The 115,343-nt window shown below is 64.9% G+C and carries 99 protein-coding genes and 3 tRNA genes; 31 read left to right on the top strand and 71 right to left on the bottom strand.

All coding sequences use genetic code 11. The features are described from left to right. Positions 1-8: 8 nt before the first annotated feature. Together CXR29_RS07735 and CXR29_RS07730 are read left to right on the top strand one after the other, a co-directional pair. Positions 9-1,100, top strand: coding sequence for a mechanosensitive ion channel family protein (locus CXR29_RS07735; RefSeq protein WP_127364266.1), 1,092 nt, complete (start codon positions 9-11; stop codon positions 1,098-1,100). Then, the gene (locus CXR29_RS07730) at positions 1,084-1,485 is read left to right on the top strand and encodes a globin (protein WP_101553951.1); all 402 of its coding nucleotides are present in this window, start codon (positions 1,084-1,086) and stop codon (positions 1,483-1,485) included. The genes CXR29_RS07735 and CXR29_RS07730 overlap by 17 nt, the downstream gene beginning before the upstream one ends. On the opposite strand, the gene CXR29_RS07725 is transcribed toward CXR29_RS07730, so the two are convergent. Both CXR29_RS07725 and CXR29_RS07720 read right to left on the bottom strand, forming a co-directional pair. Next, entirely contained in the window at positions 1,486-2,157 is a 672-nt protein-coding gene (locus CXR29_RS07725; RefSeq protein WP_127364265.1) for a DUF8185 domain-containing protein, read from the bottom strand. Continuing rightward, the gene (locus CXR29_RS07720; protein WP_127364264.1) at positions 2,154-2,696 is read right to left on the bottom strand and encodes an acyl-CoA thioesterase; all 543 of its coding nucleotides are present in this window, start codon (positions 2,694-2,696) and stop codon (positions 2,154-2,156) included. Before CXR29_RS07720 ends, CXR29_RS07725 begins: the two co-directional genes overlap by 4 nt. A gap of 95 nt (positions 2,697-2,791) precedes the next feature. Between CXR29_RS07720 and CXR29_RS07715 the strand changes: the two genes are divergently transcribed. Both CXR29_RS07715 and CXR29_RS07710 read left to right on the top strand, forming a co-directional pair. After that, positions 2,792-3,700, top strand: coding sequence for an acyl-CoA thioesterase (locus CXR29_RS07715; RefSeq protein ID WP_025776822.1), 909 nt, complete (start codon positions 2,792-2,794; stop codon positions 3,698-3,700). Positions 3,701-3,717: 17 nt separating this feature from the next. Beyond that, positions 3,718-3,942, top strand: coding sequence for a hypothetical protein (locus tag CXR29_RS07710; RefSeq protein WP_241241634.1), 225 nt, complete (start codon positions 3,718-3,720; stop codon positions 3,940-3,942). 227 nt (positions 3,943-4,169) lie between these two features. On the opposite strand, the gene ettA is transcribed toward CXR29_RS07710, so the two are convergent. The 9 genes from ettA to CXR29_RS07665 form a co-directional block, all read right to left on the bottom strand. Beyond that, positions 4,170-5,852 carry an energy-dependent translational throttle protein EttA gene (ettA, locus tag CXR29_RS07705; protein ID WP_101593644.1) on the bottom strand — a complete coding sequence of 561 codons (1,683 nt, stop codon included), beginning with the start codon at positions 5,850-5,852 and terminating at the stop codon, positions 4,170-4,172. A 108-nt stretch (positions 5,853-5,960) separates the two neighbouring features. After that, positions 5,961-6,668: a DUF6993 domain-containing protein gene (locus tag CXR29_RS07700; protein ID WP_101553948.1), complete on the bottom strand. Its 708-nt coding sequence runs from the start codon at positions 6,666-6,668 to the stop codon at positions 5,961-5,963. Between the two features lie 101 nt (positions 6,669-6,769). Further along, positions 6,770-7,438, bottom strand: coding sequence for a single-stranded DNA-binding protein (locus CXR29_RS07695; RefSeq protein ID WP_164742793.1), 669 nt, complete (start codon positions 7,436-7,438; stop codon positions 6,770-6,772). A gap of 190 nt (positions 7,439-7,628) precedes the next feature. Next, entirely contained in the window at positions 7,629-9,209 is a 1,581-nt protein-coding gene (locus CXR29_RS07690) for a GTPase (protein ID WP_101593648.1), read from the bottom strand. After that, positions 9,206-10,903, bottom strand: a complete 1,698-nt coding sequence (locus CXR29_RS07685) for a dynamin family protein (RefSeq protein ID WP_127364263.1) — start codon at positions 10,901-10,903, stop codon at positions 9,206-9,208. The genes CXR29_RS07690 and CXR29_RS07685 overlap by 4 nt, the downstream gene beginning before the upstream one ends. A gap of 124 nt (positions 10,904-11,027) precedes the next feature. After that, positions 11,028-11,101: transfer RNA gene (locus CXR29_RS07680), tRNA-Arg, on the bottom strand. Positions 11,102-11,222: 121 nt separating this feature from the next. Further along, positions 11,223-11,429 carry a hypothetical protein gene (locus CXR29_RS07675; protein ID WP_101553944.1) on the bottom strand — a complete coding sequence of 69 codons (207 nt, stop codon included), beginning with the start codon at positions 11,427-11,429 and terminating at the stop codon, positions 11,223-11,225. A gap of 88 nt (positions 11,430-11,517) precedes the next feature. After that, the gene (locus CXR29_RS07670; protein ID WP_101593651.1) at positions 11,518-11,832 is read right to left on the bottom strand and encodes a thiamine-binding protein; all 315 of its coding nucleotides are present in this window, start codon (positions 11,830-11,832) and stop codon (positions 11,518-11,520) included. 83 nt (positions 11,833-11,915) lie between these two features. Beyond that, entirely contained in the window at positions 11,916-13,106 is a 1,191-nt protein-coding gene (locus CXR29_RS07665) for an acetyl-CoA C-acetyltransferase (RefSeq protein ID WP_101553942.1), read from the bottom strand. Positions 13,107-13,338: 232 nt separating this feature from the next. Here CXR29_RS07665 and CXR29_RS07660 point away from each other — a divergent pair, with 232 nt between their 5' ends. Continuing rightward, positions 13,339-15,036 carry a coiled-coil domain-containing protein gene (locus CXR29_RS07660; RefSeq protein ID WP_127364262.1) on the top strand — a complete coding sequence of 566 codons (1,698 nt, stop codon included), beginning with the start codon at positions 13,339-13,341 and terminating at the stop codon, positions 15,034-15,036. Positions 15,037-15,153: 117 nt separating this feature from the next. Here the strand turns inward: CXR29_RS07660 and CXR29_RS07655 are convergent, their stop codons facing one another. Further along, positions 15,154-15,450: a hypothetical protein gene (locus tag CXR29_RS07655; RefSeq protein WP_240811974.1), complete on the bottom strand. Its 297-nt coding sequence runs from the start codon at positions 15,448-15,450 to the stop codon at positions 15,154-15,156. Between the two features lie 30 nt (positions 15,451-15,480). Here CXR29_RS07655 and nucS point away from each other — a divergent pair, with 30 nt between their 5' ends. Continuing rightward, a complete protein-coding gene (gene nucS, locus CXR29_RS07650; RefSeq protein ID WP_101593654.1) occupies positions 15,481-16,176 on the top strand; it encodes an endonuclease NucS in 696 nt (231 codons plus the stop codon). A 120-nt stretch (positions 16,177-16,296) separates the two neighbouring features. Here the strand turns inward: nucS and murA are convergent, their stop codons facing one another. From murA to guaB1, 29 genes are all read right to left on the bottom strand, one after another. After that, positions 16,297-17,610, bottom strand: a complete 1,314-nt coding sequence (gene murA / locus CXR29_RS07645) for a UDP-N-acetylglucosamine 1-carboxyvinyltransferase (protein WP_101593656.1) — start codon at positions 17,608-17,610, stop codon at positions 16,297-16,299. After that, positions 17,610-18,077, bottom strand: coding sequence for a DUF2550 domain-containing protein (locus tag CXR29_RS07640; RefSeq protein WP_025776910.1), 468 nt, complete (start codon positions 18,075-18,077; stop codon positions 17,610-17,612). The genes murA and CXR29_RS07640 overlap by 1 nt, the downstream gene beginning before the upstream one ends. 22 nt (positions 18,078-18,099) lie before the next feature. Beyond that, on the bottom strand, positions 18,100-18,360 hold the full coding sequence (locus tag CXR29_RS07635) for a F0F1 ATP synthase subunit epsilon (protein ID WP_101593658.1): 261 nt from the start codon (positions 18,358-18,360) through the stop codon (positions 18,100-18,102). Positions 18,361-18,363: 3 nt separating this feature from the next. Beyond that, the gene (atpD, locus tag CXR29_RS07630; RefSeq protein WP_127364261.1) at positions 18,364-19,812 is read right to left on the bottom strand and encodes a F0F1 ATP synthase subunit beta; all 1,449 of its coding nucleotides are present in this window, start codon (positions 19,810-19,812) and stop codon (positions 18,364-18,366) included. 26 nt (positions 19,813-19,838) lie between these two features. Further along, entirely contained in the window at positions 19,839-20,771 is a 933-nt protein-coding gene (locus tag CXR29_RS07625; protein ID WP_101553938.1) for a F0F1 ATP synthase subunit gamma, read from the bottom strand. 31 nt (positions 20,772-20,802) lie between these two features. After that, on the bottom strand, positions 20,803-22,437 hold the full coding sequence (atpA, locus tag CXR29_RS07620; protein WP_101593659.1) for a F0F1 ATP synthase subunit alpha: 1,635 nt from the start codon (positions 22,435-22,437) through the stop codon (positions 20,803-20,805). An 81-nt stretch (positions 22,438-22,518) separates the two neighbouring features. Then, a complete protein-coding gene (locus tag CXR29_RS07615; RefSeq protein WP_101554043.1) occupies positions 22,519-23,325 on the bottom strand; it encodes a F0F1 ATP synthase subunit delta in 807 nt (268 codons plus the stop codon). Beyond that, the gene (locus tag CXR29_RS07610; protein WP_127364260.1) at positions 23,325-23,876 is read right to left on the bottom strand and encodes a F0F1 ATP synthase subunit B; all 552 of its coding nucleotides are present in this window, start codon (positions 23,874-23,876) and stop codon (positions 23,325-23,327) included. Before CXR29_RS07610 ends, CXR29_RS07615 begins: the two co-directional genes overlap by 1 nt. A 19-nt stretch (positions 23,877-23,895) precedes the next feature. Next, a complete protein-coding gene (gene atpE / locus CXR29_RS07605) occupies positions 23,896-24,120 on the bottom strand; it encodes a F0F1 ATP synthase subunit C (protein ID WP_025776917.1) in 225 nt (74 codons plus the stop codon). An 81-nt stretch (positions 24,121-24,201) separates the two neighbouring features. Next, a complete protein-coding gene (gene atpB, locus CXR29_RS07600; RefSeq protein ID WP_025776918.1) occupies positions 24,202-24,948 on the bottom strand; it encodes a F0F1 ATP synthase subunit A in 747 nt (248 codons plus the stop codon). A gap of 329 nt (positions 24,949-25,277) precedes the next feature. Next, entirely contained in the window at positions 25,278-25,724 is a 447-nt protein-coding gene (locus CXR29_RS07595) for a Cg1360 family ATP-synthase-associated protein (protein WP_101553936.1), read from the bottom strand. Next, positions 25,721-26,830 carry an MraY family glycosyltransferase gene (locus CXR29_RS07590; RefSeq protein WP_101553935.1) on the bottom strand — a complete coding sequence of 370 codons (1,110 nt, stop codon included), beginning with the start codon at positions 26,828-26,830 and terminating at the stop codon, positions 25,721-25,723. The genes CXR29_RS07595 and CXR29_RS07590 overlap by 4 nt, the downstream gene beginning before the upstream one ends. Then, on the bottom strand, positions 26,831-27,481 hold the full coding sequence (locus tag CXR29_RS07585; protein ID WP_101553934.1) for an L-threonylcarbamoyladenylate synthase: 651 nt from the start codon (positions 27,479-27,481) through the stop codon (positions 26,831-26,833). 74 nt (positions 27,482-27,555) lie between these two features. Beyond that, positions 27,556-28,446, bottom strand: coding sequence for a peptide chain release factor N(5)-glutamine methyltransferase (prmC, locus tag CXR29_RS07580; RefSeq protein WP_277601936.1), 891 nt, complete (start codon positions 28,444-28,446; stop codon positions 27,556-27,558). 37 nt (positions 28,447-28,483) lie between these two features. Further along, positions 28,484-29,560, bottom strand: a complete 1,077-nt coding sequence (gene prfA, locus CXR29_RS07575; RefSeq protein WP_101553932.1) for a peptide chain release factor 1 — start codon at positions 29,558-29,560, stop codon at positions 28,484-28,486. A 1-nt stretch (position 29,561) separates the two neighbouring features. Beyond that, positions 29,562-31,610: a transcription termination factor Rho gene (gene rho, locus CXR29_RS07570; RefSeq protein ID WP_127364258.1), complete on the bottom strand. Its 2,049-nt coding sequence runs from the start codon at positions 31,608-31,610 to the stop codon at positions 29,562-29,564. Positions 31,611-31,834: 224 nt separating this feature from the next. Continuing rightward, positions 31,835-32,737 carry a homoserine kinase gene (gene thrB, locus CXR29_RS07565; protein WP_101553930.1) on the bottom strand — a complete coding sequence of 301 codons (903 nt, stop codon included), beginning with the start codon at positions 32,735-32,737 and terminating at the stop codon, positions 31,835-31,837. A gap of 2 nt (positions 32,738-32,739) precedes the next feature. Further along, positions 32,740-33,825, bottom strand: a complete 1,086-nt coding sequence (gene thrC / locus CXR29_RS07560) for a threonine synthase (protein WP_127364257.1) — start codon at positions 33,823-33,825, stop codon at positions 32,740-32,742. 2 nt (positions 33,826-33,827) lie between these two features. Beyond that, complete coding sequence (locus tag CXR29_RS07555; protein ID WP_127364256.1) at positions 33,828-35,135, bottom strand: homoserine dehydrogenase; 1,308 nt, start codon at positions 35,133-35,135, stop codon at positions 33,828-33,830. 35 nt (positions 35,136-35,170) lie between these two features. Continuing rightward, on the bottom strand, positions 35,171-36,610 hold the full coding sequence (lysA, locus tag CXR29_RS07550; protein ID WP_127364255.1) for a diaminopimelate decarboxylase: 1,440 nt from the start codon (positions 36,608-36,610) through the stop codon (positions 35,171-35,173). Further along, the gene (locus CXR29_RS07545; RefSeq protein ID WP_164742791.1) at positions 36,610-37,437 is read right to left on the bottom strand and encodes a DALR anticodon-binding domain-containing protein; all 828 of its coding nucleotides are present in this window, start codon (positions 37,435-37,437) and stop codon (positions 36,610-36,612) included. Before CXR29_RS07545 ends, lysA begins: the two co-directional genes overlap by 1 nt. An 84-nt stretch (positions 37,438-37,521) precedes the next feature. Beyond that, positions 37,522-38,697, bottom strand: a complete 1,176-nt coding sequence (locus CXR29_RS07540; RefSeq protein WP_101553925.1) for an MFS transporter — start codon at positions 38,695-38,697, stop codon at positions 37,522-37,524. 49 nt (positions 38,698-38,746) lie between these two features. Further along, positions 38,747-41,296 (bottom strand): ABC transporter permease, encoded by a 2,550-nt coding sequence (locus tag CXR29_RS07535; RefSeq protein ID WP_127364254.1) that lies wholly within the window; start codon positions 41,294-41,296, stop codon positions 38,747-38,749. Beyond that, on the bottom strand, positions 41,293-42,066 hold the full coding sequence (locus CXR29_RS07530; protein WP_101593672.1) for an ABC transporter ATP-binding protein: 774 nt from the start codon (positions 42,064-42,066) through the stop codon (positions 41,293-41,295). Before CXR29_RS07530 ends, CXR29_RS07535 begins: the two co-directional genes overlap by 4 nt. 123 nt (positions 42,067-42,189) lie before the next feature. Further along, positions 42,190-42,265: transfer RNA gene (locus CXR29_RS07525), tRNA-Arg, on the bottom strand. Continuing rightward, positions 42,256-43,416: a M15 family metallopeptidase gene (locus CXR29_RS07520; protein WP_127364253.1), complete on the bottom strand. Its 1,161-nt coding sequence runs from the start codon at positions 43,414-43,416 to the stop codon at positions 42,256-42,258. Before CXR29_RS07520 ends, CXR29_RS07525 begins: the two co-directional genes overlap by 10 nt. Before the next feature lie 418 nt (positions 43,417-43,834). Further along, positions 43,835-44,896, bottom strand: coding sequence for a hemolysin family protein (locus CXR29_RS07515; RefSeq protein ID WP_025776934.1), 1,062 nt, complete (start codon positions 44,894-44,896; stop codon positions 43,835-43,837). Then, positions 44,893-46,224 (bottom strand): hemolysin family protein, encoded by a 1,332-nt coding sequence (locus CXR29_RS07510; RefSeq protein WP_127364252.1) that lies wholly within the window; start codon positions 46,222-46,224, stop codon positions 44,893-44,895. The genes CXR29_RS07515 and CXR29_RS07510 overlap by 4 nt, the downstream gene beginning before the upstream one ends. A gap of 131 nt (positions 46,225-46,355) precedes the next feature. Then, positions 46,356-47,813: a GMP reductase gene (guaB1, locus tag CXR29_RS07505; RefSeq protein ID WP_127364251.1), complete on the bottom strand. Its 1,458-nt coding sequence runs from the start codon at positions 47,811-47,813 to the stop codon at positions 46,356-46,358. Positions 47,814-47,915: 102 nt separating this feature from the next. Between guaB1 and CXR29_RS07500 the strand changes: the two genes are divergently transcribed. The 3 genes from CXR29_RS07500 to CXR29_RS18035 all read left to right on the top strand — a co-directional run bounded on the left by CXR29_RS07500 (position 47,916) and on the right by CXR29_RS18035 (position 52,395). Further along, on the top strand, positions 47,916-51,626 hold the full coding sequence (locus CXR29_RS07500; protein ID WP_127364250.1) for a multifunctional oxoglutarate decarboxylase/oxoglutarate dehydrogenase thiamine pyrophosphate-binding subunit/dihydrolipoyllysine-residue succinyltransferase subunit: 3,711 nt from the start codon (positions 47,916-47,918) through the stop codon (positions 51,624-51,626). Beyond that, positions 51,623-52,237, top strand: a complete 615-nt coding sequence (locus tag CXR29_RS07495; protein WP_025776938.1) for a GDSL-type esterase/lipase family protein — start codon at positions 51,623-51,625, stop codon at positions 52,235-52,237. The genes CXR29_RS07500 and CXR29_RS07495 overlap by 4 nt, the downstream gene beginning before the upstream one ends. 83 nt (positions 52,238-52,320) lie before the next feature. Then, positions 52,321-52,395 carry a 50S ribosomal protein bL37 gene (locus CXR29_RS18035; RefSeq protein ID WP_098731028.1) on the top strand — a complete coding sequence of 25 codons (75 nt, stop codon included), beginning with the start codon at positions 52,321-52,323 and terminating at the stop codon, positions 52,393-52,395. 100 nt (positions 52,396-52,495) lie between these two features. On the opposite strand, the gene rsrA is transcribed toward CXR29_RS18035, so the two are convergent. Both rsrA and CXR29_RS07480 read right to left on the bottom strand, forming a co-directional pair. Next, a complete protein-coding gene (rsrA, locus tag CXR29_RS07485) occupies positions 52,496-52,753 on the bottom strand; it encodes a mycothiol system anti-sigma-R factor (protein WP_025776939.1) in 258 nt (85 codons plus the stop codon). Beyond that, positions 52,750-53,406: a sigma-70 family RNA polymerase sigma factor gene (locus CXR29_RS07480; RefSeq protein ID WP_051504988.1), complete on the bottom strand. Its 657-nt coding sequence runs from the start codon at positions 53,404-53,406 to the stop codon at positions 52,750-52,752. The genes rsrA and CXR29_RS07480 overlap by 4 nt, the downstream gene beginning before the upstream one ends. A gap of 144 nt (positions 53,407-53,550) precedes the next feature. Here CXR29_RS07480 and CXR29_RS07475 point away from each other — a divergent pair, with 144 nt between their 5' ends. From CXR29_RS07475 to CXR29_RS07455, 5 genes are read left to right on the top strand one after another with little or no spacing between them, the layout of a single operon-like run. Beyond that, positions 53,551-54,048, top strand: a complete 498-nt coding sequence (locus CXR29_RS07475) for a DoxX family protein (protein WP_025776941.1) — start codon at positions 53,551-53,553, stop codon at positions 54,046-54,048. A gap of 22 nt (positions 54,049-54,070) precedes the next feature. Then, the gene (aroA, locus tag CXR29_RS07470) at positions 54,071-55,381 is read left to right on the top strand and encodes a 3-phosphoshikimate 1-carboxyvinyltransferase (protein ID WP_101593679.1); all 1,311 of its coding nucleotides are present in this window, start codon (positions 54,071-54,073) and stop codon (positions 55,379-55,381) included. Between the two features lies 1 nt (position 55,382). Then, positions 55,383-56,486, top strand: coding sequence for a ribosome small subunit-dependent GTPase A (rsgA, locus tag CXR29_RS07465; protein WP_101553916.1), 1,104 nt, complete (start codon positions 55,383-55,385; stop codon positions 56,484-56,486). A gap of 9 nt (positions 56,487-56,495) precedes the next feature. Beyond that, on the top strand, positions 56,496-57,284 hold the full coding sequence (locus CXR29_RS07460) for an inositol monophosphatase family protein (protein ID WP_127364249.1): 789 nt from the start codon (positions 56,496-56,498) through the stop codon (positions 57,282-57,284). Further along, positions 57,284-58,549, top strand: a complete 1,266-nt coding sequence (locus CXR29_RS07455; RefSeq protein WP_127364248.1) for an aminotransferase class I/II-fold pyridoxal phosphate-dependent enzyme — start codon at positions 57,284-57,286, stop codon at positions 58,547-58,549. Before CXR29_RS07460 ends, CXR29_RS07455 begins: the two co-directional genes overlap by 1 nt. A gap of 212 nt (positions 58,550-58,761) precedes the next feature. On the opposite strand, the gene CXR29_RS07450 is transcribed toward CXR29_RS07455, so the two are convergent. Next, the gene (locus tag CXR29_RS07450) at positions 58,762-59,310 is read right to left on the bottom strand and encodes a YceI family protein (protein ID WP_101553913.1); all 549 of its coding nucleotides are present in this window, start codon (positions 59,308-59,310) and stop codon (positions 58,762-58,764) included. Positions 59,311-59,549: 239 nt separating this feature from the next. Here CXR29_RS07450 and CXR29_RS07445 point away from each other — a divergent pair. Beyond that, positions 59,550-59,623 (top strand) — tRNA-Met (locus tag CXR29_RS07445). 280 nt (positions 59,624-59,903) lie between these two features. On the opposite strand, the gene CXR29_RS07440 is transcribed toward CXR29_RS07445, so the two are convergent. Then, positions 59,904-62,924 (bottom strand): UPF0182 family membrane protein, encoded by a 3,021-nt coding sequence (locus CXR29_RS07440; protein ID WP_127364247.1) that lies wholly within the window; start codon positions 62,922-62,924, stop codon positions 59,904-59,906. After that, positions 62,924-64,063: a YlbL family protein gene (locus CXR29_RS07435; protein ID WP_101593687.1), complete on the bottom strand. Its 1,140-nt coding sequence runs from the start codon at positions 64,061-64,063 to the stop codon at positions 62,924-62,926. Before CXR29_RS07435 ends, CXR29_RS07440 begins: the two co-directional genes overlap by 1 nt. Positions 64,064-64,234: 171 nt before the next feature. Between CXR29_RS07435 and CXR29_RS07430 the strand changes: the two genes are divergently transcribed. Both CXR29_RS07430 and CXR29_RS07425 read left to right on the top strand, forming a co-directional pair. Beyond that, positions 64,235-65,653: a zinc-dependent metalloprotease gene (locus tag CXR29_RS07430; RefSeq protein WP_101553910.1), complete on the top strand. Its 1,419-nt coding sequence runs from the start codon at positions 64,235-64,237 to the stop codon at positions 65,651-65,653. Then, positions 65,654-66,208, top strand: coding sequence for an NUDIX hydrolase (locus CXR29_RS07425; protein ID WP_127364246.1), 555 nt, complete (start codon positions 65,654-65,656; stop codon positions 66,206-66,208). On the opposite strand, the gene CXR29_RS07420 is transcribed toward CXR29_RS07425, so the two are convergent. Next, positions 66,192-66,743, bottom strand: a complete 552-nt coding sequence (locus CXR29_RS07420) for a M48 metallopeptidase family protein (protein ID WP_101553908.1) — start codon at positions 66,741-66,743, stop codon at positions 66,192-66,194. The genes CXR29_RS07425 and CXR29_RS07420 overlap by 17 nt on opposite strands. 556 nt (positions 66,744-67,299) lie before the next feature. Between CXR29_RS07420 and CXR29_RS07415 the strand changes: the two genes are divergently transcribed. Further along, positions 67,300-68,202: a hypothetical protein gene (locus CXR29_RS07415; RefSeq protein WP_101553907.1), complete on the top strand. Its 903-nt coding sequence runs from the start codon at positions 67,300-67,302 to the stop codon at positions 68,200-68,202. On the opposite strand, the gene CXR29_RS07410 is transcribed toward CXR29_RS07415, so the two are convergent. Together CXR29_RS07410 and nudC are read right to left on the bottom strand one after the other, a co-directional pair. Further along, the gene (locus CXR29_RS07410; RefSeq protein ID WP_101593692.1) at positions 68,179-70,218 is read right to left on the bottom strand and encodes an ATP-dependent DNA helicase UvrD2; all 2,040 of its coding nucleotides are present in this window, start codon (positions 70,216-70,218) and stop codon (positions 68,179-68,181) included. The genes CXR29_RS07415 and CXR29_RS07410 overlap by 24 nt on opposite strands. Continuing rightward, on the bottom strand, positions 70,215-71,192 hold the full coding sequence (gene nudC / locus CXR29_RS07405; RefSeq protein ID WP_127364245.1) for an NAD(+) diphosphatase: 978 nt from the start codon (positions 71,190-71,192) through the stop codon (positions 70,215-70,217). Before nudC ends, CXR29_RS07410 begins: the two co-directional genes overlap by 4 nt. Before the next feature lie 159 nt (positions 71,193-71,351). On the opposite strand from nudC, the gene CXR29_RS07400 reads away from it, so the two are divergent. Further along, positions 71,352-72,563 carry a protein kinase family protein gene (locus CXR29_RS07400; RefSeq protein WP_241241631.1) on the top strand — a complete coding sequence of 404 codons (1,212 nt, stop codon included), beginning with the start codon at positions 71,352-71,354 and terminating at the stop codon, positions 72,561-72,563. A 2-nt stretch (positions 72,564-72,565) separates the two neighbouring features. Here CXR29_RS07400 and CXR29_RS07395 read toward each other — a convergent pair whose 3' ends face one another. Both CXR29_RS07395 and CXR29_RS07390 read right to left on the bottom strand, forming a co-directional pair. Beyond that, positions 72,566-75,745, bottom strand: coding sequence for an ATP-dependent helicase (locus CXR29_RS07395; RefSeq protein ID WP_101593695.1), 3,180 nt, complete (start codon positions 75,743-75,745; stop codon positions 72,566-72,568). Continuing rightward, entirely contained in the window at positions 75,745-78,993 is a 3,249-nt protein-coding gene (locus tag CXR29_RS07390; RefSeq protein ID WP_025776957.1) for a PD-(D/E)XK nuclease family protein, read from the bottom strand. The genes CXR29_RS07395 and CXR29_RS07390 overlap by 1 nt, the downstream gene beginning before the upstream one ends. Positions 78,994-79,106: 113 nt before the next feature. Here CXR29_RS07390 and CXR29_RS07385 point away from each other — a divergent pair, with 113 nt between their 5' ends. Beyond that, the gene (locus tag CXR29_RS07385) at positions 79,107-79,700 is read left to right on the top strand and encodes a TetR/AcrR family transcriptional regulator (protein ID WP_240811972.1); all 594 of its coding nucleotides are present in this window, start codon (positions 79,107-79,109) and stop codon (positions 79,698-79,700) included. A 120-nt stretch (positions 79,701-79,820) separates the two neighbouring features. After that, a complete protein-coding gene (locus CXR29_RS07380) occupies positions 79,821-80,042 on the top strand; it encodes a DUF3107 domain-containing protein (protein WP_025776959.1) in 222 nt (73 codons plus the stop codon). 142 nt (positions 80,043-80,184) lie between these two features. Here the strand turns inward: CXR29_RS07380 and CXR29_RS07375 are convergent, their stop codons facing one another. Next, positions 80,185-80,817, bottom strand: coding sequence for a ferritin-like fold-containing protein (locus CXR29_RS07375; RefSeq protein ID WP_025776960.1), 633 nt, complete (start codon positions 80,815-80,817; stop codon positions 80,185-80,187). 60 nt (positions 80,818-80,877) lie between these two features. Here CXR29_RS07375 and CXR29_RS07370 point away from each other — a divergent pair, with 60 nt between their 5' ends. Next, positions 80,878-82,410 carry a DEAD/DEAH box helicase gene (locus CXR29_RS07370; protein ID WP_101553903.1) on the top strand — a complete coding sequence of 511 codons (1,533 nt, stop codon included), beginning with the start codon at positions 80,878-80,880 and terminating at the stop codon, positions 82,408-82,410. Positions 82,411-82,562: 152 nt separating this feature from the next. Here CXR29_RS07370 and CXR29_RS07365 read toward each other — a convergent pair whose 3' ends face one another. After that, positions 82,563-83,420 carry a PHP domain-containing protein gene (locus CXR29_RS07365; protein WP_101553902.1) on the bottom strand — a complete coding sequence of 286 codons (858 nt, stop codon included), beginning with the start codon at positions 83,418-83,420 and terminating at the stop codon, positions 82,563-82,565. A gap of 78 nt (positions 83,421-83,498) precedes the next feature. On the opposite strand from CXR29_RS07365, the gene CXR29_RS07360 reads away from it, so the two are divergent. Together CXR29_RS07360 and CXR29_RS07355 are read left to right on the top strand one after the other, a co-directional pair. After that, the gene (locus CXR29_RS07360) at positions 83,499-85,025 is read left to right on the top strand and encodes an aminopeptidase P family protein (protein ID WP_101553901.1); all 1,527 of its coding nucleotides are present in this window, start codon (positions 83,499-83,501) and stop codon (positions 85,023-85,025) included. After that, complete coding sequence (locus CXR29_RS07355) at positions 85,025-86,116, top strand: P1 family peptidase (protein ID WP_101593702.1); 1,092 nt, start codon at positions 85,025-85,027, stop codon at positions 86,114-86,116. Before CXR29_RS07360 ends, CXR29_RS07355 begins: the two co-directional genes overlap by 1 nt. Positions 86,117-86,226: 110 nt before the next feature. Here the strand turns inward: CXR29_RS07355 and CXR29_RS07350 are convergent, their stop codons facing one another. Further along, positions 86,227-88,152 (bottom strand): calcineurin-like phosphoesterase C-terminal domain-containing protein, encoded by a 1,926-nt coding sequence (locus CXR29_RS07350; protein ID WP_101553899.1) that lies wholly within the window; start codon positions 88,150-88,152, stop codon positions 86,227-86,229. A 216-nt stretch (positions 88,153-88,368) separates the two neighbouring features. Between CXR29_RS07350 and CXR29_RS07345 the strand changes: the two genes are divergently transcribed. From CXR29_RS07345 to CXR29_RS07335, 3 genes are all read left to right on the top strand, one after another. Then, entirely contained in the window at positions 88,369-89,643 is a 1,275-nt protein-coding gene (locus tag CXR29_RS07345) for a magnesium transporter MgtE N-terminal domain-containing protein (RefSeq protein ID WP_025776966.1), read from the top strand. Between the two features lie 2 nt (positions 89,644-89,645). Further along, complete coding sequence (locus tag CXR29_RS07340; RefSeq protein ID WP_025776967.1) at positions 89,646-90,182, top strand: DUF1003 domain-containing protein; 537 nt, start codon at positions 89,646-89,648, stop codon at positions 90,180-90,182. Between the two features lie 68 nt (positions 90,183-90,250). Then, positions 90,251-91,372 carry an Mrp/NBP35 family ATP-binding protein gene (locus tag CXR29_RS07335; protein WP_101553898.1) on the top strand — a complete coding sequence of 374 codons (1,122 nt, stop codon included), beginning with the start codon at positions 90,251-90,253 and terminating at the stop codon, positions 91,370-91,372. A gap of 37 nt (positions 91,373-91,409) precedes the next feature. Here CXR29_RS07335 and CXR29_RS07330 read toward each other — a convergent pair whose 3' ends face one another. Next, positions 91,410-91,865 carry a twin-arginine translocase TatA/TatE family subunit gene (locus CXR29_RS07330; protein WP_025776969.1) on the bottom strand — a complete coding sequence of 152 codons (456 nt, stop codon included), beginning with the start codon at positions 91,863-91,865 and terminating at the stop codon, positions 91,410-91,412. An 82-nt stretch (positions 91,866-91,947) separates the two neighbouring features. Between CXR29_RS07330 and CXR29_RS07325 the strand changes: the two genes are divergently transcribed. Next, on the top strand, positions 91,948-92,280 hold the full coding sequence (locus tag CXR29_RS07325; protein ID WP_025776970.1) for an MGMT family protein: 333 nt from the start codon (positions 91,948-91,950) through the stop codon (positions 92,278-92,280). Positions 92,281-92,316: 36 nt separating this feature from the next. Next, a complete protein-coding gene (locus CXR29_RS07320; protein WP_025776971.1) occupies positions 92,317-92,952 on the top strand; it encodes an O-methyltransferase in 636 nt (211 codons plus the stop codon). A gap of 78 nt (positions 92,953-93,030) precedes the next feature. Here CXR29_RS07320 and CXR29_RS07315 read toward each other — a convergent pair whose 3' ends face one another. The 6 genes from CXR29_RS07315 to dapE form a co-directional block, all read right to left on the bottom strand. Beyond that, positions 93,031-93,201: a DUF3117 domain-containing protein gene (locus CXR29_RS07315; RefSeq protein ID WP_064485784.1), complete on the bottom strand. Its 171-nt coding sequence runs from the start codon at positions 93,199-93,201 to the stop codon at positions 93,031-93,033. Between the two features lie 174 nt (positions 93,202-93,375). After that, positions 93,376-94,611 (bottom strand): hypothetical protein, encoded by a 1,236-nt coding sequence (locus CXR29_RS07310; protein ID WP_101553897.1) that lies wholly within the window; start codon positions 94,609-94,611, stop codon positions 93,376-93,378. Then, complete coding sequence (locus tag CXR29_RS07305; RefSeq protein ID WP_025776973.1) at positions 94,608-94,904, bottom strand: DivIVA domain-containing protein; 297 nt, start codon at positions 94,902-94,904, stop codon at positions 94,608-94,610. Before CXR29_RS07305 ends, CXR29_RS07310 begins: the two co-directional genes overlap by 4 nt. Positions 94,905-94,939: 35 nt before the next feature. Continuing rightward, positions 94,940-95,839, bottom strand: coding sequence for a dihydropteroate synthase (gene folP / locus CXR29_RS07300; protein WP_240811971.1), 900 nt, complete (start codon positions 95,837-95,839; stop codon positions 94,940-94,942). Then, positions 95,836-96,687, bottom strand: a complete 852-nt coding sequence (locus CXR29_RS07295; RefSeq protein WP_127364244.1) for an LOG family protein — start codon at positions 96,685-96,687, stop codon at positions 95,836-95,838. Before CXR29_RS07295 ends, folP begins: the two co-directional genes overlap by 4 nt. 5 nt (positions 96,688-96,692) lie before the next feature. Further along, positions 96,693-97,859, bottom strand: coding sequence for a succinyl-diaminopimelate desuccinylase (gene dapE, locus CXR29_RS07290; protein ID WP_101553895.1), 1,167 nt, complete (start codon positions 97,857-97,859; stop codon positions 96,693-96,695). A 41-nt stretch (positions 97,860-97,900) separates the two neighbouring features. Here dapE and dapD point away from each other — a divergent pair, with 41 nt between their 5' ends. Further along, positions 97,901-98,845, top strand: a complete 945-nt coding sequence (gene dapD / locus CXR29_RS07285) for a 2,3,4,5-tetrahydropyridine-2,6-dicarboxylate N-succinyltransferase (protein ID WP_101553894.1) — start codon at positions 97,901-97,903, stop codon at positions 98,843-98,845. A 459-nt stretch (positions 98,846-99,304) separates the two neighbouring features. Here the strand turns inward: dapD and CXR29_RS07280 are convergent, their stop codons facing one another. The 3 genes from CXR29_RS07280 to fdxA form a co-directional block, all read right to left on the bottom strand. Further along, positions 99,305-100,588: a citrate synthase gene (locus CXR29_RS07280; protein ID WP_101553893.1), complete on the bottom strand. Its 1,284-nt coding sequence runs from the start codon at positions 100,586-100,588 to the stop codon at positions 99,305-99,307. Positions 100,589-100,822: 234 nt separating this feature from the next. After that, positions 100,823-101,944, bottom strand: a complete 1,122-nt coding sequence (gene dapC / locus CXR29_RS07275; RefSeq protein WP_127364243.1) for a succinyldiaminopimelate transaminase — start codon at positions 101,942-101,944, stop codon at positions 100,823-100,825. A 3-nt stretch (positions 101,945-101,947) separates the two neighbouring features. After that, positions 101,948-102,274, bottom strand: coding sequence for a ferredoxin (fdxA, locus tag CXR29_RS07270; protein WP_025776980.1), 327 nt, complete (start codon positions 102,272-102,274; stop codon positions 101,948-101,950). Between the two features lie 190 nt (positions 102,275-102,464). Between fdxA and CXR29_RS07265 the strand changes: the two genes are divergently transcribed. Continuing rightward, positions 102,465-103,550: a GNAT family N-acetyltransferase gene (locus tag CXR29_RS07265; protein WP_127364242.1), complete on the top strand. Its 1,086-nt coding sequence runs from the start codon at positions 102,465-102,467 to the stop codon at positions 103,548-103,550. A 33-nt stretch (positions 103,551-103,583) separates the two neighbouring features. On the opposite strand, the gene CXR29_RS07260 is transcribed toward CXR29_RS07265, so the two are convergent. The 7 genes from CXR29_RS07260 to CXR29_RS07230 form a co-directional block, all read right to left on the bottom strand. Then, the gene (locus CXR29_RS07260; RefSeq protein ID WP_241241630.1) at positions 103,584-105,344 is read right to left on the bottom strand and encodes a VanW family protein; all 1,761 of its coding nucleotides are present in this window, start codon (positions 105,342-105,344) and stop codon (positions 103,584-103,586) included. A gap of 48 nt (positions 105,345-105,392) precedes the next feature. Beyond that, entirely contained in the window at positions 105,393-106,715 is a 1,323-nt protein-coding gene (locus CXR29_RS07255; protein ID WP_127364241.1) for a PIG-L family deacetylase, read from the bottom strand. 52 nt (positions 106,716-106,767) lie between these two features. Further along, positions 106,768-108,678 (bottom strand): translational GTPase TypA, encoded by a 1,911-nt coding sequence (gene typA / locus CXR29_RS07250; RefSeq protein ID WP_025776984.1) that lies wholly within the window; start codon positions 108,676-108,678, stop codon positions 106,768-106,770. 106 nt (positions 108,679-108,784) lie between these two features. Next, positions 108,785-110,731: an ABC transporter ATP-binding protein gene (locus tag CXR29_RS07245; protein ID WP_127364240.1), complete on the bottom strand. Its 1,947-nt coding sequence runs from the start codon at positions 110,729-110,731 to the stop codon at positions 108,785-108,787. Continuing rightward, a complete protein-coding gene (locus CXR29_RS07240) occupies positions 110,731-111,762 on the bottom strand; it encodes an ABC transporter permease (RefSeq protein ID WP_127364239.1) in 1,032 nt (343 codons plus the stop codon). Before CXR29_RS07240 ends, CXR29_RS07245 begins: the two co-directional genes overlap by 1 nt. Further along, a complete protein-coding gene (locus CXR29_RS07235) occupies positions 111,759-113,303 on the bottom strand; it encodes an ABC transporter permease (RefSeq protein WP_025776987.1) in 1,545 nt (514 codons plus the stop codon). Before CXR29_RS07235 ends, CXR29_RS07240 begins: the two co-directional genes overlap by 4 nt. Before the next feature lie 105 nt (positions 113,304-113,408). After that, positions 113,409-115,214, bottom strand: a complete 1,806-nt coding sequence (locus tag CXR29_RS07230; RefSeq protein ID WP_127364238.1) for an ABC transporter family substrate-binding protein — start codon at positions 115,212-115,214, stop codon at positions 113,409-113,411. Between the last annotated feature and the right edge of the window lie 129 nt (positions 115,215-115,343).

Here is a 115,343-nt window from a genome sequence, read left to right as displayed (position 1 = left end):
GAAAGATCATGACAACCGATGCAATAGATTCCACTGTTCAGAAAGCAAGTGACTTCGACTGGGGAACCTTCCTCCTCGGCGCGCCGCTGAAGATCACCGTCATCATCATCGGCGCCATCGTCGTCAACCTCATCATCCGACTCTTCATCCGCCGGTTCACCACCGCGGTGGCCAAGGGCACCGTCGGCAGCGAGAAGGCCGAAAGCGCCGGCCGGATGAAATTCTCGGCCACAGCGCTCGAGGCGCAACGGACCGGGATCGACGAGCAGACGATCAAGCAGCGCCGAGCTCAGCGGGCGAAGACCGTGGGTCGGATGCTCTCATCGGTGACGACGATCCTCGTCAGTGTCATCGCGATCCTCATGATCCTCGATGCGCTGAGCTTCAACATCGCCCCGATCCTCGCATCCGCCGGCATCGGCGGTGTGGCCATCGCCTTCGGTGCTCGGGAGCTCGTCCGCGACTACCTGTCCGGATTCTTCATCGTCATCGAAGACCAGTACGGAATCGGTGACACCGTGGACCTCGGCGAAGCCGTCGGCGAAGTCGAGGACGTCGGCCTGCGTGGCACTCAGATCCGTGACCTCACCGGCACCCTGTGGCACGTGCGCAACGGTGAGATCCTGCGTGTGGGCAATCTGTCCCAGGGTTGGGCTCGCGCCGTCCTCGACATCCCCATCGACTACCGGACCTCGATGGATGAGTACCGTACGATGACCGATGAGGTCACACGCTCGCTGCGGAAGGATCCCGAGCTGTCCAATGCAATGCTCGAGGATCCGGAGATCGCCGGAGTCCAGTCGCTGTCGGGCTCCCACCGAGTCATCCGCACCATGATCAGGACCAAACCGAACCTGCAGTGGATGGTCGAGCGTGCCTTCCGCGCCGAACTGATGACCCAGCTGGCCAAGCACGGCGGGCAGATCGGTATGGCGCAGGAGACGGTTCTGCGCACCCTGCCCTCTGAGGAGAGGGCGATGGCTCCCGCGGTCGCCACCGACACCGACAATCCCTCGCCGCTGCCGGGTGACCAGGAGATCCGCAGCACCGTCCAGGAAGACTCCCCCAGTGAAGGATCGAGTGATGGCGCAGACAGCTGACGGCTCGATCTTCGCCGCAGTCGGCGGGCATGACACGTTCACCCGCCTCGTCGACGTGTTCTACCAGCACGTCGACGCGGATGCCGAGCTCATCGCGATGTATCCGGACGGCCATGAGCTGGAGGGGGCCAAGCATCGTCTGCAGATGTTCCTCGAACAGTATTTCGGCGGTCCGTCGACCTATCAGGAGCAACGAGGTCACCCGCGACTGCGGATGCGGCACTTCGACTATCCGATCGATTTCGACGCCCGGGATCGCTGGCTGCGCTGCATGCGTGCAGCCCTCGACGATGTGAGCCTGCCGCCGCTGTACGACGAGATGTTCTGGGACTACTTCCAGCGGGCGGCGACCGCGATGGTCAACACGAATCCGCACATCCGCTGATCACCGGCTCCGAGCGCGTGTGAGCAGATGACCGCCCGGGGCGACGAGGCGCAGCCAACCCCCGGATTCCATGATGTGCAGCTGCCGATCGTCATCGCGACCAGCGGGCGGGATGAAACGCAGCGCAGCGGCGGCGAAGGCCAGTCCACCGGGCATCGCGGTGGACTGCTCACCGGTCATCTCACGTGACCACACACGGGAGCGCAGGGCCTTGACCGCGTGCCCTCCGGATCCTTCGGGCGCACCGGTGCTGATCTCTGCGATCCCTGTCTCCGCTGTCTCGTGGAGCCGTCCGACCGTGATCGTGTCGTATGCGGCCCAGCCTCCGCGCGGAGGCGCGATCCCCGTCCACGACACGAGCACGGAGTTCGGCGGCACCGGCAGAGTGGTTCCGTTCTCGTCGTGTGCAAAGCGGTCGAGGAGATTCGACAGCGGCACCGCCTCGTCGAAGCCGTCCTGTTCGTGGTCGTCCAGGCGCAGCATCCGCATGGCCAGCACCAGCGGCGTCGAGTCGCCGAGTCCGTGTGGGTAGAGCGGGGCCACTGTGGCGGCAAGGACGTCGGAGACGACCTGCAGCCGCATCGCTCCGTCGGCATCCGCCCGGTGGGCCAGCGACGCGAATGCGGAGAGATCTCGCATCGCCAGCGGGTCGGTGATGTGCAGTTCGGTCATCGGCCGGCCCTCCGCAGCGGCACGGGCGTGCCGAGCACCGAGTCCATGGCCGCGGTCTCGTCTTCGCTGAGTCGTCGGGGCCGACCGCTGCTGATATCGATGAAGACGATGACGGTTTCGGCGACCGTGTGGGTGCGCGAACCGTCCGGTTCGCAGATGACATAACCCACCGTCACCGACGCGGGTCGCACATCGCTGATGACGAGATCGACGGCGATGGGTCCGGTGCGATACGGGATCGGGGAGCGGTATTCGATCGCGTGGGAGGCGACGAGCAGTTCGGTCGTGGCCGAGGCGTCGGCGAAGATCGTCGGCATCTCGACCCCGCTGACCGTCGCGGACACCCCGTGCTGTCCCGGCGTGGTCGGCGCATCAGAGCTGTGGGTGGGAGAGCCGAGGGCCCGGACACGCGCCTCTTCCAACAGTTTGAGCTGAGTGACGTTGTTCACGTGGCCGTAGGCGTCCATGTCACCCCATCTCAGTTCCAACAGTACGCGGGTGAATTCGTCGAGAAGGGGGTTGGTGGAGCCTGAATGCATGCACCCCATCATGCCACCTTCATCACGGTGATGCCGCACGCGATAGGATCGTGGTTCGTACGCTTGATTGGTCCAGTCATCCGAGGGAGAAGCCCATGACCGACGAAGCATCCACCGAAGCGGAGGCGAACGTAGCGACCTTGCACGAGATCCTCGCTCTGCGCCGACTCGAGTTCACCGCGGCTTCCAGCGAGACGGATTTCTTCATCGGGCACAGCCAGTACAAACCAGACGGTCGGGTCTTCGGCGGGCAGGTCCTCGCACAGTGTGTCGTGGCAGCCGCGGCCACGCTTCCCAGCGACCGTCTGATCCATTCGCTCCACGGGTATTTCCTGCGCGCCGGCGATGTCAGCGAACCCATCGAGTTCGGAGTCGAGCGGCTGCGTGACGGCCGTTCGTTCTCTGCCCGCCGAGTCCACGCCTACCAGAAGGGTGCGCCGATCCTGTCGCTGAGCGCGTCGTTCCAGGACGATCAGCCCGGCCTCAGCCATGCCGAGCAGATGCCGACCGATCTGCCGGCTCCCGAGGACTGCCCGGAACTCCTCGACTACCTCGGCGACGAGGATTCTCCGCTCGTCAGCGATTGGCTGAAGAAGCGTCCTTTCGAAGTCCGTCCGGTCGAGCCGTCCCTGCACACGTCGGGCGTGTCCGATCCCTCCATCACCGAACAGCATTCCTGGTTCCGGGCCGGCGCGACGTTCGGAGACGACCCTGTGCTCAATGCCGCCGCTCTCGCCTATGCCAGTGACTTCAATCTGCTCGAGCCGGTCCTGCGCCACCACGAACTGACCTGGCGGACCCCGGGTCTGCGCGTGGCCAGCCTCGACCATGCCATGTGGTGGCACCACCGAGTCCGCGTCGACGAATGGATGCTCTATGTGCAGGAGTCCCCTGCCGCGCAGGGCGGACGCGGGCTCGGCTACGGGCGCATCTTCGCTCAGGACGGAACCCTGCTCGCCACCGTGGCCCAGGAAGGCATGGTCCGGGTCAAGGACGTTCGATGACGCATCAGGACCCGACAATGATGGATATCATCGGCACCATCCTCAGCCGGTTGGTCAACGTGGCGCTGTTCCTCGTCATCGGGCTGCTCAGCCTCGTGGCGTTCATGGGACGCACGGATCTGCACGTGGCGGTGTGCGGCCTGCTCGCCGTGCTGTGCGGAGTCATCGGCACGATCCTCCTGCGTCTCCTGTTCAGAGGTATCGCGCGCCTCGGCGGACTCACCAGCCGCTCGCAGGACTGACTCACAGTCCGGCCCGCCCGCACGGCCTCATCGAACCCGGGCGCACAGACGGGTCGGCCTGGTTCGGGACTCATCTTCCGCGGACAGCCCCAGAGTTTGTGGACGGCCTCGGCTTCGCAGACTAGCGAATCAGCACAGGCACAGGGATGCCCCGGTCGATTCGACCGGGGCATCCCTGTGCCTGCGAAGGAAGAGTCGGACCCGAGGCAGCTCAGACCGGACTGAGATCAGTCTCGGGTGAGACGGCGGTGGGTGACTCGGTGCGGACGGGCCGCGTCTTCGCCGAGTCGTTCGACCTTGTTCTTCTCGTAGGCTTCGAAGTTGCCTTCGAACCAGTACCAGTTCGCCGGGCTCTCCTCAGTGCCTTCCCAGGCGAGGATGTGTGTGGCGACGCGGTCGAGGAACCAGCGATCGTGCGAGACGACCACGGCACAGCCGGGGAAGTCGAGGAGAGCGTTCTCCAGCGAGCCGAGGGTTTCGACGTCGAGATCGTTCGTCGGCTCATCGAGCAGGAGCAGGTTTCCGCCCTGTTTGAGGGTGAGCGCGAGGTTGAGGCGGTTGCGCTCACCGCCGGAGAGGACTCCTGCCTTCTTCTGCTGGTCCGGGCCTTTGAATCCGAACGCGGAGACATAGGCTCGAGAGGGCATCTCCACCTTGCCGACCTGGATGAAGTCGAGTCCGTCGGAGACGACTTCCCACAGGTTCTTGTCCGGGTCGATTCCGCCGCGGGACTGATCGACGTAGGAGATCTTCACGGTCTCTCCGACCTTGAGGTCTCCTCCGTCGAGCTCTTCCATACCGACGATCGTCTTGAACAGCGTCGACTTGCCGACGCCGTTGGGTCCGATGACGCCGACGATGCCATTGCGCGGCAGCGAGAAGCTCAGCCCGTCGATGAGTGTGCGCCCGTCGAAGCCCTTTTCGATCTTGTCCGCTTCGATGACGACATCACCGAGGCGGGGGCCGGCCGGAATCTGGATCTCTTCGAAGTCGAGCTTCTGCGTCTTCTCCGCTTCGGCTGCCATCTCTTCGTAGCGTGCCAGACGGGCCTTCGACTTCGTCTGCTTCGCCTTCGGGTTCGAACGGACCCATTCGAGTTCGTCCTTGAGTCGCTTGGCGAGTTTCGCGTCCTTCTTGCCCTGGACCTGGAGGCGCTCCTGCTTCTTCTCGAGGTAGGTCGAGTAGTTGCCCTCATAGGGGTAGAGATGTCCGCGGTCGACTTCGGCGATCCATTCGGCCACGTGGTCGAGGAAGTACCTATCGTGCGTGATCGCGATGACTGCGCCCGGGTAGGTCTTCAGGTGCTGCTCGAGCCAGAGCACCGATTCCGCATCGAGGTGGTTGGTCGGCTCGTCGAGGAGCAGCAGATCGGGCTTTTCGAGCAGCAGCTTGCACAGCGCCACCCGGCGGCGTTCACCACCGGAGAGAACAGCGACGTCAGCGTCCGGCGGCGGGCACCGCAGAGCGTCCATCGCCTGTTCGAGTTGGGAGTCGAGATCCCAAGCATCTGCGGCATCGATGGCCTCCTGCAGCTTGCCCATCTCTTCCATGAGGGCGTCGAAGTCCGCATCGGGGTTGGACATCTCTTCGGAGATCGCGTTGAAGCGGTCGACTTTCGCCTTGATCTCGCCGACGCCTTCTTCGACGTTGCCGAGGACGGTCTTCTCCTCGTTCAGCGGCGGTTCCTGCATGAGGATGCCCACCGAGTATCCGGGGCTGAGTCGAGCTTCACCGTTGGACGGCTGCTCGATTCCCGCCATGATCTTGAGAATCGTTGATTTGCCGGCGCCGTTGGGGCCGACCATACCGATCTTCGCTCCGGGATAGAACGACATCGATACATCGTCGAGGATGACTTTGTCACCGTGCGCTTTGCGCGCCTTGTGCATGGTGTAGATGAATTCAGCCATAGTGCACTCAGGCTATCGGTTCGGCACACCCCGGCGCTACTTGACGCCCGGCAGACACCGGGGTTGTTCAGCAGCCGCCGAAGCGGTGCATCGACCGTCTGCGACTGCTCAGCCGCCGCCGAGTGATGGGGCTTCGCCGGATGAGTCGCCCTCGTTCGAGGTCTCCCCGGAACCGCCTTCCCCGGATGTCCCGCCGGTGCCCTGTGAGCTGTCCGACCCCTCGGAGCCTGCGGTCCCTTCCGCTCCCCCGGTGCTCGCCGACTCAGAGTCGTCCCCGCTCGGCGGGGGGCTCTCGGTCTCACCGTCTTCGCCGTTGATATCCTCGCCGGGCAGGTGGCCGGCGCCGTTGGAGTCACCGTCTTCGTCGCGCTTCTCGCCCTTCGGCGCTGTGACGCCCTCCGGCCGTTCGACCTCGCCGAACAGACAGGAGCCCGTCGATTCGGTCGGCTGGACGAGGTCGGCGGTGGCTTTGCCCTTCCGAATCTCTCCGACGACGCAGCCTTTGTCGGTCTTGACGCCGAACATCTTCGACGGCACCTCATTGCCCAGTGGAGACTCGTCGATCGTCGCCTCGAGCTGCTCGGGTTCATATCCGGCGTCCAGCATCGTGGTGAAGAACTTCTTCGTCGACGGCACCGATTCCTTGTCGCCCGTCAGCGGCTTGAGTGCCGTGAGCACCTTGTCGACTTCGGCAACGGGCTTCGCCTGGGTCTGTTTCGGCTGCGGCTGCGAGTCATCGGCACCGAAGCCGAGAAGTGAGCAGCCTGACAATGCCAGAGTCAGTGCTGCGGCACCCAGCACAGGAACGAGACGCATCTGAATCCTCGGCGAGAGGGGACGATTGACTATCTCACTGTAGCCGATCCCCCGTACCGAGGGCGGAAGCAGATCGACCTCGAACCGTCGTATCCACGTGATCAGAACGGTGCTGCGGCTTTCGCAGTCTCACGTGCGATCGCATCGTCTGCGTCGCCCGGCTTGCTGTCTGCCCCCGCAGTTCCCGGGGCATCGGTGGCGACGTCGCGTTCGGTCCCACCCTCGGCTTCGGTCGTGTGATCGTCCTCACCGTTCGTCCCCGTCGCTCCGTCCGGCCCCCGCGAGGCGAGGCTCTCGCTGTCTCCGGTGCCGGTGTCCGGCGGGGTGGGGGCCAAGGCATCCCAGGCTGCACCGTGCGAGCCGGTCGGCACGGTGTTCGCCTGTGTGGCAGGCGGCTGTGACCGATCGGATGCCTTCGCCCGCTGGTAGTGAGCAGTTCCGTATCTGAGATCGGGACCGATGTGCTCGGCGACCACCGTCGGCGAGATTCCGCTGCGCTCCTCGGTGGCCCATTCCCGGTTCCTCAGGCTGCCCGACACGATCACCGCAGCCCCGGTGGTCAGCGACGTCGCGGAATTGCTGGCCAGCTCGCCGTAGCAGTCGACGCCGAACCACGAGGTTCCGTCGTCGATGAACTCACCTGTGCTCTTATCGACTCTCCAATGATTGACGGCCAGCCTGAAGGAGGCACAGGCACGTCCGGAGGGAAGTGTGCGTGCGGTCGGCTCTGTGGCGATGGTGCCGGTGACGGTGATCGGGATTGCGGACATCGGTGACTCCAAATCGGTGTGCTGGGACCATGCGGTCTTCGGTGTCCGCATGGACCTCCAGTCAGCCCGATCCTCCGGTCCGGTGTCCAGGGTCAGAAAATGCCCTGTGGACAGTGGTTCTGCGTCCACAGGGCATCACGGTCGGAGTCGTACGCGTTGTGTGTTCGAGTCCGAGGTGCGTGTCTGCGACTCAGCCGAGCATCTCGTAGGCCCGTCGGTGCTCTCCGATGACGGTCTTCACCGGGTTGAGATACGAACTCTGGGCGACGCGACCGACCGCGTCTCGCAGCCAGCGTTCGACTTCGGCGGCCGCTTCTTCAGCACCTCTGGCCCGCGCGGACTTCGCCATCAGCGAGGTCACGACGGAGCCGATGCAGCCGATCACGAACAGACCGACGCTGACGATCCAGCACCATGCCGGCAGCGCACCCGAGCCGATCGCGGCGACGAGCGCGGAGACGATGATGCCGAGCAGACCGATGATCGAGGCGACGAAGAAGATGATCTGCAGGGTATGTGCCAGCGACCACCAACCGGGACTCTGCCGGGCGATCTCCACAGCTGTCACGGCCGAGTCGAGGTTCTGAGACAGTTCGTCCGTGCTCTTCTTCTCTGCCGCCGCGGCCTCGTTCTGCCATGCCTGCGGCATGGTCGACACGGATCCTGCGATGAGTTCGTGAGCCATGAGACGGACATGGGAGCTCTGGGCCCGCGTCGTCGCCGGCACCGAGGCGCGGACGAGCTCGTCCCGATCCTGACCGTGCTTGGCGCCCAAGGGGTCGGGCGCGTTGCGCTGTGCCCATGCGAGGACAGGGTAGCCGGTCTGCCGATAGGCACGGCGGATGTAATCGTCGTGCACCGTCTGTGCCACAGCTTCGACACCTGCGGCTTCCGACATCGTCTCGACCAGTCGGGATGCGCCTGGCAGTTCGTCCGGGGATGAGACCGGTTCTCCGAGATCCTTCCGGATCCGTTTGGCCATCGCCTGCATATCGGCCAACAGCCTCTCGGCAGCGGCATCGTTGGAGTCGACGGTATCGGCGAGGATGCTGCGGATCTCCGGGATGCCTTCTCGGGTCGTAGCCGAGGAGATGCGCACGTTCGTCTCGCTCAGCCCATCTTCGTTGAGCAGCTGGCGCAGATGATCGGTTGCGGCCTTCTGCTCCTCCGGACTGAGTTTGTCGATCTGATTGAGCACGACGACCATGTTCGCACTGTTTTCGGCGAGCTTGGTCAGGTACTCCGAATGCAGTGAGAAGTCGGCGTATTTCTGCGGGTCGACGACCCAGAACACGACGTCGACGAGTCCCACCAGCCGATCCGACTCGACACGGTGTTCGACAGCCGTGGAGTCGTGGTCCGGCAGGTCGAGCAGGATCAGTCCGTGCAAGCGTCGCTGATCGTCGCCGTCGAGGGCCGATTCGCGCCAGGTGCGGCTGCGTTCGGGCACGTGCAGCCAGTCGAGGACATCGTTGCCGCCTTCGCCCCAGACGCATGCGGTCGGGCGTGAGGTCGTGGGTCGACGCACGCCGACGCGGGCGATCTCGAGACCGGCAACCGCGTTGAACAGCGAGGACTTGCCGGACCCGGTGGAGCCGGCGAACGCCACGACCGTGAAGTCCTCCCCCAGGCCCAGCCGGTCGTCGGCCCGGTCGAGCAGATTCTGGGCATCGGCGCGAACGTCTCCGGCCAGCTTGTCCTCACTCAGTGACAGCGCATGTCGGATTCCTTCGGCGAGGCGCCGGATCTCGGTCTGTGCAGAACTGTTCACAATGCCACCTCAAGTCGTTCACCGGAGGCGCGCAGGGCGCCCGCTTGCCGCGCCGGTACCGCGGATAGGCTCAGTGCGTTGTCGAAGGGAGTCCGACAGCCCGCGACGATCCCGCCAGCGGCATCGAGGAAGCGCTGACGGATCGACGCGATGAGTCCGGCAGCCTCGTCCGCTCCGAAGATCGTCTCTGCGAGATTGAGTGCGACTCCGGCTCCCTGCGAAGTGGTCTGCCCGGCGTCGTGGGTGCGCTGCGGATCCCAGAAGGCCGCGTATTCGACGACGGCGCACACGCCTGCAACGCCGAAGGAGAGGATTCGGGACTTGGACTTCTTACCCTGACCGATATCGCGGACCAGCGCATTGACCTCGTCGGACCACTGGCTCACCGCCGACTTCACCGCATCCTCGAGCCCGACACCGACCGTGCGCAGTTCAGGCTGGTCTTCGATGAGTGCCGCGCCTGCAGCTGTATTGCGCCACTCGGCATTGACCTCATCGACCGCGTCGATGGCCTGTTCCCGCAGCGAGACCGCCGCACTGCGCAGAATGGCCACGTGCAGAGGTGTGGCAGCGTCATGTTTGCCGGTCACCGCCGCGGAGATGCGATCGCGCATCCGAGCCATCGTCGGCTCCAGGCCGCGGAACAGCTGCCCGGTGCCCACGAAGTCCTGCCAGCGGGCATTGACCTCACCGTGCAGGACCCGTCCGTCGGAGAAGACGTCGACGAGTCCCGATTGGGCAGTTCGGAAACTCGCCTCCAACGAACCGGCCAGAGTGCTGTGGGCCGCTTCCTGATTCTCAGCGAAATCGGCGAGTTCGCGAACTCGTGCGGGCAGGGCGGCGATGGCACCTGCGAGCGTGCGATTGCGGATGCGTTCGAGGGAGCTGCCCTCCGTGCCGACCTGTGAGATCCACGACCGAATCGGATAGATCGCCGCATGAGGCAGCAGCCCCTCTTCGAGTTCGAGCTCGGCGACGGAGAAGATCGGTGAGTTCGCCAGTCCCGCATCAGCGAGCAGGCTGGACAGATGATGCCTGACTTCGCGGTTGGCTTCGGGCGGAACCCGGTCGAGCACGATGGCGACCGAGGTGCTTCGCACAGCCGCAGTCTTCAGCAGGGTCCACGGGGCGGCATCGGCGTACCGGTTCGCCGTCGTCACGAACAGCCACAGGTCTGCACTGAGCAGCACCCTGCGCGCGAGTGCACGATTCGTCTCCGAGATGGAGTCGATATCGGGGCAGTCGAGGATGGCTGTGCCTGCTTCGATGTTCTCATCGGCGATGAGGACGACTCCGGGCACGCTCGACTGCGAGTCGGAGCTGCGCGGCAGTTCAGGCAGATAGTGTTCGGGCTCGAAGGACTTGGCATCGGCGGGATTGAAGATGACGACCGGGTTGCCCGTCGTCGGTCGACGCACTCCGGCGGGGCTGACTCTGCGGCCCACGAGGGAATTGACCAAGGTCGATTTGCCTGCACCGGTCGAACCGCCCACTGCGATGAGGAACGGAGTCCGTGATCGATTGATCCGCGGCAGCACGTAGTCGTTGAGTTCGGAGCTCAGTGTCGAGTGTGCTGCGCGAGCGTCGGCGAAGTCGTCGCTGCGCAGGGTGAAGCGCGTCTCCGACACTCGCTTGACGATATCGTTCAACGCTTGGCCGACCGGCGGCGTCACGGCACTCTTACTCTCAGTCATCACGCCTCCACTCTCTATGTTTTCCCAGCTCCGCACCAACTGCCACGCCGTATCGGCGCGGAATTGCTCAGCGGCTGAGCTGACCGCCCGATTCCGCCCGATAGGCGGATGCGGGCATAGGAAGCGCCCCCGGCGGGGCTCGAACCCGCGACCTACCGCTTAGAAGGCGGTTGCTCTATCCGACTGAGCTACGGAGGCTCAAACATCGTAACCGATGCCCGGAGGAGAACAGAAAGCGGCCCCGATTCGACGCGGACTGTCTCAGTCGCCGCCGCGAATCAGGGCCGGATCGCTGCCGTGGCAGCTCGGCAGGAGAATCTCAGTAATGACGGGCCGCGTTCTCCATCGACTTGCGCACTGTCACAAAGGACACGGCAATCACTCCTGTCATCGCAAGGATGACTGCTGCGGCTTCGATGCCGAACGCGAAGTCGACGATGATCGGAAAGAATCCCGCGAGCATAAAGCCCACCAACGCGACGAGCGTGAGTGCCGTGGCAACAGAGAAGAGCTTTGCACCATTCATTGTCCATCTCCTTCGTTCGATGCATCCGATGGAGATGGACTAACGCCAGATGAGACTCACGTCACTGAGAATTTCGGAAGAATCGGACTCAGGACTCTTCGCGGGCGCCGATCGCCTTCTCCAGACGCTCGAGTTTGCCGTCGATCTCTCCGGTGTAGCCGGGCCTGATATCGGCCTTGACCACCAGCGACACCCGAGTGCCGAACTCGCCGACCGCCTCGGTGGCGTCTTTGATGACCGCGAAGACGTCGTCCCATTCGCCTTCGATGGTCGTGAACATCGAGTCCGTGCGGTGCGGCAGGCCGGACCTGCGGACGATCTCGACGGCCGCGGCCACGGCGTCATGGACCGAAGCATCGGCCCCTTCTCCCCCGCTGGGCGCGACTGAGAATGCTGCGAGCATGATGGTCCTTCCTTTCGAGCGCGGTGGGGAGCAGATCGACTCCCCACCGTCTCATCTCTCTGGCTTCGAGTGAACGATTCTGCTCAGGACCGAGCAGGAACTGTCACGATGAGCGAATCGCCTTGCCCACCGCCGCCGCAGAGCGCTGCGATGCCTGTGCCGCCGCCTCGGCGCTGGAGCTCGAGGGCAAGTGTGAGGACGACTCGGGCACCCGAGGCACCGATCGGGTGGCCCAGCGCAACGGCGCCTCCGTTGACATTGACCTTGTCCTCGTCGATGCCGAGGTCCTTCGCGCTGGCCAGACCGACAGCGGCGAAGGCTTCGTTGATCTCGTAGAGATCGAAGGAGTCGGCCGCAACGCCCTCGCGTTCGGCGGCGGCCTTGATGGCCTGGGAGGGCTGATGCTGGAGAGTCGAGTCCGGTCCGGCGGTCCAGGCATGCGACCGGATCTCCGCAAGGATCGGAGCGCCGAGCTCCTCGGCCTTCTCACGCGACATCACCACGACGGCGCAGGCTCCGTCGGAGATCTGCGAGGCGTTGCCGGCGGTGATCGTTCCATCCTTGCGGAAGGACGGACGCAGCGTGGACAGGGAGTCGACAGTCGTGTCCGGGCGCACCCCCTCATCGGCGGAGACGGTGACATCGCCCTTGCGCGAGCTGATGGTCACGGGAACGATCTCATCAGCGAAGGCACCGGTCTCCTGTGCCGCCGCAGCGCGCTGGTGCGAACGAGCGGAGAAGGCGTCCTGCTCGGCGCGGGAGAACTCCCGGTCACCGGCGTTGGCCTCCTCGGTCAAACCGCCCATGGCCTGATCGGTGAAGGCGTCCCAGAGACCGTCGTAGTCCATGTGGTCTTTGACGACGACATCGCCGTACTTATAACCCGAACGCGATTTCATGAGCATGTGCGGCGCCTGGCTCATCGACTCCTGACCGCCTGCCACGACGACGTCGTACTCGCCGGCGCGGATCAGCTGAGCGGCCTGAGTGATCGTATTGATCCCCGACAGGCACAGCTTGTTCACCGACACGGCCGGAACAGACATGGGGATGCCGGCCTTGACTGCAGCCTGTCGACCGGGACCCTGACTGTCCCCGGCCTGGAGAACCTGACCCATGATCACGTAGCCGACGTCGGAGCCCTGGATGCCGGCGCGATCGAGAGCACCGGCGATGGCTTCGGCGCCGAGCTCGACGGCGCTGAGTTTCGACAGCTCGCCCTGCAGCCGCCCGAACGGTGTCCGTGCTCCGGCCACGATTACTGCATCAGCCATATTTCCTCCTCGGATTTCCGCGCTGCGGACTCGTGTCCGCAGCACGTATGCGTTTCGACGCCCTCCAGCCTAGTCGAGGCACATGTGGCCTGCATCACTGGGTCTCCACAGCCCTGGCTGCGGCCCTGTCCACACTCGCGCATTCGCACCCAACACTCATGGAGTCTCCGTTAGAGTAGGACGAGGACAGCCCAAGTACACCCCCTTTCCACGATGACAGGAGTTCGCTTCAGTGACGCCCACCGAAGAATTCCGCACAGCGATGCGCGGCTACGAGAAGAGTGAAGTCGATTCGCGTCTGCAGCAGCTGCGCACCGAGGTCGAATCGGTCCGCAAGGCTCTGGCCGATGCGCGCAGTCAGGTCATCAATGCAGATCGGGCGAAGCTGCAGATCGCCGGAGAGCTGTCCGAAGCCAAGGCACAGCTGAAGAAGGCTGCCAACGACAACGCGGAGGCCGCCGGCCCTCCCGGAAGCCGCATCGATCATCTGCTCAAGATCGCCGAATCGCAGGCCCGTGAGACCCTCGCCCAGGCCAATTCCGACGCCGAGACGATCCGGAACAAGGCTCGCGCCGAGGCCGCCTCCGCACGTGCGCGCATGCACACCGAGAGCAACGACACCTTGTCCAATGCCCGCTCGGAAGCCGATGCGATCACGTCCTCGGCCGAGCTGCGCGCCGAAGAGACGATCAAGGCCGCGGAGAAGCGCGCTGCCGAGCTCAGCGCGACCACCGAACGCGAGACCAACCAGGCCAAGGAAGCGAATGCCGCTTCTGCGAAGGAAGCTCGCGAGAGTCTGGATCTCGAGCTCTCCGAGCTGCGAGCGACCGCCGAGAAGGAAGCTGCCGACCTGCGTGCCGAGGCCAAGACCGAGGCAGAAGAGACAGTTGCCGCTGCACAGGCACAGGCCGATGAGCTGCTCAAGGCCGCAAAGGCCCATGACGAGGCGTCGAAGAAGGCCGGAAACGACTTCGACGTCGAACTCGCGAACAAGCGCAAAGAAGCCGAGTCCGAACGAAAGAAACGCTACGAAGAGGCACAGGCCGAGAACAAGAAGCTCGTCGAAGAGGCTCAGGCCCGTGCGGCGAAGGCCGACACCGAGGCGAAGGAAGCTGCCGAGCGTGCCGAGCAGACGCGCACCGACGCAGTGAAGAAGGCCGATGAGATCATCGCCGACGGCAAGTCCCGTGCGCAGACTCTCATCGCCGAAGCGCGGGCCACTGCCGAGGCGACCATCGAGGAGTCCGCGGCCGAGGCCAAGCGCAATGTCGCCTCCGCCCAGTCGCAGGTCGATCTGCTCACGAAGCAGCGCAAGACGATCACTGCTCAGCTCGATCAGCTCCGTTCGCTGTTCGCAATGCCCGGGATCATGGGCGGCGACTCAGTGGATCCGGCGAAGGCCGAATCGGCGTCTCAGGCCACCGAGCAGATCGCCGACGGACCGGAGCTCGAAGACCTGCTGGCCGACGATGACTCTTCGGATGCGGCGAAGTCCGAGGAGTCGGCAACGTCGACCGATGATGCGAAGTCCGACGATTCCGCGAAGCCCGACGATTCCGCGAAATCGACCGACGACGCGTCGTCGACCGACACCACTGCCGAGTCTTCGAAGACCGAATCCACGAGCTCGAAGTCGTCCGGATCCACGAACTCGAAGTCGACCGGATCTGCGAAGAACGATGGGCCCACAACCAAGGGCAGCAGCTCCGCGAAGACTTCCCGCCCGTCGGCCGACGGGGCGAAGTCGACACCTGATGCGAAGAACGCTTCGGGGGCGAACGCCGACTCTGCCGTTGAAGACAAGGACACCGCGGGCACGGATCTGCCCAACGGTGCCACCGACGAGGACACCATCTCGATCGATGCGCAGGTCTCCGGATCGAAGGACAACAACTCGAAGACCTCACGCTCGCGCAACTCGCTGCGCTGAGGCCGCCTGAGACGTTCATGACGAAGGGACCCGCTGATGCGGGTCCCTTCGACGTTTCCGGCTACGGGCGTCGTTCGCAGACGACCGTTCATCCGACCGACTGCAGGCGGCCTGAGATCACCGGAAGCGATCGAAGCAGCGCCGATGCCAGTGGCGTCTGCTCTCGACCCCGATCTCGATTCCGTGCGGGGCATCCTGCCGCCAGGCAACGATATGGGTCGAGGCGGCACTGACGTCGCGGCCGCAGCCCGGGCAGACGTAGACCTTGCCGGATTCGTTTCCCTTCACAGTCTGCACGGACCAGGTTCCATCCGGCAGTGAACGGCTCGTCCTCACACCTGCCGTGGACTCGGACAGATCGCGGGGAGCCTGCTGCCATTTGTTCTTGCGACGCGAGGATGAAGATCGTGGCATTGAGTCATTGTCTCACGTAGGCTGAAGCGCGTGCGTCTAGTCATAGCCCAGTGTTCCGTTGATTATGCCGGTCGTCTGACCGCCCACCTTCCGATGGCGACTCGCCTCATCATGCTCAAGTCCGACGGCTCGGTGCTCATCCATTCCGACGGCGGGTCCTACAAGCCGCTGAACTGGATGACTCCCCCGTGCACGGTTCGGCACATCGAACCCGATGACGAGCAGGCAGAGGCCGGCCTGACTGAGTTGTGGGAGGTTTCGCAGTCGAAGACGGGAGACCGCCTTGTCATCTCCATCGCCGAAGTCCTCGCTGACGACACCTATGAGTTCGGCGTCGATCCGGGGTTGGTCAAGGACGGTGTCGAAGCGCATCTGCAGGAGCTGCTCGCCGAGCACATCGAGACCCTCGGCGATGGCTACAGTCTGGTTCGCCGCGAATACATGACGGCGATCGGTCCGGTGGACATCTTGGCTCGCGACGACGGACAGAAGTCAGTGGCAGTGGAGATCAAGCGCCGCGGCGATATCGACGGTGTCGAGCAGCTCACTCGCTATCTCGAGCTGATGAATCGCGATCCTCTCCTCAGCCCGGTCCACGGTATCTTCGCAGCGCAGGAGATCAAACCGCAGGCACGTACGCTCGCTGAAGATCGGGGCATCCGCTGCGTCGTTCTCGACTATGACGCACTGCGCGGAATGGACGACCCCGAGACACGGCTGTTCTGACCCTGGCCCTCCCGATGCGCGGGAAGAGGTCGACGAGAACAGATCGCTCACCGGACACGGAAAAGCTCTGCCGGACTCGGAAGCCGGTGATCCCTCGACGGGCAGCGATGTGTGGGAGGTTCAGCCGAAACTGAGGACGTCGCGCTTTACGACCCGTTGAACGTCGACGCCGAGGCTGCGCAGGTTATCGACGAAGTTCTCGTAACCGCGTTCGATGTGGTCGATTCCGGACACTTCGGTCACTCCCCCGGCGCGCAGTGCGGCCATGACCAAGCCCGCTCCCGCTCGAATGTCAGAGGCCTCGACTTCGGCGCCGGAGAGGCTTTCGCTGCCGGTGACCAACGCGTGGTTGCCGTCGATGCGCACCTTCGCACCGAGACGTGCGATCTCCTGAACGAAGCGCCAGCGTGCTTCGAACAGGTTCTCCGAGAGCAGACCGATTCCGTCGGAGACCGAGTTCAGTGCGATGACGAACGGCTGCAGGTCGGTCGGGAATCCGGGAAACGGCATGGTGGCAACCCGGATGGCGTGAGGGCGCTCGGCGCCGATGACACGGAATCCCTTGCCTTCCGTCCCATCACCGAGGATGATATCGCCGAGGTCGTCGACCGTCGCGCCCGAATCACGCAGCTTCATTCCGATGTTCGGCATGATGTCGAGCCCGACTCCGCGCACGGTCACGTCGCCTGCGCTCAAGGCGGCGCCGAAGGCGAAGGTACCGGCGACGATGCGGTCGCCGACGGTGCGATGGGTGACCGGCTGCAGCGATTCGACACCGGTGATGGTGAGGTCGGACGTGCCGATTCCCTCGATCTGCGCGCCCATCTCGACGAGCATCGTGCAGATGTCGACGATCTCGGGTTCGCGGGCCGCGTTGGCGATGGTGGTGGCGCCATGGGCGAGGGTTGCCGCCATGACGAGATTCTCGGTGGCACCGACGGAGGGGAATTCGAGGACGATCTCGGTGCCGCGCAGACCGTTCGGAGCCTCGGCGACGAAATAGCCGTGGTCAAGATGGACGACTGCTCCCAGTGCCTCGAGCCCGGCCTGGTGCATGTCGAGTCCGCGGGAGCCGATGGCATCTCCGCCGGGAAGTGCCACATGCGCGGCGCGCATCCGTGCGGTCAGCGGACCGAGGACGGAGATCGACGCCCGCATCGCACGGACGAGTTCGTAGTCGGCCTGGATGCCGACTTCGGCGGGGACGTCGATGACGACGACACCGCCGTCGGCGTCATAGTCGACCGTGCAGCCGAGGCGGACGAGCAGTTCGACCATGATTCGCACGTCGCGGATGGCCGGGACGTTCGTGATGGTGGTGCGTCCCACCGCGAGGAGACTCGCAGCCATGAGCTTGAGGACGCTGTTCTTGGCGCCTCTGACATCGATGGTTCCCGTCAGCTGTGCGGGCCCGGTCAGGCGGAAGACATCCATTAGGTGAACCGTCCCATCGTCGGATTGAAGCCAGGGGGTGATGATTCGAGCCACGAAGCCATCGTGGACAGGGATTCGGTGTCCATCGCCAGCGACACCGAGCGCGGACGACCGTCCGCCTTGCCGTACGAGCAGTCGACGACGACCGCTTCGGGCAGAACCGAGTACTGCTCACCGGAGGTCGGCTTGCGCCGGACGAGGATGTCCAGATCCGCGCGCGGCAAACGGAATGCGGCACGGCGCGTGAGCGCGAAGACCGGATACCAGTCCAGGGATGTGACGGAGAACACCGCCACGCCCAAACGCCAACGTGGGCGAGAAGAATACTCCTCGCCCACGTTGATGGAACAGTCGAAGGCACCCGAGAGCTTCGAGATCGACCTGCGTCGGATCGTGACGACCACGATCAGCGCAAGCGCGAGTCCTACCAACGAGAGCAGAACGATCAGCAGGACAGAAGGGTTCACGGTTGCCAGTGTAACGCGCAGATCAGAGAAGTTCGGCCTGATCAGCGGCAATGATCACACGGTTGTTCTCCACCGAGAGGAATCCACCATCGGCTTTGACCCTGATGGTGTCCTCTCCCGGGGTGAGAATCCGTGCCTCGCCGTCGGCGACGACACCAAGCACGGGCTCGTGGCCCGGCAGGATGCCGATCTCGCCGTCGAGGGTACGGGCGATGACGCGCTTGGCCTCACCGGTCCATACCTCGCGATCAGCAGCCACGACATTCACTTCGAGTGTCGCCATGGCTTACTTCTGCATCTCTTCGTAGTTGCGCATGACATCGTCAAGGCCGCCGACGTTGAAGAATGCCTGCTCAGGGATGTGGTCGACTTCGCCGGAGCAGATCTTCGAGAAGCCTTCGATCGTGTCGGCCAGCGGCACGGTCGAACCGGGAACCTGAGTGAACTTCTCAGCGGTGTAGGTGTTCTGCGACAGGAACTGCTCGATGCGACGTGCACGGTGGACGACGAGCTTGTCCTCTTCACCGAGTTCATCGACACCGAGGATGGCGATGATGTCCTGCAGCTCCTTGTTCTTCTGCAGAATCGCCTTGACCTCATTGGCCACGCGGTAGTGCTCGTCACCGACGATCAGCGGATCGAGGATGCGCGAGGACGATGCGAGCGGGTCGATCGCCGGGTACAGACCGCGCGAGGCGATGTCACGGCTGAGTTCCGTGGTCGCGTCGAGGTGGGCGAATGTCGTCGCCGGAGCCGGGTCGGTGTAGTCATCGGCGGGAACGTAGATCGCCTGCATCGACGTGATCGAGTGACCACGCGTCGAGGTGATGCGCTCCTGCAGCAGACCCATCTCGTCAGCCAGGTTGGGCTGGTAGCCCACGGCAGAGGGCATGCGACCCAGCAGGGTCGAGACCTCGGAGCCGGCCTGGGTGAAGCGGAAGATGTTGTCGATGAACAGCAGCACGTCCTGGTTCTGCACATCGCGGAAGTACTCCGCCATGGTCAGCGCCGACAGCGCCACGCGCAGACGGGTGCCTGGAGGCTCATCCATCTGGCCGAACACCAGCGCGGTGTCCTTGAAGACTCCTGCCTCATCCATTTCCATGATGAGGTCGTTGCCCTCACGGGTACGCTCGCCCACACCGGCGAACACCGAGGTGCCCGAGTGGTTGTGCGCGATGCGGAAGATCATCTCCTGGATGAGCACGGTCTTGCCGACGCCGGCGCCGCCGAACAGACCGATCTTTCCACCCTGGACATAGGGGGTCAGGAGGTCGATGCTCTTGATGCCGACTTCGAGCATCTCGGTCTTCGACTCGAGTTCGTCGAAGGACGGTGCCGGACGGTGGATGGGCCACCGTTCGGAGATCTCCAGCTCCTCGCCGTCGGCGAGGTTGAGGCAGTCACCGGTCGTGTTCCACACGTGGTGCTTGGTCACGTCTCCGACGGGAACGGAGATCGGTGCGCCGGTGTCGACGACTTCCTGTCCGCGGACGAGGCCGTCGGTCGGCTGCAGCGACACGGCTCGGACGAGTCCGTTGCCCAGGTGAAGCGCGACCTCGAAAGTCAGCTTCCGGGTGCCTTCGGACAGTTCCACCGACGCGGTCAGTGCATTGTAGATCTCGGGCACGGAGTCGAGCGGGAACTCGATGTCGACAACCGGGCCGATGACTCGGGAAATCCGGCCGAGGGCAGTGCCCTGTGCCGGAGAGGTTTCCGTTGCTGTGGCAGTCATGGTCTCTTTCTCTCTGCTCTCGCCGGTCAGTCGCCGGCTGCCGATGCCGCGAGGGCATCCGCCCCACCGACGATCTCGGTGAGTTCCTGGGTGATTTCCGCCTGGCGAGCCGTATTGGCCAACCGGGTGTAGGTCTTGATGAGATCATCCGCGTTGTCCGTGGCTGTCTTCATCGCCGCCTGTCGCGATGCCTGCTCGGATGCAGCTGCACTGAGCAGCGCCGACAGAATGCGCGAATCGATGTATCGCGGCAACAGAGCGTCGAGCACAGCCTCCGCACTCGGTTCGAACTCGTAGAGTGGGAACGCGGGGGCGTCGGACGATCCGCCGGCCTGTCCGCCGGCCGATGCCTCTTCGGCGTCGACGACCTCCAGCGGAAGCAGACGCCGGTATTCCGGGTCGTGCGTGACGCTGGAGACGAAACGGGTGAAGACGATGTAGATCTCGTCGATCCCGGAGTCGTCCGACTCCGGATCGAAGTTCTCCAACAGTGCCTCACCGATCTCGCGGGCGTGCTCGGCCAACGGGTTCTCGGAGATGCCTGTCCAGGACTTCTCGATCTTGCGATCGCGGAAGGTGTAGTAGTTCTTGGCCTTGCTGCCGACCGTGAACAGATCCACACTCTTGCCCTCGTTGCGCAGCAGCCGAATGAGTTCCTCGGCCTCGCGCAGCAGGTTCGCCGAATAGGCCCCGGCGAATCCGCGGTCGGGACCGATCACCAGGACGGCAGCACGCTTGACGTCGTCCGATTCCGTGGTGAGAACGTGGTCGACGTTCGACTCGCTGGCCACTGCCGACACGGCCCGGGTCAGGGCGTTCGCGTAGGGGCTTGCCGCCTGCGAGCGGGCAATGGCCTTCTGGATCCGCGAAGCAGCGATGAGCTCCATCGCCTTGAAGATCTTCCTCAAGGACTGAGTCGAGCGGATCTTCTGTTTGAAGACCCTCTGCTGGGCTCCCATCAGTTCTTCCTTTCGCCGTTACGGAACAGGTTCAACGCTTCTGCCGAACGATCTGCTCCTGCTCGACCTCGTCAGAGGAAGCGGCTGCGGTGTCTTCGCTTCCGGCCTTCGATCCGCTCTGGTCAGAGCTGGCGAAGTTCCGGGTGAAATCGGCCAGGACGTTCTTCAGCTCTTCGGTCGTGTCGTCGTCGAGCTTCAGCGTCTCACGGATGGTCGTGAAGATGCCGGTCTTGCGCTCGATGTGATCGTGCAGTTCGGTCTCGAACCGGAGCACGTCGCCGACCGGGATCTCGTCGAGGTAGCCATTGGTTCCGGCGAAGATCGACACGGTCTGCTTCTCGAACGGCATCGGAGCGTACTGACCCTGCTTGAGCAGTTCGGTCAGTCGCGCACCGCGAGCCAGGTCACGCTTGGTCGCATCGTCGAGGTCGGATGCGAACATCGCGAACGCCTCGAGCGAACGGTACTGGGCCAGCGAGATCTTCAGTGTGCCCGAGACGCCCTTGAGGGCCTTCGTCTGAGCGGCACCACCGACTCGAGACACGGACACACCGACGTCGACAGCGGGACGCTGACCGGCGTTGAACAGATCGGACTGCAGGAAGATCTGTCCGTCGGTGATCGAGATGACGTTGGTCGGAATGAACGCACCGACGTCGTTGGCCTTCGTCTCGATGATCGGCAGACCGGTCATCGAACCGCCGCCGAGCTCATCGGAGAGCTTCGCGCAGCGTTCCAGCAGACGCGAGTGCAGGTAGAAGACGTCACCGGGGTAGGCTTCACGGCCCGGCGGACGACGCAGCAGCAGGGACACGGCGCGGTAGGCCTCGGCCTGCTTCGACAGGTCGTCGAACACGATGAGGACGTGCTTGCCGTCGTACATCCAGTGCTGACCGATTGCCGAGCCGGAGTAGGGAGCCAGGTACTTGAAGCCGGCAGGGTCCGAGGCGGGCGAGGACACGATGGTCGTGTACTCGAGCGCTCCGGCTTCTTCCAGCGAACGGCGGACGCCGGCGATGGTCGAGCCCTTCTGGCCGACGGCCACGTAGATGCAGCGGACCTGCTTCTTGGGGTCTCCGGTCTCCCAGTTGGCCTTCTGGTTGATGATCGTGTCGATCGCCAGAGCGGTCTTGCCGGTCTTGCGGTCGCCGATGACCAGCTGACGCTGGCCACGGCCGACGGGGATCATCGCGTCGATGCTCTTGTAGCCGGTCTGGAGAGGCTCACGCACTTCCTGGCGGTCCATGACGCCGGCGGCCTGGAGCTCGAGCTCGCGGCGGCCGACGGTCTCGATATCGCCGAGTCCGTCGACGGGACGACCCAGCGGATCGACCACACGGCCGAGGTAGCCGTCGCCGACCGGGATCGAGAGGACCTCGCCGGTGCGGTAGACGTTCTGCTCTTCGGCGATGCCGGAGAACTCGCCGAGGATGACGACGCCGATCTCGCGTTCGTCGAGGTTCTGTGCCAGGCCCAGGGTGCCGTCTTCGAACCGCAGGAGTTCGTTGGCCATGGTGCCGGGCAGGCCCGAGACGTGGGCGATACCGTCACCAGCGGTGACGACCTTGCCGACCTCGGTCTTTTCCGAGCTCTCCGGGTTGTACGAGTCAACGAACTTCCCGAGAGCGTCCCGGATCTCTTCCGGGCGAATTGTCAGTTCCGCCATCTGGTTTCCCTGCTTCCTTTACTCAAATCTTGCGTCCGGCGACCGGTGGGCCGCCGATGCCGGAGAAGCCGGCCACTAGTGTCAACCTGCGAGCTTGCGCTGCACATCGGCCAGTCGATCGGCCACGGTCGAGTTCATCATCTCGTCGCCGACCTGCACCCGGACTCCCCCGAGCACGTCGGGATCGACCTGGACATTGAGGACGAGTTCGCGACCATAGCTGGCCGACAAAGCCGCCTGCAGCCGTTCGGTCTGCGCCTCGCTCAGAGGCTTGGCGACGGTGACGTCCGCAACCGACCGCTGCTGCCGGGCGGCGAGGATATCGCTGTACTGGTCGAGCGCCTTCGCCACACGGAGACCGCGCGGGTGCAGAGCAGCCTGTTCGACCAGCTTGATGGTGTCGGGCTGTGCCTTGCCGGCGAGCAGGTCCGTCACGAGAGCGCGCTTGCTCTCGTCGGTGGCCTGCGAATCGAGCGCGCGGGACAGCTCGTGGTTGGATTCCAGCAGACGCGCGAAGCGGAAGATCTCCTCTTCGACCGCTCCCAGCTTCGCGTCGGCCTGTGCGGCAGCGGCGATCGCTGTCACACCGGCGACTTCGAGGCTGGTGACGAGGTCCTGGGTCCGCGCCCAACGGCGGCCGACTGCCTGATCGCTGATGCGCAGAACCGCATCCGTGATCCGAGTCGAGAACAGAGTCCGCAGCAGCTGCTGCTTCCTCTCGGCCGACTCGGAGGAGTCTGCCAGAGCCTTGCGCAGTCCGACATTCTCGGCGAGGAAGCCGACGACTGCCAGAGTCTCCTCACCGATCTGTCGGGGGTCTCCCCCGGAGATCTCGGAGTTCGCGGTCTCGAGGACGGCCTGCAGGGACAATCTGCTCGACTGGAGCATCACGCCCCCTTGACCGGCTGCGCGGACGAATCGGACTCGAGATCGGAGATGAAGCGATCGACCACATTGGCCGAACGCTGGTCATCGGTGAGGGACTCACCGACGATGCGCGAAGCCAGGTCTGTGGCGAGAGTGCCGACCTCGGAACGCAGCTGCACCATGGCGGACTGACGTTCGGCGTCGATCTGAGTCTGTGCCTGAGCGATGATGCGATCAGCCTCGGTGTGAGCCTGGGCTTTCATCTCGGCGATGATCTGGGCGCCCTCTTCCTGAGCCTCGGCGCGCAGTCGTGCAGCTTCGGCACGACCGTCGGCGAGCTGCTTCTGATACTCGGCCAGAGCCTGATCGGCTTCGGCCTGCACCTTCTCGGCCTTCTCAATTCCACCCTGGATGCGCTCAGCACGCTCGTCGAGGGTCTTGTTGAAGGCGGGAAGGACGTACTTCCAGACAACCAGGAAGACGATCAGCAGACAGACGGCACTCCAGAGGATGTCGTAGGCCGGCGGGAGAAGCGGGTTCTCCGCGGAGGCGACGATGTTTACCGGAGTCATCTTTCAGTCCTCTTCGAGATCAGGGCAGGAAGAACGGGGTGGCGATACCGATGAGGGCCAGGGCCTCGATCAGAGCGATACCGAGGAACATGTTTCCGCGCAGGGCGCCGGCCATTTCGGGCTGACGAGCGGTACCTTCGATGGTCTTGCCGATGACGATTCCGACACCGACACCGGGGCCGATTGCGGCGAGGCCGTAACCGATCGTCGAAACGCTACCTGACACTTCGGCGAGCATATCCATAGGATGCTTTTCCTTTCATAATGTAGCCGGGTGGTTGGCCCGACCGTGCAACTCGTGAGTTACGGATCTGGGGGTGCGAACTCAGTGGTCGTCCGAGATCGCGGCATTGATGTACACACAGGACAGAAGAGCGAAGATGTAGGCCTGCAGCACGACGATGAGCATCTCCAGGACGAAGACGAACATGCCGCCGGCGAAGGTGACGATGCCGAAGAACTGGAATCCGTTCGCAGCGTCGAAGAGGAAGAAGCTCGTGGCTGAGAAGCAGAGGACGAGCAGGAGATGGCCGACCATCATGTTCGCGAAGAGTCGGATCGCCAGAGTGAACGGCTGAGTCACGAACTTCGTGATGAACTCGATCGGGATGAGCAGGATGTGCATCGCCGGCGGAACGCCGGGCAGGATGAGCGAATCCTTGAGGTAGCGGCCGAGGCCCTTCTCTGCGATGCCGGCCCAGTGGTAGGTCACGTAGACCACGAGGGTCAGCACGATCGGCATGCCGATGACGCCGGTGCCCGGCATGTTGAGGAACGGAATGAGCTTCGTGACGTTCCAGAAGAGGATGCCGAAGAAGATCGCCACGATGAGCGGCATGAATTTCTTGGCCTTCTCCTTGCCCATCGTGTCCTCGGCGATGCCGACCGTGACGAATTCCATGGCGAGTTCCATGCTCGACTGGAAGCGGGAAGGAATGAGCTTCATGCGCTTGGCCCAGACGGCCAGCAGCACAACGACAGCGACGGTGGCGATGATGCGGATGAGCATCACGCGGTTCATTTCGAACGGTGTGCCCTCAAAGAGGAATGAGGCTGGAAAGAACTCAGCCATCGACGGTGCGTGGAAGCCGCCTTCTCCAGCACTGACTGTTGTGTTCGCGGCGTTGAGTGTTCCCACGTTTTTACTACTCTCCCATGGTCAAGGGCCCTGATGGCCTGGCCTTGGCCCCGCACTGAAGGCGAGGCTTGAGGTTCAGGAGCGACAAAGGGCGAAGATCCGCCCAAGCACCGGGTCTACTCTACCAACTGTAGAGAGTGACCGACAAATTCATCAGGCTTCTCTGTGCAATTTCTGTCAACGATTTTATACGACACGTCATTCGTCTCTGGCCCCACCTCTCGACGTGTCTCCGAACTGCGCGGCGACGAGGCTTCCAGCGCCTATTTCGCCTCCGGATCGACATAGGGCACGCGTCCTCTGACCACGGTGATCGCTTCGACGAGCGAGGAGCCGATCACCGCGACGACGATCGTGAAGAAGGCGACCGTGCCGTCGAGCCAGGTCGCATCCTTGATGCGCCAGATGACGATCATGAAGATGAAGGCCTTGAACAGGAAACCGATGCCGAGGAACCCGGCGATCGCGGTCAGTCCCATATTCCGTCCCACGTACATGACGACGAGGGTGATGATGATGAAGACCGCGGCCAGTCCCCCGCCGACGGCTCCGCCGACGAGTCCCGTCATCCCCGAGACCAGCCAGCCGATGCCCATTCCGAGGGCCGCGACGACGAGGACGAGGATGATGCCGCGGATGAGCAGCGTCCTCCACACGCGGGTCCAGGCTGCTTCGACTTCGGTCTCTCGGCGGGGTGTCGGGTCGGTCACGAGATTTCCTCTCTGGCTTTCTGACGCATGCGAAGGGGATAGAAGGTGACGATGAGGGTGACAGCCACCAGTGCGCCGATGACACAGGCGGAGAACAGCCAGCCCTTGAAGAGGAGCAGCACCGATCCGAAGGCGATGAGCGCCGTCCAGGTGTAGAGGATGAGCACCGCACGCGCATGGGAATGTCCCAGACGCAGCATCCGGTGGTGGAGGTGTTTGGCATCGGCGGAGAACGGAGACTGTCCGGCTCGCAGTCGACGCACCACAGCGAGTCCGAGGTCGAGCAGCGGCAGGAACATCACCGCGACCGGCAGGATGATCGGCATGAAGGTGGCGAATGCTCGCTCCTGCCCGATCAGTGCCGGGTCGACCTGACCGGTGACTCGGATCGTCGAAGCGGCCAGCAGCAGGCCGATGAGCATCGACCCGGAGTCGCCCATGAAGATCCGGGCCGGATTGAAGTTGTGCGGCAGGAAGCCGAGACAGGCGCCGACGAGGATCGCGATGATGAGCGAGGCGAGGTTCGCATACGACTCCGGTGAGGCGTCACGCGCCAACCAGTAGGAGTAGATGAAGAAGGCGCTGCCGCCGATGGCGACGACTCCTGCGGCGAGGCCGTCGAGACCATCGACGAAGTTCACCGCGTTGATGGTCACGAGGACGACGAGGACCGTGACGATGATCGACATCCGCGGCGAGCCGATGATGACTCCGCCGAAGGGAATGGACAGCAGCGCCACGCCTTTGATCGCCATGAAGCCTGCGGCGAGTGCCTGGCCGGCGAGCTTCGCCATCCAATGCAGGTCCCAGATGTCGTCGATGACTCCGAGCAGACACAGCAGTCCGGCGGCTCCGGCGATGCCGACGATCGGTTCCAGTTCGACGAAGATCCGATTGAGGAAGGGCATCTGGGAGGCGAAGATGAGACCGACCAGCAGCCCGCCGAACATCGCCACTCCGCCCAGTCTCGGCGTCGGAACGGAATGCACGTCGCGCGCACGCAGCGGTGAGAAGATCTTGCCTCGTTCGGCCACCCGCTTGACCATGGGAGTCAGCAGGTACGCCACGAGGGCGGAGACGATGAGGATGAAGAGGTAGGCGCGCACTCAGCCGTCCAGGTCGATGAGCTCGGGGACGATCTCGCGCAGCTCCTCGGCGGTGATCGGCCCGCGACGCAGGATGCGGGGCACGTCTCCGCTGAGGTCGATGATGGTCGAGGACATCCCCGATTCCCGCACTCCCCCGTCGACATAGATGTCGACGTCGTCGCCGAGCATCTCCTGCGCTTCATCGGCGGTCCGAGCTGCGGGCTGTCCGGAGATATTCGCGCTCGACACGGCCAGCGGTCCGGTGCGGGCGAGGAGAGCCAGGGCCGATTCGTCGTCGGGCATGCGCACGGCCACGGTTCCGTGGGTGTCGCCGAGGTCCCAATCGAGGGAGGGCTGGGCATCGGCGATGATCGTCAGCGGTCCGGGCCAGAACTTCGCCGTCAGCGCCAGCACGATCTCATCGACCCCATCGACGAGACCGAAGATGGTCTCCGCGCGTGGGACGAGAACCGGAGGCGGCATGTCCCGGCCGCGGCCCTTGGCAGAGAGCAGTGCCGCGACCGCCGAAGCACTGAAGGCATCGGCGGCGATCCCGTAGACGGTATCGGTGGGAATGACGAGCAGGTTGCCCGTGTCGACGACTCGCGCGCACTCGTCGAAGACGAGCTCACGGATTTCGGCTTGGCTGACGTCGAATCGTCTCGACACGAGTTCTCCGTTTCGAATGTTCGGTGTGGTCGCGGTGCAGGGCCGTGCATGACACGGATTCGTCCCCGCGCCTCCTACGCCTGGCGGCGTGCCACGGTATAGCGGTCGCGTCCAGTGTAGTCCTGGAAGGTGGCGGCGTGTCTCAGACTGGCCGTGGCCTCCAGCAGTTCCCGTGCCCCGGCGCCCTGCTCCTCGCTGTGTTCCATGAGGAAGAGCCCACCGGGTCGCAGCAGCTGCTCGGCCTCGCTGATGATGAGCCCCGGTATCTCCAAACCTGTGTCTCCGCCGAAGAGCGCGGCCGCCGGGTCATGGTCGGCCACCTCCGGGGCCCGCGGCACAGCGGAATCGGGAACATAGGGTGGGTTCGTCACCACGATGTCAGCACGCCCGCGCAGATCGGGTCGCACATCGGTGATCGTCGTCGCATCTGCGCCGATGAACTCGACGCTCGAATCGCCGAGGCGGCTGTGCGCGAGGTTCTTAAGTGACCACTTGAGCGCGGCGGGTTCGCGTTCGACGCCGAGGACGTCGACACCATCGAATTCGGTGGCCACGGACAGTGAGATCGCACCCGACCCGGAGCAGAGGTCGATGACGATTGGGCGTCGAACCTCGCTGGTCCCCGTCGGCGAGTCAGTGGTGGAGAGTTCGGCCAGTTCGGCGAGGACACCGCCGACGAGGAGTTCGGTCTCCGGACGGGGGACGAAGACTCCGGGACCCACCTGCAGCTGCAGGTGACGGAAGTAGGCGATGCCGGTGAGGTGTTGCAGCGGTGTCCGCTGCCGGCGCCGGTCACAGAGTTCGGCGAATCGTGCACTCACGGATTCCGGCACCGGGTCGTCGAAGAGGCGATGGCGGTTCAGCGCTGCCCGGTCGATCTCCCAGGCGTGGGCGAGCAGCTCGAGCGCATCGGCTTCGGGACTCGCGATTCCCGCCTCCGTGAAGAGTGTGGCGGCCCCCCGCAGGAGAGCGGAGACGAGCCTCGGGCTGTCGGTGTCCAGGTCAGTCCCCCAGCGCGTCGAGGCGAGCGGCCTTGTCGGCGTCGCGGCAGGACCCGATGACGGGATCGAGGTCGCCTGCCAGCACCTGATCGAGGTTGTAGGCCTTGTATCCGGTGCGGTGATCGGTGATCCGGTTCTCCGGGAAGTTATAGGTGCGGATGCGTTCGGAGCGATCGACGGTGCGCACCTGAGACCGACGGATGTCCGCGGCCTCCGCCGCGGCCTCTTCGGCCTGCTTGGCCAGGATCCGGGCGCGAAGCATGCGCATCGCTGCCTCCTTGTTCTGCAGCTGCGACTTCTCGTTCTGGCAGCTTGCGGTGATTCCGGTCGGCAGGTGTGTGATGCGCACAGCGGAATCGGTGGTGTTCACGGACTGGCCGCCGGGGCCGGACGACCGGTAGACGTCGATGCGCAGATCGTGTTCGTCCAGCTGCACCTCTTCGGGCTCGTCGACTTCGGGGAAGACGAGCACGCCGGCGGCTGAGGTGTGGATGCGCCCCTGCGACTCTGTGACCGGGACCCGTTGGACCCGGTGCACTCCGCCTTCGAACTTCACCCAGCCGTAGGCACCGTCATTCTTCGCCTTGACGGCCATGCTGACGTCTTTGTATCCGCCCAGATCCGAGTGCGTGGCGTCGAGAATCTGGCTCGACCAGCCCCGCGAGTCGATCCACCGCTGATACATCCGCAGCAGATCGCCGGCGAACAGTGCGGATTCGTCCCCGCCTTCGCCGGCTTTGATCTCGATGATCGCGTCCCGGGAGTCGTCCGGGTCGCTGGGAACCAGGAGATCCTTGAGCTCACCCTCGGCCGTGTCCATCTCTGCCGACAGCCGCTGCGCCTCGGAGGCGAAGTCGGCGTCGTCCGCAGCCAGTTCCACCGCGGCGGCGTGATCGGCTTCGAGTTGGGCGAAGTGCCGGGCGGCCGCGGCGACCTTGTCGAGTTCCGCGTACCGCCGGGTCAGCTTCTTGGCCCGGCCGGCGTCAGCGTGGACCGCGGGGTCGGAGAGTTCCTCCTGCACCCGCGCATGCTCATCGAGCAGTGCACTGACGCTGGCCGTGAGAGTGTCGTCGACCATCTCAGCTGTTGTCGGTCGACGACTTCGGCAGCGGGGTCGTCTTCTGCACCTGCATGAGGAACTCGACGTTCGAGCCGGTCTCCTTGAGCTTCGACATGAGCAGCTCGACCGCCTGCTGCTGCTCGAGTCCCGAGAGCAGTCGGCGCAGCTGCCACATGACCTTCGTCTCCTCCGTGGTCATGAGCATCTCTTCGCGACGCGTGCTCGAGGAGTTGACGTCGATGGCCGGGAAGATGCGCTTGTCGGCGAGCTGTCGGCTCAGACGCAGCTCCATATTGCCGGTGCCCTTGAACTCCTCGAAGATGACTTCGTCCATCTTCGAACCGGTCTCGACGAGGGCCGTGGCCAGGATGGTCAGCGAGCCGCCGCCTTCGATGTTGCGTGCGGCACCGAAGAACTTCTTCGGCGGGTAGAGCGCATTGGCGTCGACACCGCCGGAGAGGATCCGGCCGGATGCCGGCTGCGCGATGTTGTAGGCACGACCGAGGCGAGTGATGTTGTCGAGCAGCACGACTACGTCGGAGCCCATCTCGACGAGACGCTTGGCGCGTTCGATGGCGAGCTCGGCGATCGTGGTGTGGTCGTCGGCCGGACGATCGAAGGTCGAGGCGATGACTTCGCCCTTGACCGCGCGCTGCATGTCCGTGACTTCCTCGGGACGTTCGTCGACGAGGACGACCATGAGATGCGCTTCGGGATTGTTCTCGGTGATCGCATTCGCGATCTGCTGCATGATCGTCGTCTTGCCCGCCTTCGGGGGCGCGACGATGAGTCCGCGCTGTCCCTTGCCGATGGGGGTGATGAGATCGATGAGGCGGGTCGAGTGCAGCTTCGAGGTGGTCTCGAGACGCAGTCGTTCCTGCGGGTAGAGCGGAGTCAGCTTCGAGAACTCGACACGGCTGCGCGCATCGTCAACGGTGAGTCCGTTGACGGAGTCGAGGCGGACAAGGGCGTCGAACTTCTCACGCTTGTTGCCCCGCTGTTCGTTCTCACGCGGCTGACGGATCGCGCCGGCGACGGCGTCGCCCTTGCGCAGGCCGTTCTTGCGCACCATGGATGCCGAGAGATAGACGTCGTTCGGCCCCGGCAGGTAGCCGGAGGTGCGGAGGAAGGCGTAGTTGTCGTGGACGTCGAGGATGCCGCCGACGGGAATGAGCACATCGTCGCTGCGGATCTCCGGCTCGTCGTTGCCGCGGCCGCGACGCTTCCGGTCCCGACCCCGTCCGCGACGGTTGCCGCCGCGGTCGTCATCGTCGTTGCTGCGGTTGCGACGATCGTTGCGGTCGTTGTTTCCGCCGCGGTCGTTGCGGTTCCCGCGATCGTTTCCGCCGTTCCGGTCGTTGTTGCCCCGGCCGTTGCGGTCGTTGCCGCCTCGGTTGTCGTCGGAACGGTCGTTGTTCTTGCTGCGACGGTCGTTGTCGCGTCCTCCGCGTTGGTCACGGTCGGAACGATCCTGGCCGCCGTTGCGGTCGTGGTTCCCGGAACGCTCCTGGTTCCCGGAGCGGTCCTGGCCGCCGTTGCGGTCGGAGGATTCTTCGCCGCTGCCATCACGGTCCTCGTTCCGGGACTCCGCGGTCTGGGACTCCGAGCCCCGAGAACGCGAGCGGCTGCGGCGGGAGCGCTGGCCATCCTGGTCGCCGTTCGACTCATCGGCGGATGCTTCCCCGGACTGCTGTGCGCCGGACTCATTCGCCGAGGAATCGTCGGTGTGCGGTTCGACGATGAGCGCCGGAGCATCCTCGGAGGCGGCAGCGGCGGAACGACGCGAGGAACGGCGGTTCGTCGAGTCCTGCTTCTTCTCGTCCCGCTTCTCCGCCGGCTTCTCGGCCTTCGCAGCGGGCTCGGCGGAGGACTTCTTCTCGGCGGGGGCGGACTTCGTCTCAGCGGATCCGCCCGAGTGGCTGTTGATGGCGTCGATCAGTTCGCTCTTGCGAAGGCGACGGTAACCCTTGATTCCCAGCCCGGCAGCCATTTCCTGGAGCTGAGGCAGCCGCAGCGCTGTGAGGCTGCCTGTGCGCGGGGTGGAATCCTGAGTGGTGGTTTCAGACACGAAGGTCCTTCTCCCTCTTTCGGCCGTGCGGCATGTGCCGTTTGCTCACGGCGACGGAAACACCATTGACGGTGCGATGTGAAAGAAAACCTGCTAAAGAATGAGCAGGAGATGTTCCAGAATGTATGACATCGGCGACGGATCTGTGTAGAACAGCGGGAAGCCGTGCCCTGTCGGAACACCCACAGTCTACTTGTTCGGCGACGATCTGGCGAATCGTTTCCTCAATTTTCTCGGCTCACCCGATAACCGCCGAGGTCAATCGCAGTGCGATGAGCGACGATGCCGGCCGGCACGAGGGTGTCGGGCACCGCTTCGGCGAGGACGAGCACCGTCGGTCCGGCTCCGGAGATGACAGCAGGGAACCCCTCGGCGCGCAGCGCGTCGACGAGTTCCATCGACTCCGGATAGGCGCTGCGGCGGAACTCCTGATGGAGCCGATCACGAGTGGCTTCGAAGAGCACCCGCGCGTCGTTGCTCAGTCCGTGCACGAGCAGGCCCGCCCGAGCCGAGTTGTCCGCCGCGATCGCATGGTCGATGCCTGCGGGAATGAGGCCGCGGGCGACCTCGGTGTCGAGGCGGACGGAGGGAACGAGCACGGTGACGTGCTCGAGCGTGCGCACGGGCACCTGCCATGACTGGACCGGCGCAGACAGGGAGACGGTGAGACCGCCGTAGATCGCGGGCGCGGCATTGTCCGGATGGCCCTCGATCGCGGTGGCGATCTCGAGGATCCGATCTCGACTCATCTCCTCTCCGGTCGACCAGGCTCCGAGCTCCGCGGCGAGGCCGATCCCCGCCACGACCGCGGCCGCCGAAGAGCCCATCCCGCGCGAATGCGGGATCCGGTTGACGCACTCGAGCGACAGCCGCGGACTCAGATCGGCCGCGACGTCGGGGAACTCCGCCTCGAGCACCTCCCCGATGATCTGCATGATCAGGTGCGAACGGTCGCGTGGCAGCACCTCGGCGCCCTCCCCCGTCACCTCGACGCAGCGGTCAGCGTCGACCGCTGCGTCTGCGACGGTGACAGTGAGAGTGTCGACGATGTCGAGCGCCAGCCCGTACGAGTCGTAGCCGGGTCCCAGATTCGCCGAGGTGGCCGGGACCTCGAGTCTCACGCGCACGCTCAGCTGTCCTCGAGTCCCAGCGCGCGAGCGGCGCTGACGGCGTCGACGGAGACCCGCTGGGTCTCGATATCGGATCCGTCTGCGGTGTGCAGGGCCCAGCTGGGATCCTTGAGACCGTGACCGGTCACGGTCACCGCGATCGTCGCACCGGCAGGGACATCGCCCGCGTCGGCCATCTTCAGCAGACCCGCCACCGAGGCGGCCGAACCGGGTTCGACGAAGATGCCCTCTTCACGCGAGAGGAACTTGTGGGCGGCGAGGATCTGGTCATCGGTGACCGAATCGATGCGACCGCCCGAGTCGTCACGCGCCGTTTCGGCTTGCGTCCAACTCGCGGGGTTCCCGATCCGGATGGCGGTCGCCACCGTGTCGGGTTCGTCGACCGGATGCCCGAGGACCAGCGGTGCGGCGCCGGCGGCCTGGAAGCCCCACATCTGCGGCAGCTGCGTGGAGACCCCCTGTTCGCGGTATTCGTTGTAGCCCTTCCAGTACGCCGTGATGTTGCCGGCGTTGCCGACGGGCAGAACATGGATGTCGGGGGCGTCGCCGAGGACATCGACGACTTCGAAGGCCGCGGTCTTCTGACCTTCGATGCGATCCGGGTTGACCGAGTTGACGAGGTGGACAGGATAGGACTCGGAGAGCTTGCGGCACAGCGTCAGACAGTCGTCGAAGTTTCCGTCGACTTCGAGCAGAGTCGCCCCGTGCGCGATGGCCTGGCTCATCTTCCCCGGCGCGATCTTGCCGGTTGGCACGAGCACAGCGCAGGTCAGTCCGGCCTTCGTGGCATAGGCGGCGGCAGAGGCCGAGGTATTGCCCGTCGAGGCGCAGATGACGGCTTTGGCACCATGGGCCACAGCCTTGGTGATCGCCATCGTCATACCGCGGTCTTTGAACGACGCAGTCGGATTGAGGCCCTCGTACTTCACCCACACCTGGGCACCGGTGCGTGCGCTGAGCTTCTCCGCCCTGATCAGCGGGGTCCCGCCCTCACCGAGTGTGACGGCAGGAGTGTCAGCGGAGATGTCGAGCAGGCTGCGGTATTCCTCGACGACGCCCTGCCACTGGTGTCTGGGGTAGTTCATAGTCACTGTCCTTCTACGCGGATCACGGATTTGACGGTGTGGACGACAGGCAGATCGACGAGTCGATCGACCGTCTTCTGCAGAGTCGAGTCGGTGTTCGAGTGGGTGGCCAGCACGAGCTTCGCGTGCTGGACGCCGTTGTCGTCGATGTCCCCGATCGTCTGTCGCATCAGTTCGATGGATGCCCCTTCATCGGCGAAGACCTCGGAGACCGCGGCGAGCACACCGAGACGGTCGACCACGTCGAGGGTGATGTGGTACCTGGTCGTGATCGCCGAGATCGGCAGGATCGGGTAGTCCTCGTGGAAGGGGCGTTCGTACTGTCCGCGTCCGCCGAGCACCTTGCGCCTGGCCACGGACACGAGGTCGCCGAGCACGGCGGATGCGGTCGGTGCTCCCCCGGCGCCCTGTCCGTAGAACATCAGCTCGCCGGCGGCTTCGGCCTCGATGAACACGGCGTTGAAGGCACCGCGGACGGCTGCCAGTGCGTGTGCTCGGTCGAGAAGCGCCGGATAGACGCGCGCCGAGAGTCCGGCGCCCGCCGGTGATGAGGCCACACGTTCGCACACGGCGAGGAGTTTGATGACGAAGCCCTGGTCCCGGGCGGTCTCGACCATCTCGGCGGTGACGCCTTCGATGCCTTCGACGTGGACGTCATCGATCGACACGGGGGCGTGGAATGCCAGAGAGGACAGGATCGCAGCCTTCGCCGCCGCATCGTGTCCGCCGATGTCAGCGGTCGGATCGGCCTCTGCGTATCCGAGCCCTTGGGCGGCGGTGAGCGCCTGGTCGAAATCCCAGCCCTCGGAGTCCATCTGATCGAGGATGTAGTTCGTCGTGCCGTTGACGATGCCCATGATGCGTTCGATCCGGTCGCCGGCCAGCGAATCGCCGACGGGGCGGATGATCGGGATGGCCCCTGCCACCGCCGCTTCGTGTTCGAGACGCACACCAGCGGCGTCGGCAGCGGACATGAGCTCGCCGTAGCCGGCGGCCAGCAGAGCCTTGTTCGCGGTCACGACCGATGAACCATGGCGCAGCGCTGCGGTGATGAGCGAGCGGGCTGGTTCGATCCCGCCCATCAGCTCAACGACGATATCGGCTCCGGTGATGGCCGCCTCGGCGTCGGCCGTCAGCAGCTTCTCGTCGATTCCCGGACGGGCCTTCGAGGCATCGCGGACGACGATGGCGCTCAGCTCCAGCGGAGCGCCGATGCGCTCGGCCAGGCCCTCCGCGCGATCCTGGATTCGGGCGGCGACCTCCGTGCCGACGACTCCGCATCCGAGCATGGCAACCTTCAGTGCCTGCATTTCCTCACCTTTTCCACTCTTGTCTCTCACGCTCATCAGGCCGACGTCTCTCCCCCGGCCATTCCCGGGTCCGTGGCGAACATCTGCGTGTGGTCTTCGGGGGTCACGATCCACTCAACTCTATCGGCCTCGACGGCCAGCACGCCCGGCCGGGGCAGATGGTTGTAGTTGTTGGCCAGCGAGCGGCAGTACGCCCCGGTGGTGGGGACCGCGACGAGATCGCCTGCGGTGACGTCTGCCCCCATGTATTCGTCGCGGACGATGATGTCACCGGATTCGCAGTGCTTGCCGACGACCCGCACGATCGCAGGCTCGGCGTTCGAGTTCCGGTTGGCCAGGGTGCACGAATAGTCCGCATCGTAGAGTGCCGTGCGGATGTTGTCGCTCATTCCCCCGTTGACAGCGACATATGTGCGAGTTCCGCTGTCCGTGCTCACCTGTTTGACGGTGCCGACCTCGTAGAGAGTGAACACCGCCGGGGAGACGATGGCGCGACCGGGTTCGATGGAGATCCTGGGGACGCTCGTGCCCAGGCCCCGGCATTCCTTGGCCACGACGGCAGCGAGCTCTGCAGCCATCTCCGCGACCGGGATCGGGGTGTCCTGGGAGGTGTAGCGGATGCCGAAGCCGCCGCCGAGGTCGACATCGGGCAGGTCGATGCCGTGTTCGCCCATGACCTCGGCTCGGAAGGCGAGTACGCGGGCGGCGGCGACCTGGAATCCGGAGATGTCGAAGATCTGCGAACCGATGTGGGAGTGGAGACCGTCGAGACGCAGATGGTCGGATTCGGCGACCAGACGAGCGGCCCGGGCGGCGGTGCCGTCGGCGAGAGAGAGCCCGAACTTCTGGTCTTCGTGAGCCGTGGCGATGAAGTCGTGGGTGTGCGCTTCGACGCCGACCGTGACTCGCAGCATGACAGGGGCGACCGTTCCCCTGGCCACAGCGATGGATTCCAGACGTGCGACCTCATCGAGGCTGTCGACGAAGATCCTGGCCACGCCGTAGTCGAGGGCGTATTCGAGCTCCGCCGCCGATTTGCTGTTTCCGTGCAGGCCGACGCGGTCGCCGGGGACACCGGCGGCGCGGGCAATCATCATCTCGCCCAGGGAGCAGGTGTCGAGGCCGAGCCCGGCCTCATGCACCCAGCGGGCCACAGCTGTGCACAGGAATGCCTTCCCGGCGTAGAACACATCGGCGCCGGCCAGTCCCTTCTCCACGGAGAAGGCGTTGGAGAACGTGCTCAGGTAGGCCTCGGCACGGCTGCGGAAGTCAGCGACGTCCATGACGAGGGTGGGGGTTCCGTAGCGTTCGGCCAGGTCCGTCACGGAATGACCGGCGATCGTGAGCACACCGTCGTCGGTCTTCGCGACGTTGTCCGACCACAGACTCGGCAGCAGCGCATTGACGTCGTCGGGATAGGGCAGCCACACCGGGGCCGGGGTCGCGTGCAGTGTCCCTGCGATATGTGCGGGCATCAGATCCTCTCCGGGGCCGAAGCACCCAATTGTCGTAGTCCTGCGGCGAGGACGATGATCACGGCTCTCAGAGCGAGAAGCCTCGAGGTATGGGTGACGGTGATGTCCTCATCGACCGTCGGCGTGACCGGGCAGCGACGCAGCCAGGTCTCGACAACTGCGCCGAGCTCGAGCAGCGCTGTGAGCAGAGGTTCGGACTCGCCGAGGCGGCGCGAGCGTTCCAGCGCGGACGGCAGCCCCGCCACGATGGTGAGCATCCGGGTCTCACTCGGCTGCGCGAGCGTCGCCAGGTCGCTGGCCGTGGTCGGGATTCCCGCTCGGTGTGCCCGCCGCAGTTCGCGGCAGGCCGCGGCGTGGCCGCGCTGGAGGGCGTTCACAGCGCCCGAATCGACATCGTTGCCGCGGCCGTCGGCGCGCAGACCCGGTGCCGGCTCCCGGGCGGATGCGGAGACCAGCGCGCGGAACGTCGTTCCATCCTGTTCCGCTCCGCTGTGGGTGTCGGCTCGTGCTCCCGCGCTGATGATGTCGCAGATCACCCGCGCACGCGCGGCCGGGGTGGGCGTCACGTTGACGAATCCGGGCCCGGACACGACTGCGTCCGCCACTTCGGGCAGGGCGCGCAGTTCGGTGCACAGATGTGCGGCGAGTCGGGTTCGCAGCTCGGCTGAAGCGGCGGCGCGCAGCGCCACGGGTGTCGTCCAGTCACCGAGGTCGGGACGGGCCGAGGCCCGAACGTCGATGACCGCGGCGGATCCCGGCGCCACAAGACCTGCGTCGGCCGTCGCCAAGGCGCGCGCGAGTGCAGTCTGCAGGTCTTCCGGGATCACTCGAACAGAGTACTCGGGGCCGGACTGCGAGGACGAATCCGGCGTCATCTTCGCTCTCATGACGAGACGGATGCCCGGACGGCTTCAGATGGCGCCGGGGCGGCAGGCGGTGTGGCTGACGAAGAACTTGACCGCCACTGAGGCGAGCACCACAGCGAATGCCGGCCACATGCTGTCGAAGCTCTGGATGAGGAACGCGAAGATCAGTGGGCCGGTGGCCGCCAGGAGGTAACCGCCGCCCTGGACGAAACCGGACAGGGAGGCCGCCGCTTCGGCGTCGCGTGCACGCAGGGTGATCAGTGTCAGCGCGAGCGGGAACGTGGAGATGCCGATGCCCAGCAGTACGGTCCACAGAACGGGGGCCGACGTGGGCAGCAGCCACAGCCCCAGGTAGCCCACGGCCAGGCTGAGGCAGAAGCCGACGACGATGAGATGGGCCGATCTCATCTTCTGCGCGATGGTCGGCAGGACGAAGCCGAGGACGAGCGGGATGGCGGTGACCAGCGCCAGCATCGCTCCGCCGAATGCCGCATCGAATCCGGAGCGGGTGAGCAGGCTCGGCAGCCAGGTGAAGAGGATGAAGTTGTTGAACGATGTCAGTCCCGTCATCGTCATCAGCGCCCAGGCCCGAGGGCTGCGCAGAAGGCGGGAGAGCTCACTGCCGCCGACGACGGCGACGGCCACCTCGGTGGCGGGTGCGGGCCTGACGATGCGGATGACGATCCACACGACCGCCCCCAGAGCCGCGAAAGCGGCCCAGACGAGCAGTGAGCCTCTCCAACCGACACCGGAGGCGAGGGGAACCGCCACGAGCGGCGGAATGAATGTCCCGAACTGGAGGAGCCCGACGTGCACGGTCGACATGAGGGCCACTCTGTCGGGGAAATACGATTTCACCAGGGGCGGGAGGATGACGTTGCCGATGCCCATTCCCAGCAGGGCCAACACGCTCAGCGCCAGGAACAGCGACTGCGAATCGATGACCGCGCGGACACCCAGTCCGATCATGACCATCACCATGGCGGCCAAGGTCAGGCCGAGTCCGGAGAAGCGGGCATAGAGCCGCGGGGTGATGAAGCCGCTGATGCCGTAGAGCAGCGGCGGCAGCATGCCGATGACGGCCAGGAACACCGCGCTCAGGTCGATCTCTTCGCCCATCGTGTCGAGCAGAGGCGAGAGCCCGGTGACTCCCGGGCGCAGATTGAAGGCAGCGAAGACGATTCCGAGGACGATCAGAAAGCGGATGCGCGCGGAGTTCATGAGCTCTTTCCTATCAGACACCGACGTCCGGTTCGGTGGCCGGGGCCCATCAGAAGTCGAGTTTGAGTCCCTCGACGGGTGAGAGCCGAGACGCCCGCCTGGCCGGTGCCAGAGCAGAGAGGATCCCGGCGATGACCGCCACCCCGAGGATGCCGAGGAAGGACACGACGGAGACGTCGACGATGAGGTCGGTGGAGTAGCCATGAGTGACCAACCGTGTGCCGACGATGCCCAGGGCACCGCCGAGCACGAGTCCCAGCAGTGCAGCCACCGATGAGATGAGCACCGCCTCGAGCGCCAGAAGAGTCCGCAGCTGCGCGATGCTCAGCCCCAGCGCCCGCATCAGCGCGTTCTCCCGGCGGCGCTCGATGACGGAGAGGCTGACCGTGTTCGAGACGCCGATGAGCGCGATGACCACAGAGACGAAGAGGAGGGCCACGGCACCGGCGAGCATGACGTCGATGAGTTCGGAATAGGTGCCCCGAGCGACGGCGGAGCCGCCGACCTCCTCGCTGGAGACGTCGAGTGCCTCGGCCACGGACTGGCGGATGCGCGTGATCTCGTCGACGTCGACGTCCTCGTCGAGGCGGACGAGCACAGCCGTCGTCGTCGCCGAGATCCCGAGGTCGTTGCCGACATCGGGAGTGGTGAAGAAGGCGAGGCTGGAGAGACCGTCCCTGTGCACAGGCACGCTCATCTCGGTGAGTCCTCTCACCCGCACGGTCGCTGAGCTGTAGTCCTCGGGAACGGTGACCCGTCCGGACACGATGTCGGCCGCCGCGTCGCCGAGCACGGTGTCGGCGCTGTCCGGGTCGAGGACGAAGATCTCCGGACGGGAGCCCTCGAAATCCTCGACCGCCTCGGCGCGGTGGGCGATGACCGCGGTGGACACGCCCGGGATCTCGCGCACCTCGTCGAGCTCATCATCGTCGACGAGGCCCGACAGCGGCACGGAGACGTCGACAGGATAGCGCTGGTCGAGTCCGTGGCTGAGCGTCGCCTTCGTCGACATGCCGCCGACGAGGATCGTCGCCACCAGGGTCACACCGATGATCAGCGCCGTGGCCGTGGCCGCGGTGCGGCGCGGATTGCGCAGCGTGTTCAAGGTCGCCAGCTGCCCGGGCACGCCCCACGGGCTGAACAGCACCTCCCCCGCCCACGCGACGACCGGCGGGATGATCTTCGCGGAGCTGACGACCAGTCCGGTGACCACGAGGCCCCCGCCCAGCGCACCTCCGAGGATCCAGCGCTCGGAGGTCGACACGGCGTAGACGGAGACGATGACGAGAAGTGTGCCCAGGCCGATGAGGCCGAAGCCGACGAGGTGGCGGGGTCGGGCGCGAGTTCTCGGCGAGATGGAGACATCGAAGGGCTGGAGTGCTTCGAGCGGTGTCACTGCGATGGCGCTGCGAGCCGGGCGGATGGTGGCCACGATCGTCAGCAGGGCACCCACGACTATGCCGCTGATCAGAGCGGAGACGGGGATCGTGAGCGTGTCGTAGGGGAATTCCGCCGGCCAGTACCGCACCGCGGCGGCCATGAGGCCGCGACTGACGAGGATCCCCGCGAGTACACCGAAGATCGATCCGAGCACACCGACGAAGAGCCCTTCGGCCACGACGGAGGCGTACATCTGCACGCGGGTGGCGCCGAGGCAGCGCAGCAGTGCGAATTCGCGACGACGCCCGGCGACGATGACCGAGAAGGTGTTGGAGACGACGAGGATGGCGACGATGACGGAGATTCCGGCGAATACGAGCAGGAAACCGGTCACAACGACATTGCCGCCGGAGAGCCGATCCGTCTTCGCGCTCACGGCATCGTCCACGGTGAGCGCCTCGAGACTGCCGTCCAGCTCCGATTCGTCGATGGCCCTCTGCAGCTGTGATCGCACCGTCTCCGGGTCCGCACCGTCTTCAAGGGCGATCTGAATGGCGATGACATCACCCTGCTGGGCGAAGTACTCCTGGTAGCCCGCGGCGGTCGTCAGTGCCCGAGAGGCTCCGGGCCGCGCCGGATCCTGCCTCAGCTCGGCGATGCCGACGACGGAGAAGGTGACACTGCTCTGGCTCGGTCCCCGATAGACGGGCATGTCATCGTCTCCGCTGCCCACCGGAACGGCATCGACGGTGAAGCGGATCTCATCACCGATGCCGATGGCGAGGTCGGCTGCCGTGCGGGTATCGAGCACGAGGTCCGTTCTGGCATCCGGTCGCTGGCCCGAGACCATGTCGAACGTGTCGTGACGTTCATCGGCAGGCACCGGGGACAGGGCAAAGGAGCTCTCGGAGAATGAGGCGCCTCTGCCGGTGGTCACGGTGCGGGCCGACAGAGACGCAGTGCTGACCCCGTCGACATCGGCCAGGGGTCCCAGCAGCGGAGACGCCTCGTCTCCCCCGACGAAGACGTCTCTGTGCGGAATGACGGCGAGGTCGGCTTTCTCGAACGAACGGCCGACGGCGTGTTCGAGGCTGTCCTGCAGCGAGGAGTTGATGATCAGGGTCGTCGCCACGAAACCTGCGGCCAGGGCGATGCCGAGGCCGATGGCGAGGAACCGGGCCCAGTGGATCCGGATCTGCGCGAGAGCGACTGCGATCACAGAGAGCTCAGTTCGCTCAGCGCCGTGACCACGCTCTCCCGCGTCGGCTGTCGGACTTCACCCGCGGCCCGGCCGTCCTTGATGAGGACGACCCGACCGGCATGGGATGCCGCCACGGGATCGTGGGTGACCATGATGATCGTCTGCCCGTACAGGGTCGTGGCCCGGCCGAGCAGGGACAGGACCTCCGCTCCCGCGTGGGAGTCGAGATTTCCCGTGGGCTCATCGGCGAAGATGACGTCCGGCCGGGTCAGCAGGGCCCGGGCCACGGCGACTCGCTGCTGCTGACCGCCGGAGAGCTCGTGCGGACGATGCTGGAGGCGATCGCCGAGTTCGAGTCGTTCGACGACTTCGGCCTTCCACTCGCGATCGATCTTCTTCCTGGCCAGCGACACCGGCAGTTCGATGTTCTGCTCTGCGCTCAGGGTCGGGACGAGGTTGAATGCTTGGAAGATGAAGCCGACGCGGTCACGGCGCAGCTGGGTCAGCTGCCGATCGTTGAGACGAGTGATGTCGTGGCCGCGCATGATGATCGAGCCCGAATCGACGCGATCGAGACCGGCGAGGACATGCATGAATGTCGACTTGCCCGACCCGGAGGGTCCCATGATGGCGGTGAAGCGACCGGATTCGAAGTCGACGCTGATGTCGTCGAGAGCATCGACTGCCGTGTCGCCGCGGCCGAAGCTTTTGCGCAGGCCCTGCGCGCGGAGGACGATGCCATCATCCCCCGCGCCGGTCTGGACGGCCTCATCAGCAGGTTCCGACATCGCATGCCTCACATCACGGTCCGGGTCTCGTCTCCGACTGCATTGGATCCTGTCTGCACCGCCGACCGTTCGGACCGCGTATGCGCACACCGCCCACCTCAGCGGTTGAGATGGGCGGTGTCGTGGTGCCCGCGACAGGATTCGAACCTACGACCTTCTGCTCCGGAGGCAGACGCTCTATCCACTGAGCTACGCGGGCAACGGAAGCCACTCTATCACCGTTTGGCACCACCCCCCAAAACGACACCGCGTGCAGTCCTGGCAGGACTGCACGCGGTGTCGCGGGGCTGTGATCAGCGGTATCAGTGCAGACCAGGCACCCTTCATGGCCTTGCGGCCGGGAACGTACTCCCAGTGCCAGAGTTCATAGGAATTGCGCTTGGCCCAGTCAGGATTCTCCCACCCGAACTTCTCGGCGTTCGCGACGAGCCACTCGTACTGCTGACCGGTGCCGTTCTGCGTTCCCCCACCGAAGTCGAGCGCCAGCCCCCATCCGTGGTTGGACGTTCCGGGACGGGCTGCGAAGCCGGGCTTGCGTGCGGCGACGGAGACCTGGGCCGACAGCGACCGGTAGGAATCGGTGACCGCGAGGTCTTTGCCGGTGTCCTTCTTGAAGGCAGCGTTCATCTTCGCAAACGATACGGCGGCATCGGAGCGCAGCTTGTGGCTGCCCACACCGATCTCGCACAGCCATTCGTCGGGCAGTTCGCCGTTGCTCGCGTCGCCCTTCGGCGCGGCTTCGTCACAGCCGGGCAGAACGGTCTTCGTGATCGCTCGGGACGCCGCTTCCACCTTCGTCTGCTTGGCGCTCGGGGCGCCGATGGTCATCGCAGTCTTGTCGTCCTCGTCGACCTTGATGTCGGCGGAGACCGATTCGGCGTTGATCGCACGCGGCTGTGATTGCGCGGCAGTGTCATCGACCTTGACTTCCTGGCTGCCGCTCATGTTCCCGGCGACCATCACAGCGGCGATGGCGGTGCCGGTCACCGAGACCGTGGCCAGAGCCGAGAAGGTCGTGACCTGGCGACGGCGGACCGAGCGCAGCAGCGAACCGTCTGAACCGCGCCTGCCGAGCTCAGCTGCGGCCAACGACGACGTATGGCCTGCCGGGGTCAGCGGCAGTGAAGCCTCCTTGGCCATCGCGGCACGGCGCGGAGAACCCGCTGCGGCGCGGGCCTCGGCGGCCATAGCCGCACGACGGGGCGAGAGGGCTGCGGATGCGCTGCTCCGCGCCTGCGATGTCACGGAATACGAAGAGTTGATCGGCGAAACCTGCGAGGAGGCGTTCTGCTTGCGCAGATCACGTCGGCGGACCGGCGGCGCCTCGACGGTCGAGAGCTCACTCGACATAGTGCTCCATACTGTTGGTGAAGATTGTGCGCTGGAGGCCCTCTGCCGGGCACCCGAAAGCTTATGTCACAACACTATAACGACATCGTTACAGAATGTCACCTTCAGTTCATACACAGCGTGTGACCAGGTCATTCGCCGACGATGAGTCATCACGAACGACTACAGGCGGTCTACTCCAGGTGTCCTGAATCACTGTTTCGTCACGAACCGTTACACAGTCGGTCACGAATGGGACTCCGCGCCGACAGAAACGTTCCCGCGAGCACAGACCCTTCGCCACTGCCCGCACGCGCAGCCCCGCGCACCGGCACAGCGCCCGCAGCGGACGCAACGCCGCGACGGCGGCCTCCCCGCAATCAGGAGACCGCCGTCGCGGCGAATGGCTGAGCCCGACTGATCGGCCGATCGGACATGCTCAGCTGCGGAAGTCGAATCGTCCCCGCTGCATCGCATCCTGGACCTCGCCGACGAGCTCTTCGAGCACGTCCTCGAGGAACAGCAGACCGAGCACCTGCGCCTGCGAGTCGATGACGCGGGCGACGTGGATTCCCGCCTTCTGCATCTGTGCCAGAGCCTCCTCGACCTCGTCATCGGCCGTGACCGTGAACAGAGGGCGGAAGCGCTTGCTCTGCACGGGAGAGTCGAAGGCCTCTTCGGTGTCCGCGTAGAGGACGTCCTTGATGTGGAGGTAGTCCTGCGGATATCCGTCGTCACCGACGACGAAGTACCGCGAGTAGCCGGTCTTTCCGACCAGGGTCACGAGCTCGTTCGGGGTCACCTTGTCCGAGATCGTGATGAGCTCGGACATCGGGACCATGATGTCCGAGGCGGTCTTGTCGCTGAATTCGATGGCGCCCTTGAGCAGCCCGGTGTCATCGCTGAGCAGTCCTTCGCGCTTCGACTCGGCCACGATCGATTCGACCTGTTCGATCGTATAGGCCTCGTTGACCTCGTCGCGGGCCTCGATCCTGAACAGGTGCAGGATCCCGTTGGCCAGGCCGTTGAGGGGACGGATGACGAACCCGAAGACCCGCGCCAGGAACACCAGGGGGGTCGCCAGCAGAATCACCGCCTGGCCGGATGCGGCCAGAGCCAGGTTCTTCGGCACCATCTCGCCGATGACCACGTGCAGGTAGGTCACGACTCCCAGTGCCAGGACGAAGGAGATCGTCGATGACAGCCCCGCGGGAATGCCCAGGCCCTCGAGCGGACCGGCGAGCAGATGGTGGATGGCCGGTTCGGCCACGTTGCCCAGAAGCAGGGAGCACACGGTGATTCCGAGCTGGCAGATCGCCAGCATCAGTGACACGTGCTCCATCGCGTAGAGCGCTGTCTTCGCCGCTGCAGAGCCTTCGGCCGCTCGCGGTTCGATCTGTGAGCGTTTGGCCGCGACCACAGCGAATTCGGCGGCCACGAAGAATGAGTTGCCCAGCAGCAGAACGACCAGCCAGACCAGTCCGAACCAATCGGCGCTCATCGGGTCTCACCTCCGGTTTCGAACGCTCCCGTGTCGGCGGCGCGCAGCACCACCCGGAGGCGTTCGATGCGTCGCCCGTGCATCCTTTCGACCACGATTCGCGCATCCTCGGTGCGGACCTCGTCACCCGGTTCGGGAATCCGTCCGAGCTCCTTGAGGACGAACCCGGCCAGAGTCTCGTAGTCCGAGTCCTCCGGGATGGTCACACCGATCGTCGACGAGATCTCATCGGGTCGCAGCTGACCGGGCACGATCCAGGAGCCGTCGCGAGCCGGTCGGGCCGCGACGCGCATCCGATCATGCTCGTCGGCGACCTCGCCCACGAGTTCTTCGACGACGTCTTCGAGGGTGACGACTCCGGCAGTGCCGCCGAACTCATCGACGACCACGGCCATCTGCAGGCCCGTCGCCCGCAGCTCCAGGAGCAGCGGATCGAGGCGCTGGGTCTCCGGAATCTCCCGGACTTCGGTCATCAGCCCTCCTGCATAGGCGTCGTCACGGTTGCCCGGGGGCACGGCGAAGGCCTGTTTGACGTGGACGACGCCGACGATGTGGTCTTTGTCCTCGTCGGCCACGGGGAAGCGGGAGAATCCGGTGTCCCGGGCCTGTTCGATGATCTGTCTGGCCGTGGTGTCCTTGTCCACCGTGGACATGCGTGTGCGCGGGGTCATCACGTCTTCGGCGGTCCGCTCGGAGAAGCTCAGCGTCCTCTCCAGCAGGCCCGCCGTCTGCTCGTCGAGCACGCCTTCTTCAGCGGAGTGACGCACGAGGGAGGTCAGCTCCTCCGGAGAACGGCCCACCGATCCCTCTTCCTGCGGCTCGATGCCCATCGACATGAGGATCTTGTTCGCCGTGCAGTTGAGGACCGCGATGACCGGTTTGAACACGATCGAGAACACGTACTGCATCGGCGCGGCGATGCGGCCGGTCGCCAGAGGCACAGCGATGGCGAGGTTCTTCGGGACGAGCTCTCCGAAGATCATCGATCCCACGGTGGAGACGATGAGGGCGATGGTCAGCGCCAGCGGTGCCGCGAATCCGGGGCCGACGCCCCAGGCTTCGAACAGCGGAGCCAGCAGCCTGCCCAGGGACGGTTCCATCAGGTAACCGGTCAACAGGGTGGTGATCGTGATGCCCACCTGCGCTGCCGAGAGCTGCGTGGACAGGTGGGTCATCGACCGCCGCAGCGTCTTCGCACCGACGACGCCGTCCTCGACCGCCTGATCGGCCGTATGGCGGTCGAGGGTCAGCAGTGAGAACTCGGCTGCGACGAAGACGCCGGTGCCGAGGATGAGCAGCAGTGCGAGGGCGAGGAGTATCCATTCCATCAGTGACTGTCCCCGCCGTTGACGATCTGCTGAGCAGAGTGGGTGAAGTGAGAGACCCTCGCGGGGTGAGGATCGTCATCTGGGGCGCCGGCTTCCCGCCGGCCGGGACTGTCACTGTGCATGAGGCGATCTTACCAACTTCCCGACACAGGTCGGCCCTCTTCGTATCCGGCGGCACTCTGGACTCCGACCGCGGCCAGACGTGCGAATTCCCGGAGGTCACCGGCTCCGGCGTAGGTGCAGGAGCTGCGCACGCCCGACGTGATCGCGTCGAGCAGGTCCTCGACTCCCGGAGATTCCGGGTCGATGTACATCGTCGACGAAGAGATGCCCTCTTCGAACAGTCCCTTCCGCGCCCTGGCGAAGGCCGACTCCGTGCGGGTGCGGTTGGCCACGGCGCGTGCCGACGCCATTCCGAAGCTCTCCTTGTACTTCCGACCGTCGCCGTCGACGAGCAGGTCGCCAGGGGATTCGTGGGTGCCGGCGAACCAGGATCCGACCATCACCTGCGAAGCTCCGGCCGCCAGGGCCAGGGCGACGTCTCGGGGGTAGCGGACTCCGCCGTCGGCCCACACATGTGCACCGAGCTCACGAGCCGCCTCGGCGCATTCGAGCACTGCGCTGAACTGCGGACGACCGACGGCGGTCATCATCCGGGTCGTGCACATGGCTCCCGGGCCGACTCCGACCTTGACGATGTCGGCGCCGGCCGCGACGAGGTCACGGACCCCTTCGGCGGTGACGACGTTGCCGGCCACGATCGGCACCCCGAGCTCGGCATCGGCGATCGCCGACAGCGTGTCGAGCATCTTGACCTGATGGCCGTGTGCGGTGTCGACGACGAGGACATCGGCACCGGCTTCGACGAGGGCCGCGGCACGTTCGACCGCAGCGCCGTTGACGCCGATGGCCACGGCGATCTTCAGTCGGCCCTGGTCATCGACGTTGGGCGTATAGATCGACGAGCGCAGCAGCGACTTCGGAGTGAGGCTGCCGAGCACGGTGTTCTCGTCGTCGACGACAGCGGCGAACTCCGACCGGGACTCAGCCATCGACTCGAAGAGGTTCTCCAGCTGCCCGGAGTCCTCCCAGTCGACTTCGGAGGCGCGGATGACATGGGGTGAGGAGTCCAGCAGATCCGCCACCGAGGTGAAACGGTCGACTCCGCGCAGATCCGCGGCATTGATGATGCCTTCGAGCCTGCCTGCGGAATCGGCGACGACGCCGAAGCCGTGCGGACGCTTGGCCAGCACGTGCAGGGCATTGAGGACTGTGTCCTCGGGGGCGAAGCGCAATGCGGATTCGAATATCCGGTCACGGCTCTTCACCCAGGCGATGGTCTCCTGCGCAGCGGTCAGCGGGATGTCCTGCGGCAGCACCGCCAGTCCCCCGCGCCGGGCCATCGTCTCCGCCATCCGTCGACCGGATACAGCGGTCATATTCGCCGCGACGAGCGGTGTGGTCGACCCGGTCGGATCGGTTGTGGTGAGGTCGACTGCGAAGCGCGAAGTCAGGGTCGAGGAATTCGGGACGAGGAACACATCGGAGTAGGTGAGATCGGTGTTCGGGTCATTTGAGATGAAACGCATAACACTATTGTCCCTTAACTGCACATTCGATGGCACATCACGTTAGGCTTGGAGATGTCGTTAAGCAGCAAGTCTTGAATCAGGAAGTAGGCGATCAACGCCGTGTCCGTCAATACTCCTAACCGCACCGTCGAAGACTTCGGGTCGAACGAGTGGCTGGTCGAGGAATTGTATGAGCAGTACAAGTCAGACAAGAATTCGGTCGACCAGTCCTGGTGGCCCTTCTTCGACAAGTACGAGAAGAACGGCGGAGGCGCTCAGTCCGCTGCCGAGCCCGCCGCCAAGCAGGAGGCGAAGCCGGCTGAGAAGAAGACAGAGGCCAAGTCCCCGGCTTCCACCGCAGCGCCGGCGACATCCCGCGGAGTCACCCCGTCCTCGGCCGAGTCCGAGACGCTGAAGGCCGAGACCAAGTCCGTGCCGCAGGTCACTCCGAAGGAGACTGCACCGAAGCCCGCACCCGAAGAGACGATCACTCCCCTGCGCGGCCCAGCGAAGCTCATCGCGAAGAACATGGATGAGTCGCTCGAAGTCCCGACCGCCACGTCGGTCCGGGCACTGCCTGCCAAGGCGCTCATCGACAACCGGATCGTCATCAATTCGCACCTCAAGCGGACCCGCGGCGGAAAGGTCTCGTTCACCCACCTCATCGGCTTCGCCGTGATCCGCGCGCTGCAGAACTTCCCCTCGCAGAACGTCTCCTACGATGTCCGCGACGGCAAGCCCGTGATGATCTCCCCTGCTCACATCAACTTCGGCCTCGCCATCGACGTTCCGAAGAAGGACGGGTCTCGCACCCTGCTCGTGCCCAACGTCAAGAAGGCCGAGACGCTGACCTTCCGTCAGTTCGTCGACGCCTACGACGGCCTCGTCGACAAGGCACGCCAGGGCAAGCTCACCGCCGACGACTTCGCCGGCACCACGGTCTCGCTGACCAACCCCGGCGGAATCGGCACCGTCCACTCCGTGCCGCGCCTGACGAAGGGCCAGGGCTGCATCATCGGCGTCGGCGCGCTCGACTATCCCGCCGAATTCCAGGGTGCCAGCCAGCAGACCATCAACTCCCTGGCCGTGTCCAAGGTGCTGACCATGACCTCGACCTACGATCACCGTGTGATCCAGGGCGCCGGATCGGGCGAGTTCCTCAAGCTCGTCCACAGCTACCTGCTGGGCGAAGACGGCTTCTACGACGATGTCTTCGAATCCCTGCGCCTGCCCTACGAGCCGGTCCGCTGGGTTCCCGACGTCTCGGCCGAGGACCAGGACGACGTCAACAAGACCGCACGAGTCATCGAACTCATCGATGCCTACCGCACTCGCGGCCACCTCATGGCCAACATCGATCCCCTGGTCTACCGGCAGCGGTCCCACCCCGACCTCGACATCAATCAGCACGGCCTGACCCTGTGGGATCTCGAACGCGAGTTCCCCACCGGCGGATTCGGCGCGAAGCCGATGATGCCCTTCCGCAGCATCCTCGGACTGCTGCGCGAGAGCTACTGCCGAACCACGGGCTTCGAGTACATGCACATCGCCGACCCGGTCCAGCGTCGCTGGTTCCAGTCGAAGATCGAGGTCCCGCATCAGGAGCTCACCCGGTCGGAGCAGGGCCACATCCTCGGTCGCCTCAATGCCGCTGAGGCCTTCGAGACCTTCCTGCAGACGAAGTACATCGGACAGAAGCGCTTCAGCCTCGAAGGCGGAGAGTCCGCGATCGTCCTGCTCGACGAGATCCTCAACCAGTCCGCCGACACCGGTCTCGACGAGGTCGCCATCGGCATGGCCCACCGCGGTCGCCTCAATGTCCTTACGAACATCGCCGGCAAATCCTATGCGCAGATCTTCCGCGAGTTCGACGGAACCATGTCCCCGGACAGCGTCCAGGGCTCGGGCGATGTGAAGTACCACCTGGGCACCCAGGGTTCGTTCACCTCACCGGCAGGCAACACCACCGGTGTCTACGTCGCGGCCAACCCCAGCCACCTGGAGACCGTCGATCCGGTCCTCGAAGGAATCGTCCGCGCCAAGCAGGACCTCGTCGACCAGGGCGAGGCGGGCTTCACCGTCCTGCCGGTCCTCGTCCACGGCGATGCCGCATTCGCCGGCCAGGGCGTGGTCACCGAAACGCTCAACCTCTCCGAGCTGCGCGGCTACCGCACAGGCGGAACGGTCCACGTCATCATCAACAATCAGGTCGGGTTCACCACTCCCCCCGCCTCGGCGCGTTCCTCCTTCTACTGCACGGACGTGGCCAAGTCGATCAACGCCCCGATCTTCCACGTCAACGGCGATGATCCCGAGGCCGTCGTGCGCGCAGCTCGCCTGGCCTTCGAATACCGCCAGGAATTCAACCGCGACGTCGTCATCGACCTCGTGTGCTACCGCCGTCGCGGCCACAACGAGGGCGACGACCCGTCGATGACCCAGCCGACGATGTACTCGCTCATCGAGAAGAAGGGGTCGGTGCGCAAACTCTACACCGAATCGCTCGTGGGCAGGAAGTGCATCACCGACGAAGAAGCCGCCGAGGCGCTCAAGGACTACCAGTCGAAGCTGGAATCGGCCTTCGCCGAGACCAAGGAAGCCGAGACCGGATCCTACGACGGAGAAGCGTTCAACGCTCCCTACGAGCCGAGCGATATCGAGACCTTCAACGACTCCGAAACAGCCATCAGCCCCGAGATGCTCCAGCGCATCGGTGAGGCCTTCACCGAGATCCCCGAGGGCTTCACGGTCCACAAGAAGCTGCGCGCTCTGCTCGAGAAGCGCAAGGAGATGTCGCTCTCGGGCGGGATCGACTGGGGCTTCGCCGAGCTGCTGGCCTTCGGCTCGCTGCTCATGGACGGCGTCCCGGTGCGCCTGGCCGGCCAGGACTCCCGTCGCGGCACGTTCGTCCAGCGTCACTCCGTGCTCATCGACTCGGTCAACGGAAATGAGTGGACGCCGCTGCAGAACCTCACCGAGGATCAGGCTCGCTTCTGGGTCTACGACTCCCTGCTGAGCGAATATGCGGCCGTCGGCTTCGAATACGGCTACTCCGTCGAACGCAAGGACGCTCTCGTGGCGTGGGAGGCGCAGTTCGGTGACTTCGCACAGGGTGCACAGACCGTCATCGACGAGTTCATCTCCTCCTCCGAGCAGAAGTGGCAGCAGAACTCCGGTGTCGTCATGCTCCTGCCCCACGGCTATGAGGGACAGGGACCTGACCACTCCTCGGGCCGCATCGAGCGTTACCTCCAGCTGTGCGCCGAGAACAATATGACGGTGGCCTGCCCGTCCTCAGGGGCCTCGTACTTCCACCTGCTGCGTCGCCACGCCTCGACGACGAACAAGCGTCCGCTCATCGTCTTCACCCCGAAGTCGATGCTCCGCCTCAAGGCCGCTGCGAACTCGCCGGAGGAATTCACCTCGGGCAGGTTCCAGGCCGTCATCGACGATACGGACGTCGACGCCTCGCAGGTCGAACGCGTCGTCCTCGTCTCCGGCAAGCTCTACTGGGAGCTCAAGGCCAAGCGCGAGAAGGACAACGACCAGAAGATGGCTCTCGTCCGCCTTGAGCAGCTCTACCCGCTCGACGAGGCGGCCATCACCGCTGTGCTCGACCGCTTCCCGGCCGATGCCGAGATCGTCTGGGCCCAGGAGGAGCCGGAGAACCAGGGGGCCTGGCCGTTCATGGCACTGCACCTGCCCGAGCTCCTCGGCGGCCGTGAGGTCAAGGTCATCTCCCGTGCCGCTTCTGCAGCCACCTCGACCGGGCTCAAGCACTTCCACGAGGCTCAGCAGAAGGATCTCGTCGAGCGGATCTTCAGCCGGTGAGCAGCGACATCACCACAACCATCGCCGTGGTCGGAGGCCCGTTGGTCGCCGGCCACGGCGATGGCCGTGGCCTCGGGTGGGTCGGACGAGTGACGGCGAGAACTCTGCCGAGCGTGCCAGAGCTCAAGGTGTATCCGTTGGCGGTGCCGACCGAGGACTCCGCCGGACTCCATGCGCGCACGATCGCCGAGGCGTCTCTGCGATTCACACCCGACGGGGACAACCGTCTGGTATTGGCTCTGAGCTCCGGCGACCTCGACTCGGGTCGATCGGTGGCCAGGGCACGGCTCGACGTGGCCAATATCCTCGACGAGGCCCTGGCCCGGAAGGTCTCGACCTTCGTGCTCGGCCCACCGCCGGAGCACGATGGGGATCGCAATCGACGCATCGCCGAGCTCAACACCAGCTTCTCGGACGTGGCCAAGAGGCGCGGCATCACCTATGTCGACACCTTCACTCCCCTCCTCGGCCATCCCGTATGGCAGCGCGAGGTCGCATCGTCACGGGACCATCTGCCGGCACAGGAAGGCTATGGGCTCCTGGCGTGGCTGGTTCTGCACCGCGGCTGGTTCAACTGGCTGGGGGTCCAGGACGTCCTCGGCGACAGCTGAGCCGGCGCACTGTGTGACCTGGTCCGACTTTGCTCTGCTCGGACGATCATGAGACAATTGAGCGTCTATCAAAGGAGGGCACAATGAGCAAGCGTGGCCGTAAGCGTCGCGATCGCCGCCGTAAGAAAGCCAACCACGGCAAGCGTCCAAACGCATGATTCGCTGATTCGTTCGGTGAATGACGAAGGCGGGAAGAGAATCGAATCTCTTCCCGCCTTCGCTGTTCCCGGAACGCTCCGGCTCTGCTCGAGCCTCGAGTCAGGAGTTCTGCTCCAGTGCGATCCGCTGGCGGATCTTCTCACGCAGTCCCATCGGGGCACGGTCGTGGCTGCATGAACGACGCACAAGCTCCTTCAGCAGCGCTTCGATCTCGTACTCGTCATGACACGACGGGCACTGTTCGAGGTGGATCGAGATCTCACGGATCTCCGTCGTCGTCAGCTCTCCGTCGAGATAGTGGTAGATGCGCATCAGAGACTCGGCCCTGACGCTTTCGCAGCATCCCTCGTTGCTCAATTCGCACCTCCCTCGGGACTCACGAAACCGCGTTCGGCGGCGTAGTCGGCCAGCATCTCCCGCAGCTGTCGGCGCCCGCGGTGGAGTCGCGACATCACTGTGCCGATCGGCGTCTCCATGATCTCGGCGATCTCCTTGTACGGCAGGCCTTCGACATCGGCGTAGTACACGACCATGCGGAAGTCCTCGGGCAGAGCCGAGAGCGCTTCCTTGACATCGGAGTCGGGAAGGTGGTCGAGGGCTTCGAGTTCGGCCGAACGCCCTCCGGACGACGAGTGACTGTTCGCCTGCGCGATCTGCCAGTCCTCGATGTCCTCGCTGCCGTGCTCCTGGGGCTGACGCTGCTTCTTTCGGTAGTTGTTGATGAAGGTGTTCGTCAGGATCCGGTACAGCCACGCCTTGAGATTGGTTCCGGGCTTGTATTGGTGGAAGGCCGCGTACGCCTTCGCATAGGCTTCCTGAACGAGGTCCTCGGCATCTGCCGGGTTGCGGGTCATACGCAGAGCAGCTGCGTAGAGCTGGTTGACATATTCCAGAGCATCCCGCTCGAAACGCTCCGACCTCTCGGCGGCGGTTTCGGGGGCTTCTTTGACTGATTCGGTCATCGCAGTCAATGGTACGCCCGTTCTCTCCAGGACGGCAGTGGCGCTCATAGACTTCTCCTTCTGCCTGTCGACTTCGCGACGGGTCCGCCCGTCGAATGGCTTCACCCCTACAACATCGGGTCGGCGTCCCACTATTCCCACCTCAGCAGTTATGCTTGCCAGTGAGATGACCGCCACGTAGGAAGGACCACTGTGTCTCCCATTCGTCTGATCGCACGGCCCATGCTGGCCGCCGGCTATATCCTCAACGGCGTCGACCGGCTGCGCAAACCGGAAGCGGCTGCCGCATCGGTCGGCCCGCTGCTCAACCAGGCCCGTAAGCGGGCCGATGTCCCGGTCGACGCAGTGACTCTCGCCCGCGCCACCGGTGTTGCTCAGGTCGCAGCCGGTTCGCTGCTGGCCATCGGTCGCTTCCCCCGCCTCAGCGCTTCGATCCTCGTCGGCACCTATCTGCTCGACACCGTCGGCGAGCGTCTGTCTGCCGACAAGACGGCGTCGAAGGAGGAGAAGAAGGCCCGCAACGAACGCACCCTGCTGCGCACCTCGATGCTCGGCGGCGCGCTGCTCGCCGCTGTCGACACCGCCGGTCGCCCCGGCCTGTGGTGGCGCACCCAGCACGCGGCCGAAGACCTGTGGTCGAGCGTCGAAGACACCTCGAAACAGGCCCTGAACGCGCTCGGAGTTGACTGACATCTCCACACACACTCCCCCGGTGACCGGCGATTGGCAGCCGCCGGTCGCCGGTTCCGCCGTCTCCGCCGCTGTCGCCGTTCCCGGTTCCAAGTCCCTGACCAACCGCTATCTCATCCTCGCGGCCCTGGCCCGTTCGAGCTCCGACCTGACAGGATGGCTGCGCAGCCGGGACACTCTGCTCATGATCGAGGCTCTGCGCCGCCTCGGTGCCGTGATCGACGACAACGGTGATGAGCTCCACGTCGAGCCGCTCCCCTTCGCCGGTTCGGATGCGCCCGCGCACGATGCCGGGCCGGATTCTCCGATCACCATCGACTGCGGTCTCGCCGGAACCGTCATGCGCTTCATCCCGCCGCTCGCGGCGCTGACCGGACGTGACATCGTCCTCGACGGTGACGAACAGGCCCGGGCGCGGCCGATGTCAGTGACGATCGACTCGCTGCGGGAACTCGGCGCTTCGATCACCTCGGCGAACGGCACCCTGCCGATGACGATCGATGCCGATTCGCAGCTGCGCGGCGGCCACATCGGCATCGATGCCAGCGCTTCGAGCCAATTCGTCTCCGGCCTGCTGCTCGCCGCTCCAGTCATGCCCCTGGGCCTCGAACTGACCAACACTGCTGACTCAGTGCCCAGTCGCACGCATGTGGACATGACGATCGAAGTCCTCCGCGATGCCGGCGTCGACATCAGCGAACCCGAGCCCGAACGCTGGATCGTCGAACCCGGATTGCCGCGCGGGCTCGACGTCCAGGTCGAGCCCGACCTCTCCAACGCCGCCGCCTTCGCCGCCGCAGCCGTCGCCACCGGCGGTTCCGTGACCATCGCGAAATGGCCCGCACATACGACGCAGGCCGGAGACGGCTTCCGCGAGATCGCCGAGGCCTTCGGTGCGACGGTCCGTCTCGACCGAGACGGACTGCATGTGCAGGGTCCGGAGACTCTCACCGCCGTCGATCTCGACCTGTCCGCGGTCGGCGAGCTCACCCCGGTGGTCTCGGCCCTCGCGGCGCTGGCGGAAGGCACTTCGCGGCTGCGCGGGATCGGACACCTGCGCGGGCACGAGACCGATCGCCTGGCCGCGCTGACTCGGGAGTACGGTGCCATCGGCGTCGACGTCGTCGAGCATGCCGATTCGCTGACGATCACCGGCGCCAGACAGCTGCGCCCAGCACTGTGGCACACCTACCACGACCACCGCATGGTCATGGCCGGCGCCGTCCTCGCCCTGCGCAACGACGGGATGGTCATCGAGAACGCCGGCACCGTGGCAAAGACCCTGCCGGCCTTCACCCAGCTGTGGGAAGCCATGCTCACACCCGGAGCCTGAGATGGCGAAGATCTTCCGCGACGAGGACTATCGTCCCCGACCGAACCGACGTGGCTCACGCCCCCGGACGAAGAACCGTCCTGATCACAAGGATGCAGTCTCCGGTCTGGTCACTGGCGTCGATCGGGGCAGGTACCGCGTCATCCTCGCCGACGACGATGGGAACTTCCCTTCGGCTTCCCCGTCCCGGAAGAAGGGGAAGCGGTCTCGGCGGGCCGCCTCGGTGACGGCAGTGCGAGCCTCTCACCTGCGCAAGCACGCGATCGTTCCCGGCGACATCGTCCGCCTCGTCGGTGACACGTCGGGAACCGAGGGGACTCTGGCCAGGCTGGTGGAGGTCACCGAGCGGCAGACCCTGCTGCGCCGCAGCGCCGATGACACCGACCCGACCGAGCGCGTCCTCGTGGCCAACGTCGATGTCATGGGCATCGTCACGGCCACGGTGGATCCCGAACCTTCGTTCGGTCTCATCGACCGGGCCCTTGTCGCGGCCTTCGACGCGGGCATCACTCCCCTGCTCATCGTCACGAAGACCGACCTGCACCCGGCCACGGAACTGAGGCAGCGATTCTCCGCCGCTGGGGTCGACATCGTCGAATCCTCCATCGACCCCGATGCCGATGCGGCCGTGGCTCGGTCGACCGAGGACGATTCGGCTCTCGACGAAGCCGATCCCCACGCCGAGGTAGCCGAACACCTCCGCGGACGCATCAGCGTCCTCGTCGGCCATTCCGGGGTGGGCAAGTCCACCCTGACCAACATCCTCGTGCCCGCCGCCGACCGGGCGACGGGACATGTCAATGACGTCACCGGACGCGGACGTCACACCTCGTCGTCGGCCGTGTGCCTGCCGTTGGAACGCGGCGGATGGCTCATCGACACCCCCGGAGTGCGCAGCTTCGGACTGGCCCATGTCGACCGGGAAACACTGCTCTCCGCGTTCCCGGAACTCGTCGACGCCACCGCCGAATGCCCCCGTGGCTGCACTCACCTCGCCGATTCACCCGGTTGTCGCCTCGATGACTGGGTGGCCGACGGCAAGGCCGGTCCTGGAGGAGTCTCACGACTGGAGTCCCTGCGCCGGCTGCTGCCTTCGACTGGATAGGCTGGAGGCATGAACGACCTCGACCTGGCGATCGAACTCGCCGATCTCGCCGATGCCATCAGCCACCCGCACTTCCGGGCACAGGACTTCGCCGTCGAAACCAAACCCGACCTGACTCCGGTCACAGAGTGCGACCGTGCGGTGGAGAAGGCGATCATGGATCGCCTCGCCGAAGTTCGACCCGATGACAGTGTGCTCGGTGAGGAATTCGGGGCCCACGGGAGCTCTTCACGACGGTGGATCATCGATCCCATCGACGGAACGAAGAACTTCGTGCGCGGAGTGCCCGTGTGGGCCACGCTCATCTCGCTCTACGACGACCGTCCGCTGCTGGGAGTGGTCTCGGCTCCCGCACTCGGACGCCGGTGGTGGGCGGAGTCGGGTCTGGGCGCCTATGCGACCGAGCTCGGGTCCGCGGCCGAACGCATCAGCGTGTCATCGGTCGACGCACTCGACGATGCATCCCTGTCGTATTCGTCGCTGTCGGGGTGGAAAGAGCTGGGAATCCTCGATGAGTTCCTCGGCCTCTGCGATTCGCTGTGGCGCACTCGCGGATACGGCGACTTCTACTCCTATATGCTGCTGGCCGAGGGCGCGGTCGACCTCGCCTGCGAGCCGGAACTCGCGCTCTACGATATGGGCGCGCTCGTTCCAATCGTGCTCGAGGCCGGAGGCACCTTCACGAACACGGCCGGCGTGCCAGGTCCTTTCGGAGGCAATGCCGTGGCGAGCAATTCGCGTCTCCACGAAGCGACCCTCGACCGGCTCGGGCGTGTCGCCCCGGCTCAGGTGTCGTGATGCCGGACATCATGAGGGCCCCGCTGTGGCATTCGATGGCCGAATCCGCGGGTCTGACGAATCCTGACGGGTCGATCGGTGAGACCATCTACGGCCAGATGACGAAGTTCGCCGCCGAGGTCGGAGCCGTCAACCTCGGCCAGGGCGCTCCGGGCACGGGACCTCCGGAGGCGCTCATCGCCGCCACCGCCGAGGCGATGCGCGCAGGATTCAATCAGTACGCCCCTGGTCAGGGCTTCCCGCAGCTGCTCGAGGCGGTGGCCGCTCAGCGCGGTCGTGATTTCGGTCAGCGGGTCGATCCTGACGAGGTGCTCTACACGGCGGGTGCCACGGAGGGCCTGACAGCTGCGATCCTCGCGTTGCTGCCGCGGGGCGGCTCCCTCGTCGCCTTCGAGCCGTTCTACGATTCCTATCCGGCGGCGATCGCCGCTGCCGGCGGAACGCTGCACACGGTGCCGATCCTGCCCGATGGCCATGGCGGATTCGCCCCGGATTGGGATGTCTTCGATTCCGTCATCGCTGAGGTCGCCCCTGAGATCATCCTCGTCAACACTCCGCACAATCCCACGGGGTTCATCTTCTCTGCCGCAGATCTCGTCCGGATCGGTCGAGCAGCCGAGGCGGTCGATGCCTGGGTGGTCTCCGATGAGGTCTACGAGCAGCTCGTGCTCACCGATCAGGGGCATGTTCCCCCGGCCGTGGCGATCGAGGATTCTGCACGGGTCGTCACGGTCTCCTCGGCGGGCAAATCCTGGAACACCACGGGGTGGAAGATCGGTTGGGTCATCGCCTCGCCCGAGGTGCGTCAGGCCATACAGACGGTCAAGCAGTTCCTGTCGTTCACGGCCGGCGGCCCGATGCAGATCGGAATGGCCGATATGCTGGCCGACGATTCGCCGTTGGTCGCCGAGAACCGAGCTTCGCTGCGGGCACGCGCCGAGGTTCTGGTCCCCGCCTGTCGCACGGTGCCGGGCGCTGAAGTGTCCACTCCGCGCGCCGGCTATTTCACAGTGGTGGACTTCGCTGCGCTGACCGACCTCGATGCGTTCGAGCTCAACGATCTGCTGGCCAGGGAATTCTCCTTGGTCGGGATTCCCGTACCGGCTCTGTGCAGGCCGGGGAGCCCGGCCTATGAGGCCTATCGATCATCGATCCGGTATTCCTTCTGCAAGTCCGTCGCAGACGTCGACAAGGGCGCACAGCTGTTCATCGCCCTCGGCGGGCATCTGCGGGAGCACCCGGAGGCTCTGCGGCCAAGGCGATGAGCAGTCTTCGACTCGAAAACAGGCAGAATGAGAACTCGACGAACCAGAATGCGCTGAATGCGCTGAGCCGTGATCGGTGAGGTCTGAAACGGAAGAAGGGGCGAACCGCTGATGCGGTTCGCCCCTTCTGTGTCGGGCAGTGAAGCTGTCTGCTGGGGTCAGATCGGCTGACGGCGCACTCGCGCCTCAGACAGGATCCTGTTGACGATGGATCAGGCCTTGACGAGCTCGAGCTCGAGTTCGATCTTGATCTTGTCGGAGACGAGGAGCTCGCCGCCGCCGAGGACAGCCTCGAAGGACATGCCGAAGTCCTTGCGGTTGACGGTGGCGGTGGCCGAGAGACCGGCGACCTGGTTGCCGTTCGGGTCGGTCGCGACGCCGGCGAACTCGGTGGCGAAGGCGACTTCCTTGGTCACGCCGCGCATCGTCAGCTCACCGACGGTCTCGAACTCATCAGCGGCGTCGGCCTTGATGGCGGTCGACGTGAAGCTCAGCTTCGGGTGTTCTTCGGCCAGGAAGAAGTCGCCGCTCTTGAGGTGACCGTCGCGCTGTTCGTTGCGGGTGTTGATCGAGTCCGCGGAGGCTTCGGCGGAGACGATGCTGTCTTCGAGGGTCTCCCCGACGTTCACGCTGCCGGCGATCTCTTCGAAGTGGCCGCGCACCTTCGACACGCCTGCGTGGCGAGCCGTGAAGGTGAACTCCGAGTGGATGGGGTCGATGTTCCAGGTTCCGGCAGTGAGTCCCTGAGGCAGAGCAGTCATGATTTCTCCTTTTGGTTGAAATTTGAAGTACAAGAATGACTATAGTTCACATTTCAATCACCTGCAAGACCCGCGCGCTTCCCGTCGGGAAGTACTGCCATACTGCCCCAGGCCCCGCAGATGAAGCGCCGGCATGCAGCCTGAGACCCTGCAGGTGAACGGCAAGTGACCATGTGGCGGAGGTCACCTGTATTCGGTTTGGCCGCCAGGTGACCCCTCGTGTAGAGTTAAGAACACGCCGCGGGGTGGAGCAGTTCGGTAGCTCGCCGGGCTCATAACCCGGAGGTCGGGGGTTCAAATCCCTCCCCCGCCACGACAGCGGCAGAACCCCCAGTGAGTTTTCTTGCTGGGGGTTCTTCTCATTCACCGCATGCATGCCCCGACTCCTCGCCGACCGCTCGCCCCAGCGTCGACCGCGCGCCGCATAACTCGGCACAGCGACGGCAGCTCGAGCGCTCGGCGATTCGGCAGTCGGCCCCAGCCAATTCTGCTTATGTGAGAACGACGAATGCCCTTGGGAGTTCCCAAGGGCATTCGTCGCGGGCGGCTCGAACCGGTTCAGCGTCAGGAAGCCGAACCGGTTCTGCTCAGGGTCAGTTGCCCGAGTCACCGCCTTCGTCAGCCGGCTCCGAGGCGGGAGCGGAGGATTCCCCGTCCGCTGCGTCCTCGGCCAGCGAGGGATCAGCGGCCACAGCGTCCTCGATCGCGTTCTTCAGACGCTCCTGGGCCTTTCCGTACTCCTCGAAGTCACCGTCCTTCAGAGCGGCATCGGAGTCTTCCATGGCCTGCTTCGCCTCCTGCAGTGCATCGTTGAGTGCCTTGTCCGGAGAACCGGAGCTCGAATCCGCACCCTCGCCGCCGGAGGTGGATCCGGATTCGCCGTCTCCGCTGTCCTCGGTGCCGGCATCGCCTGCCGTGGCACCGGAGTCTCCCCCGAACACCTGGTCGAGCGCTTCGTCGAGAGTCGGAGCGAATCCGATGTCCTCGCCGAAGGCCACGAGCACGTGCTGCAGCAGCGGATACGAGGTCTCGCCGGCAGACCGGACGTAGACCGGCTGGACATAGAGCAGACCGCCGCCGATCGGCAGAGTCAGCAGGTTGCCGTTCTCGACTTCGGACTCACCCTGACGCAGCAGGTTGAGACTGCGCTGCACATCCGGCGCGGTGTTGAAGTTGTTCTGCGCCTGGCCCGGTCCGGGCACTGTCGTGTTGCGCGGCAGCTGCAGCAGTCGCAGCTTGCCATAGCCTTCGGCAGTCTCACCCTTCTTGTTTCCGGCATCGGCATCGGCCGAGAGGAAGCCGGTGAGGTTGTTCCGCGACTGCCCCTCGGACGACCGAGCGGGAATGTACGAGCTCGTCAGCGAGAACGATGGCGACTCCTGGCCCGGCATCTGCAGGGTCATGTAGAACGGCGGCTGGGTGAGTCCGCTGCTCGCCTTCGTCGTCGGATCCGTCGGCAGCGTCCAGAAGTCCTGACCGGAGTAGAACTCACTGGCGGAAGTGACGTGGTACTTCGCGAGCAGATCGCGCTGGACCTTGAACATGTCCTCCGGATAGCGGACGTGGCTCATCAGATCACCGGACATCTCCGAGGAGGACTTGATGAGTCCGGGGAACACCTTCATCCAGGTCTTGAGAACCGGATCGTCCTTGTCCCACTGGTACATGTCGACGGAACCGTCGTAGGCATCGACGGTGATCTTCACCGAGTTCCTGATGTAGTTGACCTCGTCATCCGGCAGAGTCGCCACCGAATTCGGGGCCGAGGCCGTGGTCGAATCCTCGGTGGCCTGCTGGAGCGGCTGCGGTGTCGAATAGGGGTAGTCCTCGGCAGTGGTGTAGCCATCGAGGATCCACTTGATCTTCCCGTCCACGACGGCCGGGTACGGATCGCCGTCGACCTTGAGGAAGGGAGCGAGCTTCTCCACGCGCTCACGCGGGTGACGATCGTAGAGGATCTGAGAGTCCTCGTTGAGAGCGTCCGAGAGAAGGATCTGCTCGTCCTGGAACTTCAGAGCGTAGGCGAGACGGTTGAACACATTGCCCACCGACGGTCCGCCGTCTCCGGCGAACGTGTTGTTCACCTGGCCGGAGCCGCTCTTCTCATCGGAGGGATAGTCGAGCTCACGTGGGGTCGCTCCCTCCGGCGCACCGACGATCGAGTAGTCCGGCGATGACTCGCCGAAGTACACACGCGGCTCGTATTCGGGGAAGTCGCCCTTCGGCGGGATGTCCGATTCCATGAACAGCGGTTCGCCGTCCGGGTTGCGCTGGTTGCCGTTGGCCGCGACCACTCCGAAACCGTGGGTGTAGACGATGGCCCGGTTGAACCAGCTCTGGTTGTTCACCGAGCTCGGAGCCAGCTCACGCACGGAGATGACGGTATCTCGCATCTCTCCGTCGATGTCGTAGCGGTCGACATCGAGCTTCTGCGGGAACGAATAGTACGGGCGCACCTGCTGCAGCTGGCGGAAGGTGTCGGAGACGAGATTCGGGTCCAGCAGACGGATCGAAGCCGCGGTCTCGGCGTCCTTGCGCAGGTCCCCCTTCTTGCCGCTGGTGCTCGGCGAGTACGGTGTCACATCGATGTCATCGAAGTCGAACGCTTCACGAGTGGCATCGATGTTGTGCTGGATGTACTCCGACTCTTTGCTCTGCTGTGAGGGGTTGACCTGGAACTGCTGGAGCAGCGCCGGGTAGGCGATGATCGAGACGCCGCCGAGCACGATGAGAGTGAGCGTGGCGATGATCGAGATCCGCCAGTTTCCCTTCCACGCGGTGTAGACGAACAGCAGTGCCACCAGGACGGCCGCGATGGCGACGATCGCCATCGCCGGCAGGGCGGCATGGTCGTCGACGTAGGTGACGCCGGGGACGATTCCGCCGGCAGCGGTCATCCTGTCGTAGCGGGACAGCCACAGCCGACCGGCCTGAACGATGATGAGGACGGCCACGGTGATGCCCAGCTGCCACTGAGCAGCCTTCGTCAGGATGACGCCCTTCTGCTCCCCGGGACGGATTCCGCCGAAGAGGTAGTGGGCGACGAGTGCCGCGATGAGGGCCATGAGCAGAGCCATGTCCAGCTGATTGCCGATGAGTCGCAGCCCGGGCAGGACGAAGACGAAGAACGACTTGTCGAGGCCGAACTGAGCATCCTTCGAACCGAATGACGTCGAGTTGATCCATTCGAGGACCGTGTTCCAGTTCGCCGAGGCGGTGATGCCAGCGAGGACGCCGATGACCGCGGGAATCGCGAGCGTCGCAACCCGACGCAGCGGTTCGATGGCCTCGCGATAACGGTCGAGGTTCTCCTGTCGCGGAGTCGTCGGCGCATAGACGGGACGATGCCGGTAGGCCAAGTGCAGGCTGAGCCAGACCGGAACTGCCATGAGGATGAAACCGCCGAGGAACGTCAGCCCGCGGGTGAGCCACATGGTGCGGAAGACCTCCGCAGCGTCGATCTGGCGGAACCACAGCACCTCGGTGTAGACCTGGGTGAAGGCGATGAAGGCGATCAGCAGGATCGCCACAGACACGAGGGTGAGCAGCAGCGGCGAACGTCTTGGCCGATTCGCCGGCATGCGTGCGGAGGTGGGTGAGGACGAGGTGCTCACTACTGCCCTTTCTCATTGTTGTCGGCACCGTCGGCGGGACACTTCGGCAGATCCGAAGTGTTGCCGGCGGCGTACTGCTCCACGGTGGTCTGCGCGTCATCGAGCGTGTCGATGCGCGCCACCGTGATCTTGGATTGGTCTGCGGCGGCCATGACCTCCGCACAGTTGTCGGCCGGTGAGAGGAACAGCGTCGCCCCCTTCGCGGTGGCCGCGGACACCTTCTGCCGAGCACCGCCGATCGGCCCGACCGCGCCGTCGGGGGTGATCTCCCCGGTGCCGGCCACATGCTTGCCGCCGGTCATCGCACCGGGGGTGAGCTCATCGATGATGGCCAGAGCGAACATCGTTCCGGCGGAGGGCCCTCCGACTCCGTCGACATTGAATTCCACGTCGACGGGGAACTCGAAGTCCTGCTTCATCGTGATGCCGATCGCCTTGCGGTCGTCGACCGTTCCGGGAGTCAGACTGATCGTCTTCGTCTTCCCGTCGCGTTCGATGCCGAGCTCGACGGAATCAGACTCCTGCACGGTCCTGCTCATGATCTGCGCAGCTTCGGGGTCGGAGTCCAGCTTCTTTCCGTTGACCGATATGAGTCGGTCTCCCTTGCGCAGCTTGCCCTGCGCCGGAGCATCGGCGACGACCTCATCGACCGACAGATGCACGGTATACGCCTTGCCCATCTGCTCCATAGCGGCTGCGACAGCGACGTCTTGGCTCGAGGACATCTCGACCGCATTCGATTCGGTCACGTCCTCACGCGTGGTGTCCAGCGGGTAATACGCCTCCGTGGGCACCACGGTCTGGTCGCCGCTGATGAGTGCGCCGAGCGCCTGAGAGGCAAAGACGTCACGACCGGGACCGCCGCTGACGGCGACCGTGAGCATGTCGATGCGACCTGCCGTCGGATAGGTCTCGGCTCCCGAGACGCTGATCATCGGATCGCCCTGGTAGTCGCCGAGGGTGTTGAAAACCGGCCCCGGCAGCTGAAGCATATACGGAACCGGAAGGAGCACGGCCAGCGCGATGAAGACGTAGGTCAGGACGCCCGAAGTCGTGGCCAGACGTGGAGTCCGTCGTCGTCTGGTGCCGCGTGTCGGTTCCGGTGACGCCGGCACGGCCCGAGGGGCGTTCTCTGTCATGTAGTCCTTTCGCTGCACCGCCCCACCAGTCTAGTTGAAACCTCAGCATGAGTTTCACAGACTCCTTTCGCCCGGTGCGAACATCCTGCGAAACCTCCCGGAATTGGGAAGCTTCGCACATTCGGAACCGTTAACGTTGATGTCAAACCGATTCTTGGGGGCTGTAGAACAATGACCGATGACAACAACAACGAGCAGAATCCGTTCGAGCAGATCTTCGGAATGCTCTTCGGCGCCAATGGTCCCGGATCCGGTCAGGGAGACGACAAGAACAGCTCGGGCATGCCGCAGGGCTTCTCGATCGATCCGGCGATGATGTCCACGATCATGAGTCAGATGCAGGGACTCTTCGGGCAGGGTGCCGATCCGCAGGCCCAGGCTGTCTCGATCGCCGAGAAGGCCGTGCCGACCCCCGATCCCTCGATATCCGAAGAAGCCGAGCGGGCGACGACCGATGCGTTCCGTCTGGCTGAACTCTGGCTCGCCGAGGCGACCGACTTCTCCGTCGCCAATCGCTCGGCCCGTCCCCTGCGCCGGGCCGATTGGGTCAAGGAGACGATGCCCGGCTGGCAGAAGTTCGTGCTGCCCATCAAGGAGAACATGTCCTCGGCCCTGACCGATACGCTCGAGTCCCAGGTTCCGGCCGAGATGAAGGGCATCCTTGCGGGTGCTTCGTCGATGTTCGGGTCGATGAGCGATTCGATGTTCGCCATGCAGATCGGTCAGGCCGTCGGAGCGCTGTCCGAAAGCGTGCTGACCGGCACCGAGGTGGGACTGCCGCTGCTCCCTCACGACACCGCTGTGGTCATCGAGAAGAACGTCGAGACGTTCGCTTCCGAGATCGACGTCGATGCCTCCGAGGTCCGCATCTACCTTGCGGCTCAGGAGCTCGCCCACCTCGCGCTGTTCGAGCGTGCCCCGTGGCTGAGCGCCCAGGTAGAGACTGCCCTGACCCGCTATGCCCAGGGTCTGAAGGTCGACACATCGCAGATCGAAGACATGGCGTCGAACATCGACCCGTCGAACATCTCCGATCTCAGCGACAATATCCGTCAGGGACTGTTCAACCCGCCGACGACCGATGACCAGAAGAAGGCGCTGACGTCATTGGAGAATCTCCTCGCCGTCATCGCCGGCTGGGTCGACGTCGTCGTCTATGAGGCCTGCAGGCATCTGCCCGGTCGCGATCAGATCCGCGAGGCTCTGCGCCGTCGCCGGGCGACCGCGGGGCCGGCGGAGAAGACGTTCTCAACCCTTGTGGGTCTCGAGTTCAACCCCCGTCGCCTCCGCGATGCTGCCGCGCTCTTCGCGTACCTCGAAACGCAGGGCGGCGCCGAGGCCCGCGACCGCGTGTTCTCCCATCCGGACCTGCTGCCGACCACACAGGATCTCGATGACCCCCTCGGATACTCCGAGCGTCGGCATGCCGAATGGACCAACGAGTCGAGCATCGATGAGGCCCTGTCCCGGATCCTCGCCGAAGGTCTCGACGGAGCCGGCGGCAGCGACGCCCAGGCGGCCGAGGGGTCCGAGGACTCGGATTCCGATGGTTCCGAGTCGCCCGACGATGATGATCCCGACGGCCGCTGAATGATCGACCTCGGCACCGCCCGGCAGGAGGTCGAGAGCGGACCTCGGAATTCGTTCTCCGCGGCCTTCGCAGAGCTCTTCGACCGGCAGGGCTCCGCGTCCCTGCACCGTTCCGGCGGTGAGCACCACGTCACCGCCAGCTGTCTCGTGATCGATCCGGCCGCCGAAGCGGTCCTGCTCAACCACCACCGGAAGACCGGGTTGTGGGGGCAGTTCGGCGGCCATCTCGAGTCCGACGATGTCTCACTCCGTGGCGCCGCGCGCCGAGAGGCTGAAGAGGAAAGCGGTCTGCGGCCGCTTGCCCGCATCACAGCGGCCCCGATCGATCTGCATATGCACGACCTGTCGGCCGCGTTCGGGACCTGCACCCGTCATTTCGACGTCGTCTTCGCCGCGCAGGCATCGACTGATGATTCGCCACATGTGTCGGATGAGTCCTTCGACGTCGCGTGGTTCCGGCTCGACCGGCTGCCCGAGAACCTCATGCCCGATCTGCCGAACCGGCTGCCCGGCCTCTTCCGCTCCGCCGCGACGGCGCTCATCTCTCGCGGCTGAATCGCTCCCCGTCGCTGAAGCCCTCGAGGTAGAGTCTCGCATCCGACTGTCTGGGATGACGATCTGCCAGCTCATGGAATTCCTTCGAATGCGGGCCGATCTGCAGGTGGACGAGCTCATGGACCACCACGGTCTCCAATACCCAGCGGGGCACGGCCTGCAGTCGATGCGAAACGCGGATGTCCCCCGTCGAAGTCGTCGTGGACGCCCATCGGCTCACATTCTGATTTCTCACCCAGCGGATCGACGCCGGCCTCAACCGGCCGCCGAAATAGCGTCGACTCATCTCATCAGCCAGGTCGACGAGGTCGGCATCCGACGAATGGTCCCGAGCGGAGAGCCGATTGAACAGGTCCGTCAGCGACCGGATGTTGTGCTCGACGCTGTAGCGCACGGGAGTGCGCAGCACGTAGGTCTCGATCTCCTTCGAGACGGCAACGGTCTTCTTCCGCCGCGCCGACCGGCGCACTTCGATCTCGCCTCGGGCGATCGCCCGCAGCACCTCTTCTTCGGTCCACCGCTGTGCTCTGCTCACCGGACCATCATAGGAAACGGCGCTGACACGGTGACACCGCCATTGGAATGGCTCTCAACACGGACGGGCTTCCGGGCCTCTAGTTTGTGAGTTTCCTGAGTCTGTCGGAACTTTGCGGTCGAATCCCCCGTCCACAGCCGCCTCGGCGATCACCGTCCCCGCAGGGCGGGACCTGATCAGATCCGGAAGCACGGTTTTCAACAGCCCATCGACATTCAAGGCGCCTTTCCTCCACAGACCGCGCGGCGATTCCCACAGGTTATCCACAAGCTGTTGACGTGTCTGTGCATGACGATGCATTGACGCGGCGGCGTTTGCGGAATAAGTTCTATGCTTGACCCCGGAAAACCCGAGGATGCGTGCGGAAGGGGAAGCCGCACGAGTCCTCGCGAGCGCCTGGGGCACTATGCGGCTGAGGGCATGCCGGGACACATTTCCCGGCCTGTCCTCAGCCGTTTTTCCACACGGTTATCCACAGCTCGTGACCTGCCATGGCTATTCTGTCCCCCGTTCACTACCGTGGAAGTCTCCACGATGCCGAAGCGAAGGGGCCGAGATGTTCAGGATCTTTCCGAGTGTTCCCATCACCTGGCGGTCGTCCTCATGCATCCAGTTCGGTGCCGAGGATCCAGTGCTCGTCGATGGCCTGCTGCCCGGCGACGCCAGCCTCATCGAAGATCTCCGCCTCGGCATCGGCTCGGCTCAGTTCTATGCGCGCGCTCAAGAGCTCGGGGTCGACCTCAGCCGGGCAAGCTCTCTCATCACCCTCCTCGGCGAGGCCAAGGTGCTCGTCCCCGACGACGCGGACGCCGGTTCGGTTCCGAAGGGATCACCGGTCTTCGCCGCGGCCCGCACCTTCGATCTGTCGCCGGATCGCGTGTCACAGATCCTCGGATCCCGGCCGGTTCTGGTCACCGGACCACTGCGTTCCCATGTCGAAGGCCAGCTGGCCGCCCTCGGCTTCGCCGTCGCCACTGCCCACCGTGTCGAGGAGCTCGACCTCATGACGGCCCCGCTGGTGGTCACGAGTTCCCATCTGGTTCCCGATCTGCATTCCGCTATGTGGCTCAGTGATCGGGAAGTCGATCACTGCCAAGTCGTCCTCGGAGAGCAGACTGTGGAGATCACGGGTCTCATCCGTCCCGGGTCGACGCCGTGTTCCGTCTGCTCCTGCCTGCACAGGAAGGACAGAGACGCCGGTTGGCTCGCTCAGCATCCGCGCCTGCGAGCCCTGCCGGAACGGGAGAGCCTGAGCGATCCCGCGGCCCGAATCCTCGGCTCGGCGCATGTCGTCCAGATGCTTCGTCATGCTCTGCTGCGGCCCGAATCGGCACCGATCCGTCGCGTGGTCGCCTTGGGTCCGGGAGAGGTCACCGACACCGGACTGCTCTTCCATGACCGCTGCCAGTGCCGCACACCGGTCCCCGATTTCGGGTCAGTCGCCGATCAGGCCCAGTAGCTGGGCACCATAGAGTTCGAGTTTCGTCGCCCCGATCCCGGGAACCCGAGCGAGTTCGTCGAGGCTGGACGGACGGACCTCTGCGATGACGGACAGTGAGGTGTCCGTGAGCACGAGGTACGGCGGCAGTCCCTGCTCCAAACCGATTCGCACCCTCCACCGGCGCAGACGGTCCAACAGCTCGAGGTCGATGTCAGCAGGACAGTCGGAGCATCGCCCGACAGCGCGATCGATCTGCGAGACCAACGCCCTGTTGCATCCGCGACAGCGGTTGAGAGCCGCCGAATTCGACGCCGCACGACCGTCTCCCATCGTCGGTCCGGCCTGACCGAGTTCGGCGAGGAAGCGGGAGGACCTCCGCGGTTTCTGTGTGGAATCGAATCTGGCCAGTGACCAACTCATCCGCAGGTCTGTGCCGGCGCGAGTCAGTGCCACATAGAACAGGCGGCGTTCCTCGGCGATGGCTCTGGGTGTCTGAGCGTAGCTGATCGGCAGCAGGCCTTCGCTGAGGCCGACCAGGTGCACGCTGTCCCACTCGAGGCCCTTCGCCGCGTGGAAGGACGCCAGAGTGACTCCTTCGATGTCCGGGGCGAACTGGTGCTCGGCGCGGTCCGACAGATCGTTGAGGAAGACCTCCATCGGCACGGGGAGCTCCTGCCCGTGTTGGTGTTCCTCGGCGAGGTCGACGAGGGCTTTGAGCGACTCCCATCGCTGTCTGCCGGCTCCGGCCGCAGGCGGCTCCCGAGTGAAGCCGAGCGAACCGAGGACCTCCATCACGGCTTCGGGCAGGCGCTGCCCACTCGAGGTCACGCGAGCGGCTTTGAGCATGAGTACGGCCTCTTTGACCTCCTTGCGCGCGAAGAAGCGTTCTCCACCGCGCAGCACATAGGGGATTCCGGCTGCGGCCAGTGCCTGCTCATAGGCGGGGCTCTGCCCGTTCGTACGGAAGAGGACGGCGATGTTGCGAGGGCGACGTCCGGCCTCGATCTCGGCGGAGATGGCTTGGACGACGCCGGTCGCCTCGGCTTCGTCGGTGGGATACTCCACCATGCGCGGCTGCCGCCCCATGGGGTTGTCGGTCCGCAGAGTCAGCGCGGTCCGGGAGGTGTGCCGCAGCAGATTGTTCGCCGTGGACACGATGGCTTGGGATGACCGGTAGTTGCGCACCAGTCGGATCGTTCTGGCGTCGGGCATCGACGTGCTCAGCGTTCCGAGCAGGCTCGCGTCGGCTCCCGCGAACGTATAGATGGTCTGGGCGGGATCACCGACCACACAGAGATTGTCGCGGGGCCCGAGCCATCGGGAGAGCACGTCGAATTGGAGCGGCGAGACGTCCTGGAACTCGTCGACGACGAAGTGTCTGTACTGGTCACGGATCTCGGCTGCGATCGCCGGGTACTCGGCCAGGACACCCGAGAGCACGAGGAGCACATCGTCGAAGTCGAGCAGCCGTCCTCGGGTCTTCGCCTCCCCGTAGGCCTCGAATATCCGCACCATGTCCTCGACGCTCAGCCGACCGGGCAGTTCGCGAGCCGCCGCCTTCGTCGCATAGTCGTCGACGCCCAAGAGGGTCGACGCCGCGAACTCGATCTCCGAGGCGACGTCTCTGGTCAGTTCCCGACTGGTCTCCATGCCGAGGCTCTGCATGACCGAGCCGATGATGCCTGCCTTGTTCTCGATGATCCGCGGAAAGTCTCCTTCGGCGAACCGGTCCCAGAAGAAGCGCAGCTGACGCAGCGCCGCGGAGTGGAAGGTGCGGGCCTGAACCGCGGGGACGCCGAGTCCGCGCAGTCGTGAGCGCATCTCCCCCGCCGCCTTCGCGGTGAAGGTCAGAGCCAGAACGTGGTTGGCCGGAAACACCTCGGACGCGATTCCATAGGCGATCCGGTGCGTCATGGCGCGGGTCTTGCCCGTTCCGGCGCCGGCGAGGACGACCACCGGTGAGTCGAAGTGGGTGGCGACGGCGCGCTGTTCGGAGTCCAGGGCCTCGAGCAGGGCCGTGGCCGAAGCGTTCATTCGTTGTCCAACCAGCTGTACAGGAGCTGCCCGGCGATGGAGATCGTCGACGGGGCACGCACCTGACCGTTCGCAATGGCATTCTGCAGCTCCGCTCGAGTGAACCAGCGCAGAGAGGCGATCTCCGCCTCGTCGGCGGCGAAGTCCCGGCGGGGAGCCGCTGCCGAGAAGCCGAGCATCAGTGAGCACGGAAAGGGCCACGGCTGGGAACCCAGATATCGGGGGTCGGTGACTTCGAGGTGGGCTTCTTCCCAGATCTCCCGGATCACGGCGTGTTCGAGGGTCTCACCCGGTTCGACGAATCCGGCCAGGAGCGAATACCGGTCGGATTCCCAGGCGGCGTTGTTGCCCAACAGAACACGTTCGACACCGTCTTCATCGGTGTTGACGATGACGACGATGACAGCAGGATCGGTGCGGGGAAAGTGTTCGCTTCCGGTCTCCGGGTCGCGGCGGACCCATCCGCCCATGACTGGGCTGGTCGGAGTACCGGTGCGTGGGGAGAACCGGTGCGCGCGATGCCAGTTTCCCAAACCGACGATCTCGCAGGCCAGAGAGACCTGGACATCGTCGAGGGTTTCGGCCAGGTGACGCAGCGGCAGCCAGATGGGTTCGGAGCTGTCGAGGCCCTCCCCCGGTGCCGTCAGCAGGTCGGTGGCGTCCCGGGCGCGCGAGGCGTCCAGTCGGGCGTCGATATGGCTGCGACCGTCATCGTCCAAGGACACTCCGATATACCGAGTGCCGCGTGGATCACGGCCGAGGTAGACCTCCGTCTGTCCTTCCGGCACCAGTTCCCGATCCGTCAGGAAGAGTCCCCCGCCGGCGACGAGCAGGGTCCCGCGGTGTTCGAAGACGGCCTGAGCTCCCGAGGCCCAGACCTCGCTGAGATCGCCGTCTTGGCCCCGAGTCAGATGGTCGCGATCGATTCCGTGACGGGCGAGGCTGATCGGCTGCACCGGAGGCAATGGTTTCATGCCCTCCACGATATCCCAGCGTCCTGACTCAGCGTCCGCGAGCGTGGGTGCCCGACAGGTCGACGAAAGTCGCCTCGACAGACACGCTCGACGGCGAGTCCCGTGTCTCAGCCGAACCCAGGCGGTAGATTGGGGAAGGTGGATACCAAGGCGCTCAAGTTGACTGCGATCGCGGCGACGATGCTCGACGGCTTCGTCCCGACGACATGGACTCCCCTGCCGCCGCTCGACGCCGGAGTCAGAGTCCTCCTCGGCGATGACGATCAGCAGCTGGTCGCATCGGCCCAGACCCGGCTCGATCGCTCCGCGGACATCGGTTCGGCCGCAGAGGCCGGACGCATCTATGAGACCTTGTATCCGCATGCAGACTTCACCTGGCCGCGCCTGCGGGCCATCACCGAGGTGGACTCCGATTACTTCGACACCGCAACGCCGACGACGGTGACACTGGCCGATCCGCTCCCGGGCGCACCTCTCGGAGATGTTCCCATCGCCGATACGGCACGGGCCAGTTCGTTCGCGCAGGCTCTGGCGACTCTGCATTCGGCCGCGCCCGAGCCCGTCTCCGATGCGGGATTCCCTGTGGAGGATCCCTCTCGGTCGCAGTTCCTCATCCTCGAACGACTCGATCAGGCGGCGAGCACCGGTCGTGTGCCGTCGTCTCTGCTCCAGCATTGGGAGGAGGAGTTCGAAAAGGTCGCACTGTGGCATTTCCTCGCCACCCCCATCCATGGCTCTCTCGATGAGACAAGTGTCTACACCGATCAGGAACGGGTGCTCGCTCTTGCCGAGATCGGCCGTCTGCGCGTCGCCGACCCGGCCATCGATCTGGCCGCGGCATCGGCATTGATCGATCCTGCCGCCCTGCCGACCTTCTACGAGGAATACCGCAATTCCCGGCCCCGCGCCGACGAGCACGTCATCTCCCGTGCCGAGCTGTTGGCCGAATTCGCGGTGCTCGACTGGCTGCTCGAAGCAGTCGACTCCGGGGATGAGACGGCCGTCGACGACGCCGCAGCGCTCCTCACGTCGTTCGATGAAGTCCTGTTCGGCAGCGCATCCGATGGCCCCGCCCCTGCTCACGGACCTGCCACGGACTCCGCTTCCGGGCCCGTCGACGAAGCAGACGACGCAGCAACTCGGGGGTCGGCATCAGCGACTGCTGCAGCGGGCGCCGATGCCCCTGACGTCGAAGCCGCGATCACGGAGACCGAGACCTCCGATGTGTTCATTCCACGAGCTCAACCGACGGTGACATCGTCCGAAGACGATTCGGAGTTCGATTCCGAACCGGGCTCGCAGGTGAGGACCGAACCGACCCGGGACTCCGATGACCCGGATGTCGGCGACGACACCGGCAGCAGCCGCTGAGCTCAGTCGACGTCGTTGGCTTCGAGCCATTCGACGACGTCGTCCTCATCAGGCAGATCGGTGAACCGCACGACCTCATCACTGCCGACGAAGTAGAAGGTTCCCGTCACCTCGGTGATCTCCGGATGGACGCGCAGAATCGCGAACCGGTAGAGCGCGAGCTGCCATTTCATCACCTCGAGCACCGCGGCATCGGGTTTCTTCGAGGTCTTCCAGTCCACGACTTCGGCGTGGTCTCCGGTGATGAAGACAGCATCGATCTTCCCCGGCACCCGGAATCTGCCGAGGACGAGTTCGAAGGACATCTCCACATGATCGGGTCGACGAGTCGCGAACTCGGAGGCTGAGAACGTCGCTTGCAGCCGTTCGATCGTCGCGGCGTCGATCGGTCGCACCGCTTCGTCCTCGCCGATGTCGATACTCGACTGCCCGAAGTGCTGTTCCACCCAGGAGTGGAAGGTCGTCCCGATCTCGGCCGCCCGGCTCGGCGGTGCCGGGATCGGGCGCAGGGTCTGCGTACGGAAGCCCTGCGGGTCCCGTCGCCATGCGACCAGAGCCGTGGCCGACAGGCGGTCGGGCATCGCCGCCGCGGATACGGCTTCGGGGCGGTCACCGATGCGCAGGGCCTGAGCCGCGTAGCGTCCGATCATTCCTGGCGCCTCGGCCAAGGACTCCAAGCTGACTTCGGTGCTTGCTTCCACCCAGTCTGCGGCTCGCTGTGCGGCGGCGACCTGCCTCGTGCGCGGTACCGGCCAGGGAGTGGTCTCGATGCGGTCCTCTGCCGATTCGTCGGCAGGTTCCGGAATCTCCACCTCCAGCCCCGAGGCTTCGATCGCTTCGGTGAGGAAGGGCGACGGGTCATCGGGCACGGCGCGCGAACCCATCAGCTCCGCCCCGAGCCACAGATGCCTCTTCGCGCGCGTGAACGCCACATAGGCCAGTCGCCGCTCCTCCCCCACATGCGCGTCGGCGATCCGCGGGCGGATGAAGTCTCCGATCCACTCGTCCAACGCCTTCTTCGTCTCGAATTCGGCTTCCCGAAGATCGAAATCGACGAGGTGGGTGCGATCGCCGCGCAGCGGGTACGGCAGCGCCGTGCGGTCCATCCACCCCTCTTTGTCCCGCGGTTCGGTCGGAAAATCCTTGACCACCAGGGAGGGAACGGCGACGGCATCGAACTCCAGCCCCTTCGAGGCGTGGACGGTCATGATGTTGATCGCGTCGGCAGCCGTAGTCGGTTCGGCCACGCTCAGCGCATCATGGGCTTCCATGAGGCTGAGCCAGGACAGGAAGCCTGTGATCGAGGGTTTGTCATCGGTGGCCGAGTACTGGCTGGCAGCGGACAGGAACGCGTCGACGGAGGCTCGGTGCAGATTGCGCAGCGAGTCGCTGAGTCCCCAGATGTCGGAGTCGATTCCGGTTTCGGACATCGCAGTGCGGATGATCGAGCTGACCGTGCCCGTTCCGGACCGGGTGGCGCGCAGCGCGCGAGCCAACCGGACCAGACGATGCAGCCCCTCCGAGCTCAGGCCGGACCGCTGATAGTCGGCGACGAGTCCCTGGTCCGCACCCGCCCGGGCCCCCTGATCGAGGACTCGCTGCACGTCGATGAGTTCATCGACGCCCTCGACGATGGTCGCCTGGTCGATGGCTTCGGCGATGACCTCCTCGGTGTCCGGCTCGGCTCGCTCCGACGCTCGTCTCTCGGTCTGGCGACGAGTGAAGGTCTGCAGCCCCGCAATGTCGCCTGCACCGAGGCCGAGCATCCGGCCGCTGATGAGCCTCATGATCTCGTCTCCGGCCATCGGATCGACTGCGGCCGTGAGCACCGCGCGCAGATCGGCGACGAAGGGGTCGGAGAGCAGCCCGGAGGATCCGTGGACATGAACGGCGAATCCGGCGGCTTCCAGCGCCGCCGCCACCGGTGCGAAATGGGCGCGTTTGCGACACAGCACGGCTTTCGACGAACCGGCGGGGACGGTGCGGAACCATTCCGTCAGGGAGCGCAGCCCGGTGGTGAGGAAGTCGGGATCGTGGGCGCCCGAGCTGATCTCGACGCTGACTTCGCCCTCGCCGGCACCATCGCGGGCCGACAGCGGGGCCTCGTCGCTGTCGGCGAGTCCGGCGGCGATGCGGTTGGCCACCTGCAGGATCGACCGGTCGTTGCGCCAACTTGTGCTCAGGGACAGGGACTCGACATCGCGGAAGTCCGAGGAGAAACGGACCATGTTGTCGGCGCTGGCGCCGCGCCAACCGTAGATGGCTTGGCGGGGATCGCCGACTGCGGTGACGGCGCTGGAGGCGAAGAGGTCGCGCAAGAGAGTCAGCTGGGCCACCGACGTGTCTTGGAATTCGTCGAGGAGGACGATCTTCCACCGGGCTCTCTCCGCCTCCGCTGCCGCCGGCACCTCGTCGATGATGCGCTGAGCGAAACGCACCTGGTCCGAGAAGTCCATGGCCAGGTTGCGTCGCTTCGCACGCATATACGCGTCGGCCAGTCGAGCCGTTCGGATCTTCGCTTCGAGTTTCGCCCGTCGTCCGTTGGGGTCGACGGGCTTGCCTTTGCTCGACACCAGAGCGTCCAGGCACTGCTCGAGATAGTCGGTGACCTCATCGACGTCTCGCCCATGATCATTCATCTGTCCGGCCAACGCGATGACGTCGGCGATCATCGTCTCGCGGGAGAAGTTCCCGGGGATCTCCTCCGGTGGAGTCGCATCGATGAGGTTCCCGGCGATGGTGTGTGCCGCGGCGTCATCGAGGAGGACAGTCTCGGGTTCGATGCCGATGCTCACTCCGTGTTCGCTGACGATCGCTGCGGCATAGGAGTTGTACGTCGACACGGTGGGGTTGTCGAGGCCGGGCAGGGACAGGTCCTGTCCGTGCCCGAGATTGTGCCGCAGACGGGAGAGGAGCACGCGAATGCGCCCGCCGAGTTCTCCGACGGCTTTGCGGGTGAAGGTCAGGCCGAGGATCTGTTCGGCAGAGACGAACTCGTTGGCGACCAGCCACACCACGCGCTGCGAGATGACCGTGGTCTTTCCCGAGCCCGCCCCGGCGGTGACCTTCATCGACTGTGCGGGGTCGGCTTCGATGATCACCTTCTGCTCCGGACTGGGAGGGAAGGCCTGGGCAGGATCGGCTGCGGTGAGTTCGGCAAGCTCCTCGGCAGTGAAGCGCATCAGTTCTCCTCCAACATCTTCGGACCGATCGCAGGACACGACGAGCGGACGGGACAGGACTGGCATTTCTGCGGCTCCACCCGGGCGGGGAAGCTCGCGGCACGCATCCTGCCCGACACGTCGGCGATGAGGTCACGTGCCCATTCAGGATTCTCATCGACGGCCAGTGCAGGCTGCTCCCGAACGGTGCGGGCAGACTTGCGCAGGAACACGAGTTCGGCGCCGAAGGCGTGTGCATCGATTTCCCGATCCTCGCCGATGCGGATGGTGCCGGAGTTGATCGCTTCCTGATACACACCCAGCTGAGCGTGCCGGTCCATCTCCTTGCCCGGGACGACGTTCCGTCCGGTCTTGAAGTCGACGATGCGCAGTCCGCCCTCGACTTCCTCGACCCGGTCGAGTCGACCGGTGACCTTCCATTCGCGACCGTCTGCGTCGACGCCTGCTGCATAGACCTGTGCTTCGACGCCGACCAGGCGACCCGGGGTCGTCTTGATGTACTCGCCGAGGCGGTCGGCCATGCTCATCGCCACATCGAATTCCCGTTCGCGTTCCCATTCCGCGTCGAATTCCAGAGACGAGAACTCCTCTTCGACGAAGCTTCGGATCGCGGAGGTCGGTCCTTCCGGATAGTTCTCGGCTGCGGCGTGGATGATGGTTCCCAGGCTCTGCGCTGTCGACATCGGGCGGTCTCCGCCGTTGCGAGTGAGGAACCACCGCAGCGAGCAGTCGGTGAATGCTTCGACCTGGGACGGTGAGACGCGGACCGTATCGGAGTCGGTGAACAGCGGCTCGATCGTCGTGATGTCCTCTGCTTCGCGCCACTGCGTCGGCGGCTCGACCGACTGCCCGGCATTCGACAGTGCCCGCATCAGGGCGGCCCAAGACTGTGTCTCGGAGTCCGGGGCCACAGAGCCTTTCCGGTCTTCACCTGCTCCGAGGAGCGAATCCGCCGACGCCGGACCCGAGGCCTCGCCGGCGGCTGCTGCGGCCGCCTGCAGCAGCTGGGCGCGGGCATGGGCGGCCATCTCCGGCAGCGTCAGCGGAGGAAGCTCATCCTCGTGGGTGATCGCATAGCCGTCACCCGCTTCGGTGCCCTCGGCCGAGCCGGCGGCGAGCACGTCGAAGAACGGGGACGGTTCGGTCTCAGCATCGGTGACTGCGGTCACGATCGCTCGTTCCTGCGCCCGGCTGAGCGCGGTGAAGAAGAGCTCACCCTCTTCGCGCAGGTTCGTCCGTTTCGCATGCGCGTGATAGCCGGGATCGCCGGTGACCGTCTCACCCGAGTCGAGCACCGCCATGAGATCGGTGAGACCGAGGATTCCACCGCGCAGCTTCGGATTCGGCCAGACGCCTTCATTGACTTCGGCGATGATCACCAGAGGCACACGCACATGGGCCAGCGACGACGGGGTTCCCACCAGGACGTGATCGGCGAACCCGGCGGTATCGGCCAGGGAGTCCTGGGCGATGTCCTGTTCGGCGACGATGCCGGCGAAGGAGCGCGCAGTGAATCCACCGCGGTCGGCGATCTTCTCGGCCAAGGCGAACAGTCGCAGCACCGAGTCGAGATAGCCGTCGGCCGCCGACTCCGGGTCGCGCAGCGCTTCGGCCTGCCATCTGTCCGCGACCCCGGCCGCATCCCAGATGCTCCACAGCGCCTGGTGGGGGTCGCTTGTGCCGACCTCCGCCGCGGCGTGGAGCATGCGTGAGATCGTGGCGAGTCCCTGGGGGGACGATTCATCGATGGGGCTGCGCAGTGCCTGCGCCAGCGATGCCGTGCTGCTGGGAGCGGGGAAGCGCCTGCGGACGGCTCGACGGAAGCGGCGGATCTGCACGGGATCGAGGCGGACGTAGATGCTGCCGGCCAGTGTCAGCGCGAGTTCGGCGATCGACTCGTCGTCGTCGAAATCCGGAGTCGACGACAGCAGGTCCAGCAGCGGTGCGGTCGCCGGGTCGACGTTGAGCGGTTGCATCAGGGTCGCGATCGAGACGCCTGCGGCTCGCAGCTCGTTGGCGATCACGCGGGCGCTCGAGGAGTTGCGGCAGATGAGGGCGACATCAGACCACGAGTGGCCCTGTTCGACGAAGTTCGTGATCCGCCGGGCCAGATACCGATGTCCGGAGGCGCTGCCTTCGAACACGTGCGTCTCCACGGGTGCCTCGGCCGCAGCCGCGGTTGAAGCCTCGTCCGTCTCCGGACGCGGGCGGGGCATGTGACCGGCCGACCAGCGAGTGGTGATCCTGGCCCCGAAGCCGTCGATGACCTTCGCCAACGCAGGATCGACATCCCACTGGCGGTCGAGCACGACCGTCTCGAAAGCCGCGTCGGCCGAGGCCCGATCGATGATCGACGCGTCGGCGCCGTGGAATCGCCCGGTCACCGTCTCGGGAGAACCGAACAGGGCGATCGCACTCCCCCGCGCCCGCAGCTGCTCGAGGATCCCCCAACTGGCGGCGGGAAAGTCCTGAACACCGTCGGCCAGGACGACCGTGGGCACCCGATCGGGAGCAAAGGTCCACGATCGGCCCGCGGTTACCTCGGCGGGTTCACGGAAGATCTCGAAGGCGGCCAGCGCCAGCACGGTCGCGGAGTCGATGCCCCCGTAGCCCGGCATCGACATGATGCCCAGGTATTCGTCGAGGATCTCGGCCACCGCCTGCCACCGCGGATCGGGATTGTCTGCCAGGACACGGTCGAGGGCACCGCGACCGAAGTCGAAGACGTGCTCGGAGGACTCGGGCGACGCCTCCGGCATGCGCATTCCGAAGTCGAATTCCATCACTCGGTTGAGCGCGTCGCGGACCTCGGTGCGAAAAGCGGAGGTCGACCGCACCTCGGCCGTGATCTCCGACGGCCACGCCGGACCGCGGGCACGACCGATTTCGTGGCCGGCGAGGAGGTCGGCGAGGAACACGTCCTGATCGGCTCCGGAGATGAACTCGAGATCCTCGCCGGTCCGCGTCGTGTGTGCGGCACGGGCGATTCCATAAGCGAATGAGGCCAGACTGCGGGCCGGAGCCGAGGACAGCACCGCATCAGCCGGCAGCTGGAGACGATTGCGCAGCACATCGGCGTGGTCACGATCGGGAGTGAGCACGAGGACGGACGCCGGATCGATCGTCGACACCAGCTGTGCGTAGACCGACTCCAGCAGAGCCGTCTTCCCGGTTCCCGGTCGCCCGATGATCGTCAGGCAGTCGCCGGAGAGCAGAGTGCTGCCCAATCGCTGCGTCATCTCATCCATACTCGTATTCCATCACGGCACGCTGACATGAGACTTCCGAATCCGCAGCCGGCGCGTCGTCGAAGCCAGCGCGGATGCCCGGAGCACGGCCGGACTTCGCGTAGCATTGAAGAATGTCGAGTCCACAACAGAGATTGCCCCGTGACCAGCGCCGCGACCAATTGGTGGGTGTCGCGCGCTCCGTTTTCGCCACCCGTGGATATCGGACGACCTCGATGGACATGATCGCCGAGGCTGCCGGTGTGTCCAAGCCCGTGCTCTATCAGCACTTCGATTCCAAGCAGGACCTCTATCTGGCCCTCATCGATTCCTCGGCGGCGCACCTCGACTCCCGCCTGGCCGAGGCTCTGGGGTCGACGACCGATCCGCATGAGCAGATCCACGCGACGTACCGTGCCTATTTCGACTTCGTGGTCTCACATCGCGAGGAGTTCGTCATCATCTTCAATTCGGATGTCTACGAGCCGAAGGCCGAGCAGAAGCTGCGCGCACTGCGCGAGAGTTCGGCGACACGCGTCGTCTCCGCACTGAAGAACTTCGCTCGCGTCAGCGACGATGAGGCGCAGCTTCTGTGTCGGGCTCTCATCGGCACCGCTGAGGTCGTCGTCAAACAGATCGACTCCCAGCGCGGCATCGACGTCGACACGGCCGTCGAACTGCTCACCCAGATGAGCTGGGGCGGCCTGCGCTCGTTCGCCGAACGCTGAGCTCGCACCCGTCCCTCAGCCCTCAGCGGAATCCGCGGGGAAGAAACCCCTGCCTGCGGACGTTAAGCTGAACACAGTCCCATCCGTCATCGGTCACCGAGCATCGGCACAAGGAGCACCATGGAAATCAAGATCGGCGTCAAGCAGACCCAGCGTGAGATCATCGTCGAAACGGACGAGGATGCGAAGGCTCTCGCCGCCCGCATCGAAGAGAAGATCCAGTCCGAGGGGCTGTTGACCTTCACCGACACGAAGGGCCGTCAGGTCTTCGTTCCCTCCGCTTCGCTCGGCTACCTCGAAATCGGTGCCGAGACCTCGCGTCGTGTGGGCTTCAGCGCCTGAGCTGCATCTCAACAGCGGCACAGCCCCGGTCATCGTGACCGGGGCTGTGCTGCGTCCGCCGCGATTCGCAGGTCCCTCGCTGAGTCGTCCGCGAGCCGAATGATCGCGGGCCCGCCGTGGAATCCGGCGTCGGAATGCGGAGTCAGGCGACGAGGCCGAGTGCCGACATCCGCTTCGAATGGTTCGATGTCACCGCCGGGATCAGTTCGACGACGAGATCTTCGTCGAGGCCGAGGAACGGGTCGGTGAGCAGACTGCGGGCCCGCCCCAGTGTCTCAGCGACGAGCTTGCGACCCCACAGGGCCAGCCGTGAGGCCAACTGTGTGTCGACGGCCACTTCGGAGGTCAGACGATTGCGCGCATATTCGCTGGCACGTGTATCATCGAGAATTGCAATAGCCAGGCTGTATCCGGGCTCCGCGAGTTCGTTCACCGCCGTGCGGTAGAAATCATTCATGATTCCGTCGAAGACGAATCCCTTCATGAGGCTTTCGTACCAGTCGCGAGGACGAGTCCTTTCAGCCAGAGTGCTGAAGGTCGGTTCGAAATGCTGACAGAGCTCGATCACATCCTGGCCCATCTGATCGATGTGCTGTGAGAGCTGTTCGAAGTTCGCGAATGACTGAGAGGCCAGCCGCGCCAGGATGACCTTGTCGTCCAGATCCGCTGCGGTCGTCGCGTTTGTGGCCATACGTTCGAAACCGGTCAGCTCGCCGAACGCGACAAGTGCGAGCGTTGCAGCATCATTACCGGCCAATGGGACAGAATCGGGCATAGTGCAAGACTACCGGTTCGCACCATGACAAGCGCAGACGCGCTAAAAGGAGTTTGGAATATGGCGGAGACAGAAGCGGATTTCGCGGAGCTGGGAGTCGCCGGACCGATCGTGGCCTCGCTGGCCTCGGCAGGAATCACCCACCCCTTCCCCATTCAGGCGCTGACTCTGCCCGTGGCGCTGTCGGGAGCCGACATCATCGGGCAGGCGAAGACAGGCACCGGAAAGACCTTGGGATTCGGAATCCCCCTGCTCCAGCGCGTCGTCGGCAAGACCGAAGACGCCTCGGTGACCACCGACCCCGAATCGACTCCGGACAGCCTGAACGATGCCAAGGGCACTCGGCTGCCGCAGGCTCTCGTCGTCGTCCCCACCCGTGAGCTGGCCAAGCAGGTCGCGGCCGATCTCGTCACCGCTTCGGTGCAGCGCGACATCGATATCATGACCATCTACGGCGGCATGGACTTCGACCCGCAGATCAACCGTCTCAAGTCCGGCGTCGACGTCGTCGTCGGCACCCCCGGTCGCCTCCTGGACCTCTACGGTCGCAAGATCCTCAAACTCCACCGCGTCCGCACCGTCGTCCTCGATGAGGCCGACGAGATGCTCGACCTCGGCTTCCTGCCCGATGTCGAGAAGATCATCAACGCGGTGCCCGCGCACCGTCAGACGATGCTGTTCTCCGCCACCATGCCTGGCGCGGTCATCACCCTGGCCCGCCGCTATATGAATCAGCCCACCCATATCCGCGCTCAGGATCATGAGGATCTGTCGTTGACGGGCAAGAACACGACTCAGTTCGTCTATCGTGCCCATTCGATGGACAAGTCCGAGCTCGTCGCCCGCATGCTCCAGGCCGAGGGCCGCGGTCGCACGATCATCTTCACCCGCACCAAACGCACCGCCGACAAGCTCGCCGCCGAGCTCGAGGATCGCGGCTTCGCGGTCAAGGCCCTCCATGGGGACCTCGGCCAGTCACAGCGTGAGAAGGCCCTGAAGTCCTTCCGCGAAGGAAAGGTCGACGTGCTCGTGGCCACGGATGTCGCCGCCCGCGGTATCGACATCGACGATGTCACCCATGTCGTGAACTACCAGTGCCCTGAGGATGAGAAGACCTACGTCCATCGCATCGGACGTACCGGTCGAGCCGGCAACTCCGGTGTCGCCATGACCCTGGTCGACTGGGATGACATGCCCCGCTGGCGACTGATCAACAAGGCCCTCGGACTCGATTTCGACGAACCAGTCGAAACCTACTCGACGTCCCCGCACTTCTTCTCCGACCTCGGCATCCCGAAGGGCACCAAGGGCCGCCTGCCGCGCCAGCACTCCGATGCAGAGGACGAGAAGTCCACCGGAGAACGAAAGGGCCGTGGATCCGAACGTCGCGGATCCGGCCGCAGCCGTTCCGGCTCTCGCCGAGGCGGCTCATCCGAACGTCGTGACGCCTCGTCGGCAGCCGGTGAGGACGGCCGCAAACCGCGTCGCCAGCGCAATCGTCGCCGCACCCGCGGCGGCAAGCCGGTCAACCGTGCGCAGGGCGGACAGTCGGGTCAGGGCGGCCCGGCGTCCGCCGACTCCAACGAGGACTGATCCGTCCGCGGGCGAGACCGAGTCCCCGCACAACCCCGACGAGGGGCCCGACCGAGTGGTCGGGCCCCTCGTCGATGTCGATGCGGCGCCGGTCCTGCTCGTCTTCCAGTCTGTCGGACTTCTCGCGCCCGTGGCCGGTCTGTCGTATGGGCTCAGCCCTGGATGAAGTCGACCCCACCAGGCCGTGACGCGGCGCGTTCGAGCAGCTTTGCGAGCATATGGTCGGAGGTGACGTGCTCGCCGAGACGATTGGGTTTGCCCGTGCCGTGGTAGTCGCTCGAGCCGGTGATGATGAGGTCATGCTCGTGCGCCAGCCGCCGCATCGCTTCGCGCTCCTGCGGAGGATTGTCCCGGTGGTCGACCTCGAGTCCGTCGAGGCCTGCGGCGATGAAATCGGTGATCGCCGAATCAGGGACCACCCGGCCGCGCATGGCCGCGCGCGGGTGAGCGAAGACCGAGACTCCCCCGGCTTCGCGAATGAGTCCGATCGCAGTGATCGGGTCGATCGTCGGCAGAGACACATGGTACTTTCCGTGGCTCGACAGAATCGACGTGAACGCTTCGGTGCGGGACTCGACGACACCGGCTGCCACCAGCGCATCGGCGATATGCGGACGTCCGATCGTGGCGTCTTCGCCGGAGACCGAGAGCACCGCATCCATATCAATCGGATAGTCTTCGGCCAATCTTTCGATGATGAGGTGTGTGCGGTCGAGGCGGGCCCGCCTCGTCTCCTGCACGACTTCGGCCAGACCCGTATTGTACGGGTCGTGCAGGTACGACAGAAGGTGCACGCTGATGCCCTCGTAGCGGCAGGAGATCTCCATTCCCCGCACCAGTCCGAGCCCGTAGACGCGGGCAGCATCTTCGGCAAGGGTCCAACCGGCGGTGGTGTCGTGGTCGGTGAGTCCGACGACGTCGATGCCCTCCATCGAGGCTTCTGAGATGAGTTCGGAAGGAGTCTGGGTCCCGTCCGAGAATGCGGTGTGCACATGGAGATCGATGACCATGGTCACAGTGTATCTGCATCTGTCGTTCCGACTTCCACATGTGCACTCCATGTCACTCCACCCGTCTAGACTGGCGGTATGACAGAGCACAATTCAGAACTCCCAGACTCGACACAGGACCTCGCAGACCGCGTGAACAATCGCTCGCATCGACCGAATTCCACCGCCTTCCGCGACTTCGTCGCCTCCGGTTGGCATCGCACACCTCTCGATGCCGAGGCTCTCGCCGCCGCCGGTTTCACCCCGGCACGCCGCGACGCCGTCTCGGCAGCCTTCCCCGGTGAGCGGCTCGTCGTTCCCGCCGGCGGACTCAAGGTCCGCTCGAACGACACCGACTACCGTTTCCGTGCCCATTCCGCGTTCATCCATCTCACCGGCCTGGAGGCCGATTCCGAGCCCGACGCCGTTCTCGTCTTCGAACCCGAGGGCGACGGCCACGACGTGACATTGTACTTCCGTCCTCGAGCCGGCGCCGACACCGAAGAGTTCTTCTCCGATTCCCGCTACGGCGAATATTGGGTCGGACCCCGCGCCGACCTCGAGGCCATGTCCCTCATGACCGGCATCGCCACGGCGAACTCCGCCACCGTCGATGACGCCATCACGAAAGACCTCGGTGCCATCTCCGTCCGCCTCGTCCGTCAGGCCGACACTCGCATCGACGGAGTCATCGACCTCGCTCGCACCCAGGTCCAGGCCGATCTCGAGACGTCCGAGGCCGGAGATGCGGAACTGGCCCAGATGCTCTCCGAGCTGCGCCTGATCAAGGACGACCACGAGATCGCCCAGCTGCGCGAAGCCGTCGCCATCACCCGAGCCGGATTCGACAATGTGGTGGCATCGCTGCCGACCGCACTCGGACACCGCCGGGGAGAACGAATCGTCGAAACCGCGTTCGAAACCGCTGCCCGCTCCGACGGCAATGGGGTCGGCTATGACACGATCGCCGCCTCGGGCAACAATGCCTGCACACTGCACTGGATCCGCAACAACGGCCAGGTCCGGGACGGTGACCTCATCCTCGTCGACGCCGGAGCCGAAGCGGATTCGCTCTACACAGCGGACATCACGCGCACCCTGCCCGTCTCAGGGACATTCAGTCAGGTGCAGGCGAAGATCTACGATGCCGTACTCGAAGCCTCCGACGCCGCTTTCGCCGTGGCCGCCGAACACACCGACCGTCCCGTGAAGTTCCGAGAGGTCCACGAGGCGGCCATGGAGGTCATCGCGACGCGTCTCGAAGAGTTCGGCGTGCTGCCGGTCTCCGCCGCCGTTTCGCTGTCGCCGGAAGGACAGCAGCACCGCCGGTGGATGGTCCACGGCACCAGCCACCACCTCGGCCTCGACGTCCATGACTGCGCGCAGGCGAGAGCGGAGATGTACCTGGACGCCACCATCGAGCCGGGAATGATCTTCACCATCGAACCCGGACTGTACTTCAAGTCCGATGACCTGCTGCTGCCCGAGGAGTTCCGCGGCAATGGTGTCCGCATCGAGGACGACGTGCTCGTCACCGCCGACGGAGTGGAGAATCTCTCCGCCGACTTCCCCCGCACCCGAACCGAGGTCGAAGCCTGGGTGCAGGGACGGCACCAGGACCGCTGATGACCCCGGGTGCCGCTCGCAGGCCGGGTTGGGACGCATGCTCCGGCCCGGTCCGCGGGCGCGGAATCCTCGAGATCCCCGGCATGCGCCTCGGTCATGCCGGTGAGCTCACCGACGCCCGCCTGACCGGGATCACCACTGTGCTGCCCCCACCCGGGTCGACCATCGGCGTCGATGTCCGCGGCGGCGGTCCCGCCACCCGTGAGACCGATGTCATCGCGCCGGGAACACACTCCTACGGTGCCGATGCCATCGTCCTCACCGGCGGCTCCGCGTTCGGCTTGGGCGCCGTATCCGGTGTCGTCGACACCCTCGCCGAGGCGGGACTCGGGTTCCCCGCTCCCGGACTGGCCGATACGGTCATTCCGCTCGTTCCCGCGGCCGCGATCTACGATCTCGGCCGCGGGGACGGTTCCCTCGCCCCGCCGCAGCCGGACGAGGGCACACAGGCGACACGCGCGGCGCTCTCCGGCCGAACGGGCGAAGTCCGAGGCAGCATCGGAGCAGGTACAGGAGCTCGGTCCGGGTTTCAGACCCTGCGGGGAGGACTCGGTTCCTTCGCCGTCCGTCTGCCCAGCGGGACCACTGTCGCGGCTCTTGTGGCAGCGAATTCGCTGGGGACGATCGGCACACCGTCGGGCGGTCTGTGGTTGGACCCGCTGCTGCGCTCAGTCGGTCTCGATCTGCCCACGGTCCACGGACTTCCCGCCGCACCGTCACCGGGTTCGGGATCCTCGGCGAAGAACACGACGATCGCGATCATCGCCACCGACGCGCGACTCGATCCGGCCCAGACCACACGGATGGCCTCGGGAGCACATGCCGGCATCTCGCGAGCCGTGCAGCCTTCGCACACTCTCTTCGACGGCGATACGGTCTTCGGCATCGCCACCGGAGCCCAGGATCTGCCCACCAACCGTGACGCCGCTACCCGAGAGCTCGTGATGATCTCCGCTGCGGCGGCCGATGCGCTGAGCTTGGCGATCCTCGACGCCCATGCTTCGGCGACCCCCGTCGACGGCGCTTGGGGACAGCCGCCGACGCTGAGCGAGATCGCACCGGATTTCAGCTCGGAGTTCACCGCACTCTGATCACGGAGACGGGGCCCGCCGTTCGGCGGGCCCCGCTCCTCTCAGTTCTCCGCAGCTCGCAGACATCGTCATCCGTCTGCCGCGCTGAGCTTCAGCTCCTTCTTCAGCGCTCAGTCGTTGCGAGCCGACTGAGCCTCGTCGGAGTCGAGACCCGACGGGTCCCGGACTTCCTTCTTCTGCTGGGCGTCGAAGCCGTCCTGAGGCAGCAGCTTCTGCGATTCGGCCTTCGCCGCAGCCTCGTCCTCGACCACGGTGAACCGGACCGTCTGCGTGAAGTCACGACCGTAGCGATCGGTTCCGGTCACCTCGGCGGTGTGCGTGCCCAGATCGAGATCCGACGGGATCGCGGTCCGCCACAGATGCGAGCTCGACCGGCCCACATTGCCCGACGTCCGCAGGTTCTGCGAGGCCGTGTACGGATCGGTGTATTCCCAGCCCTTGGCCAAGGCTTCGCCCTTGCCCGGCTGAGTGTGCTCGGACCGCTTCGGCGCCTTGCCGTCGAAGCTGACCTCCACGCGGGCGTCTGCGGTGCCGGCGAGGAAGCTCGAGGTCAGCCAGGTCTCGCCCTGCCTGAGGTCATCGCGGGTGACGACGCGTTCGGACACCGCCTCCGGGGCATCGCCTTCCCTGTCCGCGTCCTGCCACTCCTGCGCCTTCTGCGCCCAATCGCGCCACTCGGGCGAATTCACTCCGAGCAGCAGCTGGTGATCTTCGGACTCGCCTCGCACGGTGTAGCGTTCGCTGCGCGAGCTACCGTCGTATTCGAGGGTGAGCACGCCCGGCTCCGACGCGTCCTGGGTGAATGCGTACGGCAGTCCGTCGGCATTGAGCCCGCCGGAGTACCAGTCTCCGGAGACGGCGCCGGCCACGATCTGTGTATTCGGCAGCTTCTCGATCCCGGCCGCGGCCCATTCCTTCCGCGTCTGACCTGCCACGAGGTTCTCCTGAGTGTGCGTGTGTCCGCCCACGGTCACGGCGTTCGGGTAGTCGGCGATGACGTCGTAGAAGTCCTTCGCATTGTCGACGACGACGTCTTTGTGCGTGAGGATGGGCGCATGGGTGGCGATGACGACCTGAGCGTTCCGCGGAACGTTCTGCAGATCGTTCTCCAGCCAGGTCAGCTGCTCCTGACTGATCTTCTCCTTGTACTTCTTCCGGTTCGCCTTGCCCTCGTACTCGATGCTGTCGAGGACGACGAAGTGGGTCTTGCCGACCTCGTAGGAGAAGTACGAGGGCCCGAACTGGTCGCGGAAGGTGTCGAGGGCGTGCGAGTCATCGACCGCGTCGTAGTCCTGATCGTGGTTGCCCGGTGCCACTCGCACGGGGCCATTCATCTGCGAGTAGATGTCTCGCAGTTCGTCATTGAGGCTGAGGTCGTCACCGACGTTGTCGCCGAGCAGAAGCACGCCACACGCCCCGTAGTCGCTGCGATCGGCGAGGTCGCCGACGGCACCGTCGCGGGCATAGCCCATCTCGGTCGTGTCATACGCCTGGGTATCGGCGGCGATCGGGCAGTTCTGGTCGTCCTGCGCCGAAGCCTGCGACTCGATCATCGGGAAGTTCACGGCCTTCGGTGTCTCACCGGTCGGTTCGATGCCTCCGAACTCGAGGTCTCCGGAGCCTTCCGGCAGATGGTTGTAGCTGAACTGTGCGATCATGTCCTCATCGACGGGCACCTGCCATCCGGCGGGCTGAGTGATCGAGACGGTCATGTTCTCTCGCACGGGCAGCGCGTAGCGTCCGTCTCCGTCCGTGAGGACGACGTCGACTCCGTTGCTCACCGCGACGCCGGAGACGCCCTCCTCATCACCGTCGAGCTTCGAGTTCTCATTGACGTCGTCGAAGACCTGACCGGTGAACTTCTGCGGGTCGGCGGCCTTGCCGCGGTCGACCTGGACGTGGCCCTCGTAGAGTTCGGCCGGAGCGTCCGCTGCCACCGCCTCCGTCGGTGAGAGAAGCGGGGCGAAGAGCGAGAGCGCGGCGCAGGCCCCCAAACCTGCGGCGGCGGTGCGCGGGCGGATTCGTCGTGTCTGCATGGATTTCTCCTGTATTCGACTGTGGCGGGTTCTGCCGAGAGATGACCCTAGGGAGATGGGGCGACAACGAGATGAAGCAGTTAGGACGGCTTGATGAATAGGAGAAGAGTCCGGATGGAACCCGACGCCCGCTGCGTCCACCTGCAGCGGATGTGATCTGGATTCAATTCCTGGAAGCGACCACTGAAATCTCCACGCACCACGTAGTCTGAGACCATGAGTGGTCCACCGAAAAGAGTCTTCGTCGCTCGACTCGTCTCCGCCCCCGTGTTCGACCCTCTCGGAGATCAGGTCGGCCGTGTCCGCGACGCCGTTCTCGTCTACCGTGCGACGATGCGGCAGTCCCCTCGAGTCATCGGCCTCGTCGTCGAGGTGCCGGGACGGCGCCGTGTCTTCGTGCCGATGGGCCGGGTCACCGCAATCGACTCCGGGCAGGTCATCACCACCGGTCTGGTGAATATGCGGCGCTTCGAGCAGCGCGAGTCCGAGACCTTGGTGATGAACGATCTGCTCGACCGGCGTCTGCGCCTGCGGGAGGACAACTCACCAGTGCTCATCGAAGATGTCGGTATCGAACAGCAGGTGAACAAGGACTGGGAGGTCACCCGACTGTTCGTGCGGCGCGTGCCCGAACGCAGCGCCTTCGCCGCGTTCCGCCGCCGTGGTGAGACCAAGCAGATCGACTGGACGGACGCCGACCATCCGGTGGATTCCGAGGTCGACCAGGAAGCCACCCAGCTCATCGCCGCCTATCAGGACACGAAGCCTGCCGACCTCGCCGATGTGCTCTTCGAGATGAACTCGTCCCGCCGCCTGCAGGTCGCCCGTGCCCTCGATGACGAACGCCTCGCCGATGTCGTCGAGGAGCTGCCGGCCGAGACCCAGATCGAGATCCTCGCGGGACTCGAGACCGAACGAGCCGTGACCGTGCTCGAGGAGATGGCGCCCGATGACGCGGCTGACCTCCTCGGCGAGCTCAGTGATGATCAGGCCGAACGGTTCCTGACGCTGATGGAGCCCGATGAGGCCGAAGATGTGCGGACGCTTCTGGCCTACGATGACGACACTGCGGGCGGTCTGATGACGACCGAACCGGTGATCCTGACCCCGGAGGCCACGGTCGCCGAGGCGCTGGCCCATGTGCGTCGGGAAGACCTGCCGGCGGCCCTGGCCGCAGCGGTCTTCGTCTGCCGTCAGCCCGTGGAGACTCCGACGGGCAAGTATCTGGGTCTCGTCCACATCCAGGAGATGCTGCGCCATCCGCCGCACGAGGCGGTCGGCATCATGCTCGACACCGAGGTCGAACCTCTGTCGCCGGAGACTCCCCTCGGTGAGGTGGCGAAGCTGTTGGCCGCGTACAATCTGGTGTCGGTGCCGATCACCGATGACAATGATCGCCTCGTCGGTGTGGTCACCGTCGATGACGTCCTCGACGAGCTTCTGCCCGAGGACTGGCGAACCACCGGTCGTGACGATCGCAGCAGGGGGTAGAGATGGCCGTCGATGATTTCGAGATCCCGAGGTCGAGCAAACGCCGACTGCCGAGCTTCACCGTCTCCCCCGAGACCTTCGGCCGCGGGGCCGAAGCCTTTGCCCGGTTCATGGGCACTCCGGCGTTCCTCGTCGGGATGACGGTCTTCTGTGCCGTGTGGCTGCTGTGGAACACCCTGCTGCCCGAGTCGTGGCAGTTCGACCCGAGGTCGCTGAACTTCACTCTGCTGACCCTCATCCTCTCCCTGCAGGCTTCCTACGCAGCCCCGCTGATCCTGCTCGCGGAGAACCGCAGCACCGACCGGGACCGCGTCGAGTTCGAACACGATCGGCAGCGTGCCGAACGCAACCTCGCCGACACCGAGTACCTGGCACGGGAGGTCGCGGCGCTGCGCATCGCCATGCGTGAGGTCGCCACCCGCGACTTCATCCGCTCGGAGCTCAAAGATCTGCTCAAGGAGCTGGAAGAGGAGAAGCAGGACGGCGACGTCGATTCCCGACCCTCCGAACAGCGGCGAGGCGGCCCTCGCGGCGGATGACGAGACGACCGCCGATAGGTAGTGTTGAAGGCCCGGGAGCACGGACCCGGGAACGAAAGGACGTGGGTATGACTGGTCCCTCTGTGGACGCTGTGAGACAGGCGCTGACCGGGGTCATCGACCCGGAGATCCGCCGCAGCATCGTCGAACTCGACATGGTCGAATCGATCGGCATCGACGGCGGCAAGGTCACCGTCACGGTTCTCCTCACGATCGCCGGGTGCCCGCTGAAGGACACGATCACCAAGGACACGGAGGCCGCGGTGGCCCGGGTCGACGGAGTCACCGAGGTGGCTGTCGTGCTGGGGACGATGAGCCCCGAACAGCGCAAGGCGATGAAGGAGAAGCTGCAGGGCTCCGGCACCCGCGATATTCCGTTCAACCGTCCTGAGTCTCTGACCAAGGTCTATGCCGTTGCGTCCGGAAAGGGCGGAGTCGGCAAATCCTCGGTGACGGCGAACCTCGCCGTGTCCCTGGCGGAGAAGGGTCTGCGCGTCGGCGTCGTCGATGCCGACATCTACGGCTTCTCCATCCCCGGCATGCTCGGTCTCTCCGGTAAGCCGACCCGAGTCGATGAGATGATCCTGCCGCAGGTCGCCCATGACGTGAAGGTGATGAGCATCGGCATGTTCGTCCCTGCGAGCCAGGCTGTCGTCTGGCGCGGTCCGATGCTCCATCGCGCCCTGCAGCAGTTCCTCACGGATGTGTTCTGGGGCGACCTCGACGTGCTGCTGCTCGATCTGCCTCCCGGCACAGGTGACATTGCCATCTCCGTGGCACAGCTGCTGCCCGCATCCGAACTCCTCGTCGTCACCACACCGCAGTCAGCGGCCGCACAGGTCGCCGAACGCGCCGGATCCATCGCCACGCAGACGAAGCAGACGCTGGCGGGAGTCATCGAGAACATGTCGTGGATGGAGATGCCCGACGGCACTCGAATGGAGGTGTTCGGCTCCGGCGGAGGTGCCAGCGTGGCCGAGAACCTCACCGCCACCCTCGAACACGAGGTTCCGCTGCTCGCTCAGATTCCCTTGGACACTCGTCTGCGGGAAGGATCGGACGCGGGCACCCCGGTCGTGCTCGGCAGCCCCGATTCGCCTGCGGCGCAGGCTTTCGACTCTCTCGCTGAGTCGCTCAAGCGACGCACTCGGGGCCTGTCCGGCAGATCTCTGGGCCTGAGCCCGGTGTGAGTCGGTGTCGCTGCGGTGCTGTTCGATGGCCCCGGGTTCAGGTGGCTTCGGGGTCGAACGGCGCCGCGTCGGCACGGTCGCGCAGGGTGACCTGGGCCTGGAACCGTTCGATGGGTGACTTCTCCCGGGCAGGGGTCGCCTCGGTGTCGGTCTGAGTCGACGTCACAGCGCCTGCGGACTCAGCGGGCGACGTTTCCTGAGTGGAACGTTCCTGACGCTTGGACTCGCGGATGGCCGCGTCCTCTTCGACGAGGGCCTCACGCACGATCCGGCGCGGATCGTACTGACGCGGGTCGAGCTTCTGCCAGTCCACGTCCTTGAAGTCGTCGCCGAAATCGCGTCGGACGCTGTCCTTCGCGCCTTCGGCCATGCGACGCATCTGTCGCACGAGGTCCCGCAGCTTCTGAGCGTATTCGGGCAGGCGTTTGGGTCCGATGACGACCAAGGCCACAACGACCAGAATCACCATTTCGGTGCCGTTGATACCGAACATGGTCTCAAGTCTACCGTGGACGGCGGTAGCATCGACTCATGGTCAGCACAGGTTCGACAATCCGATCCCGCCGGGAGGTGCAGTGGACGAGATAGCCGTCGAACGGGTGCTGCGCATCGTCGAGCTCGTTCCCGCCGCTCGTGTCGTCGCCTACGGCACGGTCGGCGCAGTCGCCGACTGCTCACCCCGCTACGTCGGTCGGGTGATGCGGGAATTCGGGTCGAACGTCACGTGGTGGCGAGTCGTCGATGCGACCGGTCTCCTGCCGCCCGAGATCTTCGCTCGAGCCCGCACCCACTGGGACGACGAAGGCACCGCCCATACGCATGAGCGCGTCGAACGCTCGGCGTTCCTCGACGTCGACGAACTCGATCAGCTGTGGCGCACCCACGGAATCGAACCCGGATGCGGTTAGACTTGGGAAGACTCAGCACCAGAAGGGAGGGGCCGGTTGGCACGCGAAAATGCAGGTGATCTCACCTTCTCGGAACAGTTCAACGGTCCCGATCCGCTGCTCGACGCCGCTCGCACCCATTCACATGAGTTCGGGATCGGCCCGGTCTCCCAGACCACGGCGAAGACCCTGACTCTCCTGGCCCGCCTCCTCACGCCGGTCGCGGCTGTCGAAGTCGGCACCGGCGTCGGAACCTCGACCCTGTCGCTGCTGCGCGGCATGCCCAACGCCGGGATACTGACGTCGATCGACACGAATTCCACGACCCAGAGCGCCGCACGGGATCTCGTCGACATGGCCGGGATCAGACCTGGTCGGCTGCGTCTGATGAGCGGCCGTGCCGAAGAGGTGCTCAAACGACTCGCCCCGTCGGCCTATGACATGGTCTTCATCGACGTGGAGCCGGGCAGTTTGGAGAGGATGATCGAGCCCTCCCTGCGTCTGCTCGACGCTCAGGGCCTGTTGGTCATCCACAAGACCCTCCTCAAAGGCGCTGTCGCAGATCCCGTCGATCGCAGTCCTCGCACCCAGGCTGCGCGCAGCATGCTCAACCGCATCGCAGAACAGGAGAACCTCGAACGGGTGCTGCTGCCCATCGGCGAAGGGCTGCTGCTTCTGCAGAAGGCCCGGTGAAACGAGCACAGCAGAGACTTACAGGTAAGTCTCTGCTGTTCGTGAGTGTCCGCTCGGCCGTGTGCTGCGGCCGTCGGCTCAGAGCCCCAGTGTCTGGGCGAGAGTGTCGTGGAGTCCGGTGGCTTCGTCTCTGCTGAGTTCGATCACCAGGCGACCGCCGCCTTCGACTGGAAGCCGCATCACCATGCTTCGGCCTTCTTCGGTCACTTCCAGAGGTCCGTCGCCGGTGCGGGGTTTCTGGGCTGCCATATGGGCTCTTCCTTCCGTTGTCATGCAAAGACGGTTCACACCAGGTGGACCGAATGATGTACGTACGATTATTCCATGATCCGCGCGTTCCCGGTAACTCTTCGCAACTCTTCGACCCTGTGGGCAGTCGCGGCGCGGATCGGCTGACGGTCACGGAGGCAGGTCAGCTGGAGATCACGGAGGCAGGTCGGCGGGCGGAGTGAAGTGCCACAGATAAGCGACCCACACGATCTGAAGCAGGATATAGGCCACCAGCATCGCGGCCCGATACCCTCGTGAGCGCACCAGCGCCAGCGTCAGCGCCATCGGAAACAGCGGCAGCAGCAGACGCAGGGTGGAGGTCTGGGGATTGAAGAAGATGAGCAGATACAGCCCGTAGCCGAGGCAGAACAGCTGCAGCGTCCGCCCCATATGCGCTCCCGCCGGTGAGAAGATCAGGGCGAGCATTCCGGCGATGACGATGACGAGCAGCACCGGCCCGAGCGGACCGATGAGGCTGATCGACCTTGCCACCCACTGGACGACGAACGTGGTCTCGCCGGTGTGCCAGGCCGCCTCGGTGTCGGTATAGGCCGTCAGCGATCCGGTCGCCCACCACGCGTGGATCGGGTGGATGAGTGCCGCCGCGCACGAGGCCACGCCCAGCGTCCAGGACCGGACCACCTCGCCGGTCGGATACGGATCGCTGCGGCGGCGAAGGAAGCGGTCGATGAGGTGGAAGAGCATGAAGAACGAGAACGCGACGCCGATCGGCCGCGACAGATCCATGAAGGTCACGACCGGGATCGCGGTGAGATAGCGTCGCTCGACGACGAGGAAGAGCGCCATCACCTGCAGCAGAAGAGTCAGAGATTCGGCATATCCGGTGGAGAAGATCGCGGCCGGCGGGAAGAACATGACAAGAGCCAGTCCCATCAGCGCCTGACCGGCATCGACGTATTTGCGGAAGAGGTGGAGAATGACGATCGAGGCCAGACCCGCGGCGATCGTGGACACGATCGGCGAGATGACCTCGTAGCTCAGCCCGGTGAGGTCGGAGACAGTGGCCACGATCGAGGGATGCAGCGGATAGAACGCCCATTGGTTCTCCGCGACAGCTCCGGACTCGTCGAGCGGCAGCACGCGAGGATACCCTTCGTCGGCGACGCGACCGTACCAGCCGCCGTCCCAGAAGTTGAGGAAGTCATTGAGCGTCGTCGTCACCGGCGACGATGACCAGTTCGCCGGGTCCTGACGTTTGAGGACCGCGGCGAAGATCGACATGCTCACGACGCGGGAGACGAAGTACACGGATACCGCCTGCAGCCACACGGGCAGGCTCATGAACAGAGCGCTGAAGCGGCTGAAGCGGGAGGAGTCGAAGACTTCGGGGGCGAGGGTGATTCCGGGCAGGTCTGCAGGGCGACTCATCGTGGTCCGGCAGCCGTTTCCGGTCCGTCAGAAGCAGCTGCGGATTCGAGTTCGCTCAGGCGTGCGCGTAGCATCGCCATGGCCTCGTCGACGTCTTCCATGCGGTAGCCGCGCAGTGCGGGCCGAAATCGCACCGACTCCAGGTCCTCGACGGTGAACTCCGCAGGCAGTCCGGTCCAGCGCTCTTCGGCCTCGTCGACGGTTTCGGAAGAGAAAGCGTTGAAGGTCGCCGCGACGACGAAAACGAGGACGAAGACCGCGGCCGCGACACCGATGACAATCCACAGAGGCATACCCTCATTTTCGCATAGGCGCCTGCGCGGAATGTTCAGCGCAGGCCGCGCACGGTGTGTTTCGGTGCGCCTTGACCGGTGATCGCCGCGGTCACCTCGATCGCGTCGGCAGTGGCTCTCACGTCGTGGGTGCGGATCAGTGCCGCTCCCTTCTCGATGGCCAGCGCGGTGGCGGCGATCGTCCCGTACAGTCGATCCTGTGGACCGACCTCGCCGATGGCCTCTCCCACGAAATCCTTCCGTGAGATCGCCAGCAGAACCGGGTAGCCGGTGGCGGTGAACCGTTCGAGTTCGCGCAGCAGCCGCAGCGAATGGTAGGTGTTCTTCCCGAAGTCCGGGGTGGGGTCGATGATGATCCTGTCCTCGCGGACCCCTGCTGCCAGGGCCGCCTCGGCGAGCTCGATAACGCCGGAGACGGTGGAGTCGACGACGTCACCTGCCTGCAGACCATAGCGGTTGCGGTGGGCGTCGGTGCGCGGATCCAATCCGCCTGTGTGGGAGCAGACGATGCCGACATCATTCCGGGCGGCCACCTCGGCGAGCTTCGGGTCGACCCCTGCCCAGGTGTCATTGAGCAGTCCCGCGCCGGCCCTGCAGGCGGCCTCGGCCACCTCATGGCGCCAGGTGTCGACACTGATGAGCACGTGCGGATGGGACCGTGCCACGGCGTCGATGGTCGGGCACACGCGGTCGATCTCCTCGGCCGCGGAGATCCCCCGACCGCGGCCGGCACGCACCCCTCCGATATCGACGATCTGAGCACCGGCGGAGGTGGCGGACTCCACTGCGGCGATCGCCGCATCGAGGGTGGCGGCAGATTCGTAGAAGGAATCGGTGGTGCGGTTGATCACGGCCATGATCGCCGGGGTGCCGGGCCGGGCGCGGGCCAGTTCGAACCGTTCGGCCTCCGGCTGGCCGGTGGCGTCGCCCCTCACGGTCGGCCGTTCGCAGGTGAGAACACCGCGGAGGTCGTGCCGTGTCCCGGTCCGATCGCGGCAACGACTTCGTCGATGTCGTCGGTGAGCGTGAACATGTTCAGGTCCGCTTCGCTGATCGTCCCCGCGGCCAGAAGGGTGTTCTGCATCCAATCGACGAGCCCGCTCCAGTAGTCAGTGCCGACGAGCACGATGGGGAATGACGTGATCTTGCCGGTCTGGACCATGGTGAAGGCCTCGAACAGCTCGTCGAGTGTGCCCAGGCCGCCGGGCATGAGGACGAATCCGCGCGAGTATTTGAGGAACATGGTCTTGCGGACGAAGAAGTAGCGGAAGTTCACGCCGAGTTCGACGTGCTCGTTGAGTCCGGTCTCGAAGGGCAGCTCGATGCCCAGCCCGATGGACACTCCCCCGCCCTCGCAGGCTCCGCGGTTGCCGGCCTCCATGATTCCGGGTCCCCCGCCGGTGATGATCGCGTTGCCGTTCTCCGCGAGGCGGCGGGCGATCTCTCGGGTGTCCGCATACGCCCGGGTGCCGGCTTTCAGACGGGCGGATCCGAAGATCGACACGGCCGGTCCGATCTCGGCCAGCGAGCCGAATCCTTCGACGAACTCGGCTTGGATGCGCATGACGCGCCACGGGTCCTCATGCACCCAGTCGGTGCCGGACTTCGATTCGAGGAGACGCTGGTCCGTCGTCGTCTCCGGCACCTGGTCACCGCTGAGACGCAGCGGGCCCTTGCTGTAGTAGCCCGGCTCGCCGGTGGGGGCATCTGCCGAATCACCTGCGGAGTCACCGGTCGGATCGCCTGCCGGGTCTCCGGTCGAATCGTCTGTCGATCTGGTCATCTCATTCACCGGCCCTGAAGGTAGCGGCGCAGAGTTGCGGTGGCCTGTTCCACCTCGGCGACTCTCACATGCTCATCCGACTTGTGAGCATACAGCGGGTTGCCGGGACCGAAATTCACCGCCGGAACTCCGAGTGCGCTGAATCGGGACACATCGGTCCAGCCCAGTTTCGGGGCCGGGGACAGTCCGAGCGTGTCGATGAAGTCCTGGGCGATGTCCCTGTCGAGTCCGGGGCGCGCACCTTCTGCGGCATCGGTGACGACGACGTCGAATCCGGTGAAGAACTCGCGCAGGAAGGACTCCGCCTCGGCGGCGGACTTGCTCGGAGCGAAGCGGTAGTTCACGGAGACGACGCATTCGTCGGGCACGACGTTGCCGGCGACTCCCCCGCGGATGTTCACTGCGGACAGGGATTCGCGGTAGTCGAGGCCGTCGACCGTGACGGTGTCGGTCTCGAATTCGGCGAGCCTGGTGAGCACCTCGGCGGCGGAGTGGATGGCGTTGACGCCCATGAATGCCCGTGCCGAGTGGGCGCGGACTCCGGTGGTGGTGACGTCGACGCGGATGGTTCCGTTGCAGCCGCCTTCGACGGAGGCGTTCGAGGGTTCGCCGAGGATCGCGAAGTCTCCGGTGAGCCAATCGGGATGATTGCGGGAGACGCGGCCGAGCCCGTTGAGTGAGGCATCGACCTCTTCGTGGTCGTAGAAGACCCAGCTGACGTCCCGATTCGGTGCGGTCAGTGCGGCTGCCGTGGCCAGCTGCATCGCCACTCCGGCCTTCATGTCGCAGGCGCCCCGACCCCAGACGACCTCATCAGCGGGGTAGTTCTCTCCGGTCATATGGGTGCGCACAGGTGGAAGATTGTCTTCGACGGGAACAGTGTCGAGGTGACCGGCGACGACGATGCGTTCGGCCAGGCCGAGGTTCGTGCGCGCGACGATGGTGTCTCCGTCGCGGAGGATCTCCAGATCCGGCCCCGGCCCTGCGCTGATCCTCTCCAGCACGTCGACGACGGCATCGGCGAGGACGGTTTCGTTCCCGGACACGGATTCGACGGCGCACAGACGACCGGTGAGTTCGGCCGGGTCGCCCAGTGCGACGAACAGATATTCACCGAGGTCTCCGGCGGGCGCGAATATGGCATCAGTCTCAGCAGATGGATCGACAGTCATGTCTCTTAGCCTAGTACGGCGCCACCGTCTAGGCTTGAGGCATGACAGAACGCATTGTTTCCGCACGTGGACTCGCCACGATCCATTCCGATACCGTCCTCTCCGTCTGGTACCCCGCCTTGAGCAGCGGTGATACCCATGACACGGCCGAGGCGGCCGCCACCGCCCGCGCCGCCGATGACGGACTCGACGCGCTGGTGGGCACTGATGAGGCCCGCGGCACCCGTTCCGAGGTCGTCACGACCACGATCGATCTCGACGCCGGTCCCGCCTCGGCGGCCGATGCCTACCTGCGTCTGCACGCACTGTCCCACCGCGTCGTGACACCCAACGACGTCAACCTCGACGGCATCTTCGGTCATATCGCCAATGTCGTGTGGACCTCCTTCGGCGCCTGCTCGCCCGAGGACTTCGAGGCCACTCGCGCCAAACTGCTCGCCCGCGGTCCCGTCGCCGTCTACGGGCTCGACAAGTTCCCGCGGATGACGGACTTCGTCATCCCCTCCGGTGTGCGCATCGCCGATGCCGACCGTGTCCGTCTCGGCGCTCACCTGGCTCCCGGCACCACTGTCATGCACGAAGGCTTCGTGAACTTCAACGCCGGCACCCTCGGTTCTGCCATGGTCGAGGGCCGCATCTCGCAGGGCGTCGTCGTCGGCGACGGATCGGACATCGGCGGCGGAGCCTCGATCATGGGCACGCTCTCCGGCGGCGGCACTCACCGCATCTCCATCGGCTCGGGCAGCCTGCTGGGTGCGAATGCCGGAGTCGGCATCTCCATCGGCGACGACTGCATCGTCGAAGCGGGCCTCTACATCACCGCAGGCACCCGCGTGACGGTCCCCGGCGAAGGCGATGCCGTGGTCAAGGCCGCCGAGCTCAGCGGGAAGAACAACATCCTCTTCCGCCGCAACTCCGTCACCGGCACCGTCGAGGCGATCGCCCGCGACTCCAAGGGCATCGAGCTCAACCCCGACCTGCACTGATCGGCAGGCTGGCCGTTCGCAGCGACACCGCGCCGCGGCACTGCGGCTGAGGGCGCGTTCACATCATGTGGACGCGCCCTCAGCGCATTCACTCCTCGCCGACGCCAGGCATCCCACGTCGTCGGTTCTTCGCCGGGAAGCCCCGCATCACCCACCCGTACTTGCATACCACCGTGTTCCTGCAGGTGGATGTGACACGAAGGATGATGGATGCGTCAGTATCTGTAGGACAAGCCTCCTGCGACGCGAAGTGGCACTACCGGTGGGGGATGGAGAAAGAGCGGCTGCACGAGCCCGAGCAAAGAGCGCCTGCACGAGACCGAGCCGAGAATGCGCAACGGCGTCGGACAGAAGATTCTGCTCCGACGCCGTTGCGTGGGCTCGACGACACATGCGCCGAGGTGGGGCTCGACCGTCCGTTGTCACGTCGCTGACGTGTGGCCGGCTGAGCTGAAGGACTCAGCGTTCGCTGATGTCCGTGTAGTTCCGGTTGTATTCGCCTGTGTAGATCTGGCGAGGACGGCCGATCTTCGTCTCGGGGTCCTTGATCATCTCGCGCCACTGAGCGATCCAGCCGGGCAGACGACCGACCGAGAACAGCACGGTGAACATATTCGTCGGGAAGCCGAGGGCCTTGTAGATGAGACCCGTGTAGAAGTCGACGTTCGGGTAGAGCTTGCGCTCGACGAAGTAGTCGTCGGCCAGCGCGATCTCCTCGAGCTGCTGAGCAAGCTCGAGCAGCGGGTCGCCGCCGGAGCGGGCGAGAACCTCGTCGGCCGTCTTCTTGATGATCTTCGCGCGCGGATCGTAGTTCTTGTACACGCGGTGACCGAAGCCCATGAGACGAACGCCGTCTTCCTTGTTCTTCACGCGCTCCATGAACTTCTTCGGTCCGTCATCGGAGGCCGCGATCTGCTCGAGCATCTCGAGCACGGCGGAGTTCGCGCCGCCGTGCAGCGGTCCGGCCAAGGCGTTGACTCCGGCCGAGATCGACTGGAACACGTTGGCCTGCGAGGAGCCGACGAGACGAACCGTCGAGGTCGAGCAGTTCTGCTCGTGATCGGCGTGGAGGATGAACAGCTGATCCATGGCCTTGACAGCCAGCGGATCCGGTTCGTATTCCTCAGCGGGAACGCCGAAGTTCACGCGCAGGAAGTTCTCCACCAGGCTCAGCGAGTTGTCCGGGTGGATGACCGGCAGCCCCATGTTCTTCCGATGCGCGAGAGCTGCGATGGTCGGCATCTTCGCGAGCAGACGGAATGACGACGTGTCGATCTGATCTTCGTCAAAGACATCGAGGTCATCTTGGTAGAACGTCGACAAAGCCGCGACGGCGGCTGCAACCATAGGCATCGGATGAGCGTCGTACGGGAACGCACGGAAGAAGCGTCGCAGGTCCTCGTGGACGATGGTGTGTCCGCGCAGGCGAGCGTCGAAGGCGTCGTACTGTTCCTGCGTCGGCAGCTCACCATAGATGAGGAGGTAGCAGACTTCGACGAAGTTCGACTGTTCCGCGAGCTGTTCGATCGGGTACCCGCGGTACTGCAGCTCACCGTTGTCACCATCGATGTAGGTGATGGACGACGAGGTGGCTGCGGTGTTGGCAAACCCTGGATCGTATGTGACCGCGCCGGTCTCTTTCAGCAGAGAGCCGATACGGTATCCGTTGTTGCCCGCCGTTGCTGACACCTCGGGCAGTGTCAGCTCCGTATCAGCGATCCTGAGGTTCGCCTCCGAAGTCATTCGATCTCCTCACCGTTGACCGACCCCAAGAACTTCCTGAGGTGTTTTGCACAGTTCTTTCAAAGACTACCGACAACTGCGGGAATCAGAAAATCACTGCACGCTTCTTATACTGGTCGGTAATATTTCTGACCAGGTAAAATAACAGTTTTTTGGCCTGCACGAAGTCTTAGCGGTGCCTTAGCGGACGCTCGGAAACCGGTGGTTCACAAGCGCCGTACCCCACCCCCGCAATCATTGTACGGCGGCCCGAAGACGCTCGGCCGCGGACCGGATACGTTCGTCGGTGGCGGTCAGCGCAATTCGCACATGGTCGGCAGCCGCCGATCCGTAGAACTCACCGGGACCTGCGACGATGCCGAGTTCGGCGAGGTCAGCCAGGGACTGCCAGCAGTTCTTGTCTGCTGTCGACCACAGGTAGAGACCCGCGGTCGAATGATCGATGCGGAATCCGAACTCCTCGAGCCCAGTTCGCAGCTGCTCGCGCCGCGCCCGGTAGGTCTCCTTCTGCGCCAGCACGTGTTCCGTGTCGCGCAGTCCGGCGACCATGGCCTCCTGGATCGGGAAGGGCACGATCATGCCTGCGTGTTTGCGCGAGCGGGTGAGATCCGAGATGAGCTCGGCATCGCCGGCGACGAACGCCGCTCGATAGCCGGCGAGATTCGACTGCTTCGACATCGAGTACACGCTCAGCACGCCGGCGTTCGACTCCCCCGCGGCTGCAAGCACACTCGGTGCCGGCTCATCGGATTCCCAGTTGAGCAGTCCGTAGCATTCGTCCGACGCCACGACGACTCCGGCGGCGCGAGCACGGCGAACCACCTCGGCGAGGGTGCCGACGTCGAGGACCTCACCCGTCGGATTGCTCGGGGTGTTGATCCACAGCAGACCGATGCCGTCCAACGAGACTCCGTCGACGACCTGAGCGGCATCGATGCGGCGGCATTCGACACCCGCGATGGTCGCCCCCATCTCATAGGTCGGGTACGCGGCGGAGGGACAGGCGACGGCGAGCCCGCGTTCGCGCAGCCCCAACAGAGTGGGCAGCCAGGCGACGAGCTCCTTCGAGCCGACGGTCGGCAGGATTTCGGCAGCGGGGTCGAGGTCCACCGAATGCCAGTTCTCATACCACCAGGCGATGGCTTCACGCAGCTGCGCCGTTCCGGCGGTCGTCGGGTAGCCGTGCGCATCTCCGGCCTCCGACAGGGCACGACGGATCACTTCGGGGGTGGGGTCGACGGGCGTGCCGATGGACAGGTCGCACACTCCGTCGGGATGCTCGGCGGCCCGGTTGCGGTATTTCGTGAGTCGGTCCCAGGGGTAGTCCGGGAGGTTGAGTCCGAAGGTGTTCGTCATCGGTCAGTCGTCGTGGTTCTGCGGCGGCAGGGCGGAGATGATCGGGTGGTCCTTGCCGGTGTTGCCGAGCTTCGCGGCGCCGCCGGGCGAACCGAGGTCGTCGAAGAATTCGACATTGGCCTTGTAGTACTCTTCCCATTCATCGGGCACATCGTCTTCGTAGAAGATGGCTTCGACGGGGCACACGGGTTCGCACGCGCCGCAGTCGACGCATTCGTCGGGGTGGATGTACAGGCTGCGTTCGCCCTCGTAGATGCAGTCGACGGGACATTCGTCGATGCAGGCCTTGTCCTTGAGGTCGACACAGGGCTGGGCAATGATGTACGTCACTGGGCTGACTCCTCGAAAGACTCACAGATGGTGCGCATATGCCTCCCACAATACGCCTCCGGGGGATTCCTGTGCTCACCGGTCTCAGGTGATTCGCATTGCATCTGACATCGCCGCTGCTGACTGCGCCCGACCGGGGCGAGCGTGTCATAGGGTGGGAGGGCATCAATTTCGCGGAGGAAGGCCAGACGTGGACGATCTGCAGCCCGGCAGACGAGTGGTCGTGCGGTATTCGCTCGACCCCGGTGACACCCATTCGACGTCCGATGCCCTCGGCGTCGTCACAGCCGTCGACGAGGCGGGACTCGAGATCGATACCAAGCGCGGCCCCCTGCGCATCGCCCGTGCCCAGATCCTCCTCGTCCACGAGGTGCCCCCGGCTCCCACCAAAGCCGGACGCACCCACGAGATCGTCTCCGCCGTTGATCTGCGGCGCATCTCCGCGGCCGCCTGGCTGCCCCGCGATGTGTCCTGGCTGCATGTGGAGAACCTGCGCAACGAAGGCACCGAGGCGGCCGCCGAGGTCAGCCTGCTGCAGAAGGGCTGGCTGCTGCGCCATTCGGAGTCCGCGACCCGCCGAGCCAATTCGTGCCTGCCCATCTCCGACACCGGTCTCGGGTGGGAACAGGGGCTCGACGCCGTCGAGGAGTGGTATCGGACCCGAGGCGAGCCCAGTCGCATTCAGATCTATTCGGCCGACGATTCCGCCGCGCTGGCTCCCGAGTGCGAAGGGCTCGCTCCCCTGCTCTCGGCCCGCGGCTACACCCCTTCAGAGGCGACCCTGCTGCTCACCGGCGCCACGAGCGAGGCCGCCGGTGGTGTGTCTTCCCCCGCCGAGGCAGCCGCTGCCGGTCTGCTCATCGACGTGAACGATGCGCCGACCTCCGAACACTTCGCCGCGTGGACGTCGCAGCGCAGCCCCGGTGAAGCACCGGGTTCGGCTGAGGCGTTCACGACACTCATCGAAGCCGATCAGCCGTGTGAGTTCGTCACCGCCTATGCCGAGCATCCCGATGGCTCCCGGACCATGGTTGCGGCCTGCAGAGTGGTCGAGCGCAGCAAATGGGGAGTCATCACCAACCTCATCACCCGTCCCGATCTGCGACGACGCGGTGCCGGGCGTTCAGTTGCCGCAGCTGCGGCGGCGCTGCTGTCTCAGCGCGGGGTTCGGTCCTACCTCGTCGACATCGAGTCGAGCAATGAGGCGTCGTTGAACCTCTTCGCCTCTCTCGGCGCGACTGTCCGACATCGGTCCTGGTACGCCGCAGCCCGCTGACCGGTCAGCCGGCCGGAATTCTGAAGCGAGGGCTCACCCCTTGCATTCGACCTTCTTCACCGGCCGGTAGACCGTGGTGAATCCGTCCTGTGTGGTCTGCCCCGAACTGATGTCCTTCATGGTCCGGGTGATCCGGATCGACCAGCCGCCCTTGGGCGACTGCGGAGTGCACGACGGTCCGCTTTCGGTGATCGACCCCGGTGAGGTGTGGTTGAACCGGTCCGAGGCGTCGGCCGACACATCGTACTTCTTGACGCCGAAGACCTTCGCATGCACCTCTCCGTCCTTGAGATACATGTCGAGAACGACCGGAGTCTTCGAGTTGTTCGTGAACTTCATATCGATCGAGGACCAGTCGAGGGTCGACTCCCGGCCTTCCGGGTATCGGGAGATATAGCGCGAATGCGCCTGATGCTCGTCGAGGTCGAATCCGGCGAAGAACGCGGCGTTGAACAGTGTCGTCGACACCTGTGAGACGCCGCCGCCGTAGTCCTCCTTCATCTGCCCATTCGAGATCACGCCGGCAGGTTTGTAGCCGTTGGCCGCTGTGCGCTGGCCCAGTGCTTCGTTGAGGGAGAACTGCTCGCCGGGTTGGAGCACGGTGCCGGAGACCTTCTTCGAGGCTACCCGCAGGTTGGTATCGCGGTTGGGCTCGGAACTGTACCCGGTGGAGAAGTGAGACACGGTGTCGGAGACATCTGCCTTCTTCGCATCTTTCGTCGTGAACTCGGGTTCGACGGAGGCCAGGGTGACGCTCGGCTTGTCCTCTTCGCCGTTGATGGCGTCGGTGACTGCGCCGGTGAGCTCCTTGGCCTTGATGCCGATTCCGTCACGAGAGGGCACGACCTCGGGTCTGCCGTCCTTGATCTCGAAACTCGCATCTTCGGCCGGTCGCCCGATGTCCTTGTTCGCGGCCAGCACGGACTTCTGCAGAGCCTCCTGATCGAAGACGGGTTTGAGCTTCGAGTCCGCGGCTTCGAATGTCAGAGTCTTCGCAATGGTCTTCGGGGATACTGTGAGGTCACCCCCCTTGACTTCGGAGTCCGCATCCTTCCCAGGCTTCGCCGTGATCGTGAGGTCCTTGCTCACGGCGTCTTTCGCGAATCCGTCGGCCATGTCTTCGGCTTCGGCCGTGGTGATCTCGGGATCGACGCGCGTCGGGCTGACCGGCAGAGCATCCTCGGTGCGCAGCCAGTGTTCGTCGACGGCGGTGCGCACGGCGGCGGAGTCGACGGTCTGGCCCTTCGTGCCGTCCGTGACCTTCGGTGTGGTCTTGTCGAACTCGAGTTCGGCGTCTGTCGGTTCGACGGCCAGTGATTCGGCGACCTTCGCCGCTGCCTTGTCGAACTTCTCCTCATCGACCTTGATGTCGGGGTCGACGTCGTCATCACCGAAGAGCCGGTGCCAGATGACGGTGGGATCGAGGCTGAAGCCGGTGACGCGATCGACGGTGGCTTCTGCGTCGACGGTGATTCCGGCCTCCTCCGGGTCGAGCTCCGCGGTCGGCTCGCCCGCCTTGAAGACGATGCTTTTCTCTGCGTCATCGCGCAGATCATTGCGCAGGGTGTTCTCGGCTTCCGTCGCGGACTTCCCGCCGATGTCGACTCCGGCCACGGTCGTGCCCGGTGCCAGCACACGTCCGCTGAAGAAGCCGATCACCACATAGATGGCGGCAAGCACGAGAACGGCCAGGAGAATGAAGGGCCAGATCTTCTTCGTCCGGGCATCCCTGCGGGACGGGTCGGGCCCGCCGGGGTTCGAAGGTCCATCGGACAAGGTGTTGGTCGGCATCATTCTCCCGAGGGTGTCGATATCGACTGATTCGCTGCGGTTCGGACGAGTCTAGCGAGTGCGATCGCGCCGGCGCACGTTGATGAAGGAGAAGACAGCGGCCAGGACCATCGGTCCGAGCAGCCACACAACGGAACGCAGCAGACCGGTGACGATCATATCGGCGCCGGGCAGCCATTTCGGCTGGCCGAAGACGAAGGACAGCACGGCGATGATGACGGCAGCCAGAAGCATCGGGGCGCTGCTGCGGTACATCGTCTTCAGGTGCCACAGGCCCGCCGCGGCCAGGGCCAGCGCCAGCGCGAGTCCCCACGGCACGATGATCGGGGTCGCACCGACATCGACGACAGTGACGTTGAGGTGCTGCATGGTGCCGAGGAAGGCGATGAGCAGTCCGAGGACGGCAGCGTGGAAGTAGGCGACGATTCCGGGCTTCCGCGGCTCGCGACGACGTCGGGCAGGCGCGGCCGCTGCCGCGCTCTCCTGGGCGTCGACCGCGGCGATGTCGAGTCCGGTGAGCACGTGCGGGGCCGGTCCGGCGGTCAGCATCTCGGACGGGATCGGAGTCCCTGCACCGATCGAGTAGTATTCGCGATCGCCGATCTTCTGGCCGACACCGTTCGACAGGGCGAAGAAGTCGCCGGACACGCTCACCTGGGTGCGATGGGCCGCGAGTGCCGCCCGTTTGGACGGCAACGCCGAGGCGACGTCCTGGTCGACGACGATCTGGCCGACCGGAGGTTTGGCGGGGATCGTCTCGGCGGCGACGAAACCTGTGGCGGCGAACCCGTCCTGGTCGGGGTCGAACGAACGGCGGGCCACCTCGGTGGGGGTATCGACGCACAAGAGCCGACCGGCCCGCCACTCGGCGAGGTCGACGGCCAGACTCGTGGCCTCGTGCACGCGCACATGATCGGGGTGGCCGTAGCCCCCGTTGGCGGCGTAGGTGATGACCGCATGCGGTTCGAAGGCATCGATGACGGCGGCGATGTGTCGGGCTACGGTCGTGATATCAGCTGCGCACAGTGCGTTGTCGGTCATCGATGCCGCTGGTCGGGCGTGCCCGTCCGATCCCCATTCCATGCCCGAATCCTCGAAGGTGCGCGTGGTCCCGCCGAGGAAGGTGTGCATGCGCACCCCGAGGGCGCGCATCGCCTCGGCGATCTCCTGCTCGCGGACCCGGGCGAGACCGGCACGGTCACCCTCGAGCTGCTTCAGCTCTGCCGGGATGACCTCGCCGCCCTCGCCGCGGGTGGCGGTGAGCACCATGACCTCGGCACCTTCGGAGACCAACGCGGCGATCGTGCCGCCCGTCGTGATCGTCTCATCGTCGGGATGAGCGTGCACGAGGAGGACGCGTGGCGTAACAGTCATTGGTTCCTGGGTGCTCGAGGTCATTCGGTGCTGCCGGATCAAGGAGTCCGGTTCAGGCGTTCTGGCGACGCAGCTTCGCGTAGAGCTTGGCGCGTTCCTTCTGATCGAGTTCGACCTTGCGGATGCGGATGGCACCCGGGGTGACCTCGACGCATTCGTCCTCACGGGCGAATTCGAGGCTCTCCTCGAGGGTCAGCTTGCGCGGCGGGGTGAGGTTCTCGAAGCTGTCCGCCGATGCCGAACGCATGTTCGTCAGCTTCTTCTCCTTCGTGATGTTGACGTCCATGTCGTCGGCGCGGGAGTTCTCGCCCACGATCTGGCCCTCATAGACCTCGGAGGTCGGTTCGACGAAGAAGGTACCGCGGTCCTGCAGGTTGATCATCGCATACGGGGTCACGGATCCGGCGCGGTCGGCCACGAGAGAGCCGTTGATCCGGAACTCGATGTTGCCGGCCCACGGTCCGTAACCGGCCGAGATCGTGTTCGCGATTCCGGTGCCGCGGGTCTCGGTGAGGAACCGAGTGCGGAAGCCGATGAGGCCGCGGGCGGGAACCTTGAACTCCATCCGCACCCAGCCGGTGCCGTGGTTCGTCATCGTCGACATGACGCCCTTGCGGGCAGCCAGCAGCTGGGTCACGGCGCCGAGGTAGTCCTCCGGCACGTCGACCGTGAGCTCTTCGAAGGGTTCGTGGACCTTGCCGTCGACCTGCTTGGTCACGACCTGAGGTTTGCCGACCGTGAGCTCGAATCCTTCACGGCGCATCTGCTCGACGAGGATGGCCAGAGCCAGCTCACCGCGCCCCTGGACCTCCCAGGCGTCAGGGCGTTCGGTCGGAACCACCTTGAGCGAGACGTTGCCGACGAGCTCCTGGTCGAGGCGGTCCTTGACCATGCGGGCGGTGACCTTCGTGTTCTTCTCACGGCCGGCCAGCGGGGAGGTGTTGATGCCCACGGTCATCGAGATCGCCGGATCGTCGATGACGATCGCCGGCATCGGCTTCGGGTTGTCGATGTCGGTGAGCGTGTCACCGATCATGATGTCGGGAATGCCGGCGACGGCGACGATGTCACCGGCCGAAGCCTCGGTGGCGGGCACGCGGTCGAGGCCCTGAGTTTCGAGCAGTTCGGTGATCTTCACCGAGCTGATCTCGTCACCGCGGGCCCAGGCGACCTGCTGCCCCTTCTTCAGGGTGCCGCCGAAGATGCGCAGCAGCGCCAGACGGCCGAGGAACGGTGAGGCGTCGAGGTTCGTGACATGCGCCTGGAGGATGCCGTCCGAGTTGATCTCCGGTGCCGGGATCGTCTCGAGGATCGTCTTGAACAGCGGCTCGAGGTCGGGGTTGTCCGGGACCGCTCCATCGGCGGGCTGTTCGAGGGAGGCGGCACCTGCCTTCGCGGCGGCGAAGACGACGGGCACGTCGAGAACGGAGTCGACATCGAGGTCGGGCACTTCGTCGGCGAGGTCGGAGGCCAGTCCCAGGAGCAGGTCCTGGGCTTCCTCGACGACTCCGTCGATGCGGGCGTCGGCCCGGTCGGTTTTGTTGATCACGAGGATGACGGGCAGCTTCGCGGCCAGCGTCTTGCGCAGGACGAAGCGGGTCTGCGGCAGCGGACCTTCCGATGCGTCGACGAGGAGGACGACGCCGTCGACCATGGACAGTCCGCGTTCGACCTCTCCGCCGAAGTCGGCGTGGCCCGGAGTGTCGATGACGTTGATGACGATGGGGTCATCGCCGGCCGAGGGGCCGTTGTAGAGGACGGAGGTGTTCTTCGCGAGAATGGTGATGCCCTTCTCGCGTTCGAGGTCGCCTGAATCCATGACGCGTTCGGCGAAGTCGCCGTGTTCGCTGAACACACCGGTCTGCCGGAGCATGGCATCGACCAGCGTGGTCTTGCCGTGGTCGACGTGTGCGACGATTGCTACGTTTCGGCGGTTGTCCCGTCGTGTGATGGCTTCAGTCATCAAGAACCTTTTTGAGATAGAGAGATCGGTCCAGCCCGGACCCAACAGACAATTATACGGCCACCTGCACGCTCTCGCGTGCAGGTGGCCGTCAGTTCGGTCGGACTCAGGCGTTCATCGTGGCCGCCAGGACCGCATCGCGGGCCTCGCGGCGCTTGCGCTGCTCCTTCGGGTCCGGCACCGGGACCGCAGACAGCAGACGCTGTGTATACGGGTGGACCGGATTGGACACGACCTGTGAGGACTTGCCGATCTCGACGAGGTAGCCGTGGCGCATCACCGCAATACGTTCGGCGATGCGTTCGACCACGGCCAGGTCGTGGCTGATGAACAGACACGCGAAGCCGTACTCCTGCTGCAGACCTTCGAAGAGGTCGAGGACCTTCGCCTGCACGGACACGTCGAGCGCCGAGGTGGGCTCATCGGCGATGAGCAGCTTCGGACGCAGGGTCAGGGCGCGGGCAATGCCGATGCGCTGACGCTGACCGCCGGAGAGCTCATGCGGATAGCGGTTGCGCATCGAGGTCGGCAGTTCGACTGCGGTCAGCAGCCCCTCGACCCGGTTGCTCAGCTCCGGACCTTTCATCCCCTCGTGGAGATACAGAGGTTCGCCGATCGACTCGCCGACGGGCAGACGCGGGTTGAGCGAGGAGCCGGGATCCTGGAAGACGATCCCGACCTCTTTGCGCAGGGGACGCATCTGCCTGTTGCTCAGCCCCTTGATGCTCGTGCCGTTGACGACCAAGTCGCCTTCGACCGTGGGCAGCAGCCCGAGAGCAGCGCGCCCGATCGTGGTCTTGCCCGACCCCGACTCCCCCACCAGTCCCACGACCTCTCCCGGGGCGATCATGAGATTGATGTGGTGCGCGGCGCGGAAGGCCTTCTTCCGCCCCGATGCCGGATACTCGATCGCGGCGTCGCGCAGCTGCAGCGCCGACGGCTTCGAGAAGTCCGCCTGCGAACCGGGATGGTAGTAGGTCTCTGTCGAGTCCATTTCGATGCGGTGATCGTCCCGACCCGCCTCGGCGAGCTCCCGGGATTCGGAGTCCAGATCGTTCGTGCGGTTCGCACCCCCTTCTGCCACGGTCGCCGAACCCGCATGCGTGGCATTCAGCGAATCGCGGGAACCGTCGTGGTGGGGATCGGTCTCGTCAGCTCCGCGGCGTCCGAAGGCGGTGGCCCCGACATCGTCGAGACTCGAGCCGAACACCGCACCGTCTTCTCCGGCACCGAGGTGCGGCACCGCGTCGAGGAGCTGCTTGGTGTAAGCGTGCTGCGGGTCGTAGAAGATCTCCTCCGCCGTCCCGGTTTCGACGACCTTTCCCGCTCGCATGACGATGATCCGGTCGGCCATATCGGCCACCACTCCCATGTCATGCGTGATCAGGATGATTCCGGCGTCGAGCTTCGACTTCAGGTCCCGCATGAGCTTGAGGATCTCGGCCTGCACCGTCACGTCGAGCGCGGTGGTCGGCTCGTCGGCGATGAGCAGCTTGGGCTGACAGGCCAGAGCCTGCGCGATCATGATGCGCTGGCGCTGACCTCCTGAGAGCTGGTGTGGGAACGAGTGGAACCGGTCCTCGGGGTCCGGAATCTCGACGAGGCGCATGAGCTCGAGTGCCCGTTCCTTCGCCTCGTTGGGCCCGATCTCGAGGTGGACGCGCAGCGTCTCCATGATCTGGAAGCCAGCGGTGTAGACCGGGTTGAGCGCGGTCATCGGCTCCTGGAAGATCACGGAGATCTCGTTGCCCCTGACCTTCTGCATGTGCTCCGGTGGCATACCGATGAGCTGGGTGCCGCCCAACTTGGCCGAACCGGTGGCGCGGCCGTTGCTCGGCAGCAGACCGAGCAGCGACATGCTCGACTGCGACTTGCCCGATCCGGATTCCCCGACGATCGCAAGGACCTCGCCCGCATTCACGGTATAGGTGAGGTGCTCGGCGGCCATCCACCATTCGTCGCCGACCCAGAAATTCACTCCGAGGTCGTCGACCTCGAGGATCGGGGACCCGTTCTCCGACTGCGATCGGGCATCTGCTGTCTTCTCAGCCATCACTTCGCCCCTTTCTGCGCCATGCGCTCGGCCTTCTTCATCTTCCTCCAGCTCGGGATGGTCTTCATCCGCGGGTCGAACGCATCGCGCAGACCGTCACCGATGAAGTTCACACACAGAGCGATGACGATGATGAACAGGCCCGGCCACCAGAACAGCCACGGACGAGTGGCGAAGGCGGTCTGGTAATCGCTGATGAGTCGGCCCAGCGAGATGTCCGGCGGCTGAATTCCGAAGCCGAGGAAGCTCAGCGCCGCTTCGAGGACGATGGCCTGGCTCATCAGCAGGGTCGTATTGACGATGATGACACCCATCGCGTTCGGCAGCATGTGCTTGAACATGATCCGGAAGTCGCTTGCTCCGGCCACACGTGCCGAATCGACGAACTCGCGTTCGCGCAGCGACATGAAGTCACCGCGGACGAGACGTGCCAGCCCGGTCCACAGCACACCGCCGAGGACGACACCGAGCATCGCACCGCCGGTGCCCGAGACGAGCTTGCCGAGGATGGCGCCGACGACGATCGTCGGCAGAATGATCACACCGTCGGTGACGCGCATGAGGATGGAGTCGACCCATCCGCGGTAGTAGCCGGCCAGCGCGCCGACGAGCGTCCCGATCACCAGTGAGACGGCTCCGATGATGAGCATCACCATGATGGAGATCTGCGTGCCCTTCATCACCCGCGCGAAGTTGTCGCGGCCGATCTCGTCCTGTCCGAACGGATGCGATCCGGGGCTGAAGATGTTCGACGTCGTCCAGGTCGGTGCGCCCCCGGGGTTGACGACGGTCCCCGATGCGGTGTGGCTGTGGATCCACCATCCGGGGATGGGGCCGACGCCGAGGGCGCTGTAGGAGAAGACTGCGACCGCGGCGAAGACCACGAGCCCGATGATGGCGCCCTTGTGCCGGAAGAACTTGCGCAGAACTATCCGCCCCTGGGACAGACCTTCGGTCTCCTTGGCTTCGATGGCGTTGTCGCCGACCTCATCGAGGACGTCTGCCTGTTGCTTGTCGTTGTTGGTACTCATGCGTTCACTCGGATTCTCGGGTCGAGGACGGCATAGAGGAAGTCCGCGACCAGGTTGGCGATGATGGCGAGCAGACCCGTGATGACGATGTACGCCATGATCGGATCGAGTTCGGACTGCCGCATCGAATCGATGAAGAGCTTGCCCATACCGTTCCAGCCGAAGATCGTCTCCGTGATGACGGCGCCGCCGATCATCGTGATGATGTCGACGGGAACGATGGACGCCAGCGGCAGCAGCGCATTGCGCAGGGCATGTCGCATGATCACCGTGCGCTCGTTGAGACCCTTTGCGCGCGCCGTGCGGATGTAGTCCTGACCCATCACTTCGAGCATGGATCCGCGGGTGTAGCGGGTGTAGGAGGCGAACGAGATGAGGATCAGCGCGATCGACGGCAGCAGCAAGTGGGTGAAGTTGTCGAGGTTGCTGATCCAGAAGTCGCCGTCGACATTGGGTGTGGCCGCGCCGATCGTCGCGATCGGTCGATTGTTGATAGCGGGATGATCGGAGTACTCCCGCCATCCTTGCAGCACCCTGTCGGCGAAGATGAGGACAGCGATGATGGCGGCGGTGAAACTGGTCGTGCGCACGGTGTCCCAGGGATCTGGTCCGCGGAACGCGAGTCCGACTGCGAGGGCGACGCCGATCGCGACGACGAACAGGCCGAACATCCACAGCCAGTTCATCTCCACGTAGTAGAAGAGGTACTGCAGCGGCATGTAGAGCAGTGCGCCGATGGCCGCGGTGGTCAGGGTCGCATAGAGGACCCGCCGATTGCGCAGACCGGTCGACAGGAAGGTCATGACCACGGCCGCACCGAAGCCGATGACGATGATGCCGACGATGCCGATGCTCGGCTCCTGCAGCCATCCGCTGGCGAGGATGTAGTAGACCGTGGCGAAGGTGACGACGGCGGCGGTGGCGAAGGTGATGACGCGACGTCTCCCGCTGCCGCCGAATGCCCCCATCCAGAACAGCCCCATGCCCAGACAGGCGATGATGATCGGCCACCACGAGCTCAGCGTCGGATCGTTGATGAAGTTGTTGATGTCGATCGCTCCGTACTGCTTGAGCAGAACCGCGACCCAGAACACGGGCAGCGAGTAGAGGAGGAACGAGACGAAGGTGATGAAGTAGTCGAAACCCGAATACTGACGGATCGCCGAGATCATGCCGACGGCGACGCCGAGGATGATGGCGACCAGGGTCGCAGCGGTGATGAGCTTGACCGTGTTGACGATCGCGCCCTGCAGCTGATCGGTGACTTCCTGACCGGACTTCCACGCGATGCCGAGATCGCATTGCCCGACGAGGCAGCCACCCGCACCCGCGAGCCATTTGAAGTACCGCACGACCGCAGGGGTGTCGAGGTCGAGGAGCCGACGACGGGACTCATAGAGCGCTTCGATGTTCGGTGAGGTGCTCGACCGCAGATCCCAGAAGAAGTCCAGGGCGACGTTGAGGAGGAGGTAGAGGACGAAGGTGACAACGAGCAGCACGAGTGCGGTCGACAGGAGTCGTCTGAGGATGAATCTGATCATAGTGGGGGTTTCCGTTTCAATCTTCCGAAAACGCTGCTGTGGGGATCACACAGTGATCCCCACAGCAGCTGGGGTGGAGAAGAACCGACCGCAACGAGGTGCGGATCAGTTGACTTCCCACTCCCAGTAGTTCCAGAACATCGTCGGCGACACCGAGGTCGACTTCACATTGCTGATGCTGTCGCGGTAGATCGTCAGTTCGGGGAACTGGAAGATCGGCGCACCGAAGGCATCCTCGGTCAGCTGCTTCTCGAGCTGGGTCGACAGATCCTCCTGCTCGTCCTCAGACGACACCAGCAGCTTGTCGAGGATCTTGTCGGTCTTCTCGTTCGAGTAGCCACCGTAGTTGTTCTGAGCACCGGTGCGGTAGTTCGCATCGGTGTCCGTGACTCCGGTGCCCTCCGACTGCCACCCGAACAGCGAGACGTCGTAGGTGCCGTCGCCGAGGCGCGTGCCCCAGTTGACGTCTCCGACGTCCTCCATCTTGAAGCCGGCCTTCTCGGCCGATTCCTTGATCAGCTGGAACTCCTGCTGACGACGGGAGTTCGTGTTGTCGTACATCACGCGGACGCTCGGGCTGTCGACTCCGGCGTCTTCGAGCAGCTTCTTCGCCCCGTCGATGTCGACGCTCTCGAGATCCTTCATACCGTTGCCTTCGACGATCCCGTCGTACATCGGCGAGCCCGGCGCCTGGGTGAAGGAATCGCGGACCTGAGCGTTCTCATTGAGCGGCTTGATGATCTTGTCGACGATGTCCTGACGAGGCACCGTCTTGAGGAAGGCCTGACGGACCTTCTTCGCCGTGTCCTCATCGCCCCCGTAGGAGGCCGGGTCGAAGGATCCTTTGTTGTCGAAGGTGAAGTCGACGTGTTCGTAGGTCGCACCGTCAGCGGCGTCGACGGTCACCCCGTCAAGGCCTTCGGCAGCCGAGAGCACGTCCGCTGTGGCCTGCGGCTGCGTGACGTCGACCTCGCCGTTCTCGATCGCCTGGACCATGGCCATCGGGTCGCCGTTGTAACGGACGGTCACCGTGTTCACCTTCGGCTTGAGCGGGCCGGAGTAGTTGTCGTCGAGTTCGAGGGTGACGTACTGGCCTTCGACGAAGTCCGTCATCTTGTACGGGCCCGAGTGGACGAGGAGGTCCTCGTCATCGGGCATCGAGGTGAAGTCGAATCCGGTGTTCCAGGTGTTCGAGATCTTCGACAGCGCCTCGGTGTCCTTGTCCTTGATCGCGTCGAGGATGGCCTGCTTGCCTTCAGCTGCATCGTCGACGCCCAGCGCCTTCTTCGCGACGATGTGGGCGGGCACACCGACGCCGTCGGCGCCGACGCCGAACTCGGTCTGCCAGTCGGCGTAGGGCTTCGAGTATTCGAAGGTGATCTCCTTGCCGTCGTCGGAAACCTCGGGGAAGTCTTTGATCAGTGCCGAACCGGCGGTCGACGAGTCGAAGTAGACGGTCTTGGCGTCGTTCTCCTTGACGCTGCCGTCATCGGCGTTGTTCGACTCCACGGTGTTGAAGTTCGCCGAGGTGCCGGCCCACGTCAAGGCGAGGTCAGCAGCGTCGACAGGGGTGCCGTCCGACCATTTGGCATCGTCGCTGAAGGTGTACTTGACCTTGAGCGGGTCTTCGGACACCTGCTCAACCGATCCGAGTGCGCCGTCCTGGACTTCGAGGTCTCCGTCGTAGTACCCGAAGTTGTCGTTCATCATGTAGGTCAGGATGGCGTTGGACACCGCATTGCCGTTCGCGGTCATGGTGTTCATCGAGCGGAAGGACTCGTTCCATCCGACGTTGACGATCGAGTCGTCCGAGCCGCCCTCTTCGTCGTTGCCGCCGGGGGGCGTGCAGGCAGTGAGCACCATTGCTGCTGCGGCGACGGATGCTCCGGCCGCGAGGAAGCGCTTGTTCACGTTCTCTCCTTGTTGTCATAGGGCGAGTAACCCTCTTGCCTGCGCCCCAAGTCCGGGGCGCACTCCGGTCATTCCACTTCCAGGCCGGAAGTGTGACCGCTTTCATGTTTCTCACATGGAATGCATCAA

Source organism: Brevibacterium linens (assembly GCF_003999335.1).
Classification (GTDB): Bacteria; Actinomycetota; Actinomycetes; order Actinomycetales; family Brevibacteriaceae; genus Brevibacterium; species Brevibacterium linens.
This window is presented reverse-complemented; position numbering and strand designations above follow the sequence as displayed.

Bases quoted from the DNA above. Each gene is read 5' to 3' on its own strand.
- CXR29_RS07260 (WP_241241630.1), bottom strand. From the start codon at position 105,344: ATGATGCCGACCAACACCTTGTCCGATGGACCTTCGAACCCCGGCGGG.
- rsgA (WP_101553916.1), top strand. From the start codon at position 55,383: ATGGCGAAGATCTTCCGCGACGAGGACTATCGTCCCCGACCGAACCGA.
- typA (WP_025776984.1), bottom strand. From the start codon at position 108,678: ATGACTGAAGCCATCACACGACGGGACAACCGCCGAAACGTAGCAATC.
- lysA (WP_127364255.1), bottom strand. From the start codon at position 36,610: ATGCCCGCACATATCGCAGGGACACTGCACGCGACCCCGGCCCCGGTG.
- CXR29_RS07245 (WP_127364240.1), bottom strand. From the start codon at position 110,731: ATGGCTGAGAAGACAGCAGATGCCCGATCGCAGTCGGAGAACGGGTCC.
- CXR29_RS07280 (WP_101553893.1), bottom strand. From the start codon at position 100,588: ATGACTTCGGAGGCGAACCTCAGGATCGCTGATACGGAGCTGACACTG.
- CXR29_RS07310 (WP_101553897.1), bottom strand. From the start codon at position 94,611: ATGAGTCGCCCTGCAGACCTGCCCGGAATCACCCTCGCCCCCGAAGTC.
- CXR29_RS07615 (WP_101554043.1), bottom strand. From the start codon at position 23,325: ATGCTCCAGTCGAGCAGATTGTCCCTGCAGGCCGTCCTCGAGACCGCG.
- CXR29_RS07725 (WP_127364265.1), bottom strand. From the start codon at position 2,157: ATGACCGAACTGCACATCACCGACCCGCTGGCGATGCGAGATCTCTCC.
- CXR29_RS07685 (WP_127364263.1), bottom strand. From the start codon at position 10,903: ATGACTGAGAGTAAGAGTGCCGTGACGCCGCCGGTCGGCCAAGCGTTG.
- thrC (WP_127364257.1), bottom strand. From the start codon at position 33,825: ATGAACTACCCCAGACACCAGTGGCAGGGCGTCGTCGAGGAATACCGC.
- CXR29_RS07450 (WP_101553913.1), bottom strand. From the start codon at position 59,310: ATGACTGCTCTGCCTCAGGGACTCACTGCCGGAACCTGGAACATCGAC.
- CXR29_RS07510 (WP_127364252.1), bottom strand. From the start codon at position 46,224: ATGGAATGGATACTCCTCGCCCTCGCACTGCTGCTCATCCTCGGCACC.
- murA (WP_101593656.1), bottom strand. From the start codon at position 17,610: ATGGATGTCTTCCGCCTGACCGGGCCCGCACAGCTGACGGGAACCATC.
- CXR29_RS07635 (WP_101593658.1), bottom strand. From the start codon at position 18,360: ATGGCGACACTCGAAGTGAATGTCGTGGCTGCTGATCGCGAGGTATGG.
- CXR29_RS07415 (WP_101553907.1), top strand. From the start codon at position 67,300: ATGTTCAGGATCTTTCCGAGTGTTCCCATCACCTGGCGGTCGTCCTCA.
- CXR29_RS07520 (WP_127364253.1), bottom strand. From the start codon at position 43,416: ATGTCGAGTGAGCTCTCGACCGTCGAGGCGCCGCCGGTCCGCCGACGT.
- CXR29_RS07625 (WP_101553938.1), bottom strand. From the start codon at position 20,771: ATGGGAGCCCAGCAGAGGGTCTTCAAACAGAAGATCCGCTCGACTCAG.
- CXR29_RS07715 (WP_025776822.1), top strand. From the start codon at position 2,792: ATGACCGACGAAGCATCCACCGAAGCGGAGGCGAACGTAGCGACCTTG.
- CXR29_RS07235 (WP_025776987.1), bottom strand. From the start codon at position 113,303: ATGATCAGATTCATCCTCAGACGACTCCTGTCGACCGCACTCGTGCTG.
- dapC (WP_127364243.1), bottom strand. From the start codon at position 101,944: ATGACGAACACCTTCGGACTCAACCTCCCGGACTACCCCTGGGACCGA.
- CXR29_RS07410 (WP_101593692.1), bottom strand. From the start codon at position 70,218: ATGAACGCTTCGGCCACGGCCCTGCTCGAGGCCCTGGACTCCGAACAG.
- CXR29_RS07610 (WP_127364260.1), bottom strand. From the start codon at position 23,876: ATGACTCCGGTAAACATCGTCGCCTCCGCGGAGAACCCGCTTCTCCCG.
- CXR29_RS07695 (WP_164742793.1), bottom strand. From the start codon at position 7,438: ATGTCCGCAATCCCGATCACCGTCACCGGCACCATCGCCACAGAGCCG.
- ettA (WP_101593644.1), bottom strand. From the start codon at position 5,852: ATGGCTGAATTCATCTACACCATGCACAAGGCGCGCAAAGCGCACGGT.
- CXR29_RS07730 (WP_101553951.1), top strand. From the start codon at position 1,084: ATGGCGCAGACAGCTGACGGCTCGATCTTCGCCGCAGTCGGCGGGCAT.
- CXR29_RS07455 (WP_127364248.1), top strand. From the start codon at position 57,284: ATGCCGGACATCATGAGGGCCCCGCTGTGGCATTCGATGGCCGAATCC.
- CXR29_RS07655 (WP_240811974.1), bottom strand. From the start codon at position 15,450: ATGCCACGATCTTCATCCTCGCGTCGCAAGAACAAATGGCAGCAGGCT.
- CXR29_RS07365 (WP_101553902.1), bottom strand. From the start codon at position 83,420: ATGGTCATCGATCTCCATGTGCACACCGCATTCTCGGACGGGACCCAG.
- atpD (WP_127364261.1), bottom strand. From the start codon at position 19,812: ATGACTGCCACAGCAACGGAAACCTCTCCGGCACAGGGCACTGCCCTC.
- nudC (WP_127364245.1), bottom strand. From the start codon at position 71,192: ATGAAACCATTGCCTCCGGTGCAGCCGATCAGCCTCGCCCGTCACGGA.
- CXR29_RS07530 (WP_101593672.1), bottom strand. From the start codon at position 42,066: ATGTCGGAACCTGCTGATGAGGCCGTCCAGACCGGCGCGGGGGATGAT.
- CXR29_RS07435 (WP_101593687.1), bottom strand. From the start codon at position 64,063: ATGACAGAGAACGCCCCTCGGGCCGTGCCGGCGTCACCGGAACCGACA.
- CXR29_RS07360 (WP_101553901.1), top strand. From the start codon at position 83,499: ATGACAGAGCACAATTCAGAACTCCCAGACTCGACACAGGACCTCGCA.
- guaB1 (WP_127364251.1), bottom strand. From the start codon at position 47,813: ATGCGTTTCATCTCAAATGACCCGAACACCGATCTCACCTACTCCGAT.
- CXR29_RS07375 (WP_025776960.1), bottom strand. From the start codon at position 80,817: ATGCCCGATTCTGTCCCATTGGCCGGTAATGATGCTGCAACGCTCGCA.
- CXR29_RS07480 (WP_051504988.1), bottom strand. From the start codon at position 53,406: ATGAGCGCCACTGCCGTCCTGGAGAGAACGGGCGTACCATTGACTGCG.
- CXR29_RS07555 (WP_127364256.1), bottom strand. From the start codon at position 35,135: ATGCAGGCACTGAAGGTTGCCATGCTCGGATGCGGAGTCGTCGGCACG.
- CXR29_RS07710 (WP_241241634.1), top strand. From the start codon at position 3,718: ATGATGGATATCATCGGCACCATCCTCAGCCGGTTGGTCAACGTGGCG.
- CXR29_RS07345 (WP_025776966.1), top strand. From the start codon at position 88,369: ATGAGTGGTCCACCGAAAAGAGTCTTCGTCGCTCGACTCGTCTCCGCC.
- CXR29_RS07380 (WP_025776959.1), top strand. From the start codon at position 79,821: ATGGAAATCAAGATCGGCGTCAAGCAGACCCAGCGTGAGATCATCGTC.
- CXR29_RS07350 (WP_101553899.1), bottom strand. From the start codon at position 88,152: ATGCAGACACGACGAATCCGCCCGCGCACCGCCGCCGCAGGTTTGGGG.
- atpA (WP_101593659.1), bottom strand. From the start codon at position 22,437: ATGGCGGAACTGACAATTCGCCCGGAAGAGATCCGGGACGCTCTCGGG.
- CXR29_RS07665 (WP_101553942.1), bottom strand. From the start codon at position 13,106: ATGGCTGATGCAGTAATCGTGGCCGGAGCACGGACACCGTTCGGGCGG.
- CXR29_RS07700 (WP_101553948.1), bottom strand. From the start codon at position 6,668: ATGCGTCTCGTTCCTGTGCTGGGTGCCGCAGCACTGACTCTGGCATTG.
- dapD (WP_101553894.1), top strand. From the start codon at position 97,901: ATGACAGAACGCATTGTTTCCGCACGTGGACTCGCCACGATCCATTCC.
- CXR29_RS07425 (WP_127364246.1), top strand. From the start codon at position 65,654: ATGATCGACCTCGGCACCGCCCGGCAGGAGGTCGAGAGCGGACCTCGG.
- atpE (WP_025776917.1), bottom strand. From the start codon at position 24,120: ATGGATATGCTCGCCGAAGTGTCAGGTAGCGTTTCGACGATCGGTTAC.
- CXR29_RS07315 (WP_064485784.1), bottom strand. From the start codon at position 93,201: ATGGCAGCCCAGAAACCCCGCACCGGCGACGGACCTCTGGAAGTGACC.
- CXR29_RS07735 (WP_127364266.1), top strand. From the start codon at position 9: ATGACAACCGATGCAATAGATTCCACTGTTCAGAAAGCAAGTGACTTC.
- CXR29_RS07385 (WP_240811972.1), top strand. From the start codon at position 79,107: ATGTCGAGTCCACAACAGAGATTGCCCCGTGACCAGCGCCGCGACCAA.
- CXR29_RS07390 (WP_025776957.1), bottom strand. From the start codon at position 78,993: ATGGATGAGATGACGCAGCGATTGGGCAGCACTCTGCTCTCCGGCGAC.
- CXR29_RS07460 (WP_127364249.1), top strand. From the start codon at position 56,496: ATGAACGACCTCGACCTGGCGATCGAACTCGCCGATCTCGCCGATGCC.
- CXR29_RS07675 (WP_101553944.1), bottom strand. From the start codon at position 11,429: ATGAATGGTGCAAAGCTCTTCTCTGTTGCCACGGCACTCACGCTCGTC.
- CXR29_RS07540 (WP_101553925.1), bottom strand. From the start codon at position 38,697: ATGAACTCCGCGCGCATCCGCTTTCTGATCGTCCTCGGAATCGTCTTC.
- CXR29_RS07370 (WP_101553903.1), top strand. From the start codon at position 80,878: ATGGCGGAGACAGAAGCGGATTTCGCGGAGCTGGGAGTCGCCGGACCG.
- CXR29_RS07670 (WP_101593651.1), bottom strand. From the start codon at position 11,832: ATGCTCGCAGCATTCTCAGTCGCGCCCAGCGGGGGAGAAGGGGCCGAT.
- CXR29_RS07240 (WP_127364239.1), bottom strand. From the start codon at position 111,762: ATGAGTACCAACAACGACAAGCAACAGGCAGACGTCCTCGATGAGGTC.
- CXR29_RS07255 (WP_127364241.1), bottom strand. From the start codon at position 106,715: ATGACTGTTACGCCACGCGTCCTCCTCGTGCACGCTCATCCCGACGAT.
- CXR29_RS07340 (WP_025776967.1), top strand. From the start codon at position 89,646: ATGGCCGTCGATGATTTCGAGATCCCGAGGTCGAGCAAACGCCGACTG.
- CXR29_RS07395 (WP_101593695.1), bottom strand. From the start codon at position 75,745: ATGCGCTTCACTGCCGAGGAGCTTGCCGAACTCACCGCAGCCGATCCT.
- CXR29_RS07515 (WP_025776934.1), bottom strand. From the start codon at position 44,896: ATGAGCGCCGATTGGTTCGGACTGGTCTGGCTGGTCGTTCTGCTGCTG.
- CXR29_RS07305 (WP_025776973.1), bottom strand. From the start codon at position 94,904: ATGCCTCTGTGGATTGTCATCGGTGTCGCGGCCGCGGTCTTCGTCCTC.
- CXR29_RS07720 (WP_127364264.1), bottom strand. From the start codon at position 2,696: ATGCATTCAGGCTCCACCAACCCCCTTCTCGACGAATTCACCCGCGTA.
- dapE (WP_101553895.1), bottom strand. From the start codon at position 97,859: ATGACTGTCGATCCATCTGCTGAGACTGATGCCATATTCGCGCCCGCC.
- atpB (WP_025776918.1), bottom strand. From the start codon at position 24,948: ATGGCTGAGTTCTTTCCAGCCTCATTCCTCTTTGAGGGCACACCGTTC.
- CXR29_RS07335 (WP_101553898.1), top strand. From the start codon at position 90,251: ATGACTGGTCCCTCTGTGGACGCTGTGAGACAGGCGCTGACCGGGGTC.
- CXR29_RS07295 (WP_127364244.1), bottom strand. From the start codon at position 96,687: ATGACCAGATCGACAGACGATTCGACCGGAGACCCGGCAGGCGATCCG.
- prfA (WP_101553932.1), bottom strand. From the start codon at position 29,560: ATGGTCGACGACACTCTCACGGCCAGCGTCAGTGCACTGCTCGATGAG.
- CXR29_RS07430 (WP_101553910.1), top strand. From the start codon at position 64,235: ATGACCGATGACAACAACAACGAGCAGAATCCGTTCGAGCAGATCTTC.
- CXR29_RS07355 (WP_101593702.1), top strand. From the start codon at position 85,025: ATGACCCCGGGTGCCGCTCGCAGGCCGGGTTGGGACGCATGCTCCGGC.
- CXR29_RS07330 (WP_025776969.1), bottom strand. From the start codon at position 91,865: ATGTTCGGTATCAACGGCACCGAAATGGTGATTCTGGTCGTTGTGGCC.